Annotated in this window: 96 protein-coding genes, 1 tRNA gene and 2 pseudogenes (1 of these 99 running past the window's edge); 82 read left to right on the forward strand and 17 right to left on the reverse strand. The window is 37.7% G+C overall.

Going from position 1 to position 115,343, the window contains the following annotated elements:
* Positions 1–106 precede the first annotated feature (106 nt).
* The gene (locus ACPWSO_RS09645; RefSeq protein ID WP_426082842.1) at positions 107–727 is read right to left on the reverse strand and encodes an FMN-dependent NADH-azoreductase; all 621 of its coding nucleotides are present in this window, start codon (positions 725–727) and stop codon (positions 107–109) included.
* 340 nt (positions 728–1,067) lie between these two features.
* Between ACPWSO_RS09645 and ACPWSO_RS09650 the strand changes: the two genes are divergently transcribed.
* The 4 genes from ACPWSO_RS09650 to manA all read left to right on the forward strand — a co-directional run bounded on the left by ACPWSO_RS09650 (position 1,068) and on the right by manA (position 4,856).
* Positions 1,068–1,631: a guanylate kinase gene (locus ACPWSO_RS09650; protein ID WP_426082843.1), complete on the forward strand. Its 564-nt coding sequence runs from the start codon at positions 1,068–1,070 to the stop codon at positions 1,629–1,631.
* A 405-nt stretch (positions 1,632–2,036) separates the two neighbouring features.
* Positions 2,037–2,786: a CppA N-terminal domain-containing protein gene (locus tag ACPWSO_RS09655; protein ID WP_426082845.1), complete on the forward strand. Its 750-nt coding sequence runs from the start codon at positions 2,037–2,039 to the stop codon at positions 2,784–2,786.
* 22 nt (positions 2,787–2,808) lie between these two features.
* Positions 2,809–3,828 (forward strand): serine hydrolase domain-containing protein, encoded by a 1,020-nt coding sequence (locus ACPWSO_RS09660; RefSeq protein ID WP_426082847.1) that lies wholly within the window; start codon positions 2,809–2,811, stop codon positions 3,826–3,828.
* A gap of 59 nt (positions 3,829–3,887) precedes the next feature.
* Positions 3,888–4,856 (forward strand): mannose-6-phosphate isomerase, class I, encoded by a 969-nt coding sequence (gene manA / locus ACPWSO_RS09665; RefSeq protein WP_426082849.1) that lies wholly within the window; start codon positions 3,888–3,890, stop codon positions 4,854–4,856.
* A 493-nt stretch (positions 4,857–5,349) separates the two neighbouring features.
* On the opposite strand, the gene ACPWSO_RS09670 is transcribed toward manA, so the two are convergent.
* From ACPWSO_RS09670 to ACPWSO_RS09680, 3 genes are all read right to left on the reverse strand, one after another.
* Positions 5,350–6,030, reverse strand: a complete 681-nt coding sequence (locus ACPWSO_RS09670) for a type 1 glutamine amidotransferase (protein WP_426082851.1) — start codon at positions 6,028–6,030, stop codon at positions 5,350–5,352.
* Positions 6,023–7,375: a MurT ligase domain-containing protein gene (locus tag ACPWSO_RS09675; protein ID WP_426082852.1), complete on the reverse strand. Its 1,353-nt coding sequence runs from the start codon at positions 7,373–7,375 to the stop codon at positions 6,023–6,025. Before ACPWSO_RS09675 ends, ACPWSO_RS09670 begins: the two co-directional genes overlap by 8 nt.
* A gap of 233 nt (positions 7,376–7,608) precedes the next feature.
* Positions 7,609–9,009 carry a TrkH family potassium uptake protein gene (locus tag ACPWSO_RS09680; RefSeq protein WP_426082854.1) on the reverse strand — a complete coding sequence of 467 codons (1,401 nt, stop codon included), beginning with the start codon at positions 9,007–9,009 and terminating at the stop codon, positions 7,609–7,611.
* A 259-nt stretch (positions 9,010–9,268) separates the two neighbouring features.
* Between ACPWSO_RS09680 and ACPWSO_RS09685 the strand changes: the two genes are divergently transcribed.
* The 5 genes from ACPWSO_RS09685 (at position 9,269) to glyA (ending at position 14,322) form a co-directional block, all read left to right on the forward strand.
* Positions 9,269–9,850, forward strand: a complete 582-nt coding sequence (locus ACPWSO_RS09685) for a thymidine kinase (RefSeq protein ID WP_426082856.1) — start codon at positions 9,269–9,271, stop codon at positions 9,848–9,850.
* Positions 9,851–10,055: 205 nt separating this feature from the next.
* Positions 10,056–11,129, forward strand: a complete 1,074-nt coding sequence (gene prfA, locus ACPWSO_RS09690) for a peptide chain release factor 1 (protein WP_426082858.1) — start codon at positions 10,056–10,058, stop codon at positions 11,127–11,129.
* The gene (gene prmC, locus ACPWSO_RS09695; RefSeq protein ID WP_426082860.1) at positions 11,122–11,955 is read left to right on the forward strand and encodes a peptide chain release factor N(5)-glutamine methyltransferase; all 834 of its coding nucleotides are present in this window, start codon (positions 11,122–11,124) and stop codon (positions 11,953–11,955) included. The genes prfA and prmC overlap by 8 nt, the downstream gene beginning before the upstream one ends.
* A 30-nt stretch (positions 11,956–11,985) precedes the next feature.
* Positions 11,986–13,008, forward strand: coding sequence for an L-threonylcarbamoyladenylate synthase (locus ACPWSO_RS09700; RefSeq protein ID WP_426082861.1), 1,023 nt, complete (start codon positions 11,986–11,988; stop codon positions 13,006–13,008).
* Positions 13,009–13,080: 72 nt separating this feature from the next.
* Positions 13,081–14,322 carry a serine hydroxymethyltransferase gene (gene glyA / locus ACPWSO_RS09705; RefSeq protein ID WP_426082862.1) on the forward strand — a complete coding sequence of 414 codons (1,242 nt, stop codon included), beginning with the start codon at positions 13,081–13,083 and terminating at the stop codon, positions 14,320–14,322.
* 845 nt (positions 14,323–15,167) lie between these two features.
* On the opposite strand, the gene ACPWSO_RS09710 is transcribed toward glyA, so the two are convergent.
* Positions 15,168–15,950 (reverse strand): sulfite exporter TauE/SafE family protein, encoded by a 783-nt coding sequence (locus ACPWSO_RS09710; protein WP_426082864.1) that lies wholly within the window; start codon positions 15,948–15,950, stop codon positions 15,168–15,170.
* Positions 15,951–16,979: 1,029 nt separating this feature from the next.
* Between ACPWSO_RS09710 and upp the strand changes: the two genes are divergently transcribed.
* From upp to ACPWSO_RS09840, 26 genes are all read left to right on the forward strand, one after another.
* A complete protein-coding gene (gene upp / locus ACPWSO_RS09715; RefSeq protein ID WP_426082866.1) occupies positions 16,980–17,609 on the forward strand; it encodes a uracil phosphoribosyltransferase in 630 nt (209 codons plus the stop codon).
* Positions 17,610–17,891: 282 nt separating this feature from the next.
* Positions 17,892–17,964 (forward strand) — tRNA-Thr (locus ACPWSO_RS09720).
* Positions 17,965–18,517: 553 nt separating this feature from the next.
* Positions 18,518–18,820, forward strand: a complete 303-nt coding sequence (locus tag ACPWSO_RS09725) for a TIGR04197 family type VII secretion effector (RefSeq protein ID WP_426082868.1) — start codon at positions 18,518–18,520, stop codon at positions 18,818–18,820.
* Positions 18,820–19,194 carry a hypothetical protein gene (locus ACPWSO_RS09730; RefSeq protein WP_426082869.1) on the forward strand — a complete coding sequence of 125 codons (375 nt, stop codon included), beginning with the start codon at positions 18,820–18,822 and terminating at the stop codon, positions 19,192–19,194. Before ACPWSO_RS09725 ends, ACPWSO_RS09730 begins: the two co-directional genes overlap by 1 nt.
* Positions 19,184–20,497, forward strand: a complete 1,314-nt coding sequence (locus tag ACPWSO_RS09735) for a T7SS effector LXG polymorphic toxin (RefSeq protein WP_426082871.1) — start codon at positions 19,184–19,186, stop codon at positions 20,495–20,497. The genes ACPWSO_RS09730 and ACPWSO_RS09735 overlap by 11 nt, the downstream gene beginning before the upstream one ends.
* 14 nt (positions 20,498–20,511) lie before the next feature.
* Positions 20,512–21,228 carry a hypothetical protein gene (locus ACPWSO_RS09740; RefSeq protein WP_426082873.1) on the forward strand — a complete coding sequence of 239 codons (717 nt, stop codon included), beginning with the start codon at positions 20,512–20,514 and terminating at the stop codon, positions 21,226–21,228.
* Positions 21,229–21,249: 21 nt separating this feature from the next.
* A complete protein-coding gene (locus ACPWSO_RS09745; protein WP_426082875.1) occupies positions 21,250–21,600 on the forward strand; it encodes a hypothetical protein in 351 nt (116 codons plus the stop codon).
* Positions 21,601–22,148: 548 nt separating this feature from the next.
* Positions 22,149–22,349 carry a cold-shock protein gene (locus ACPWSO_RS09750; RefSeq protein ID WP_426082876.1) on the forward strand — a complete coding sequence of 67 codons (201 nt, stop codon included), beginning with the start codon at positions 22,149–22,151 and terminating at the stop codon, positions 22,347–22,349.
* 54 nt (positions 22,350–22,403) lie between these two features.
* Positions 22,404–22,640, forward strand: coding sequence for a hypothetical protein (locus ACPWSO_RS09755; RefSeq protein WP_426082877.1), 237 nt, complete (start codon positions 22,404–22,406; stop codon positions 22,638–22,640).
* 279 nt (positions 22,641–22,919) lie between these two features.
* Positions 22,920–23,504 (forward strand): hypothetical protein, encoded by a 585-nt coding sequence (locus ACPWSO_RS09760; RefSeq protein ID WP_426082879.1) that lies wholly within the window; start codon positions 22,920–22,922, stop codon positions 23,502–23,504.
* Positions 23,505–24,017: 513 nt separating this feature from the next.
* Positions 24,018–24,362 carry a hypothetical protein gene (locus ACPWSO_RS09765; RefSeq protein ID WP_426082881.1) on the forward strand — a complete coding sequence of 115 codons (345 nt, stop codon included), beginning with the start codon at positions 24,018–24,020 and terminating at the stop codon, positions 24,360–24,362.
* A gap of 486 nt (positions 24,363–24,848) precedes the next feature.
* Positions 24,849–25,397 (forward strand): phage major tail protein, TP901-1 family, encoded by a 549-nt coding sequence (locus ACPWSO_RS09770; protein WP_426082883.1) that lies wholly within the window; start codon positions 24,849–24,851, stop codon positions 25,395–25,397.
* An 82-nt stretch (positions 25,398–25,479) separates the two neighbouring features.
* A complete protein-coding gene (locus tag ACPWSO_RS09775; RefSeq protein ID WP_426082885.1) occupies positions 25,480–26,835 on the forward strand; it encodes a hypothetical protein in 1,356 nt (451 codons plus the stop codon).
* Between the two features lie 45 nt (positions 26,836–26,880).
* A complete protein-coding gene (locus ACPWSO_RS09780; RefSeq protein WP_426082887.1) occupies positions 26,881–27,288 on the forward strand; it encodes a tail assembly chaperone in 408 nt (135 codons plus the stop codon).
* Between the two features lie 53 nt (positions 27,289–27,341).
* Positions 27,342–27,683: a hypothetical protein gene (locus ACPWSO_RS09785; protein WP_426082889.1), complete on the forward strand. Its 342-nt coding sequence runs from the start codon at positions 27,342–27,344 to the stop codon at positions 27,681–27,683.
* Positions 27,637–31,269, forward strand: a complete 3,633-nt coding sequence (locus tag ACPWSO_RS09790; protein ID WP_426082891.1) for a hypothetical protein — start codon at positions 27,637–27,639, stop codon at positions 31,267–31,269. Before ACPWSO_RS09785 ends, ACPWSO_RS09790 begins: the two co-directional genes overlap by 47 nt.
* Positions 31,269–31,988: a hypothetical protein gene (locus tag ACPWSO_RS09795; RefSeq protein WP_426082892.1), complete on the forward strand. Its 720-nt coding sequence runs from the start codon at positions 31,269–31,271 to the stop codon at positions 31,986–31,988. The genes ACPWSO_RS09790 and ACPWSO_RS09795 overlap by 1 nt, the downstream gene beginning before the upstream one ends.
* Entirely contained in the window at positions 31,988–33,403 is a 1,416-nt protein-coding gene (locus ACPWSO_RS09800) for a phage tail protein (protein ID WP_426082894.1), read from the forward strand. The genes ACPWSO_RS09795 and ACPWSO_RS09800 overlap by 1 nt, the downstream gene beginning before the upstream one ends.
* Positions 33,404–33,409: 6 nt before the next feature.
* A complete protein-coding gene (locus ACPWSO_RS09805) occupies positions 33,410–34,138 on the forward strand; it encodes a hypothetical protein (RefSeq protein WP_426082896.1) in 729 nt (242 codons plus the stop codon).
* A gap of 11 nt (positions 34,139–34,149) precedes the next feature.
* On the forward strand, positions 34,150–34,638 hold the full coding sequence (locus tag ACPWSO_RS09810; protein WP_426082897.1) for a hypothetical protein: 489 nt from the start codon (positions 34,150–34,152) through the stop codon (positions 34,636–34,638).
* 312 nt (positions 34,639–34,950) lie between these two features.
* Positions 34,951–36,129: an FtsW/RodA/SpoVE family cell cycle protein gene (locus ACPWSO_RS09815; protein WP_426082899.1), complete on the forward strand. Its 1,179-nt coding sequence runs from the start codon at positions 34,951–34,953 to the stop codon at positions 36,127–36,129.
* Positions 36,130–36,155: 26 nt separating this feature from the next.
* On the forward strand, positions 36,156–36,515 hold the full coding sequence (locus ACPWSO_RS09820; RefSeq protein WP_426082900.1) for an arsenate reductase family protein: 360 nt from the start codon (positions 36,156–36,158) through the stop codon (positions 36,513–36,515).
* Complete coding sequence (locus ACPWSO_RS09825) at positions 36,512–36,829, forward strand: glycine cleavage system protein H (protein ID WP_426082902.1); 318 nt, start codon at positions 36,512–36,514, stop codon at positions 36,827–36,829. The genes ACPWSO_RS09820 and ACPWSO_RS09825 overlap by 4 nt, the downstream gene beginning before the upstream one ends.
* 421 nt (positions 36,830–37,250) lie before the next feature.
* Complete coding sequence (locus ACPWSO_RS09830; RefSeq protein ID WP_426082904.1) at positions 37,251–38,285, forward strand: methionine ABC transporter ATP-binding protein; 1,035 nt, start codon at positions 37,251–37,253, stop codon at positions 38,283–38,285.
* Positions 38,278–38,964 carry a methionine ABC transporter permease gene (locus tag ACPWSO_RS09835; RefSeq protein WP_426082906.1) on the forward strand — a complete coding sequence of 229 codons (687 nt, stop codon included), beginning with the start codon at positions 38,278–38,280 and terminating at the stop codon, positions 38,962–38,964. The genes ACPWSO_RS09830 and ACPWSO_RS09835 overlap by 8 nt, the downstream gene beginning before the upstream one ends.
* An 18-nt stretch (positions 38,965–38,982) precedes the next feature.
* Positions 38,983–39,831 carry a MetQ/NlpA family ABC transporter substrate-binding protein gene (locus ACPWSO_RS09840; RefSeq protein ID WP_426082908.1) on the forward strand — a complete coding sequence of 283 codons (849 nt, stop codon included), beginning with the start codon at positions 38,983–38,985 and terminating at the stop codon, positions 39,829–39,831.
* A gap of 260 nt (positions 39,832–40,091) precedes the next feature.
* On the opposite strand, the pseudogene ACPWSO_RS09845 reads toward ACPWSO_RS09840, so the two are convergent.
* A pseudogene (locus ACPWSO_RS09845) lies at positions 40,092–40,619 on the reverse strand (IS5/IS1182 family transposase); the annotation flags it as partial.
* 267 nt (positions 40,620–40,886) lie between these two features.
* On the opposite strand from ACPWSO_RS09845, the gene sufC reads away from it, so the two are divergent.
* From sufC to ACPWSO_RS09925, 16 genes and pseudogenes are all read left to right on the forward strand, one after another.
* Positions 40,887–41,660, forward strand: coding sequence for a Fe-S cluster assembly ATPase SufC (sufC, locus tag ACPWSO_RS09850; protein ID WP_426082910.1), 774 nt, complete (start codon positions 40,887–40,889; stop codon positions 41,658–41,660).
* 17 nt (positions 41,661–41,677) lie between these two features.
* Positions 41,678–42,964, forward strand: coding sequence for a Fe-S cluster assembly protein SufD (gene sufD / locus ACPWSO_RS09855; RefSeq protein WP_426082912.1), 1,287 nt, complete (start codon positions 41,678–41,680; stop codon positions 42,962–42,964).
* Complete coding sequence (locus ACPWSO_RS09860; RefSeq protein ID WP_426082914.1) at positions 42,961–44,196, forward strand: cysteine desulfurase; 1,236 nt, start codon at positions 42,961–42,963, stop codon at positions 44,194–44,196. Before sufD ends, ACPWSO_RS09860 begins: the two co-directional genes overlap by 4 nt.
* Positions 44,183–44,644 (forward strand): Fe-S cluster assembly sulfur transfer protein SufU, encoded by a 462-nt coding sequence (gene sufU, locus ACPWSO_RS09865; protein WP_426082916.1) that lies wholly within the window; start codon positions 44,183–44,185, stop codon positions 44,642–44,644. The genes ACPWSO_RS09860 and sufU overlap by 14 nt, the downstream gene beginning before the upstream one ends.
* Before the next feature lie 97 nt (positions 44,645–44,741).
* Positions 44,742–46,136 (forward strand): Fe-S cluster assembly protein SufB, encoded by a 1,395-nt coding sequence (gene sufB, locus ACPWSO_RS09870; RefSeq protein ID WP_426082918.1) that lies wholly within the window; start codon positions 44,742–44,744, stop codon positions 46,134–46,136.
* Positions 46,137–46,378: 242 nt separating this feature from the next.
* Positions 46,379–48,994, forward strand: coding sequence for a type I restriction-modification system subunit M (locus ACPWSO_RS09875; protein ID WP_426082920.1), 2,616 nt, complete (start codon positions 46,379–46,381; stop codon positions 48,992–48,994).
* Entirely contained in the window at positions 48,988–50,136 is a 1,149-nt protein-coding gene (locus ACPWSO_RS09880) for a restriction endonuclease subunit S (RefSeq protein ID WP_426082921.1), read from the forward strand. Before ACPWSO_RS09875 ends, ACPWSO_RS09880 begins: the two co-directional genes overlap by 7 nt.
* A 22-nt stretch (positions 50,137–50,158) precedes the next feature.
* Positions 50,159–53,275 carry a type I restriction endonuclease subunit R gene (locus ACPWSO_RS09885; protein ID WP_426082923.1) on the forward strand — a complete coding sequence of 1,039 codons (3,117 nt, stop codon included), beginning with the start codon at positions 50,159–50,161 and terminating at the stop codon, positions 53,273–53,275.
* Positions 53,275–53,997 carry a M48 family metallopeptidase gene (locus tag ACPWSO_RS09890; RefSeq protein WP_426082925.1) on the forward strand — a complete coding sequence of 241 codons (723 nt, stop codon included), beginning with the start codon at positions 53,275–53,277 and terminating at the stop codon, positions 53,995–53,997. Before ACPWSO_RS09885 ends, ACPWSO_RS09890 begins: the two co-directional genes overlap by 1 nt.
* A gap of 237 nt (positions 53,998–54,234) precedes the next feature.
* Positions 54,235–54,387: pseudogene (locus ACPWSO_RS09895) on the forward strand (DNA/RNA helicase domain-containing protein); the annotation flags it as partial.
* Positions 54,388–54,618: 231 nt separating this feature from the next.
* Entirely contained in the window at positions 54,619–54,903 is a 285-nt protein-coding gene (locus ACPWSO_RS09900; RefSeq protein WP_426082927.1) for a hypothetical protein, read from the forward strand.
* Positions 54,904–54,912: 9 nt separating this feature from the next.
* Positions 54,913–55,275, forward strand: coding sequence for a hypothetical protein (locus ACPWSO_RS09905; RefSeq protein WP_426082929.1), 363 nt, complete (start codon positions 54,913–54,915; stop codon positions 55,273–55,275).
* Positions 55,259–56,122, forward strand: a complete 864-nt coding sequence (locus ACPWSO_RS09910) for a T7SS effector LXG polymorphic toxin (RefSeq protein WP_426082931.1) — start codon at positions 55,259–55,261, stop codon at positions 56,120–56,122. Before ACPWSO_RS09905 ends, ACPWSO_RS09910 begins: the two co-directional genes overlap by 17 nt.
* Before the next feature lie 102 nt (positions 56,123–56,224).
* Positions 56,225–56,533, forward strand: coding sequence for a hypothetical protein (locus ACPWSO_RS09915; RefSeq protein WP_426082932.1), 309 nt, complete (start codon positions 56,225–56,227; stop codon positions 56,531–56,533).
* Positions 56,534–56,555: 22 nt separating this feature from the next.
* On the forward strand, positions 56,556–56,900 hold the full coding sequence (locus ACPWSO_RS09920; RefSeq protein ID WP_426082933.1) for a DUF3969 family protein: 345 nt from the start codon (positions 56,556–56,558) through the stop codon (positions 56,898–56,900).
* Positions 56,901–57,130: 230 nt separating this feature from the next.
* Positions 57,131–57,223 carry an IS3 family transposase gene (locus tag ACPWSO_RS09925; RefSeq protein ID WP_426083017.1) on the forward strand — a complete coding sequence of 31 codons (93 nt, stop codon included), beginning with the start codon at positions 57,131–57,133 and terminating at the stop codon, positions 57,221–57,223.
* Between the two features lie 56 nt (positions 57,224–57,279).
* On the opposite strand, the gene ACPWSO_RS09930 is transcribed toward ACPWSO_RS09925, so the two are convergent.
* Positions 57,280–58,464: an ImmA/IrrE family metallo-endopeptidase gene (locus ACPWSO_RS09930; protein ID WP_426082935.1), complete on the reverse strand. Its 1,185-nt coding sequence runs from the start codon at positions 58,462–58,464 to the stop codon at positions 57,280–57,282.
* 32 nt (positions 58,465–58,496) lie between these two features.
* Positions 58,497–59,261, reverse strand: a complete 765-nt coding sequence (locus ACPWSO_RS09935; RefSeq protein WP_426082936.1) for a hypothetical protein — start codon at positions 59,259–59,261, stop codon at positions 58,497–58,499.
* A gap of 945 nt (positions 59,262–60,206) precedes the next feature.
* Between ACPWSO_RS09935 and ACPWSO_RS09940 the strand changes: the two genes are divergently transcribed.
* From ACPWSO_RS09940 to ACPWSO_RS10035, 20 genes are all read left to right on the forward strand, one after another.
* A complete protein-coding gene (locus ACPWSO_RS09940; protein WP_426082938.1) occupies positions 60,207–61,682 on the forward strand; it encodes a TIGR02677 family protein in 1,476 nt (491 codons plus the stop codon).
* On the forward strand, positions 61,679–62,803 hold the full coding sequence (locus tag ACPWSO_RS09945) for a TIGR02678 family protein (protein ID WP_426082940.1): 1,125 nt from the start codon (positions 61,679–61,681) through the stop codon (positions 62,801–62,803). Before ACPWSO_RS09940 ends, ACPWSO_RS09945 begins: the two co-directional genes overlap by 4 nt.
* On the forward strand, positions 62,793–66,869 hold the full coding sequence (locus ACPWSO_RS09950; protein ID WP_426082942.1) for a TIGR02680 family protein: 4,077 nt from the start codon (positions 62,793–62,795) through the stop codon (positions 66,867–66,869). Before ACPWSO_RS09945 ends, ACPWSO_RS09950 begins: the two co-directional genes overlap by 11 nt.
* Positions 66,862–68,136: a TIGR02679 domain-containing protein gene (locus ACPWSO_RS09955; protein WP_426082944.1), complete on the forward strand. Its 1,275-nt coding sequence runs from the start codon at positions 66,862–66,864 to the stop codon at positions 68,134–68,136. Before ACPWSO_RS09950 ends, ACPWSO_RS09955 begins: the two co-directional genes overlap by 8 nt.
* A 1,495-nt stretch (positions 68,137–69,631) precedes the next feature.
* Positions 69,632–70,855, forward strand: coding sequence for an arginine deiminase (arcA, locus tag ACPWSO_RS09960; RefSeq protein ID WP_426082946.1), 1,224 nt, complete (start codon positions 69,632–69,634; stop codon positions 70,853–70,855).
* Between the two features lie 16 nt (positions 70,856–70,871).
* Positions 70,872–71,891 carry an ornithine carbamoyltransferase gene (argF, locus tag ACPWSO_RS09965; RefSeq protein ID WP_426082948.1) on the forward strand — a complete coding sequence of 340 codons (1,020 nt, stop codon included), beginning with the start codon at positions 70,872–70,874 and terminating at the stop codon, positions 71,889–71,891.
* 19 nt (positions 71,892–71,910) lie between these two features.
* Entirely contained in the window at positions 71,911–72,852 is a 942-nt protein-coding gene (gene arcC, locus ACPWSO_RS09970) for a carbamate kinase (protein ID WP_426082949.1), read from the forward strand.
* A gap of 46 nt (positions 72,853–72,898) precedes the next feature.
* Positions 72,899–73,594, forward strand: a complete 696-nt coding sequence (locus tag ACPWSO_RS09975) for a Crp/Fnr family transcriptional regulator (RefSeq protein ID WP_426082951.1) — start codon at positions 72,899–72,901, stop codon at positions 73,592–73,594.
* 105 nt (positions 73,595–73,699) lie between these two features.
* Entirely contained in the window at positions 73,700–75,148 is a 1,449-nt protein-coding gene (locus tag ACPWSO_RS09980; protein WP_426082953.1) for a YfcC family protein, read from the forward strand.
* 48 nt (positions 75,149–75,196) lie between these two features.
* Positions 75,197–75,685 carry an arginine repressor gene (locus tag ACPWSO_RS09985; RefSeq protein WP_426082954.1) on the forward strand — a complete coding sequence of 163 codons (489 nt, stop codon included), beginning with the start codon at positions 75,197–75,199 and terminating at the stop codon, positions 75,683–75,685.
* Between the two features lie 488 nt (positions 75,686–76,173).
* Positions 76,174–77,463 (forward strand): S8 family serine peptidase, encoded by a 1,290-nt coding sequence (locus ACPWSO_RS09990; RefSeq protein ID WP_426082956.1) that lies wholly within the window; start codon positions 76,174–76,176, stop codon positions 77,461–77,463.
* 476 nt (positions 77,464–77,939) lie between these two features.
* Complete coding sequence (locus ACPWSO_RS09995) at positions 77,940–78,386, forward strand: MarR family winged helix-turn-helix transcriptional regulator (protein ID WP_426082958.1); 447 nt, start codon at positions 77,940–77,942, stop codon at positions 78,384–78,386.
* Positions 78,386–80,767 carry an ABC transporter ATP-binding protein gene (locus ACPWSO_RS10000; protein WP_426082960.1) on the forward strand — a complete coding sequence of 794 codons (2,382 nt, stop codon included), beginning with the start codon at positions 78,386–78,388 and terminating at the stop codon, positions 80,765–80,767. Before ACPWSO_RS09995 ends, ACPWSO_RS10000 begins: the two co-directional genes overlap by 1 nt.
* A 15-nt stretch (positions 80,768–80,782) precedes the next feature.
* Positions 80,783–82,624, forward strand: a complete 1,842-nt coding sequence (locus ACPWSO_RS10005; protein WP_426082961.1) for an ABC transporter ATP-binding protein — start codon at positions 80,783–80,785, stop codon at positions 82,622–82,624.
* Positions 82,625–82,886: 262 nt separating this feature from the next.
* The gene (locus tag ACPWSO_RS10010) at positions 82,887–85,454 is read left to right on the forward strand and encodes a hypothetical protein (RefSeq protein WP_426082962.1); all 2,568 of its coding nucleotides are present in this window, start codon (positions 82,887–82,889) and stop codon (positions 85,452–85,454) included.
* A 198-nt stretch (positions 85,455–85,652) separates the two neighbouring features.
* A complete protein-coding gene (locus ACPWSO_RS10015; RefSeq protein ID WP_426082964.1) occupies positions 85,653–86,528 on the forward strand; it encodes a hypothetical protein in 876 nt (291 codons plus the stop codon).
* A 487-nt stretch (positions 86,529–87,015) separates the two neighbouring features.
* Positions 87,016–87,303, forward strand: a complete 288-nt coding sequence (locus tag ACPWSO_RS10020) for a hypothetical protein (protein ID WP_426082966.1) — start codon at positions 87,016–87,018, stop codon at positions 87,301–87,303.
* A 19-nt stretch (positions 87,304–87,322) separates the two neighbouring features.
* Positions 87,323–88,330 carry a glycosyltransferase family 4 protein gene (locus tag ACPWSO_RS10025; RefSeq protein ID WP_426083019.1) on the forward strand — a complete coding sequence of 336 codons (1,008 nt, stop codon included), beginning with the start codon at positions 87,323–87,325 and terminating at the stop codon, positions 88,328–88,330.
* Between the two features lie 201 nt (positions 88,331–88,531).
* Positions 88,532–88,939: a YbaN family protein gene (locus tag ACPWSO_RS10030; RefSeq protein ID WP_426082967.1), complete on the forward strand. Its 408-nt coding sequence runs from the start codon at positions 88,532–88,534 to the stop codon at positions 88,937–88,939.
* Positions 88,940–89,025: 86 nt separating this feature from the next.
* Positions 89,026–89,166: a hypothetical protein gene (locus tag ACPWSO_RS10035; RefSeq protein ID WP_426082969.1), complete on the forward strand. Its 141-nt coding sequence runs from the start codon at positions 89,026–89,028 to the stop codon at positions 89,164–89,166.
* Between the two features lie 182 nt (positions 89,167–89,348).
* Here ACPWSO_RS10035 and ACPWSO_RS10040 read toward each other — a convergent pair whose 3' ends face one another.
* The 3 genes from ACPWSO_RS10040 to ACPWSO_RS10050 are packed head-to-tail and all read right to left on the reverse strand — an operon-like array spanning position 89,349 to position 92,326.
* On the reverse strand, positions 89,349–89,585 hold the full coding sequence (locus tag ACPWSO_RS10040) for a hypothetical protein (protein WP_426082971.1): 237 nt from the start codon (positions 89,583–89,585) through the stop codon (positions 89,349–89,351).
* Between the two features lie 24 nt (positions 89,586–89,609).
* Complete coding sequence (locus ACPWSO_RS10045; RefSeq protein WP_426082973.1) at positions 89,610–90,926, reverse strand: PTS sugar transporter subunit IIC; 1,317 nt, start codon at positions 90,924–90,926, stop codon at positions 89,610–89,612.
* 17 nt (positions 90,927–90,943) lie between these two features.
* Positions 90,944–92,326: a glycoside hydrolase family 1 protein gene (locus ACPWSO_RS10050; protein ID WP_426082975.1), complete on the reverse strand. Its 1,383-nt coding sequence runs from the start codon at positions 92,324–92,326 to the stop codon at positions 90,944–90,946.
* A gap of 167 nt (positions 92,327–92,493) precedes the next feature.
* Here ACPWSO_RS10050 and ACPWSO_RS10055 point away from each other — a divergent pair, with 167 nt between their 5' ends.
* Positions 92,494–93,261: a MurR/RpiR family transcriptional regulator gene (locus ACPWSO_RS10055; protein ID WP_426082977.1), complete on the forward strand. Its 768-nt coding sequence runs from the start codon at positions 92,494–92,496 to the stop codon at positions 93,259–93,261.
* Positions 93,262–93,463: 202 nt separating this feature from the next.
* Here ACPWSO_RS10055 and ACPWSO_RS10060 read toward each other — a convergent pair whose 3' ends face one another.
* Both ACPWSO_RS10060 and ACPWSO_RS10065 read right to left on the reverse strand, forming a co-directional pair.
* A complete protein-coding gene (locus tag ACPWSO_RS10060) occupies positions 93,464–94,063 on the reverse strand; it encodes a hypothetical protein (protein ID WP_426082978.1) in 600 nt (199 codons plus the stop codon).
* Between the two features lie 163 nt (positions 94,064–94,226).
* Positions 94,227–94,817, reverse strand: coding sequence for a hypothetical protein (locus ACPWSO_RS10065; protein WP_426082980.1), 591 nt, complete (start codon positions 94,815–94,817; stop codon positions 94,227–94,229).
* A gap of 402 nt (positions 94,818–95,219) precedes the next feature.
* On the opposite strand from ACPWSO_RS10065, the gene lepB reads away from it, so the two are divergent.
* The 8 genes from lepB to ACPWSO_RS10105 all read left to right on the forward strand — a co-directional run bounded on the left by lepB (position 95,220) and on the right by ACPWSO_RS10105 (position 110,077).
* On the forward strand, positions 95,220–95,762 hold the full coding sequence (gene lepB / locus ACPWSO_RS10070) for a signal peptidase I (protein ID WP_426083020.1): 543 nt from the start codon (positions 95,220–95,222) through the stop codon (positions 95,760–95,762).
* 571 nt (positions 95,763–96,333) lie between these two features.
* Positions 96,334–99,903 carry a PD-(D/E)XK nuclease family protein gene (locus ACPWSO_RS10075; RefSeq protein WP_426082982.1) on the forward strand — a complete coding sequence of 1,190 codons (3,570 nt, stop codon included), beginning with the start codon at positions 96,334–96,336 and terminating at the stop codon, positions 99,901–99,903.
* The gene (gene addA / locus ACPWSO_RS10080) at positions 99,896–103,693 is read left to right on the forward strand and encodes a helicase-exonuclease AddAB subunit AddA (RefSeq protein ID WP_426082984.1); all 3,798 of its coding nucleotides are present in this window, start codon (positions 99,896–99,898) and stop codon (positions 103,691–103,693) included. Before ACPWSO_RS10075 ends, addA begins: the two co-directional genes overlap by 8 nt.
* A gap of 66 nt (positions 103,694–103,759) precedes the next feature.
* Positions 103,760–104,104 (forward strand): winged helix-turn-helix transcriptional regulator, encoded by a 345-nt coding sequence (locus ACPWSO_RS10085; protein WP_426082986.1) that lies wholly within the window; start codon positions 103,760–103,762, stop codon positions 104,102–104,104.
* Positions 104,105–104,474: 370 nt separating this feature from the next.
* Entirely contained in the window at positions 104,475–105,521 is a 1,047-nt protein-coding gene (gene pheS / locus ACPWSO_RS10090; protein ID WP_426082988.1) for a phenylalanine--tRNA ligase subunit alpha, read from the forward strand.
* A 6-nt stretch (positions 105,522–105,527) separates the two neighbouring features.
* The gene (pheT, locus tag ACPWSO_RS10095; protein WP_426082990.1) at positions 105,528–107,951 is read left to right on the forward strand and encodes a phenylalanine--tRNA ligase subunit beta; all 2,424 of its coding nucleotides are present in this window, start codon (positions 105,528–105,530) and stop codon (positions 107,949–107,951) included.
* Positions 107,952–108,173: 222 nt separating this feature from the next.
* The gene (locus ACPWSO_RS10100; protein ID WP_426082992.1) at positions 108,174–108,827 is read left to right on the forward strand and encodes a TetR/AcrR family transcriptional regulator; all 654 of its coding nucleotides are present in this window, start codon (positions 108,174–108,176) and stop codon (positions 108,825–108,827) included.
* Between the two features lie 29 nt (positions 108,828–108,856).
* The gene (locus tag ACPWSO_RS10105; RefSeq protein ID WP_426082994.1) at positions 108,857–110,077 is read left to right on the forward strand and encodes a carboxylate--amine ligase; all 1,221 of its coding nucleotides are present in this window, start codon (positions 108,857–108,859) and stop codon (positions 110,075–110,077) included.
* Between the two features lie 244 nt (positions 110,078–110,321).
* Here ACPWSO_RS10105 and ACPWSO_RS10110 read toward each other — a convergent pair whose 3' ends face one another.
* The 4 genes from ACPWSO_RS10110 to ACPWSO_RS10125 all read right to left on the reverse strand — a co-directional run bounded on the left by ACPWSO_RS10110 (position 110,322) and on the right by ACPWSO_RS10125 (position 113,402).
* Positions 110,322–110,978, reverse strand: a complete 657-nt coding sequence (locus ACPWSO_RS10110; protein ID WP_426082996.1) for an amino acid ABC transporter permease — start codon at positions 110,976–110,978, stop codon at positions 110,322–110,324.
* A gap of 10 nt (positions 110,979–110,988) precedes the next feature.
* On the reverse strand, positions 110,989–111,717 hold the full coding sequence (locus tag ACPWSO_RS10115) for an amino acid ABC transporter permease (RefSeq protein ID WP_426082998.1): 729 nt from the start codon (positions 111,715–111,717) through the stop codon (positions 110,989–110,991).
* 46 nt (positions 111,718–111,763) lie between these two features.
* Positions 111,764–112,573 (reverse strand): transporter substrate-binding domain-containing protein, encoded by an 810-nt coding sequence (locus tag ACPWSO_RS10120; RefSeq protein WP_426082999.1) that lies wholly within the window; start codon positions 112,571–112,573, stop codon positions 111,764–111,766.
* A gap of 97 nt (positions 112,574–112,670) precedes the next feature.
* Complete coding sequence (locus tag ACPWSO_RS10125; protein ID WP_426083001.1) at positions 112,671–113,402, reverse strand: amino acid ABC transporter ATP-binding protein; 732 nt, start codon at positions 113,400–113,402, stop codon at positions 112,671–112,673.
* 417 nt (positions 113,403–113,819) lie between these two features.
* On the opposite strand from ACPWSO_RS10125, the gene racE reads away from it, so the two are divergent.
* Both racE and rph read left to right on the forward strand, forming a co-directional pair.
* Positions 113,820–114,629 carry a glutamate racemase gene (racE, locus tag ACPWSO_RS10130; protein ID WP_426083003.1) on the forward strand — a complete coding sequence of 270 codons (810 nt, stop codon included), beginning with the start codon at positions 113,820–113,822 and terminating at the stop codon, positions 114,627–114,629.
* Between the two features lie 4 nt (positions 114,630–114,633).
* Positions 114,634–115,343, forward strand: partial view of a ribonuclease PH gene (gene rph, locus ACPWSO_RS10135; RefSeq protein ID WP_426083004.1) — the 5' portion only. 637 nt of this gene lie beyond the right edge of the window; the window shows 710 of its 1,347 coding nt (coding positions 1–710); it begins with the start codon at positions 114,634–114,636; the stop codon falls past the right edge of the window.

Below are 115,343 nucleotides of genomic sequence, written 5' to 3' on the forward strand. Positions count from 1 at the left end.
TCTCTTTTATATTAAGGTAAAGAGAACAAAAAAGTGGGTAGTAAACCGGAAAAAAGTGCTGCAGCGGCTGTCATTTCGACAGCCGCTGCAGCACTTAATTGCTTTTTTAGAAGCTTTTACCTAAGTCTTCTGCTTTTTTCAAGGCTTCATTCATTAGTTCTTCGGAACGTTCTGGTGCATAATCGATTCCTTCGATAAACAGCTGTTGAACATCTTCAATACCGATAAAGTTAAGAATACCTTTTACGTATTGTGAAGAGAAATCGTTTCCGCCGTATACACCGCCGTTAGACTGGATATGAAGTACGCTTTTTCCTTCAGCAAGGCCTTTAGGACCTTCTTCTGTATATTTGAATGTTTTGCCTGCAACGTTAATTGTATCAATCCATGCTTTTAGACGGGTTGGTACATTCAAGTTCCAAAGTGCATTAGCAATAACAACTTTATCTGAATTGATAAACTGTTCTGTTAAATCGTTAAAGCGAGAAATTTTCTCCTGTTGTGAAGCATTCAAGCTAGTAAATTCAGAACCGGCTCTTAAGGCATTCCATCCAGATAATAGCTCTTCATCAATTTCTGGAACAGTGTCTGCATAGACATCCAGAATTTCGATTTGATCATCAGCGTTAACTGATTTATAACTTTCTAAAAATGAGTCCAAAGCCCGCACTGAGCGTGATTCTTCCTTAGTAAGTGGGTGTGCCTTAACAACTAATAATTTTGACATGTGTGTTTTCTCCTTTTCATTGTGATTCCACTACTGATAATTTGGTGCAGCAGAAATAGTTTTATGATTATTTTAGGATGCATCCGAAAACTTAAATAAAATTCAATTTATTCAGACAAAATCCATTATTAAACATTATCATTTTACTAATAAAAAGTAAGGGAAGCAATATATTTGCTTATAAGAAAATTTTTGGTAATGATTTCTAAACAGTTGGAAGAAGTGAAAGGTTTGATATTGCTGAAAAATCAAGCTATGATAGTAAAAAGAAAGAGTATGCTGCATGAATAACGACAATCCTAGAATTAGCTGAACTATATATTAGAAAGGAGAGACCTGTATGGAAGTGGAAAAAATAAATCATCCTCTGTATATCATTATGGGTCCAAGCGGATCAGGAAAAACAAAAATAACTGAGCTGGCCTTTCCCAAAGAAAGTAAAATTGTTTCCTATACCACTAGAAAAAAGCGTAAAGGAGAGCAGGAGGGACTGGATTATTATTTTGTCGATAGGGAGCAGTTTGAAGAACTAATAAATACAGGTAAGCTGATTGAATATGATGAGTATGACGGACATTATTATGGAATTGGGGTAGAAGAGATTGTTAGGAAAACTCGTAGTCGTAGTGCCTACAATGCCTTGACCATCAAAGGCTTTCGGACTCTGGCTGCCCGTTTTGGCAATCAGGTAGTTCCAATTTTTTTAGATGTCAGCAGGGAAAATAGTCAAAAACGCCTAAAACTGCGTAAAGACGACAAGCTTTCTCAAGAGAAACGACTGGCAATATTTGAGCAGGATCAGCAGATTAAAGAGCAGCTGCAGCAGTATAAAAATCTCCACGTAATTGATGGAAATCAGCCGCTGGAAAAAGTGGTTGAAGAGCTGAAGCGGATCATTGAATAATGGGTTTTAAGGAATGACTATGGTGTGGGACAAATTAAGAAATTTCTGCTTATACATTACAAGGGACGAACGGATATTTATCAGTACTTGTTTGGTTCTCAAAGTATACCTCTTCTGTTTCAATTTGATTCCTTCATAAAATCAATAAAACTGAGGAAATAAAGCAAAACAAGTGAGGAAAATCTTACTATACTTGTTTTGTTTTATTTTGTATAATTTACATTAAATATCATTTGTTATTTTAAAATAAAATATTTTTTATGAAAAAATCATGTATTTAATACATAAAACAAATAATTGGTCTAGTTGCTTGGAAAGTCTGAATCGTCGGGCTTAATTAGTTGCTCAATTCAGGACAAGTGATACAATAGTAGTGAATTGTTAGTGTGATAGGGAGGAAAATGTATGGGGACTTTTCAATTAGCAGAGGACGCCTCTTTGAATACAATTGCATTCAAAATCAATAGTAATCATGAAATGGTCAGCTTCTATAAAGATGTATTAGGGTTTACCCTGAAAAATGAAGAAAATGGACTGTCAATATTTGATATCAATAAAGATAAAAAACAGCAACTGATTTTAGAGGAAACAGATGCAATGGATCTTTCAGAAAAAGCTGAAGCTTCACTCGTGCACTATTCTGTTCAGATGGGTTCTGAATCAGAGTTTACCGCAGCCCTCCAACATTTTTCCAGCCAGGATATTTCCACAGAAGAACTCTCAAAAAATAAAAAGTTAAACGGCGTTCGTTTGGTTGATCCAGAAAAAAATGAAATTGAATTTCTTTATCCAAACAAAGCGCACGATGGCCAGAATGGTGAAACTGTTGGTAGTGGACTTGTAAAAATTTCGTTGAATACTGCAAATAAAGAGCAGAGTCAAACCTTTTATGAGAATATCTTCGGTATGAAAAAGCTTGCTGAAGACTTGCTGACGTTTAACAATCAGAAGGTTGTTTTTCAGCTGGTAGAAGAAAAGGATTATGACAATTTAGGCTGGAGTTTTTTTGTCGTTGATTTGAAAACTTCGGAAGAAATTGAGCGGCTTAGTGAACACTTGAAAACAATGAAACAGGACTTTTTTGTGGATAATAAACGGTCGATTCTGACTGTTTTTGACGTAAATGGTATCGAATGGTGGTTTGTCCGCGAATAAGCTGGATATGGAGAATAAGATGATGTATGAACAGACAAAAAACTGTATTAACAGTTTCCTGAAAGAGGGCGTATTTCCAGGTGTTTCCTACAGCTTTATACGCAATGGCAGTATAGAGTCTCAAACACTTGGATTTGCACGGCTCCTTCCTGAAAAAGAAAAGCTAACAACAGATCATCTGTTTGATGTTGCCTCCTTAACAAAGGTGATTTGTACCACAACTGTTATTTTGCAGTTGCTAGAGGAAAAGCTTATTGCACTGGATCAGCCGCTTAAAATGTATTACCCGGTATTTACGGATGACAAGATAACGATTCGACACTTGCTTACACATACTAGTGATATTCATACGTACATAAAAAATCGGGATTCATTATCGCAAAAAGAGCTAATCGAGGCCTACAATAACGTGGAATCTGGGAGTAAGCTTGGGAAAGAAGTAAAGTATACAGATGTAGGAACTATTCTGCTAGGCTTGATGCTGGAACATTTACTAAAAAAAACTGCCGTGGAGTTATTTGAGGAGCGAGTACTTAGACCACTGCAAATGACAAGCAGCTGTTTTCTTCCTGCGGCTTCTGTAAAAACCGTAGCTACAGAAGATCATCCTGTCAGAGGAATAATTCAAGGAGCGACGCATGATCCCAAAGCCTTTGTATTGTCAGAGCATGCGGGAAATGCCGGCTTGTTTACAAATTTATCAGATTTGCTGAGTTTTGCTGAAATGTACTTAAATGATGGTAGCTATAACGGAAAAACGTTTTTGAAAAAAGAAACGATTCAAGGATTGTTAAAAGACTATACACTTGCAGCTACAGGTGAGCGTTCTTTGGGCTGGGATTTGAAAGAAGGATTGAACGGCGAGCGTTTTCTTTTTCATACAGGTTACACTGGAACATTTTTATTATTAGATATTTTGCACAAAGAGGCTTTTCTTTTTTTATCTAACCGGGTTCATCCTGCAGACAACCGTCAGGCTTATATTGAAAAAAGAGATGAGCTGCTGCAGATTTATCTGGAAGAAAAAGCGAGAATGAGTTAAAATTAGCAGATAATGACTATACATTAACTATTAGAAAAGTTGCGGAGGAGTAAGTGATCATGAATCAACCTTTATTTCTAAAACCTGTTTTTCAAGAGAAGATTTGGGGCGGCAATCGTCTTCATACAGTGTTTGGCTTTGATTTACCTAACGACAAAATTGGTGAAGACTGGGCAATCAGTGCACATCCTCATGGCGTTGGCACGGTTATCAATGGCGAGTTCGCCGGTAAAAAACTGGATGAACTATGGCAGGAACATCGTGAACTCTTTGGAAATGCTTCTGGAGATGTTTTTCCTTTACTAATTAAGATTTTGGATGCAGAAGATGATTTATCTGTTCAGGTTCATCCAGATGATGCGTATGGTTTAAAACATGAAGGAGAACTAGGAAAAACTGAATGCTGGTATATCATTGATGCCGAGCCGGGAGCTTCAATTATTTATGGACATCATGCAAAGACCAGAGAAGAATTAGCTGAGATGATTCATGAAGGAAAATGGGATGACCTCTTAAAGAAGGTTCCTGTTAAAAAAGGTGATTTTTTCTATGTACCAAGCGGTACGATTCATGCAATTGGTAAAGGGATTATGATTCTGGAAACACAGCAGAGCAGCGATACAACTTATAGAGTATATGATTATGACAGAAAAGATGATAAGGGACAGCCCAGAGAGCTTCACTTGGAACAGTCAATCGATGTGACCACTGTACCGGCGAAAGAGCCTGCACTGCAGATTCAACAGCAAAACCAAGGGCAGTCAAGTCTAGTGACTTACTTGAAAACCGAGTTCTTTAATGTCTACGAATGGCTGGTTAAAGGATCATTAAAGCTGAAAAAGGGTGCACCTTATACTTTGGCAACTGTCATTAACGGTGAGGGCAGATTAGTTATTGAACAGGCTAATCCTGAGCAGAATACAACGTATGAGTTGAAGATGGGAGACAGCTTCATTCTTCCTGACGGTGTCGAAAGATGGCGTGTTGAAGGCGAGCTGACAATCATTGCTTCTGAGCCAGGCGTATAAAATCTGATTAGAAAAAAATAAAGAGTTCCCGTAGTTAGTAAAAACTGCGGGACTCTTTTTAAATAGACAGAATCGCACATTATACAAAGATAAGTAAGCTGGCAGAAGCGTAGAGAGGAAGGCTGAAATGATAAGTGAGAGAAAGTAGTGCGCCAGCTTCGATTTGTTTTAGATTATGTCACTCGTGTTACAAAGAAAATAAGCTAGTTCATCATGCTTCAGACCAATAAAATAGGCAGTGACTTCCTTTGTTATAGCTCTCTTTCCCGCAAAATAACAGAGCTCGGCCCAGAAGTCTTGATGGAGATTTTTACACCATTGGTTCAACAGGTGAATCGGCAAAGAGCTGTTAATTCTCCATTCGTTTATTAAAGTATTGATAAAAACAGCGAAGGGGATATAGTTATGTCCTCTCGCTGTTTCGTTTATTTTTTATGATTACTAGTAGCCTCATGAGTAAAGTAAATCCCTACGATGCCAAGTCGGTTGTTCGTTAAGCGGTTTGTATTCCCGCATCTTTTCCATACTTTCTTTCAAGGGCAGTATTAATGAGACGTAAACCAAGATTCTCATTTCTGGAAAGGATAGGTCCGTGAAAATATGAACCGTAGACATTTTTGTAGATAACTCCTTCGGAACCATCTTCGGCATTGTTTCCTTTGCCTTCAACAACCTTTCCTAAAGGGCGTTCCCCTTCCCCTAAGAATGTCCGTCCATTATGATTTTCAAATCCATAGTAAGTTTCGTTAAACTCCTCGTTATGAATAGTGATATCACCGATATATCGGTTGTTATCCTGACTAAGCGTGTAGTGATCCAAAGCACTGATGCCTTTGATTTTTTCACCATCTGCGCCAATGTAATAATGTCCCAGCAGCTGATAGCCGCCGCAGATAGCCAACATAACGCCATCATCTTCAATATAGCTGGTTAGCGTGTCTTTTTTTGTTTGAATATCCTGCGAAACAATAACCTGCTCAAAATCCTGCCCGCCGCCAAAAAAGACTAAATCATATTTTTCAGGATCAAACGGTTCATAAATACTGACTATCTCAGAAGTAAAGGCAATGCCGTTTTTCTCAGCAAGATATTTCAGCATCAGCATATTACCATTGTCGCCATACGTATTCAGCAGGTTACCGTAAAGGTGACAGACATGAAGTTCTTTAGACACTGTTCATTCCTCCTTGAATATAGCCTTGGACAGCAAGTGCTTTTCTAAGCTGCAGCACAGCTGTGTAAGTGGCTAAAATATACACATTTTCAGTTGGCAGTTCTTTAATAGCAGTAATGACTTTTTCCAAATCAGGAATCTCAGTAAGCTTTTCCTCAGGAATGCCAGCTACCTTTAAGCGCAGCGCCATATCTGTATGACGGTCACCGCCGGCAATCACTGCTGGAATATCCATCTCTGCAAAGGCTTCGTGATTTCCGTCCCAAATCCAGCTGACATCTATTCCGTCTGCGTAATTTGCATTTAACAAAGAAACCAAGGAGAAGGGATAGGGAGCTAAGCCAATCATATCAACAACCTGATTCAAGCCCACCGGATTTTTAACAAGTACCAGTGTACAGCGTTTATCACCAATTTGAATCACTTCCTGACGTCCAAACACTTTTTCATCGTAGCTTAATCCTGCTTTGATTTTTTCTTTATCCACACCATAATGTTCAGCCACTGCAGCAGCGGCTAAAGCGTTGTACACGTTATACATGCCGCCGACAGCTATGTCATAGGTTCCGCCGTCAATAACAAATTCAGCTGAGACATTGTCCATATGTATCATATCGGTTAGCTGAACGTCCAACTCTGGTCTATGGAAGTCACAGTTTGGACAGTAATAATTGCCTAAATTCGCGTAAGTAATCATTTTATAGTGTAAAATGTGATGACAATTAGGACATAATACGCCATCGGTATTGTAATGTGCCAGCTGTTCTTTATCAGGCAGATGGTTAAAGCCGTAGTATTTTCTTGGATTTACGGTATCCACTGAATTGAAGATTGGTGAATCACCATTGCAGAGAATCGTCGCTTCCGGTGAAGTTGCTGCTCCTTCAACAATCATTCGGTAAGTTGTATAGATTTCTCCATAGCGATCCATCTGATCACGGAAAATGTTGGTAAACAAAAACAATTTTGGTTTAATGTATTTCGTCACTTTACTTAGACTGGCTTCATCAATTTCCAGAACTGCAAATTTTTTCTGTCCTTTTTTAGCATTGGCAGAAAGAAACGTAGAAACAATTCCCTGAGCCATATTTGCTCCGGTAGGGTTTGTCAAAACATGATCAAACTCCTGTTTTAAAATATTAACGGTTAAGGCGGTTGTTAGAGTTTTTCCGTTGGTTCCAGTTACCACGACAATTTCGTAGTCTTTTGCCAATGTATCTAAAATATTAGGATCTATTTTTAATGCCAGTTGTCCCGGATAGCTGCTTCCGCCTTTAAAAAAAGTTTTTAATACCCATTGCGATGTTTTGCCGGCAGCAATCGCCACTTGACTTCTTAATCCCATAAAGTACCCTCCAATAGCTTTTTTCCATTTTTTCACGCTATATAAACCCTGTTCAAAACCCGTTATGTATACTACTGGAATTTATATATTGAAACTCCACCTATAATACCATAATTAAAAAAAAATATTAATTGATTTTTCTCAATCTTCATTGAATCGCAAGAAATCCCAAAAAACAACTATCTGCTGTTTTTTGGGATTTCTTTACTAAGATGGTTAAAATTCAAAATTGATTAACCAATAATGATTTTTTCTGAAGGGTATTCGTAGCCAAGATCTCGTGTTTCTTTGGGAATGAAAATCATTAATGTGTACAGCATGCCAATTCTGCCGATAAACATTAAGAGTGAAATCATGATTTTTCCGGTAATGCTTAAATCATCTGTAATGCCTAAAGATAAACCTGTTGTCCCAAAGGCAGAGGCAACTTCTACAATAATCGCAATCAAGGAATGCTCCTCCGTTGCAGAAAGAATAACCACAGAAAAGAAGCACATCAGAAGAGAAAGCATAAAAACAACAACTGATTTCTTTACATCATCATCATCAATTCGCCGGCCGAAGATGTTAACATTGTCTTCACTTTTAATAAATGAGTATAGATACAGACCAATGATAGCAACGGTTGTAGTCCTTATACCGCCGCCGACAGAACTTGGGCTGCAGCCAATAAACATTAGCATAGAAAAGACAATCAGTGTAGTTATTTGAAAATCCTGAAGCGGATTAATCTGAAGTCCGGCATTTCTGGTTGTCATGGAATAAAACATAGACGTAATCCAGCGGTTAGTCTCACTCATATCTGTAAATAAATGATTTCTTTCAAGCAGATAAATCAAAATAGTCCCGCCAATGAACAGGATAATGAAGGCTAGCATAGCTATCTTACTGAAAAGGGAAAAACGAAAAGGCAAGCAGCGTTTGGTTTTCTTAAAGAGCAGCCACTCGCGAAATTCCATTAAAACAGGAAAGCCAATTCCCCCGATAAAGATTAAGAACATAATGATGATCAGAAATAGATAATCATTGGCAAAAGGAACAATCGAATTACCAGTAATATCAAAGCCAGAGTTAGTAACTGCCGAGATTGACTGATAAAAGCCATAGAAAATTGCATCCTTCCAGTTTGTGTAGTAGCCGGAAATATAGAAATAAATGGAAAAGAACACACCAAACAGCAGCTGGAACCATAATAATATGGAAAAAGTAATCCGAATCAGCCGGACAATACCGCTTAGCTTTGGCTGATTCATGTCAGTCATAATGAGCTGACGCTGCTTTAAAGTAATTCTTCGTTTAGACAAAATAATGAAGGCAGTGGAGATCATCATAATACCAAGACCACCTACCTGAAAAAGAATTTCCAGTAAGATAATACCTTGATCATTAAAAATGGTATGAATATCAAAGGTGGTTAAACCTGTAACACTCACTGTACTGACAGCCATGAAAAGCATATCCAGAAAGGAAGCAGAAGAACCTGGGATTCTAAAAAATGGTAGATAAAATAAAATCAGTGAGATAGCTGTCATCAAAATGTAATAGCTGACAATAATTTGAATAGATGAGAAATGGTCACTGATGAAATGACGAAATTTTCTTTGGGAACGCCAAAGAAAGCGACTGTTGAACATAATACGCCTCCTGCAAGTAATTAAGTAAAGTATAGCAGAAAAAGCAGGTTAGGGAACAGAAAAATTACGGAATCGAACATAACATTATATTGTCATCTGCAGGAAAAAGAAAAGCGCATTGCTAAGTGCTGTCTGAAAACGGAGGCAAAGGAAAACTTATTTTATTTGGAAAAAGACAGGCAATTTTGCGAAAATACTGCTTTTTTGTTCAAAATATAGTAAAATACGAAAGGAATGAAATGAAAGGTGACAGTGAGTAATGGCACAATTATTTTTTAAATACGGCGCAATGAATAGCGGAAAAACAATTGAAATTTTAAAAGTAGCACATAATTATGAAGAACAAGACAAACCGGTTGTTATCATGACCAGTGGTTTGGATACACGAGATGGTGTGGGAAATGTCTCCAGTAGAATTGGGTTGAAGCGCAAAGCCCTGCCTATTTTTGAAGAGACAAATGTCTATGATTTGGTTAAAAGTCTGGATGCTCGACCTTACTGTGTATTGGTAGATGAATCTCAATTTTTAAGCAAACATCACGTGATTGAATTTGCTAAAGTCGTGGATGATTTGGAAATACCAGTGATGGCGTTTGGGTTAAAAAATGATTTTCGTAATGAGCTGTTTGAAGGCTCAAAATATCTGCTTCTTTATGCGGATAAAATCGAGGAGCTAAAAACAATCTGCTGGTTCTGTCATAAAAAAGCAATCATGAACTTACATTATATAGATGGGAAACCAGTGTATGAAGGTGATCAGGTGCAGATTGGCGGAAATGAAGCCTATTATCCAGTTTGTCGGAAACACTATTTCCACCCTGAAAAAAGAAAAGATCTATAGCGAAGCATATAATGGATTTGCAGCTTCATAGGTTAGTAAACAGAGTGATAGGCAAGTTAAGAGCCAAATCTAAACAAATGAAATAGACCGATAGCGTTAAAAATCGGAAAACGTGGAAAAACAATTGAAAAAATGATTATTTCAGTGTAAGTAAACGCGGCAAAAAGCTGAGCTGCACTGATTATCTAGAGAAGGAGAAATGCACATGTACGATCAGTTACAGGCGATCGAGGATCGTTATGAAGAATTAGGGGAGCTCTTGAGCGATCCGGAAGTAGTTACGGATACGAAACGTTTTATGCAGCTTTCAAAGGAAGAAGCAGGAAGCAGGGAAACAGTAGAAAACTATCGCCGCTATAAAAAAGTTGTTGAAGGAATTAAGGAAGCCGAAGAACTGCTTGGCGAAAATCTTGATGCTGAAATGGCTGAAATGGCGAAGGAAGAGCTTTCTGAGCTGAAGAAGGAAAAAGAGGTTCTTGAAGAGCGAATCAAAATTTTATTATTACCTAAAGATCCGAATGATGATAAAAATATTATTATGGAAATTAGAGGAGCTGCCGGTGGTGATGAAGCAGCGCTTTTTGCTGGTGATTTGTTCAATATGTATCAGAAATACGCAGAAAGTCAGGGTTGGAAGGCTGAAGTCTTAGAAGCAAATGTTACTGGTATCGGCGGTTACAAAGAAGTGATTATGATGATTACCGGCGAAAATGTATTTTCAAAACTGAAATATGAGAGTGGTGCTCATCGTGTACAGCGTGTGCCTTCAACAGAATCTCAAGGCCGTATCCATACATCAACAGCTACAGTTGTCGTAATGCCGGAAGCGGAAGAAGTAGAGATCGACATTGCAGATAAAGATATTCGAACAGATATTTATCATGCCAGCGGTGCCGGCGGTCAGCACGTCAATAAGACAGCATCCGCTGTTCGTTTAACACACATTCCAACAGGAGTAGTAGTTGCGATGCAGGATGAACGGTCGCAGCTGAAAAACCGGGATAAGGCAATGAAGGTTCTGCGTGCCAGAGTTTATGACATCATCCAGCAGGAAGCACAAAGCGAATATGATGCAACTAGAAAATCTGCAGTGGGAACAGGGGATCGTTCGGAACGGATTCGTACCTATAATTTCCCGCAGAATCGGGTAACAGATCACCGGATAGGTTTGACAATTCAGAAGCTGGATCAGATTTTGGCTGGGAAGCTGGATGAGATTGTAGATGCGCTGGTCTTGTACGATCAAACTTCTAAATTAGAAGAGATGCAAAATGGCTAAAACTTATTTTGAAGTCCTGAAACGGGCTTCTTCTTTTTTAAAAGAGCTGGGAAAGGACGATTATGCTCCATACTATCTTCTATTTGAACGAAAAGGCTGGAATAAAACGGATTGGCTGCTTCATATGAAGGATGAGATTCCTGATGTGGAAGAAGCACAGATTCATGCAGATTTGAATAGCCTGCAGCAGGATTATCCGCCCCAGTATTTGCTAGGCTATAGTGAATTTTATGGGCATCGTTTTGTGGTCAGTGAAGATACGCTTATCCCGCGTCCTGAAACAGAAGAGCTGGTGGAATATTGTCTCAATGAGAATTTGCAGAATAAGCTAACCGTTGTGGATGTAGGGACGGGGACAGGAGCAATTGCAATCAGCCTGAAGCTGGCACGTCCTGATTGGCAGATTACTGCGGTGGACCTTTCGAAAGAAGCGCTGGCAGTTGCGGCACAAAATAGTGAAGCACTGGCAGCTTCGATAGAGCTGGTTTTAGGGGATGGACTTGCTCCAGTTCTGAATAAGGAGATAGATATTCTTATTTCCAATCCGCCGTATATTAGTTTAACAGAATGGCAGCTGATGGATCAAAGTGTGAAAAAGTATGAGCCGAAGCAGGCCTTGTTTGCAGAAGATGATGGATTGGCAATATACAAGCAGCTTGTGAAGGAGGCAGCGAACTGCCTTAAACCAGCAGGCAAGATTTATTTCGAAATTGGTTTTCAGCAAGGGGCGGCAGTGAAGGCTCTTATTCAGGAAAAATTTCCAAATAAACAGGTTCGTGTCGAGAAGGATCTTTCAGGAAATGACCGGATGGTGATTGCTGAATAGAAACAATTGAAAAAGTAAGGAAGATGGAAAATGGAAACCAGATGTTTTACAAAAAATGATATAGACGAAGCTGCAGTGTATCTGAAGCAGGGCGAACTGGTAGCTTTTCCCACGGAAACGGTTTATGGCTTGGGCGCAAACGCACTCTCTGAAGCTTCAGTAAAGCAGGTGTATCAGGTGAAAGGACGTCCCAGCGACAATCCGCTGATTGTCCATGTAAGCGGATTGGAAATGCTGCTGTGCTATATTGATCAGCTGCCGGAAACAGCTGAAAAGCTGATACACCATTTCTGGCCGGGACCGCTGACATTGATTTTGCCGTTAAAGACCGGCAGCTTTTCTTCCTCTGTCACAGGAGGCTTAGACACCGTCGCATTTCGGATGCCTAATCATTCGCTGACCCTAAAGCTGATTGAAGCTGCAGGCATACCAATTGTTGGTCCAAGTGCAAACACTTCAGGAAAACCAAGTCCGACAACAGCTGCACACGTATATCACGATTTGAACGGAAAAATTTCTGCTATTTTGGATGGCGGACCTACTCAGATTGGTGTAGAATCAACGGTTTTAGACTTAACGGATAGCTCAGGAACCCCACTTATTTTACGGCCAGGTGCTGTGACGAAAGAAGCGCTGGAACAAGTTGTGGGGCAGGTATCAGTGGATAAGCATTTGCTCACCGAGAACGAAGCACCTAAAGCCCCAGGAATGAAGTATAAGCATTACTCTCCTAGTACCCCGGTTTGGATTGTTCAAAATGATGAGCAAAGCTGGCGGGCAGCCGCAGATTGGGCGGAAAAAAATCAGAAAAAGCTAGGTATCTTTGCCAGTAAAAAAATACTTGAATTGCTAAACGATAAAAAGATAGTCGGTTATTCTTTTGGTGAAGAGGGTGTAGAGCCGGCAACGAAATACTTGTTTTCAGGACTACGTTCCTTAGATGAAAAAGAGCTGGATTTGATTTTTGTGCCTGCTTTTCCAGAAATAGGACTGGGGACTGCATATATGAATCGTCTGAAAAAAGCAGCGGATCAAAATTTTTTCAAAATCTGATGGCTTTTTTAGGTAGAGGGGAATTAAGTATGATACAATCGAAACAAGAAATCGAATGAGGTGTTGTCTAAAATGAATTATCAAGAGTATGATCCAGAGGTTTGGGAAGCTATTGGAAAAGAGAAAGAGCGTCAAGAGAATAATTTGGAGCTAATTGCATCGGAAAATGTGGTTTCTGAAGGCGTTATGGCTGCACAGGGAAGTATTTTAACCAACAAATATGCAGAAGGCTATCCGGGAAAACGTTATTATGGCGGCTGTGAATTTGTTGATGTAGTTGAAACGCTGGCGATTGAACGAGCAAAAAAACTGTTCGGCTCTGCCTTTGCCAATGTGCAGGCACATTCTGGGTCACAGGCAAATACAGCGGCTTATCTATCTTTGGTTGAACCAGGAGATACAATCATGGGGATGGATTTATCAGCAGGGGGACATTTAACCCATGGCTCACCGGTTAACTTTAGCGGAAAAACGTATAATTTTGTCAGCTACGGTGTTGATCCGGTGACGGAAGTCATTGATTATAATGTTGTACGTATTCTGGCACGTGAACATCAGCCAAAATTAATTGTTGCTGGAGCTAGTGCGTATTCCAGAACAATCGATTTTGAAAAATTCCGTGAAATCGCTGATGAAATCGGCGCAAAATTAATGGTGGATATGGCACATATTGCCGGACTGGTTGCAGCTGGACTGCATCCTAATCCAGTTCCTTTTGCCGATATTACAACCTCTACAACCCATAAAACACTGCGGGGACCTAGAGGCGGTCTAATTTTGACAAATGACGAGGAATTAGCTAAAAAAATCAACAGCAATATTTTTCCTGGTATTCAGGGTGGTCCGTTAGAACATGTAATCGCTGGTAAAGCAGTGGCATTTAAAGAAGCACTTGATCCTGATTTTAAATATTATAGTGAACAAGTAATTGAAAATGCCAAAGCAATGACTAAAGTTTTCAACCAGTCACCTGAAGCCCGCTTGATTAGCGGTGCGACGGATAATCATCTGCTGCTGATTGATGTCACTGGTTTTGGACTAAATGGTAAAGAAGCAGAGAAAATTTTGGATACAGTGAATATTACAGTGAATAAGAATTCCATTCCTTTTGAACAGCTTAGCCCGTTTAAGACAAGTGGAATCCGAGTAGGGACACCTGCGATTACTACTAGAGGCTTCAAAGAAGAAGATTCTATCGAGGTGGCAAAACTGATTATCAAAGCTTTGAAGAATCATACAGATGAAGCTGCCATGACTGAAGTCAAGGACGCTGTGAAAGAGCTGACAGAAAAATATCCGTTATATAAAAAGTAAACGAACGATTTATTTGATTTGAAATGTTATAGGTTCTGTATCAAAATATGTTGTCAGGACTGAAAATTGAATGAAATCTTAGCACTTGAAACAAAAGCAGAAAATATCTGACTTTGTTTCAAGTTTTTTTGAGAAAGGAACTTCAAAGGCTTTCCTGTGAAGCCATGGGATATTGGTAAAAAGCTTCCTTTTAGCATTGTAAAAAAACAGTTTAAATAAGATTTTATCACTGGTGTTGCAGAAATATAGTCAGAATAATCTGAAAACACCAACCTGCTGAAAATGGAAAAGGAGAATTTTTAGAATGGCTCTAAAATCAAGCTTTTTACTATACTAATCAAAGTTTTTGCTGGTTCGTTTAGTTTTCTCAGATAAAGAATCAAACGTTATTGTAGAAAAGCATTTCTGAAAAGATGTTTTTGCGTTATACTCTTTCATGTGGTAATCCTTTTTATTGGTCTTGGATAAGTCATCCAAGAGTAGTATAAAGGACTTTTTTGTCTATGGATAGTTATGCTTCAGAACCAAGAACGGGCAGTGTCAAAAGCAAATAAGGAATTACAAGCTGCTTTTCAAGTAAGTTACAGCTTGTTTGACTTCATTTAGGAAGGAAATCGGCCAGGGCTTTCCGCCGAGTTGCTTCCGGCTCACTACCTATTCTATTGGTCTGAAGCATGCTTAGCCATTTATTTTTCTTTGCAACACCACTGAGATTTTATATGTAAATAAATATTTAACAAGCACATATTTCTGATTAGCACATTAGAGAAAACAACAGCGCTCAAAAGTTTGAACGCTGTTTTTGGTTTGTTAAAAGAGCTTGTGTATTCATAACTTTAAAGCAGTTATCCTATTGCTGCGTATAAATTATAAATATTAATGAGCAAGACTAGTAGAACGATGAGGCTATAAAGCTTTTTCACTTGAACCTCTGTCATTCGACTGCTTAGCAAACCACCCAGCCAGCCTCCCAACAAGGCTGCTGGAATTACAGCCCATAAAATTGACAGGTCGTAGGAATAGAAGCCTACACTTAGTCCAACACTGGAAAGCTTTGCAATTTGAGAAAAGAAAATTGTAACGATGGAATACACAGTTGCCATTTTGATATCCATGCCAAAAAAGAAAATAAGAGCAGCTACATTGATTGGTCCGCCGCCGATTCCCAAAAAAGTAGAAAGAATCCCCAGAAAAAGTCCGATGATTAAATAAAGCCACTTACTGGAAAGCGCTAGTTTTTTTTGCCCCCATTGATTATAAAAAAGAACAATGAGTAATGTAAGAATCATTAAGACATTCTGAATGATTTGAACCTGATTGTCTGATTTGAAAAACTCGAGCAGCCGATTTAACAGACTGTCACCGAGAACACCTCCCAATAAGGAACCCATAGAGATTGCCAGCGCTCGGCTAAAATCAATTTGAATTCCATCCTTAAGCTGTTTATAGGTTGAAGAAATGGACATGGTAAAAACAGCGGTACTGGAGTAAAAAGCAATCGCGCTTAACGAATGGAGTCCAATAAAATCCAGCACGGGCTTGATGATTACACCGCCGCCCATACCAGAAATAGCACCAACTGTATTAGATAGAACAATCGTAATAAAGTAGATAAGTAAAGTTTTCATATAATTAGCCTTTCATTTTTTTTATAAGAACTTTTTCAAAGAAACACGAGCTAAAATCAAAAAGTTAATAAATCTTATCAAACACTACTTTCTATTCATGGAAAACAGATATTGCTTTAGCTGCTGTTGACTGGATTAATAAATCCATATCTAATCCATTTAGTTTAGTTTTAGGCAACTTAGAATGCTAGAGGTACAGGAAATAAAATTTGTAGTTACTTATCCAGTATATCATGAAAACTTCCCAGTATTTATTAGAAGGTTGATGAGGACAAAGTTGAGGTGGAAATGGGCGTTTGTTGATTGGAAGTAAATTTTATCTAATTCAAATCAATCAGATGTATCACTAAGTGAATGAAAATTTAACATGAATTGTTTAAAAGAAGTAGTGAAGGCTCAAACTAGGACTAGAGCGTGTCCAAAAACACTAGCGGGGAATAGAGCTTCGAGGGTGTGCTGGACTTGTCGGCAGAAAAAACCTTTATGAGCTAAATCAGTGTTTTTTTCTTGATTGTGACAATTATCCTTGAGCATTCGGATATCACATTACTTTTCAGACACGTCCTCATTTTGATAAATAACAACATAACTTGTAAGATAACTCGTTCAGTAAACTAGTCTTGTTGCTTTTTTACTAATCTAGAAAGCGCGGATTAATGGCAGTTTATGACAGAAGATTGAGCCTGAAAAGAATGATGGTTCATTTGATAAAAATAATGAGTCTGCGCTAGTAATTACAGATTTTAAAGCATGTTGTGTTATGCACTTAGCTGGGAAAATCCGAAGAAATATGTAGATGATTTTTAACTTGATTTCAGCAGAAGAATTTGAAACAATTATGCCGCTTATAAAGGCGTTGAGTAAGGGTTTATTTTAGCTGGTGTCTACTAAAATAACAGAATAGAGTCAATTGAGCTTTCTAAATAAGAAGAAGATAAAGCTAAGAAATAATTCTTGAGTGATTGACTAGTCAACCGCTCTTTTTTGTTTTACAATAGTAGAAGAAAATGAATAGTTAGGAGACAGAACATGGGAAAATTTCAAGTAATTGATCATCCATTAATTCAGCACAAATTAACAATCATCAGAGACAAAGACTGCGGAACTAAAGTTTTTCGTGAGGTAGTTAATGAAATTGCAATGCTGATGGCTTATGAGGTTTCCAGAGATATGCCTTTAGAGGATGTTGTGATTGAAACACCAATGGGTGAAACAACACAAAAGACATTATCAGGTAAGAAGGTAGCGATTGTTCCGATTTTAAGAGCAGGTATTGGCATGGTTGATGGGATTCTTGAACTAATTCCAGCAGCTAAGGTTGGACATGTCGGCTTATACCGTGACCACGAAACGTTGGAGCCGGTAGAATACTTTGTGAAAATGCCGGAAGATATTGATGCCCGTCAATTATTCGTAGTAGACCCTATGCTGGCTACTGGTGGATCAGCTATCATGGCAATTGATTCGTTGAAGGAGCGCGGCGGCAGTAATATTAAATTTGTCTGTCTGGTTGCAGCGCCAGAAGGTGTGAAAGCATTGCAGGACGCACATCCAGATATTGATATCTATACTGCTGCATTGGACGAGAAGCTGAATGAAGATGGCTATATCGTTCCAGGACTAGGTGATGCGGGCGACCGTTTGTTTGGTACAAAATAAGTAGAACTGTCTTAAATAAGACGAGAAAAAGCGTGAGGCTTCTATATTTGACTTTAGTACAAAAAAGTTTGGGCTGTAGTTTTTATAGCTCAAGCTTTTTTATTGGGAAAGAATCAGTGAATGATTTTGCAAGACCAGTAAAAAGTGAAGGAACAGTTCGTATAAATCCATTGCTTAAGTGGGGAATAGAAAATGATGTCAGTAGATGACTATTAATGGTTTGCTTGGCAGTATCTCTTTACAATTCAAAAAAAGAGATTTATAATAGTTTCGTCATTGAACGCCAGCTTAGCTCAGTTGGTAGAGCAGCGCACTCGTAACGCGCAGGTCACAGGTTCGATCCCTGCAGCTGGCATAGTTGAAATCCTTGATAAACAAGGGTTTTTTGTTTGCTTAAAAAATGTTAAAAAAGGTAGTTGCCTAAAAATTACTACTTACTAAAAAGAAGTGAAAAATTGTACTTTTAAAAAATGTTATTTAATTTGTTACTCATTGATTTCTGTGCGTTTAAGTACAGGATTTGGTTAGTATTGGTATTCATTTTATAAGATTGAACATGATTATAAAACGAATGCTATTAGGGAAATCAAACTTTATTTGTCCGGTGCGGGTGAAAAATATACTCTCGAAAGAGTGTTGGGGTGGCTAGAATTTGTAAAGATATTACCGCAAGAAAAAGTTGCTGAGTTGAGGAATAAAATTAGTGCTTTAGAAACGATTACACCTCGTAAACGTTACAATCAAAAATCTGTAGATAATAGAAGAAAACAGAAATTAGGAGTATTGTAAAGAGCCTAGAAAACTAAGTATTTTTGTTATAAGCAGATATTCGAATTTATTGTAAAGCAAATAGACGTCTTTTGGAATGTTTGATATACTTTTAGAAAAAAGTATAGGATGATGGTTTTATGAGTGAGGTCAACAGTAGCTTTAGTGTTGCTAGTAGTATTTCTGCAAGATTAAGTCAAGTAGCCAGTGGATTTTCATCAGTGCACAGTGTGACAAGTTTAGCTAGTCGTACGACTGTGACAGGAAATACAAATGCAAAAAAAAGTATTTCGGATTTATACGATAGAGGGATACGCATTTCTAATGCATTAGCAAAAGATGGAAATAATATCAATTCTGTTGCGAAGGAATTTAGTAAAATTGACCAAAATTTACAAAAAGGATTTGAACAAACATCTTTTTTTGATTTGGGTGGTTTTTAATGAAAAGTCAAGAAGATCAGGAATTACAAATTAAGAAAAGCCTTTTAATGATTGATGAAGAAAGAGAACAATTACAGAAACAAAAAAGGAAATTAGAGGAGTATGATGAAGCACTATTTTATATAGATCAAGACGAGCAAAGATTTTACGAACAGTTAATAGAAAGTCATGAGAACTCGCATGATAGGAATGATTTCGAAGTATATAAGGAAGAAAACTATCGATTAGGAATGAAAGACAAGGAAAATTTATTATCAGCATTTGAGGAATTGGAACAAAAATCAAAGGATTTAATAGTAAAAGAAGAGGAACTATTTCATAAGAAAAAAACTCTATTTAGTGAAAAGGAAATGGAGGATAGATATGGATATTAATTTCTTTGTTGGTGAAGTAGAAGCTCAATCGAATGCTGCTAGACAGATGGCGGATGAGTATATTAGATTTTCAGGTCAATTAAAAGATAGTGCAACATCATTTTTTAATGCTCCATTATCTGGTAAAACGTATGATTCAGCAAAACAATATTTTTTAACTGTATATCCACCTCTGGCGAATGGATTTATTTTGGCTTGTGAAGCCTTTATTGAGGCACATCAAAGATTGCCGAAAGAATTTCAAAGTAGCGTAGATACTTGTGATGTAATTGAAGAAGAATTAAAGAATCAAATCAATCAAGGTCAATTATTACTTCGCTCTATGGCTATCATATTGGATAAAGAAGAAACAAATTTTCATTTAGAAAAACGGTATATGAATGTCCAAAATTCTATAAGAAGAATTGAAGAAAAATTAGAACGATTATATAGCTTCAATAGTAGTTCGCCAAACATCTTTTCTGATTATGAATCAAAGCTGGCTAATTTAGATAATTGGTTATCTGAAATTGAAAATGGTAAAGCGTGGAACCCAAGTTCTGGAGTCTTCGAAATATCAAGGTTAAATTTGTCTTTAGTGAAACCGCTTCATGCGTCATGGCAAGAAAGAGAAGATAAGATAAAAAATGGAAACATGACAATTAAAGAAAGTAAAAATATCTTTGGTGGTAAAGTATTTGAAGTGTATAAAAATGGTGTATTAGATGAAGAGGCTACCAAAATTTATAATGATTTACTAAAAAAGGAAATGTTGACTTTACTTCGTCAAGAAGTTGAAAATGATAAGTTCACGCAATGGGTTACATTAATTGGACAAGTAATATCACTAACTAATGGAACTCGTGCCATTGTAAGAGAAATTATCGGCATGGTAGGAGATAAACTATTGGTATCCGTGGATAATGGCAATGTAGGAGTTTTGTCTTTATCAAACAATATGGTAGTCGAAACGGCTGGATCAACTGCAATAGCTGGTAGTTTAGAGGCGTTACTTAAAAGTTATGCTAATAATATTATGTATTCAAAAACTCCACAATGGGAAGAAAAGGACAGGGTTCCTTTAGATAATGAAACTATTTTAGGTGATAAGAGTTTCAAAGTAAACAAAAGTAAAGGAAGAATAAAAGGCGCAGTTGTCTATGAAAAAGATGGTAAGTTTTATCATAGGGATACTTTTCATAGAGGTGAAGGCTCGCATATAGAGGTTTATGATAAAAGAGGTAATCATTTAGGAGAAGCTAACCATCAAACAGGCGAACTAATTCCGGGCACTCAAGATAAAACAAAAAAATTACCTAGATAAAGGAGATGATAGTATTGAAAATTCTAAAGAAAGAAATAGAAAATAATGATGTTTATGCATTAGCTGTTACAAAAAAATATATAGTAATAAATAGCAATTATAAAGGATTGACTGTTTTTGATAAAAATTTTTCATTTGTAACAGAAATAGATGTGGATGAAGAACTTGTAATCTATCAAATGTATGCCTCTACTTTAAATGACTATGTAATTATTCAAGATTTAGAGAATGAAACATTGTATAGTGTAGAAGTTAAGAACAAGAAAATAGTAAAAATGCAATGTACTACTTTTTTTATGCAGAATTATTATGTTGATGGAAGCCGTTTTCGACTGATGGATGGAGAAAAAAATTATTTTTTCACCTATGATAATCTTCTATTTACAGTGGAAGAACATTCAGTTAATGGTTTAACATACCTTACTAATAATCAAGAAGAAATAATTTATCGTGATTATGAAAAAATTATTTATGATGATGGAAAAATGAAAAAAGAACTGTTGTATAATAGTAAAGGTTATTTTTATAGTATTAAAGATAAAAAAATAATTAAGTATGATGAAGAAGAACTATACTTGTGGGAAAATGATGAATGGATTCTGTTGTATGAAGCCGAAAGTTCTTATAGTATTAGACAATGTATATTGGAAAATGAAAGGTGCTATTTTTTAATTAATAATAAAGGAAATAGAGATGAGAGTGAATTAGCTTGTCTATTTTTGGAAATTTAGGCTAAAAATATGAAGAAAATAATGTTAAATGATTTTGTAAAATGCTTAGATGAAAAACTTAATTATGTTGTAGAGGAAGGAATTAGTACCGAAATTAGAATTTGGTTGAGGGATATTGAAAATGTACTAGATTTTTCAATAAAACTGGAAGGTACAACATATGTAGTAACTATAAACACTCAAAAGAAAGATGAAGTCTCTATTGAAAGAGTATTTTATGAATTTGTTCATATAATGGAGTATCGATTTATGACTTTTTATTGCAGAGAAAAAACACCTGAATATATCAATTTTAGAATGATTTCAGCTACTGAAAACGCCAACGCAATGAGTTTACTCTTAAAATTTTCAACAAAAGAATCAAGCAAATAAATATATCTATTAAGTAGGATATGCTATTCGAATATTTTGATGTTATATTATAAGAGTTTGATTTTGAGAATGCTAGTCTAAAATTTGTCTAAAATGAGTGTTTATCATGAGATAATAAATAAAATAGAGAAAAAATGTACCGGTTTAATAACATATATACGTGTGAAAAAGATTTTAAGTCACTCTTAACGCGCAGGTCACAGGTTCGATCCCTGCAGCTGGCATAGTTGACCCCCTTTATTTAGCAGAGGGTTTTGGCTTGTCTAAGTGAAGCCTTACAGATTTTCTACAAAGTACAAAAACTATTTTGGAATATATGAAACGAAATATCCGATTTTAGTATAAAACTGGAAAATAATTAAGATTCTTACTTATTTCAAGGTAAATTGGTATACTTTTAAGAATGGATATGGTAAGATGATTCTTGTAGTATGCTTCTGGTTAAACTAAAAGGCTTTATCCTTATCTATTCTTAGAATAATTCCTCTTATTTTTATCGTGAAAATATTGCAAATATATTGTGCTACAGCACTAGGAGGATTTTATTTATGAATACAGGAACAGTTAAATGGTTTAACGCAGACAAAGGTTTTGGATTTATTACAGCAGAAGACGGAACAGACGTTTTCGCTCACTTCTCAGCTATCCAAGGAGAAGGTTTCAAATCTCTTGACGAGGGTCAAGCAGTTACTTTTGATATTGAAGATGGTCAACGTGGCCCTCAAGCTGTAAATATCGTAAAAAATTAGTCTATCAAAAAGACAGTCTTCAAAAGACTGTCTTTTTTTATAAGGAGGGCAATCATGGCAGAGCCGACTCAAAAAAAAGCCTATGGAAAAAAGCAAAAAGAGGATTCTGAAATCAAGAAGCTTTTTGATATAGGACAGTCTGTATCATTTATTTACAAAAGTGAGATTCGTACAGGTGTTATTGCAAAGAAATTAGAATATGCCGCTGTGGTAGAAATCGATGCTGTATCCGGTTCTTCTGCTACGGAAGATCGAACGGTTGTTAATTACAATGATATGTATCAGCGATGAGGTTGAAACCAGAACGTTAGGATTCTTATAAGCTTGTCTAGGATTCTCCCTGCGTTGTAATCTTAAAAGCATGCAAAGACTGGAATGCCGTTTGTTCAGAATAATTAAAAAGAAAGAGTTTGGACAGTTATTTTTATGTTCAAAACTCTTTTTTTTGCTTATTTCTCAGATTCTATGATAGATTTCTGCACTTTTCCCAATTCCTAATGACTAATCCCATTGATGTTGGTTTTTAGATACTATATAATCAATGATATATGTGATTTAGGGGGAGTATTGATGAAAAAACTTGTAGTGGGCGGATTTATCCTATTAAGCATCTTAATGACAGGCTGTACAAGAAACAATGATGAAAAAAGTTCTACAGGAGTAGGGACGAGCCAACGCGAAAAAAGAGAAAAAAGAAGCAAAGCTGAAGGAACAGAGGAAGAGACTGTTTATCGAACAGAAAATGGAACCTTTACGTTGAAATTGAGCGATGGCTGGGAAGCATTGGAGCCTGATGAACTTTCAGATGATGCCGATTTGAGTTTTGAAAACTACGACGCAGATATTTATTATATGGTTTTAAGTGAGCATAAGGATGATTTTGAAGGCTTTGAAGAATATAAGGATTTAATTGTACCAGATATGCTTGAAGACACTTATGATGTGGAAGAAAGCGACATTGAGTATAATGGTTTTAAAGGGACCAGATATACGTTTGGCTTAACTTCAGATGGAATAAAGACTGCCTGGATCTATGATGTTTTGGAAGGGGAAACCTACTATATCCAAAATATTGGCTGGACGATTAACAGTAAAAAGGAAAAGAATAACAAGAATCTGACTCAGTTGATGGAGTCACTAACCTTTGTTAAGTAGCAGGCATCATTTTTGAAGGATTTTTTTGATAACGACAATAAGTAGTTTTCCGTTAATAGTGCCAGTAGGAAAAAAGAATTGAATGAAATCGTAGAGCTTGGAGCAAAAAGGCAAGAAATTGCTGGTTTTGTTTCAAGCTCTTTTTTTTGCGAATGGAAAAAGTTTGAATGATTAGGATGACTGTATAGGTTTTCTGTCAAATCCTATAAGAAAGAACCTAATAAATATAAAACCGGGAATCCTGGTTGATTTCCGGTTTTTTTGTATTGGAAAAATGCATGATAAAAAGGAACTGGGAAATTAATGGGAGACTTTTAACAGAGAAATGAAAGTTAAGAATGAAAATAATCAGCTACTATGAGGCTAGGCAGATTGGAATAGAGAACCATAGCAGATATGAAAAAACAAGCTGAAAGACACTTTCTAATCAGCTTTACATTGAGAGGCTGTTGATTGTCTATATTTTAAGACAAATGAACAGCGAAAAAAGAATGGAAAGAGAGGTGGAATGCAATGAGCACAATCACTACAATTGAGGATTTTTGGGATAGAGTAAACGAGTTAAGGATAGAACGTGAACTGAACTGGAGGGAATTGGTTGGCGGCAATGCATCTCTGGCGGCCGAAAAAAGATTCAATCCTACGTTAACGCGTATCTTTCAAATGCAGGAAAAGCTGGAAGTCAATTTATTCAATCTGGCTTCGGAAAATCAGCCGGAGATTGAAGAGCAGTTTAAAAAGAATCCCGAGACGCCAAAGAAAATGACAGCCATTTATGATTTAACGCGCACCGAAGACTGGATGAATGATGAGCAGATTGTAAAAAAAGTTCAGGAGCTGGCTAAGGATATCTTGTAGACAAAAGTTTATAGCTTTAGTTTTGTTTAAATAAATTTTTAAAGAGTCAGTTATTTATATAATGAAAGTTTTTTGGGAGTTCTTTGAAAGTTATGAAGAGACATAATCAGCTATTATTGGTTTATCGGAAATGTAAAAGAAACTACTGCAGTAGAAAAAAACTAGTTTTTTCATTACATTTTCAGTCTAAACATTGAAGACTAAAAAAGCTATGCGGACTGTCTGGAAAATGATAAATCAAAAATATGATTGAAGAAAAATCTTTAATAAATTAAATACTTAATAAAGCTATAAGAACAAAAAATAACCGCTGATAAAATTAAATTTTAATAATAAATGAAAAGCAGTAAGGATTTTTTGTGAGTATAGAAAAATTAAGTAGGGAGTTTCAATAAAGAAATTTTCTTCTTTCTATTTTCTGTGACAGTTAAACAATGCGCTGCTGTTGAAGCAGATAATCATTTAATTACTAAGGAGAGAATAATTATGGAAAAAGCAATTCAAGGTAAAAATGTTAAGTTAATGTTTCGTCTATTAAAGGAACGTCCATTTAAAAAAGCTGGTTTGTTGGCTTTGGAAATGAGCCATACGTATAATCGTGAAACAAGTGTCGAAACTCAGGCAACTAAAGACGGTAGCGTAGCAACTGGCGGCAGCGTTGTCTCTAACATTGAAATGGAATTTTTGAAAACCAATACAGAGGTATTCAGCATGCTGGAATATGCATATGAAAATGGAGAAGAAATTGAAGTTTGGAGAGTCTTCTTTGACAATCCTGTAGAAGGTGTGGAACGTAAATATAAAGCACAGTATGGAACTGGAATTTTAGGAAACTTTCCTGACGCAGCAGAAGCTGAATCTAATGCTTCTGTATCAACAACATTAAATCTTAATGGTTTATTAGTTAATGGAGAAGCAACTGTGGATGCTGAAAATGATGAGCTTGCGAAAGCCTTCTTCTTTGATACGATTGCTGATGCTAAAGGGGAAGAACCAACAGCTATCTATACTCCTCAAACAACAGTAACACCCTAAGCCTCCCCAAAATCTGACGGTTTCAGCTATTGGAGATGATTCAGCACTCTTGGAATGGTCGGGTGACAAAGGGGATGTAGTATTGAAAAGAAACGTTACAATACTAAGTGATTTTAAAGGGAAAGTAGCTGGCAGCGTTGTAGAGAATCCAAATATTGCAAAAAATAGTATAAATCCTAGCTTACAGATGCCTTCCAGTGCTATTTTTAATGATTTAAGTAGTGCTGCGTATTCGTGGATAGGCAAATTGGATAATACTCAGTTTTCACCTCAAACAGAAGCAAATAAATACATTTCGCAAGTCTTGCTTTCTTGGAATGTTATAGAAATTGTAGAAAGACAATATCCTACTATTTTTCAGGGAGTTTCTACAGTTGCGGAAAAAGTTGACATTCTTAAAGGTACCAGTCAACAAATATCTTTAAATGCATATGGATACGCCAGCGGTGCAGCAGGTAACAGCTTAAAGCTGAGTGTCTTTGTTGACAACAATGCTTGGGCTTCTGGGGTTGCCGAGAATACAATTAACAGCATTAAACAACTTAGACTGAGTTGGAATACTAAGTCATTAATTTCACGTATTATTTCCGATGATGGCTATATTTATGCTTTAACTTATGCGCCAGCTTCAGATGGAACAACACCGAGTATTGTGACTATTGACTATGCAAGTATTGAGATTGTTTTGCCAGTTTCAACTACTATTGGAGACGTATCATCACCGTGTAAACTAGAAAGCTTATCTAGTGACACTGATTATACAGCTAAGGTTATAAACAAGAGTGGTGAAAGTAACGAAAGTACTTTTACAACAGGGAAGAAAGAACCTGTAGAAGTAATAGTATCAATGGACCTAAAAAATAAAATTGCAGGTAGTGTTATAGAGAATCCGAATAGAATGACAAGAACCGCATATACAAATTTATTAAGTCCTCAAGCTATCACAATTGAAAATGATCAAAATCAGTATAATGGAATAATGAACCTTGATAATAATCTGTATAGCCAGTCCACAAATGTGAACGGCAATATTTTTCAAGTTATGTTCTCATGGAATGTTGTTGAAAACATAGAAAAACAATATCCTACTATTTTTCAGAAGGCTGCTACAGTAGCTGAAAAAGTAGCCAAGCTGAAAAGTTTGACCAAGTCAATAAATATTAAAGTTCACGGATTTGCTTCAGGTGCAGGTGAAAAGCCTAACCGTATGATATTAGCTAGGTGGGGCGGAATCTATTCATGGGTAACTGGGCAAGCTTCAGATGCTACTACAGTTGCATTGTTACAGGGAAATTTAACATCAGATGCACAGATAAATTCATCAATAACAGATGATGGTTATGTTTATGTGATGGCATACGCTCCTGCCAGTGACGGTAAGACAGCCAGCATAATCAACATTGATTATGCAAGTTTAGAATGTACATTATCTATGTAAGAGCAGGGCAGTTATTGCCCCTCTTACATTTTAGGAGGAAAAAACATGGTTAATAAAGTAAAAAAAGCAGTAGTAACAATTGATGGGAAGAAATATCCATTGATTTTTGGATTTAAATTTCTGAATGAAATCAATGCACTGCCAAAAGATAACGAGCAGATGGATAGTCTGACACTACTAATCGGCGGACTAATTGATGGAGATCCTAATGCATTGAAGCAAATGCTTGTAGCGAGTCTAAGTACATATGATGAGCTGGAAGAGCGGGAGATTATCAATTATTTGGAAACTTCAGCTGAGGTGGAGGAATTATTTGAAAATTTTATCGAGTACTTAACGTCGGCTCCATTGTTGAAAAAACGAACAATGAAAATCAAATCCGGAATCGAGCAGATGATGAAGACGGTGGAAAGCAAAGTTCAAATGGACTTGGAGCAAGCTATGATGAAATAGTTCTTACCTGTTTTCGTTATTTTCCGACGATTCAGCTGAAAGAGATTGAGTGTATGACTCCGTGGGAGTATACATTGAGAATGAAGGCGTATCTATTAAATGAAAACGAAAAGGAACGTCGTGTGTTTCAAGGGGCGTTTGCCAATCGCTTATTTAAGGCTGAGAAAAAAGGAAAATACTTATTTAGAGATGTTAAGAGTATTTATGATTATGAAAAGAATGAAGAAAAGATACTTGCAGATATGAATAAGAATGAAAAGACAAATAGTAAAAAAGACGACCTTTATGAGATGCAAAGCCGGCTAGAGCGGGCAAAAGCAATTGTTAAGGGCAGAAAGGAGGGAAAAGATGAAGGAAAGAAATACAGTAACAACAGTTTTGCAGACGAGAGATAAGAACTTTTCAGCAACTTTTCAGCGGGCTGTTACTCTTTTAGGCAGATACAGAGATGGTGCCTCAGCAGCACAAAGAGCCACCGTGATGCTGGATCAGACTATGCGGAGTACAGCAGCAACTATTGATATGGTTGGTTCGGCAAGCAGGTCAGCTGCTGTTCAGTTAGGTGTTTTTGCAGAACAAATGAATCAAATGGATAACGCTGCTCTATTTAATCAGACGTTGAATCAGTCTGTAGTTTTTTTAGAAGCAATGAATCAAAAGCTTGGTGAGTCCAGTAATCAGATGGATATTGTAAGTCAAAGTACAGCTTTGGCGACTGCTGGACTTCAAGAATTTATCGCTCAAAGCTATTTGATGGGCGAGATTGGAACCGTCTTCTCTACGGTTAGTACGCAAATAGCTCACTTAACCACTACTGGTATCAACGGTCTCCTTAACTTCCAATCTGTTTTAGCCTCTGGATTTCCAACAATAGAATTATTTTCTAACATCTGGGTTAATGTTGACGGAGATTTTCAGCGAATTTTGTCAGGACTTCAATTGACTGGTGAAAGATTTATTTTATCTTTGAGTCAAATGTTTCAACAGGCTGCCAGCCAGTTTGATTTGATGATTGGCGGAATGGAGCAGTCGGCAGAATCTTCCAGCAGTTTTTGGGATATTTTAAAAGGAATAGATGATTTTCTTGGCAGTTCATTTAGTGAAGCGATATTAGATGTAGCGGGGAATTTTCTTGAACTTAACGGTGATGTGATGGGAAGTGAAGGTGTAATTTCTCAGTATGCTGAAGTCATTCGAAGTTCATTTTCAAGTATATTAGATTTGAATAGTTCTTTAGGGTCTTCACTTAGTTCAGCAATAACAAGTTTCACTCAACCCATAACCGAAGCTGGTGGAGTTCTATCTTTTTTTAAAGAACAAGTTTCAGCGGGATTTTCTGCGGTTAAAAATAGCATTAGCAACACGGTGGCATCAGCTAGAGGAGCTTTGATGAACCTTGGCCTATCTATTAACCAAGCGGGCGGTATCGTACCATTTTTTAGTCAACAAGTTGTGGCAGGATTTTCTACAGTTAAAAATAATATTGGCAATATGGTGGTATCAGCCAGAGGGGCTCTAATGAATCTTGGGGTGTCGATTGGTCAAGCTGGAGGGATTCTACCTTATTTTTCTCAATTAGTAGTTAGTGCTACATCAACAGCAGGAAGTGCATTTACATCGCTTGGTGCATTGATAATAAGCAATCCTTTAATCGTTGGAATAGCTTTAATCATTGCAGCTGTTGCAGGATTTGCAGCTGCATGGCAGTCGAACTTCATGAATATCAAGGGTTTTGTTTCATCAGCTTTTGGAGCAATCAAAAACTCTCTCACAAGTATGGGTGATATGTTTAAAGGAATAATGCCCTTTTTAAGTAGTGTTGGAGATGCATTTAAAACATTGGGAGTTATTCTAGCTGGCGGAGTATTAATTGCCATTGCAGCTGTTGTAGATATGTTTAGAGGCATTGTTTTTGGAGGAATATCAGTCATCAATACTGCTCAGGCAGTCGGAAGTGCCATCACTGGTATTTGGGCTAAAATTAATGGTGATGATAAGGCGGCGGATGAAGCTTTCAGCGATATGAAAATGAATTTGACTGAGATAAAAGAAGGTTTTGATAATCTCAAAGATAACTCAGCTATTGCAGGAGTTATCGGAAGTACAAGTGAATTAACGAATAATACCAAAGAGTTGAAAGAAGAGACAGTAGCAACAGCAGAACAAATCGCAGCACTTGGTGAAGCTTATCGGGAAACCTTTGATGAGGCGGGAAATCGAATTGATAATCTGGCGTTGAAGTATTCAGAGGTTGGACAAGCCGCGATTACTGCCTTTTCTGGAGAGGGCTTGGAACAGTCCACTAAAAGATTTGAGGCAGCTGAAGAAATCATGGGCCGTCATGGAGAGAAGCTTAAAGAAATTAAAACCCAGGTTGGTGAAAAGCTGACTCAAGCCGAACAGCTAACGGGTGAAGAGCAGGCAGCTGCTCAGAGCGAAGCTTATTCCATGATGATTGAACAAGCGAGCTTTGGATCTAGTGAAATGCTGACTGTCATGCAGGCAAACAAAGAAATGCTGGTTGCAGAAAAAACATTGGAGGGACAAGCTCTTTCTGATGAACAAAGGCGAGCCCTTCAGGATCAGAACAACGCAATTCGTGAAGGCTTGATGGAACAGCAGCAGTTGATTGTTGAAGCTTCAGCAGCAAAATTAGAAAATGGTAAACAGTTAAGTGATGCTGAATTAAAGGCAACTATGAGTGCGAATCAGGCACTTTATCAAAATAGAAAAGAGCAGCTGGAAGCAAATGAAACGGAGATTGCTAGTTTGAAAGCCGAATATGCAGCGACAGAAGATGAAGTTCAGAAGGCGAATTTCCAACAGCAAATCGATGCTTTAGGGATGCATAATGAGCAGCTACGATTACAGCAGGAACAGGCAGGCTTGGATACTCTATCACTGCTTCAGCAAAATGAACAAATGAAGGCTGAAACAATTGCCCAGGGACTGAATGGAGTGGGTGTAACAACTGACGAAGCATTGACTGGGTTGGTTCAGAAATATGCGGATTCAGGTGTAGGTATTGACCAGCAAATGCAGCTTCTGGCAGGAATTCTTCATCAACGGGGACTGGATGCAGGCGATAGCTTGCTTACAGCATTACAAACCAACGATTTTGGAGCTGTTGCAGCCGGACTTAGCGATTCAGCAGTAAATGGATTGGCTGGTCTTCCAGAAGGCATGTTTGTTAATGGAGCCGCAGGTAAAGATGCTTTTATTCAAGCATTAGAGTCTGGTTCGATAGACGCTAGTCAAATAGGTTCACATTTGATAGGAGCGATGAATACATCAGTTGCAAATGAAAAAAGCAATGTTGAAGTAACTGCAAAAAATGTTGCTACTGGTGGTTCTGATGCTATTAAGCAACAGAATAGTCAGTTTAATACGGCTGGTAAACAAAATATAGATGCTTACAATAATGGAATTAGCGCTTATGGAGTGAATGTGAGCAATACTGCTTTGGCTGTTGCTCAAAGAGCTAAAGCAAGCGCAGAAACTGTTGATTTTTCTTCTGTAGGTATACAGATGGCCAACGGTATTGCCTCTGGAATCAATGCCGGAGCAAGTGGAGCGATTGGAGCAATGGTTAATTTGGTGAATCAAATTAATGCAGAGGCGCGCAAAGTTGCTCAAATCAAATCGCCTTCTCGTTTATTCCGGGATACAGTGGGACGCTTTATTGCTCAAGGTGTAGCAGTTGGGATTGAAGAGGATACAGAAGTGGCGGTAGCTAGTGCAAAAAATATGATTGCAGAAGTTCAAAATGCTGTTTCGGGCAGCACTGCATCAGCTCCAAAAGCTGAGCTGAAGGTTGAACATGATGTGCAGAACAGCATGGTTGGTCAGCTTCAGGAAATGGTTAGTACGATAAAAAATATGAATGTTGTCTTGGAAAGCGGCGCTTTGGTAGGCGGTATTGGCGGCTCAATGGATGGCTTTTTAGGCAATAGAACGGGCTATGTAGGGAGGTACCGCTAATGGGAATAGAGATAAAAGAATATATTGAGGTCGGTCGATTCAACAGCAAAACAGCTGGATACTATGTCCTTGAACATGATGCACCCAGTCCGGATGAACAGGAAATTATTGAAAGTATTCCATTTATGCAAGGGGTCTATGATTTCTCAATGCTGCTGGGAGAACGGGTTTTCGAAAATAGAACAGTGACAGTTAAATTATTCCGACCTCTGGCTCAATACGATGAGAGAAAACGGCTGGAGCAAGAAGCGAAAGAACAGCTGCTGCTAAATGGTATAGTACCAATTTATGATACTTGGCTTGATGGCTGTCATTGGCTGGGAAAATGTGAGAGTGTACGGGCGGATGATGATCAGGAAAGCAATTCATTAATTTTAACAGTTGTTTTTGACTGTTATCCGTTTGCATTAAAGGATGCTTCTGGTTATACAGATGAATTTGATGTGGATTACTTTACAGATGGAGTAGATCAATGGACAGGTTTCTTTGTCAATGGTACACGAAAAGTATTGCTCATAAGCGAGGGTGCGAATGCAACAAGTCCGATAATGACGGCCACTGAGACTCTTTTGCTGATAACAGAAGAAGATGAAAGGCTACCCATCAAAAAAGGACAGAATCAGGATCTTTTTTTCAAATTGAAAAGAGGAGCAAACCTTCTTACACTTGTTGGAAATGGTCATGTTAGCTTTTCATTTGAAACCGAGGTGATGGTGTAATGTATCGAGTAACATTATACGAGCATGCTGGTGACCAACGGGGAACAGTGATTCATGAACCGGCAAACTTTGGTAATAAAATAAATAACGGTGATTTGGAATTATCAATAGAAGGCTTGGGAATTAGCACCTTTGAGTTCTCTATAAATCTTAACAACCCAGCTTACCGAAAGGCAGAACCCATCGTAAATTTGGTTACCGTGACAGATCAATCCGGTCAAATTTTTAAAGGACGGATAGCTCAAATTACCAATACTATGGATGGGACTGGCAGCTTTGTTGAAAAAATACTTTGCGAAGACCAAAAAGCCTATCTTTATGACAGCACACAACGATATGTAAAGCCTAAAATTAGATCAGTAAAAGAATTTCTGGAACTATTACTGGCAGAGCACAATCGTCAAGTAGAGGAGTATAAACGAATTTATGTTGGAACAGTCACTGTGGAGGACGAAGAAGGTACCTACCGCGCTATTGGCTATGATGCAACTGCTGAAGTGATTAAAAACAAACTTCTGGATCAATTAGGCGGCTATCTAATTCTTAGAGAATCAAATGGGAAACTCCTGCTTGATTATTTAAAGGAATACGGGGAAGTGTCTCAAACACCGCTGCAAATCGCCAGAAACTTGAAAAGTGCCAGCCGAGATATTGATATTTCTGAGCTGGCAACAAGAGTAGTTCCTTTGGGGCAGGATATCGATAATTCGGAAAATACTGCGAATATTTCAGATGGTATTAGAGAAAAAACAACGATTGAAAGTGTTAATAATGGGAAAAATTATCTTGAAGATCAGACACTTGTTAGCAAATTTGGTGTTATTCAAAAAACAATTGAATTTCCCAATATAACAAATAAGGCTTTATTAAAGCAGCGTGGTCAGGAATATCTGAAAAATCAGCGGCTAATGCTGGTTACCTGGACCGCTGAGGTAATAGAGTTGGGGTTACTGGATCAACGCTACGAAATTATCCAGTTGGGAAACTCTTATTCAGTAGCAAATCAATTCTTGTATGAACAAGAGGTTCTGCAAGTGATTGAAAAAAAGATTGATATTCTGAATCCTCAAAAAATTGTTCTGACAATCGGCAGCGGGAAAAAAACATTTTCTCAATACCAGCTGGAATACAGAGGGCTGAGAGAGACTGTTGAAACAGTGAAGAGTACGGCAAATGCGAATAATGCAGATGTCAGCACCCTGAAAGCGCAGACTTTGCAGTTGAGTGAAGAGACTGCTGTGCTGCCGATGTATGGTGAAAAACTCGCTGAACAAGAACAGGAGCTCATTATTCAAAAATCCAGAAATGAATCTTTTGAAGAACTATTAAGCAGTCAGCAGCAAAAATTGGAAAAACAGGATGAAACAATCAACGAGCTATTGACTATAGTAAAAGAACTACAGGAAAGCAGGTGAAAGTAAATGCCGGAACAAAAATTTTATGATACACAGCCGACAGGAGAAAACCATGAAGTTGATTATCGGGACCCTACAGATGTAGAGGAAGTTGAAGAGGCAATAAAATTTGGTGTAGTAGATGAACTCACTCAAAAATTTGCTTTATGGATTCGTACCAAGATGTGGAGACGTCATGTTCGAGAAGCTTTGGCACGGATGATTGAATATACGAATGTTCTTTACAACAAAATAAAAGATATTTCTGAAAATACGCAAAAGAGGCAGGCAGCTGTAGAAAAACGGCAGACAGATTTAGAAGCACGTATGAAAGAAGTTATAGGAAATGCAACGGTTGACAGTGAAGTCATCCATGCAAGAAGTAGTGAGAAATATGGAGATTTTGCTGTTTTAGATGATCGTTTGGAACATATTGAACAGCTGCTTATTCAGTTTGTCCCAGCAGGGTTTGATGTGACTATAATGCATAATTCTGGTCTTCAGCCGAATATCAATGTTCGTTCCTGGACACATGGAATAGGAGTTATGCCTCTTGGAACCGAATCAGCAGGCTTATTTGGCGGATCTGCCAGTCAGTCAGTTGCCTGTCAAGTCAGTCATGTTGATGGCAATACAAGTATTGTATCTCTTCCTGTTGAGTATACGACAGACAGTGAGATTATAAAAATTGAAGATGATAAGTTTTTATTGATTGATGAAATAACATATCGTTCAATTCTATTTGAACTATATTAGGAGGAGAAAAAATGGAATTAAAGAATATATACAGAGGTATGGAAAATGGGGCAGAAGCGATAGAGAGTAATTTTTCAACTATAGAATCATCTGTTGCAGAAATGGATTCAAAAAGTTTTGGGTATTTTACAGCAAAAAGTACACCTAATGATAAACTGGTAGTAGAATTACCTTGGGAGAAGGTCAAGTCAAGTGAAGATATCTATCTCTCAGATAATAAGGTTATTGTAACTAAAGCAGGATTTTATCATCTTGCTGGTCAGATATCTCTTTATAATCAAACAGATGATGAATGGAAATCACTGCATTTTGAAATTAGTAATAACGGGAGTATTTCTAATACAATCGAGGTACTACGGACATATCCAAAAAATTCTTCTGTTTCTCCAATAGCATTAGTGGAATTGCAATCAGGTGCTCAAATCAGAGCTGTCAAGAATGGTGCTTCCACATCAGGAAGCATTATTAGATCTGCTATGACAATTGTCAAAATTGCATAGAAAAACATTTAATTTTTTCTAGAAATTAGAATATTCAATTGACATATTTTCAGAAAAATAATTTCTTTTAGAAAAATGAAACAGAGCAAGTGGTGTGAACCATAAGCTCTGTTTTTTTAAACCTATGTTAAGAACAACTCCTGGTACAAAAATTACCCATAGTTCATGAGCTGCTTATAGAAATACATTGAAAAATGGATAATGACTACATAGGGAATTAAAGTTTTTTCCAAATCCTTCAGTCCGTACTTTCTTTTATGCGGCAGGGAAGATATAATAAAGAGCGTATGATTCAAGGAAAAGGGATGACAGATGAACAAAAATAAACAGTTAAATATAGATAATCGTATAGACTACGGCGTAATTTTACCAGTTTTTCTCCTATCATTAATAGGAATGCTTTCATTGTATTCAGCGTTATACAATGACCCAAACCGACCGGATATTTTCCCAATGCTGATGCGGCAGGGACTTTGGTATTTAATCGGAATCATTAGCGTGGTGGTTATCATGCATTTTAGTTCGAAGCTGCTGTGGAAGCTGACCCCAGTCTTTTATGGAATCGGGTTGATTATGATGGGGCTGCTGCTTAAGTTTTATGATCCTTATTTGGAGGTTCAAACTGGATCAAAAAACTGGATAAGTATCGGTGGAACCACTTTCCAGCCTTCTGAGTTAATGAAAATTGCCTTTGTTTTGATGCTGGCCTACGTTGTGACAATGCATAATGCTCGTTTTAAGGAACGAACCTTAAAAACAGATGGCTGGTTGATTGCAAAATTATCGATGGTTACACTTCCGGTTGTTGCTTTGATCTTGCTGCAGAAGGACTTCGGAACCATGCTGGTCTTTCTGGCTATTTTTGCCGGTGTCTTTCTAATGTCGGGAATTTCCTGGAAAATTGTGGTGCCCGTCTTTTTAGGAGCCATTCTGATTGGCGCTGGGGTATTGTATCTCATTACGACAGACTCTGGCCGGGACTTTTTAAATAAGTTTGGCGTCAAAGCGTACCAGTTTGAACGGATTGACTTATGGCTGAATCCATTTCATAATGATCCAAGCCGTTCCAACCAGCCAGCGCAGGCAATCACGGCAATTGGCTCTGGTGGTCTGCTGGGAAAAGGATTTAACGTGAGCGATGTCTATGTACCTGTACGGGAATCGGATATGATTTTTGCGATTATCGGTGAGAATTTTGGTTTTATTGGCGGATGCTTTATCATTTTGTTATACTTTATATTGATTTATCGAATGATTCGTGTTTGTTTTGAAACAAATAATGAATTTTATGCGTATATTGCAACAGGAATTATTATGATGCTGCTTTTCCACGTATTTGAGAATATTGGCGCTAATATTGGTCTGCTTCCGTTAACAGGGATTCCGCTGCCGTTTATTAGTCAGGGAGGTTCCTCTATTCTGGGAAATATGATTGGTGTAGGGCTGATTCTTTCAATGAAGTATCAAAAAGAAGTAGTAGTCAGTGAATGATTATTTAGAAAGAAGGGGAATAAAGTATGTACACGTTTTTCTGGTATCCGAAATGTTCAACTTGTAAAAAGGCAAAAGCTTGGCTTGATGCGTCAGGTGTGGATTATGAAATCGTTGATATGATAGAAACACCGCCGACCAAAGAACAGCTGCTTGGCTGGATGGAGGAAAGTCCGCTGCCGGTTCGCAGATTTTTTAATACAAGCGGTGGTCATTATAGAGAACAAGGGCTGAAGGAAATCGTTAATGACTTTTCAAACGAGGAAGCGGCTGAGCGTTTGTCTAAAGACGGCATGCTGAATAAGCGTCCAATCTTTGTTAAAGATGGTCATTTTATTACAAACGGCTTTAAAGAGTCTGAGTATGAAGGAGCAATTAGCAAATGAGTACAGACCGAAAAGTTGTCGATAATTTGTGGATTGAAAAAACCACAGAAGGCTTAAAAGTTGGCTTGACTAATGCTGCGCAGGAGGATTTAGGAAAAATTTCTTTTGTCACGTTGCCAAAGGTTGGGCAAAAGCTATCTGCTGGAGACTCTTTTGTAGAGCTGGAAGCAGAAAAATCGGTTAGTGAATTCTCCAGCCCAATTTCCGGGATGGTTGCAGCTGTGAATGAAGCAGCTGATAAAAATCCTGAGCTGCTGGACAACGAGGATGAAACACAAGCGTGGCTGGCAGTATTTACAGAAGTAGAAGAATAATTCTGATAAAAACGTTGACAGTTGAAGTTGATGTTGCTATAATTTCATCATTAATCAAAAATAATAAAGCATCGAAAAGAAGAGTAAATATTTGAACTGTTTGAAAAGAGAGCCTTGGCAAGCTGAAAAGAGGCAGCAGATTTGGTATGGAAGATGGTCTTAGAGCAGAATAGGCAAGCAGGAGTGAGCTTATTACGGGAGTGCCCGTTACAGCACCACAGTATACGATGATTAAAAATCAAGTACTGAATAAGGCAGTAATCGTGAGATAACTGTAAATTAAGGTGGTAACACGGAAGATATGCTTTCGTCCTTTTTACTGATATGTATTATAATCAGTAGAGGACGGAAGTTTTTTTATTGTTCGGCTGGTCTGAGCAAGGATGCAAATGAATTAAAAACAGAAAGTTGAGTGAGCAGCATGGCTTTGATTGAATTACGTCATGTCAAAAAGGAATTCTCCGGAAAAGCCGGAAAAGTGACAGCAGTAGACGACGTTTCCTTATCAATAGAAAAAGGTGATATTTATGGAATCGTTGGTTATTCCGGTGCAGGAAAAAGTACACTAGTTCGTCTCTTAAATGGGCTTGAGCTGCCAAGTGATGGTCAAGTTGTGATACAGGATCAGGATGTGACCAAACTAAGCGCTGGGGAGCTAAGAGGTTTTAGAAAGAAAATCGGTATGATTTTTCAGCATTTCAATCTGCTGTGGTCCCGTACGATTTTAGAAAATATTATGCTTCCGTTGGAGCTGGTTGGAGTTTCAAAAGAACAGCGCTTAAAACGGGCAGAAGAGCTATTGATTCTAGTTGGACTGGAAGGACGGGGGAATGCCTATCCGAGTCAGCTTTCCGGCGGACAAAAGCAGCGGGTTGGTATTGCCAGGGCACTGGCTAACAATCCGGAGATTCTGTTGTGCGATGAAGCGACAAGTGCATTGGATCCGCAAACAACTGATGAAGTTTTGGATTTACTATTGGAAATTAACAAAGAACTGAACTTAACAATTGTGCTGATTACCCATGAAATGCATGTTATCAGAAAAATCTGTAATAAGGTTGCCGTTATGGAGCTGGGCAAAATTGTTGAGGAAGGCGAAGTGCTTCATGTCTTCCGCCATCCAGAACAGGAAGTAACAAAGAGGTTTGTCCAAAGAGAAATCGATCCGGAAGCGGATTTAGAGGAGCTGTTGGCAGAACTGATTGCCGAAAACCCAGCTGGATTAGTAACCACTTTGCATTTTAAAGGGGATAATGCCAATGAGCCGGTTATTTCTCAGGCGATTCGTCAATTTCCTGTTGACATCAATGTAGTTCACGGCAAAGTGCAGCAGGCTAAAGAAGGAGCTTTCGGTTCGCTGACAGTCATGATTACTGGCGAGAAGGCAGCAGTTGAGGAAGCCTTGGCATTTTTCAAAGAAAAAGAAGTTGGCGTGGAGGTGATTCATCGTGGATAAGAGTTTTGCAGAAACTTATTTTGACTTTAGCAAAGTAAACGGTGAAACCCTGCAGCAGGCATTAATCGACACTGTTTATATGACGGTTATTTCCATGGTCTGTGTATTGGTGATTGGGTTAATTTTAGGATTGCTGCTTTATACGGCGGGACGCAACAATAAAGCCTATGCCAAATTTTTATATACAGCTGTTTCAATTATCAGCAACATTTTCCGTTCCACACCCTTTATGATTTTAATGGTCTTATTAATCCCCTTCACAAAGGTACTTGTAGGAACGATGCTGGGTGCTAAGGCAGCTATTCCGGCGCTAGTATTATCAGCTGCGCCATTTTATGCACGATTAGTAGAAATTGCCTTTCGGGAGGTTGACTCCGGAGTTATTGAAGCTGCTGAGGCAATGGGTGCCAGCTATTGGCAAATTGTCCGCAAGGTGATTATCCCAGAGAGTATTCCAGCACTGATTTCAGGATTAACTGTTACAACTGTTTCAATGATTGGATTTACAGCGATGGCTGGTGCTATCGGTGCCGGCGGTCTAGGCGGACTAGCTTGGCAGGAAGGTTATCAACGGAACAATCTGACCGTTACCTTTGTAGCGACAGTTATTATATTACTTATAGTATTTATTGTTCAGGGATTGGGCGATTTTCTAGCGAAACGAACAGACAAACGATAATAATGGGAGGAATTAAGTATGAAAAAGAAATTAGCAGGTTTAGCAGCAGTCGTTGCCCTAAGCTTTGGCTTAGCGGCATGCGGAGGCAATAATAGCGGGAGTACAGATGGATCTAAGGCAGCAGAGGGTGAAAAAACAGTATTGACAGTTGGTGCATCACCAACTCCTCACGCGGAAATTCTGGAACAGGTAAAACCAATTCTTGAAAAAGAAGGAATTGATTTAGAAATCAAAAAGTTTGATGATTACATTCTGCCGAACAAAGCATTGGCAGATGGCGAAATCGATGCAAACTACTTCCAGCATATTCCTTATTTTAGTCTTCAGGTAAAAGAAAACGGGTATGATTTTGCGAATGCCGGCGGCATTCATATTGAACCAATGGGGCTTTACTCTCAGCGAATTGATGATATTAAAGACCTGAAAGATGGAGCAACAGTGATTACTTCAAATTCAGAATCTGACTGGGGTCGAATCATTACGATTTTACAGGATGCCGATTTAGTAACAGTTAAAGATGGCGTTGATTTAGAAACTGCGACATTTGATGATATTGATAAAAATCCTAAAAATCTGAAATTTGTTCATGATATTAATCCAGAGCTACTGGCTACAACTTACCAAAATGATGAAGCTGACTTAGTAGCAATCAATGCCAACTTTGCCTATAATGCAGGCTTGAATCCAGTGAAGGATTCTGTGTTGTTGGAAGCTGACAACTCACCATATGTTAATATTATTGCAGTCCGTTCAGAAGATAAGGACAACGAAGCAATTAATAAGCTAATTGATGCGCTGCACAGCAAAGAAATTCAAGACTGGATTCTTGATAAATGGGATGGTTCCGTAAAACCAGTTGATAAATAAAGATAAAAGTTAGAAAATGAACCAGAAGTGCATTTTTCAAAGATTTGCATATAGTTAAACTAAGGGAGCGTGGTCCATAACCCGCTTTCAAAAAGAAAACAAGTCTGATTTTGATAAACAATATCAAAATCGGGCTTGTTTTTTTCCTACTACCCTGTTTAAAAGGAACTGTCCGAAGGGCTGGAAAACTATAGGTATCTTCTTCTTCAAAATAGTGTCAGTTTTCAACGAAAAAAATATTTTTTGTATTTCTTTTTACTTTCTTTATGATAGCGGACATACGCTTCATATATTTGTTTTCTCGGTAAATAATTCATTTGAACTTTGCGCAGATATTTTTTGTAGACTCTTCTTTTTCTCTTTAAGTGGCGCTGCTTTTCATTATGTAAGTGTTCTTCTGTCACCTCTAAATCTACTTCAAAGTGATAAGCAATTTCTTTCAACTGATGGTTCGTCAATCCACCAGATTGCGTTTCTTCTTTTAACCAAGGCTAGATTTCTTATTGATAAAGGGTTTTATTGTTTTTATCTAATCGTTCATAACGAGTGGTCGCTTTGTGTCAAACAAAGCTGAATCTATGGGCATTTGCTTCAATTATTGTGTTTTCAATGAAGGGGGTTTTATTTTCTATCACTTGATTGGTAATCAGTTGACAACGAGATGGAACAAAGGCTTCTACTAAAAGGTGCACAGTTGCCTCATGTCTTCTGAACCGACTAATGGTACGATAGTTGACTTGTTCGTGATTGACTAGTTAGCACATGTGATAACTGTCATCTAAATGAAACAAGTTTCCAAGGCTATAGAGGCAGCACTAACCTGCTGGATTCTAAAAACGATCAGTTTTCTTTTAGAGCTTTGGATAAGAAAATGAAAACGATAGCTATTGATAAAACTTCTTATCAAGTTGTAAATATTCTAAACAAGGCAAGTGATATATAAGAAAAGTCCAGAAAAATTAGCCTTCTCCACAGCAAAGAGATTGCGATTCATTCTCAATTAAGATAAAATGATTGAGAACGAAATTTTGAATAAAAGTTGGAGGGAAATATACATGTCAGTTTTGGAAATTAAAAATTTACACGTATCAATTGATGATAAAGAGATTCTAAAGGGCGTAAATCTGACGATGAAAACAGGTGAGATTCATGCCATCATGGGACCCAACGGAACAGGGAAATCGACATTGTCTGCTGCCATCATGGGCAATCCAAATTATGAAGTAACTCAAGGAGAAATCCTTTTTGACGGTGAAAATATTTTAGAGCTGGAAGTCGATGAACGTGCACGTTTAGGTCTATTTCTAGCTATGCAGTATCCAAGCGAAATCCCAGGGATTACCAATGCGGAATTTATGCGTGCGGCAATTAATGCCAAGCGTGAAGAAGACAATAAAATCTCTGTAATGGAATTTTTGAAAAAGTTAGACAGCAAAATGGATTTGCTGAATATGCCTGAGGAGATGGCTGAACGTTACCTGAACGAAGGCTTTTCCGGCGGAGAAAAGAAAAGAAATGAAATCCTGCAGCTATTGATGCTGGAACCAACCTTTGCAATTTTAGATGAAATCGATTCTGGCTTGGATATTGATGCGTTGAAGGTTGTAGCAAAAGGAATCAACGAAATGCGCGGTGAAAACTTTGGTGCATTGATTATTACGCACTATCAGCGTCTGTTGAACTACATCACACCTGATGTGGTGCATATCATGATGAATGGAAAAGTTGTGAAAACCGGTGATGCCGAGCTGGCAAAACGTCTGGAAGCAGAAGGTTATGCAGGAATCAGCAAAGAATTAGGTATTGAATACAAAGAAGAAGAAGCATAAGGAGGAGGACAAGATAAATGAAAGACACAAATGTAAAAGCTTATCTTGACGACATCAGCGCTTTTTCTGCACAAATGGAAGAACCTTCATGGATGACTGACTTTCGTTTGTCTGCATTAGAAAAAATCGATGGGCTGGAGCTGCCGCTGATTGAACGGGTGAAATTTCACCGTTGGCCGCTGTTCAACGTGACCACTGACACGTATGAACCAGCTTCTGGAAATGTTCCAAGCTTTGGTGAAATGAATGATAACCCAATGGTTGTACAACAGAACTCAGCAACGATTTTTGAACAGCTGTCGACTGAGTTGGCGGACAAAGGAGTTATTTTTACCGATATCTTTACAGCCATGCAGGATTATCCTGAGCTGGTTAAAGAATATTATATGACAAAAGCAGTCTTGATGGATGAAGACAAAATGACTGCGTATCATGCTGCCTTTATGAATAGCGGGCTGTTTTTATACGTACCGAAAAATGTAGTTATTGAAGAACCTCTTGAAGCAATCTTCTTTCAGGATTCCGCCAGTGACCAGGCATTTTTCAAGCATGTGCTGATTGTAGCGGAAGAAAATAGTGAATTCAGCTATTTGGAAAGATTCCAGACAATGGCTGATAAAAATATCAAGGTTTCCGCAAATATTGTGGTTGAAGTCATTGCTAAAGCAGGTGCTAAGGTAAAATACTCCGCAGTCGATCAGCTAGGCGTAAATCTTGCTACCTATATGAACCGTAGAGGGCATATCCTGCGGGATGCCTCTGTTGACTGGGCGTTAGGCGTGATGAATGACGGCGATGTGATTGCTGATTTTGATTCAGATTTAGTTGGGGAAGGTGCTCATTCAGAAGTTAAAGTAGTCGCAATTAGTGCAGGTAAGCAGACCCAAGGGATTGATACTCGAGTAACAAATAAAGCCTCTCACTCTGTTGGTCATATCCTTCAGCACGGTGTTATTCGTGAACGGGGAACACTTACTTTTAACGGAATTGGTCATATTCTTAAGGGAGCTAAAGGGGCAGATGCTCAGCAGGAAAGCCGGGTACTAATGCTTTCTGATAAAGCCAGAGGGGATGCCAATCCAATCCTGTTAATAGATGAAAATGAAGTAACAGCGGGACATGCTGCTAGTGTCGGCCGTGTCGATCCGGAAGAAATGTACTACCTAATGAGTCGGGGGCTGCCGCAGGCTGAAGCTGAACGTCTGGTTATCCGTGGATTCTTAGGTTCAGTTATTACAGCAATCCCTGTGAAGGCTGTTCAAAATGAATTTGTCGAGGTTATTGAAAGGAAGTTGAACGCATGATAAACGTGGAAAATATTCGTCAGCAGTTTCCGATCTTGTTTCAAGAAGTGAACGACGAGCCACTTGTTTATCTGGATAATGCAGCAACCACCCAAAAGCCTCAAGCCGTTCTAGATAAGCTGGCTTATTACTATGAGCATGATAATGCCAATGTTCACAGAGGCGTTCATACGTTGGCAGAACGGGCAACAAAGGAATACGAAGCTGCTCGGGAAAAGGTAAGGAGACTGATTGGCGCCAATGAAACAGCCGAGATTCTCTTCACCAGAGGAACAACAACCAGCTTGAACTGGGTAGCGAAAAGCTATGGTGATTTAGCAGTAGGTGCGGGAGATGAAATCGTGATTTCCTATATGGAGCATCACTCCAATATCATTCCCTGGCAGCAGCTGGCTCAGCGTAAAGGAGCCGTGCTGAAATATATCGATATTACAGCAGATGGTTATCTGGATCTTGAAAATGCAAAAAAGCAAATTACAGATAAAACAAAAATTGTTTCAATCGCCCATGTTTCAAATGTCCTTGGCGTTATTAATCCAATTAGCGAGCTGACAGTACTTGCCCATCAGCATGGTGCAATCATGGTGGTGGATGGCGCACAGGCGGTTCCCCATATGCCAGTCAATGTACAGGAGCTGGATGCTGATTTTTATGCCTTTAGCGGACATAAGATGTGCGGACCGACAGGAATTGGTGTATTATATGGAAAACGCGCACTGTTGGAAAAAATGGAGCCGGTAGAGTTCGGCGGCGAAATGATTGACTTTGTCAATCTACAGGACAGCACCTGGAAAGAGCTGCCGTGGAAATTTGAAGCAGGAACACCTAATATTGCCGGAGCCATTGCATTAGGCGCAGCCGTGGATTATTTGACAGACATCGGTCTGGAAAATATCCATCAGCATGAAGCGGATTTGGTTGCTTATGTCCTGCCCAAGCTGCAGGCCATTGAAGGGCTAACGGTCTATGGTCCGCAGAAGATTGAAGACCATACCGGAGTGATTGCCTTCAATCTTGAAGGACTGCATCCTCATGATGTAGCAACTGCCTTGGATATGGAAGGCGTGGCAGTCCGTGCCGGGCACCACTGTGCTCAGCCTTTGCTGAAATACATTGACGTGCCGGCAACCGCCAGAGCGAGTTTTTATCTTTACAATACAAAAGCAGATGCCGATCGGCTGATCGAAGCAATTCTTGCAACAAAGGAGTTTTTCCAACATGGCCCTATCTAAATTAGAAAATTTGTATCGTCAGGTGATTTTGGATCATTCCAGTCATCCCCATCATCATGGTACATTAGGCGACGCCAGTCAGAAAATTGAGCTGAATAATCCAACCTGTGGTGATGTGATTGAGCTTCAGGTGGCTATTCAGGATGATGTAATCAAGGATATCGCCTTTAACGGCAGCGGCTGCTCTATCAGTACCGCTAGCGCCAGTATGATGACCGATGCAGTGATTGGGAAAACCGTAGCGGAAGCAGAACAACTAGCAGAGGCCTTTTCTCAGCTAGTTCAAGGCAATGAAACAGCAGACGAAGAAAAGCTGGGCGATGCCTCCATGCTGAAAAACGTCAGTAAATTTCCAGCTAGAATCAAATGCGCTACCTTAGCATGGAAGGCACTGGAACAGGCAGTTGAAAACGACGGTCAAGGAACCGCTGGACAGCTGCACTGCTAAGAGTTCACCAATTAGATATAAGAATACACAGATAAGAATTAGAGAGAGAAGCAGAATAGAAGCTTCATAATCCAGAGAATAAAGGGAGCGTGAAACAATGAGCGGCGTACCAGAATTAGAAGATTATAAATTTGGGTTTCACGATGATGTGAAGCCAGTCTTTAGTACAGGAGACGGACTAACAGAGGATGTTGTCCGGGAAATGTCACGAGTAAAGGAAGAGCCGGAATGGATGCTGGATTTCCGTCTGAAATCATTGGCGCAGTTTAATAAAATGCCGATGCAGACCTGGGGAGCCGACTTATCGGACATCGACTTTTCCCAAATTAAATATTACCAGAAACCAAGTGATCGTCCTGCCAGAGATTGGGACGATGTGCCTGATAAAATCAAAGAAACCTTTGAAAAAATCGGGATTCCAGAAGCAGAACGTGCATACTTGGCAGGAGCTTCTGCTCAATACGAATCAGAAGTGGTTTACCACAATATGAAGGAAGAATTCGAAAAGCTGGGGATCATCTTTACTGATACTGACTCAGCCTTAAAGGAATATCCAGAGCTGTTCAAGGAATATTTTGCGAAGCTGGTTCCGCCAACTGACAACAAGCTGGCAGCATTAAACTCAGCTGTCTGGTCTGGTGGTACCTTCATCTATGTACCGAAAGGCGTACGCGTAGATGTGCCGCTGCAAACCTACTTCCGGATTAACGCAGAAAACACGGGTCAGTTTGAACGGACACTAATTATTGTGGACGAAGGCGCCAGCGTGCATTATGTAGAAGGCTGTACCGCACCAACCTATTCAAGTAATAGTCTACATGCGGCTATCGTGGAAATCTATACAAGAAAAGATGCATACTGCCGCTATACAACCATTCAAAACTGGTCAGACAACGTATATAACTTAGTAACGAAACGCGCCAAAGCCTACGAAGGAGCGACCGTTGAATGGATTGACGGCAACCTCGGCGCCAAAACAACAATGAAATACCCAAGTGTTCATTTAGACGGCAAAGGCGCTCGTGGAACGATGCTTTCCATCGCCTTCGCCGGTGAAAACCAAATTCAGGACACAGGTGCAAAAATGATCCACAACGCACCAAACACATCAAGCTCCATCGTATCCAAATCTATTGCCAAAGACGGCGGCGAAGTCAACTACCGCGGACAAGTAACCTTCGGCAAAGATAGTGCTGGATCAATCTCCCATATTGAATGTGATACCATCATCATGGATGATAAATCCAAATCAGATACTATCCCATTCAATGAGATTCATAACAGCCAAGTAGCGCTGGAACATGAAGCCAAGGTATCAAAAATTTCGGAAGAACAGCTTTACTACCTAATGAGCCGCGGCTTGAGTGAAGTTGAAGCGACTGAGATGATTGTCATGGGCTTTGTGGAACCATTTACGAAGGAACTGCCGATGGAATATGCGGTGGAATTGAATCGATTGATTAGTTATGAGATGGAAGGTTCGGTTGGATAATATAATTAAAGATAGGAAGAATGCTGTTATTCTAGTGTTCTTTCTATTTTTTTATAGGAATAATATTATAAGATTAATTAAATAACAAATTTTATTTGTTGATCTGACACATCAATTTTGAATTCGATAGACGAACCTATAAAAATACGCAGAAAAATACTATATGAATTTTTCTTATAGACTTTTTTATGTATAATGATTAATAATAGGAAATATATTTTTAGGATGAGGAGAAGTATAAATTGGCAATTAAAAAAAGTGAAATATATAACCAATTATGGGCTGCGGCAGATAAATTAAGAGGTGGGGTTGAACCTGCTCGCTATAAAAACTATATTTTAACGATGTTATTTGTAAAATATGTTTCTGATAAGTATAAAACTTCTGATGATTGGGAGATTGAAATTCCAGCAGATTCGAGTTTTGACGATATTGTAAAGCACAAGTTTCAAAAAGATATTGGCGAAAAAATCAATACTAGTATTGGTGCAATTGCAGATAAAAACAATCTAAAGGGAATTATTGATATTGCTGATTTTGATAGTGATGAACTTGGAGAAGGAAAAACCCATATTGATAAAGTCTCTGATTTAGTGGCTATTTTTCAAAAACCAGAGCTAGATTTTACCAAAAATCGTGCTGGTGGAGATGATATTTTAGGTGATGCTTATGAATACCTGATGCGTAAGTTTGCTCAAGATTCTGGTAAGAGTAAGGGACAATTTTACACACCAGGTGAGGTATCACGCGTAATGGCAAGAGTTATAGGCTTGGACAAAGCGACTAGCTCAAGTATGACAGTTTACGATCCTGCATGTGGATCTGGTTCACTTCTAATAAGAGCTGCTGATGTAGCTCCAGTTGAAATTACTATTTATGGTCAAGAGTATGATCCGTCTACTGCTGGATTGGCACGCATGAACTTAGTTCTTCATAATAAAGGAGCAGGTGAAATTCAGAGAGGCAATACATTAGCTGATCCTAAATGGAAAGAAAATAATCAGTTAAAAAGGTTTGATTATATTGTTGTAAACCCACCATTTTCTGATAAATCGTGGACGGACGGAACTTTGCCAGATCAATATGGTCGTTATAGTGAAGTTGGTTACGGTGTTCCACCAGAAAAAAATGGTGATTACGCTTGGTTTTTACATGTATTAAAATCTTTGAAATCAAAAGGAAAAGCAGCAATCATTTTACCACATGGAGTACTTTTCCGTGGAAATACAGAAGGGGAAATACGTAAAAGAATTATTGACCATGGCTATATAAAAGGTATCATTGGACTTCCTGCAAATATCTTTTTTGGAACAGGAATACCTGCATGTATTATCATTGTAGACAAAGAGGATGCTGTAGAACGTGAAGGTATTTTTATGATTGATGCTAGTCAAGATTTTGTTAAAGAAGGGAATAAAAACAGACTTCGAGAACAAGATATCGAAAAAATAGTTCGAACTTTTAACACGATGGATCAATCAGACAAAAGATATGCTCGCTTTGTTTTAAATGAAGAGATTAAAGAGGATAATGAGTATAATTTGAATATTCCTCGTTATATAGATAATAGTAATAACGAAGACCTCCAGGACATTGAGGCTCATTTAAAAGGTGGTATTCCTGAAAATGATGTAGACTCATTGAATAATTATTGGGAAGAATATCCAAGCTTGCGACAAGATTTATTTAATCCGCTTCGATCAGGTTACTTACAAGCAAAAATCGAGAAAGAACAGGTTGTAGACGTTATAAATTCTAATGCTGAATTTCTCGAGCATTCTAAACGAATTAAAGATTCTTTTTTGACGTGGAAGTATGAGATTCTTCCTATACTGATGAATTTAACAGTTGAAGATAAGCCAAAAAATGTCATTGAATTCATTAGCCATAAAATCTTACGTTTATTTGAAGAAGATTCTTTAATTAAGGAATACGATGTTTATCAGATAGTGATGGAATACTGGGAAGAAATAATGGAAGATGATATTTATGCCGTTATTTCTGATGGATATGAAGCAGGAAATCAGGTAGTGAATATTACAAGAATAAAAAAAGTAAATGGTGAAGAGGAAGAAGAAGTTATTGGATGGGAAGGATTGATACTTCCAAAAGAACAAATAATGAATACCTATTTTGAAGATAAGTTAAGTGAAATCCAAGATTTAAAACAAGTTTTGGAAAAAAATGAAGCTGAGATTGAAGAATTGCTGGAAAATCATAATAACGAAGACTCTAGTTTATTTGAATTTATTCAAGATGGGAAATTTAACAAAAAAATGATTTCTATCCGTATAAATGAAATCAAATCTGACTATACAAATGCTGAAATTGATGTTTTAAATATCTTGTGGAATCATTTAGATCAAAAAATGAAGAAAAAAGAATATTTGGAATTCTTAGAGAACAATCCACTAGCTAAATCTGCTTTAACTGGGAAAGGAACAGTAACAAAGACTAGTGTTACAGCTCGAATAAAAGAGATAAGAGAATCTGCAGATATAGATGGTCTTTTTAAAGAAGAATTTGAGTTATTAACGGATGTTCAGACTTTGCTTGATACAAAAGAGCAAGTAGCAAAAAAGATCAAAGAAAAAGAATTTGTATTGGATGTTGAAACAAAGAAAAAATATTCTGAGTTGAGTATTGAGGAAATAAAAAAATTATTGGAAGAAAAATGGTTTACTGCTATTTATGAAGCTCTAGATAATATACACTCAGCTGTAAGTTATCAATTATCGGTTCGAGTAAAAGAATTAGTAGAGCGATATGAATCCAAGCTGTCAGAATTAGCACATGAAGTAGATATTTATGAAGAAAAAGTAAAACGTCATCTTGAAAGGATGGGGTTTGAATGGTAAAACCAAATGACTGGAAACTAGTAAGTTTAGAAGAAATAGTAGAATTTAAAGATAACTTAAGAAGACCAATAAAAAAGTCAAGTAGAAATAGTGGCATATATCCTTATTATGGAGCTACAGGAATAATTGGGTATATTGATAATTATATTTTTGAAGGAGAATTTATTCTTTTAGGAGAAGATGGGGCTAATATTGTTACACGTAGCTATCCATTAGTGTATAAAACCAAAGGAAGATTTTGGTTAAATAATCATGCTCATATAATGTCTCCAAATAAAGAGGTAGACATTGATTTTTTGGTTCAACTCTTGGAAAATAAAGACTATTCAGAACTAAATAGTGGGTCTGCTCAACCTAAACTAAATTTGAAAAATGTCAAATCTATTGAGATATTGCTCCCATCAATAGAAGAACAGAAAAAAATTGCGATAATTCTTTATGATATAGATCAATTAATTAGCTTTCTATCTGTTTTAATTGAAAAAAAACGACTTATAAAAAAAGGGGTCTCCAACAAATTATTAACTGGAAAAAAACGAGTAAGAGGCTATCGTGAAGATTGGATGGAAAAGACTTTAAAAGATGTTTGTGAGGTTAAGGACGGAACACATCAGACTCCTAAGTATGTTAAACAAGGTATTCCTTTTTATAGTGTAGAGAATATTAGTAATGATGATTTTTTTCATACTAAAAATATTTCACTAGCAGAACACAAAATTCTAACAGAGAAGTATAAAATTGAAAAAGGCGACATACTTATGACTAGAATTGGTTCAATAGGTGTTTGTAAATATGTTGATTGGGAAGTAAATGCAAGTTTTTATGTTAGTTTAGCTCTAATAAAATGTAATGAACTCATAGATGCCCAATTTTTAACGCAACTTTCATTTTCAGAAGACTTTCAAAAAGAGGTTGAACAGCATTCACTTCAACATGCTGTCCCTAAAAAAATAAACTTATCAGGAATTCCACTAATTAAGATAAAAATTCCGCAATCTATTCAAGAACAAAAAGCTATAGCTACAATATTATTTGATATGGACGAAGAGATTTTTAAATTAGAAGAAAAACTTGAAAAATACAAAAAAATTAAACAGGGTATGATGGAACAATTGTTAACTGGAAAAATTCGATTAGCTTAAACTTAATCAGGAGGTGGACTAGTTGGTAGATTTAGCAAAAAAGGAGAGAGAAACACAATCTAGAGTATCTAAGTTATTTCAAAATGTTTTAGGTTATAAAAATCTTGGTAATTTAAAAGATCAAGAAAACTCAAATGTAGATGAGATGCTCTTAAGGAGATATTTGCTAGAGCAAAATTATTCTATTGATGCAATACGTTTGGCAGTGAGTTCTATCAAGGATATAACTAGCAATCAAGCAATGGATCTGTTTCAGTTAAATTCATCTGTCTATTCTTTTCTAAGATATGGTGTTTTAGTGAAAGAACCAGGGAAAGAAAAGCAGACTCGTGTATCGTTGATTAATTGGGATAAACCATTGAAAAATCATTTTTATATTGCAGAGGAAGTTTCTGTTTTAAAAGACTATGCTGATTCAAGCAATAAAGAAATACACAAACGTCCGGATATCGTTTTATACATTAACGGAATTGCTATAGCTGTTTTGGAATTAAAAAGAAGTACACGATCAATTAATGAGGGGATTCGGCAAAATATAACAAATCAACGAAAAGATATGATTCAACGATTCTTTGGAACAAATGGATTACTAATGGCGGGTAATGATACTGAAGGGCTGCGCTATGGTGTAATTCAAACACCTGAGAAATATTATTTAAGTTGGAAAGAGGATGCTGAATTAAAAGATTCTTTATCTTTAGAAGTTAAAAGTTTACGAGAGAGCCAAAGCTATGGGTTAGACAAAAGTTTGATTTCAATATGCCATAAAGAACGATTGGTTGAGTTGTTATACAATTTTATTATTTTTGATAAAGGTGCAAAAAAGATTTGTCGGCCTCACCAGTTTTTCGGTAGTTTGTCAGCACGAAATTTTGTTTCAAATCGCAAAGGCGGCATCATTTGGCATACACAAGGTTCTGGGAAAAGTTTAACAATGGTATGGTTAAGTAAATGGATCAAGGAAAATATTTCTGAGAGTCGTATTTTAATTGTCACTGATCGAGACGAATTAGATAGTCAGATTGAAGGGGTTTTTGCTGGAGTTGATGAAAAAATAGTAAGAGTTCGCTCTGGTAGAGAATTAATTCAAAAAATCAACGAACCCTCTCCTGTAATGATGTGCTCTTTAATCCACAAATTTGGGAAAAAAGGAGGAGAGGATAAAAATTATACAAACTTTATTGATGAAATAAAGTCTTCCTTACCTTATGGCTTTAAGCCAAAAGGAAACTTCTTTATATTTGTAGATGAAGCTCACCGAACACAGTCAGGTAAACTCCACGAAGCCATGAAAACCATTATACCTGACGGAACACTTATCGGATTTACAGGTACTCCTTTAATGAAAAAGGATAAAAAGAAGTCAATAGAAGTTTTTGGACCATACATCCATAAATATAAATTTAATGAAGCAGTAGAAGATAAAGTTGTTTTGGATTTGAGGTATGAAGCTCGAGAAGTTGAGCAAAATGTAACGAACCAAAAGAAAATTGATCAATGGTTTGAAAGTAAAACGAAAGGATTAAATGATCGTTCGAAAGCTAGATTAAAATCTCGTTGGGGGACGTTTCAAAAGGTTTTTAGCTCAAAAGACCGGTTAACTAAGATTGTGGAAGATATTGTATTTGATATGCAAATACAACCAAGACTTGTTGATGGCAGGGGGAATGCTTTGCTTGTTGCAGATAGCATCTATCAAGCAACTAGATATTATGAGTTGTTTCAAAGTACCGACTTAAAAGGGAAATGTGCAATAATTACTTCCTATAATCCACAACCAAGTGATGTACGAACTGAATCGCGTGGCGAAGCAATTGAAACTGAAAAAATTGAAAAATATGAAACATATATTAAAATGTTAGCTGGTAAAAAGGTAGAGAAATTTGAGGAAGAAGTGAAAGAAAAATTTCTTGAGTATCCTGACCAAATGAAATTACTCATTGTTGTAGACAAATTATTGACCGGTTTTGATGCACCTCCAGCAACTTATTTGTATATTGATAAAAAGATGCAAGATCACAAGCTTTTTCAAGCCATTTGCCGAGTGAATCGTTTAGATGGAGAAGACAAAGAGTATGGCTATATTATTGATTACAAAGACTTATTCAAATCACTTGAGAAAGCAATGGATGATTACACTTCAGAAGCTTTTTCAGATTACGATGAAGAAGATGTATCAGGTCTTTTAAACAATCGTTTAGATAAGGCGAAAGATCAATTAGAAGAGTCATTAGAAGCTTTGCGAGCTCTATGTGAGCCTGTGGCAATGCCTCAAACAGATATTGAATTTATTCATTATTTTGTAGCTCAAGATACTGCTCAACCAGATATTGAAGAGTTGGAATCTAATTTACCTAAAAGAGAAAATCTATATGATTTTTCTGCTTCTGCTTTAAGATCATTTGCAGAAGTAAAAGGTGATTTAGAAAGTAAATATGGTTACTCAAACGCCGAAGTCACTAATTTGGAGAAAGAAGTGACTCGCTTCGTAAATGCACGTGATATTATTCGACAGGCAAGTGGTGATTATATTGATTTAAAGGCGTATGATCCAGATATGCGGCAATTGATTGATATGTTTTTAGATGCTAAAGAAAGTCGAACATTGATGGAGTTTGAAGAACCTTTAGTCGAATTATTATTGCGTGAAGATACGTCTAAAATTGATCCAATTATCGATCCAATAGATGAAAGTAAACGAGATACTGCTGCGGAAACTATTGAGAATAATGTAAAGAGGGAACTAATAGCTAAAAGAAGTTCAAATCCTAGATATTATGAGAAAATGTCTCAACTGCTAACTGATTTAATTGAAAAGCGAAAGCAGTCGGTTATTGAATATGAAGAATATTTGGCGCAGTTCAAAAAATATGTTCATAAAGCATTTCACCCTGAAGATAGTAAGGATTATCCTGAATCAATTCGAGTAAGTGCGGCAAAGCGTGCTTTTTATGATTTGCTAGATGATGAAGTACTAGCAAATTCTGTTCATAATGCTATTAATTCAGTTCGTCAAGATGGATGGCGAGGTAACAAGATTAAGGAAAGAAAAATTCGTAGAGCGATTGAAGATCTTATAGAAGATCAAGAATTAGTTGATGAGTTGTTTAAACTTACAAAAGAGCAAGGTGAGTATTAATGTATAGTATAACCATTAGTGGAATCGAGATTAAGATTGTAAAAAAAAGAATAAAAAATATGTATATCCGAGTATTTCCGCCTAATGGGATTGTTCAGGTTAGTGCGCCTGTTGACTATGATGATGAAACCATCCGAATGTTTGCTCTTTCAAGAATTGGTTGGATTAAAAGACAAATTCAATCATTTGAAAACCAACCTCGTCAAACAAAACGCAAATATGTTTCAGGGGAAAATATTTATTTATGGGGAAAAAGATATCGTTTAGACGTTATATTTTCGAGTTCAAAAAATGACATGAAAATTGCTGGAGACCGAATTGTCTTGCAGGTGAGGCCTGAAAGTACGATTCAGCAGCGAGAGAATGTAGTAAATGAGTGGTATAGAAAATTACTAAAAGCAGAAATACCTGATATCATAGAGAAATATCAAAAAATTATAGGAGTAACCCCTTCAGAGTGGCATGTTAAGAATATGAGAACTAAGTGGGGGACTTGTAATACAGATAAGAAAAAAATCTGGATTAATTTACAACTTACAAAAAAAACTCGGGAATGTTTGGAATATGTAATAGTTCATGAGCTTGTACACCTGTTGGAAAAAAATCATACTGAAAAATTTACTCAGTATATGAATCAATTCTATCCTGAATGGCGTGTTGCTAAAGAAAAATTAAACTCTGAGGTTTTAGATTATATGGAACCAGTGGATAATGTGGATTAGATTATATTGATGAATATTCGGTTCAAACTAACACCCAAACTAGCACCAATCACGAAAAATTATCAGAATTTCATAGAATCGCCCTAAACTACAAACATTGATCTAACAGCATTTAGAAGCTGTTGAAACTTGTAGAAAACACTATCCCTTTGCTGGAAGGGTCAGTAGGGTAAACTTATAGCAGAAGCTCCGAATGTTGATTTAACAGCATTCGGAGTTTTTTTACCTAAAAATCGTCGAACTCTGAAAAATGGTAAATCTGAATATGTAGCAGAAGATTTGTTAAGAAACGAGCTAAATGTGCTCTTAACTAGAGGAGTAAATGGTTTATATATTTACGCTGTAGATGATGAGCTGCGGAAAGCACTTCTAGAAGCACAAAAGAAATAAACAGAAAAATTATATGTTGGAAAAGGCTAGGATGCATAAGATTTATTCTTAGTCTTTTTTATTTTTTCTATATCTATTAATCTCTTTTTTTAAAATAACTAAAAATGTTATTTTCATAACTATAAGTTTGAAATAGTTAAATAAAAATCTTTATTTTAAGCAAATAAATGCTATAATAAGCCTTTAAATAATTAACTAATTGTTATGAGTAGGAAGTGAGGATTTAAGTATATGGATGAAACTGTTAGTACAGATGGAGGAGCGGTTCTAAAATTTAATAAGGATGTTTTAAATGCACTAAGCAACATAGAGTTTAAGCCGACAAATGGGATTCATACGTCTACTAGTCCAGCAACTGATGAGCTGAAAGAATTGATGTCTTCCTTTCAAGAAATACTCTATACGTATAGAAATTGCTTAGCCGTTGAAGTTAAAAATGTTCAGGCAGTACATATAACTATTGAAACGACGGATAAGCTGTTAAAAGATGGTATAGCTTCTTCTATACAAACATGAGGTGAGAAAATGGATGATAAAAGCTTAGTACATTTGTGTATGAAAGTAGAAGCTGCCGAGTATAATTTTTATTCTTTAAAAAGGAAAACTGATGATATTCCTTATGCTTATGAAGAAAGCCTCCGGGCAATTCAGCGTGAAAAGGATATTTGGGAAAGGGTGCTGTATTATGCCAAGGAAACTAATTCTGGGCGGCAGGTCTTTCAAAAACTAGAAGCCTTGGAGGAGAAACAAAGAGTATTTTCCAAAGCGTTTTCTGATGCTGAGGAAGAAATTCAGAAAGAGCTGACTCATAGAAAGCTGTTATTTGAAGATACCGAGCAGGAGTATGAAGCGTGCTTAAGGGAGATGACAAATGAAAATAATGTATGAGGAATTAAGCGCTGTAAGAATGAGTATTAGTTCTGAACGTCTAAATACAGTTAGCAGTTTTAGTTCTGTCTCAAGTGCGATAGATGGTTTAGATGGTAATCGAAATTTGTTGGGCTCTGCTTGGATTTCCACTGTGAACCACTTAAAAGCTTATCAGGAAATAGATCAAGCGCTGTTTACTATCTATTATGAAATGGAAGATAGCTTGGATAGTTATCTTATGGACTTTTTAGTGGATGTAGGTAAGACAGATGAGCTGCTGGATACGGATGATTTGGCAGAGCTATACAGAGAACTACAAACTGCCCAAAATGATTATTTCAATTTAATGAATGCGTTAGCAGAATCGATGAAGGGAGTTCCTGGCTTAGGTGATTTTTTCAAGGCGCAGAGTATGGAAACGATTAAAGATGAGATAGAGATTTTACAGAAATATCAAGGCTTTGAATCCAGTCATAGTTCACACTATTCTGAATTATCAAGCTTGATGAATGATGTAAATACTGGCTTGGCACAGCTAGGCAATCCAGTAAACTTTCTTAACCCTAAAGAAGGCTACGTAAGTATAGACTATAGCAGACAACAATGGTATAAGAATTTAAAGGGATTTAATGAAGAGAGAACGATTGACCGAGTAGAAGTGGTTCAAAAATTGGATGAAGCTGGAAAAATTAATTATGTCGTTTATAAAAATGGTATTATCGATAATGAATTAACAACGAAGATTAATGAAGAGAGCTTTGTAGACAAGTCACTAGATGTTATTGAAAAGTTTACAGATCTATTGGATGCAACATTAAAAATACTTGGCGGTGGAACCGCAGTCGTTGCGGGGATCATCGGATGATTTGGCGGAGCAGCAGTTGTTGCACTGTCAACCGGTGGTTTTGGTCTTGTTATTGATGGTATCATTGTAGTACAGGGAGCAACCCTTGCTGCTGTTGGAGCTATGTATTTTAATGAGGGCTTAGATAGTTTAGGCAATGAGTCCCAAGAAGTCAAAAACGTTTATGATGGATTTAAGAATGCACCCCAATACCCAGAAGGTTTTAAAGGGAGACAAAATGGAACTAAGATAGTAAAAATGAATGATAAACAACTGTTAGAGCAATTAAGAAAGGTCGAGTCGGGAGAGTGGAAAAAAGTATTCAAGGATGGATTTGATAAATTTGGAAACAGGATATCTATACATTATTTCCAAAGTAAGTCTGGAAAAGTATTTAATGTTAAAGTAAAGACTGGATGGAGCAATCCATAATTTCAGGAAAGAGGGCATATATATGGTTATTTCTTTATCTGCTAGTGAAAAAAGTGAGATGGAACGATTAATTTTAGTTACAGCATTGGGTTTGTTGGAATCACTGAAGAATAATGTACTGACAATCGATGAATGTCAAAATTATTTGTTTAGCCCATATACACAAAGTATATTAGAAGCAAAAAAGATAGATGAAGCAGTTGTTGCTACTATTGAAAAGTGTCTTTTTCTGGAAGATTACGAGGACTTGCTTCCAAATCAGCTAACGGGGTACATTGAGCAATTAAGAGAAGATATTTTAGAATTAATAGAGAATAGAAACACAGTTGCAAATATTTATGAAGTAAAAAAATGGCTGGATAAATAGCGACTGTGAAAAAAATTGAACTGACAATTCTACACAAAAACGAAATAGAACGCTTATTTTAGTATCATTAAATGGGATAATGGACGCACTATAGAAAAGTGTTTTAAATCTAAATAAGCGCCCCGAAGGGCTTAAACTAGGCTCAGTCTATTCTTGGATTGATGAAGGCGGTTCAAGAGATGACGTTATAGACAAAAGTTGAAAAGCAATTTAGAAGGAGGGGATAATATATTCATTATTACAATTATCATCGAATAAAAGAAGAATTGGCTGGCGTAAGTCCAGTTCAATACCAAGATCATGCCAGCCAAATAACTGAGTAATCTAGGAGCAAGCTTTAGGGCGTAGATTACTCCTGTCTCACCTGTGTAAGATAAAATCAGTTTTTAGTAGTAAACAAAGGAACAACATTTGAGGTGCTGAAATATTCCCTTGCAGATTCTTCAGAATATTTAGTTAAGAAATTTTTCTCTAATCCTAAAAGTGACTCTAAAAAAGAGCGATTAATATAATAATCATTTAGGACATCATTCAAAGAAAATAAATGGTTCTTGAAAATTAAATCTAGAAGAGAACGAATTTTTCCAGGTCTGACAACCGCAATATCTTCATCTAAAGGTTCATTTTTTTTGTAACTTTTTTTATTAAGAGTTGCATAGAAGTACCTATTTTCTTCAAAAGATAATAACCCCATTTTATAAGCTCTGTACTCTAAAGCACCAATTGAAACCATATATTTCATTTTTAAATCGATATATGCATCAGGATTGGATTTCTTTTGGATAGTGGTAAAGTCTTTTAAAAATTGTTCTTTTGGAAGTAGAAAGAAAGAGGCAAAATCATTGGCTTCCTTTTCAATTTTTTTATGTTCATCCTTGTTTAGACTATCCATATCAATTTTGTAATGGAGTAGTAAATGACCTAATTCGTGAGCTAAATCAAAATTTCTGCGCACAGCAGATTTCTTTTTGTTTCCAAGGATAATAAAAGGTTTTTCTTGATTTGTCCAAGTACTATAAGCATCTATACTAGGGCCCATATTTTTTTCTAAAATGTATATTCCTGAAAGTTCAAGTTTGTAAAGAAGCTCTGAGTTTGTCTCTACATCTAATTTTTTTCTAGCATTTTCAGCAATATTTTCTAGCTGTAAAAGTTTGTCTCCTGAGCCTTCTGATTTGTTATAAAGCTGAATAGACTCATCTCTTAATTGAGTAATAAAAGTATTTGGTAAGTTCAATTTACTTTCAAATTTATTTAAAAAATAACTAATAAAATCAATGAAAGAAGTTTCCATCTTTGTTTTTTTTCTTGCATCTCGATCTTCAGCACGATAAGCAATACTTTCAACTTTTGAAATGTTGGTTATAAATGGTTCTGAATAAAAAAATTGAGCTTTTACATTAAAAATCTTTTTTAACTTATTAGCAATTTCGAATTTAGGTACAGTATATTGATTTTCATACTGCCAGATTGCTTGTTCACTCACATTTAATTTATCAGCCAGTTCCTTTCTGGAGAGACCATTTAATTCTCTGACACTTTGTAATTTCTCTCCGAAAAACATTGTAATCACATCCTTGCTTAATTATAAAAAAACTAATTACCAGATTCTTCTTTTTCTTCTTCTGGAACTGAATAACCAAATGCATTATTATCAGTCGAGAAAATAGTCTGGTCTGAGACTTTCTCGTTTATGATTGGCTCAACATCCTCAGTTGTAATCTCATAGTCACTTTCTTGAATAAGATAGCTTAAATCCTCAATTAATTCTAAATTCATCGTTTGGCGATTGGGCATGGTTAGTTTAATTGATTCAACAAATTTTGTTTCATCATCAATTTCATAAGTGACGATGTAAAAACGAGAGTATGCTTGAGAGACATTAAGCTGAGTTCCTTCTAAAACAGCTTTTACTTCTTCAGGATCACTTAATTCGAGTTGGATTTGTTCTGGTTGAACAATATAATTCTTATTGGTATCTTTCAAGGCATCTGTATTTATATCTGCTAGGTTGACCAAGTAATTATCTTCTTTTGTTTTCTTTTTCTGATTATCAAAGGATTTTTTTACTCTTCTAGAATTTTTTACAATGACCATGTAATTTTCAGCGTTTTCACTTACCGTAAATTGTAAATACTCCCAAGTGTAACCAGCTTTTTCGATTTTAAACTGAACATGATGATTTTGTCCAATTTTTGAGACCTGATCATCAATATGATTCCCTTTAGTCCAAGCATAGGCGCCGCTAACATTCATTGAGTCCTTTTTTTCTTTTCTTTCTTCAAGGTATTGTAAATAACCTTTTAAAGTACCATCAACAATTGCCTTACTAATTGATTTATCTAGTTTAAATTCATCCATACATAAGCCTCCAATCTATTTGACTCTGTTAGTATACAACAATTTTAAAGTAAAAACATTAATTTCCCTATTTTTTTAAAGTTAGCTATAATTCAATAGATTTTAAAGAGACTGTATTGAATGGGTATTTTTGTGGCTAAACTAAACTAGACAGAAAAAAAGTGTGTGAAAAAAAGAGGATACTTAGAGAGTCTGCTATGCAAAGATATGAACATCCTGTCTTTGCAAAAGAAAATGTGTTTCATGATAAGCGTTGCTCCAACAGGTCTTTCTTTTAAAAAGAGCTCACCGTCCCATTGATGAAAAAGATTGAGAAGAGCTTTTTTGAAGCTCCTCTTTTTTGCTAAAATTTAGTGTGAAATAATATGTTTTATTATATAATAAGCTTAGGAACCTTCCTATCTGTTACAATTACGTGTCTATTTTGGGCAACCTAATTGTAACGGATAGGGAGGTTCTTTTTTGTTCTTGAAAAATCTATATCAAGGGCTGATAATTATAAAATTAGTCCACTTAGGAATAGAGGAGATTTTAAGCCTTAAAGAAAAGGATTGGAATACCATTTTTTCATATGTTTTTTGGCCTTTTTTAACATTAAAGGGATTATAAAATTTTTAGTTAAACAAACTCAATAATAGCTGGGATAGAGCGAGTACTTCACAATTATTTTACAGAATGTATATATTTTTTTGATATTGCCTGAAAATCAAGAGTAAATGATGATATAATCATTTTGAGAATAGTTGTGTATAGTGGATGAGAGGGTTAAAGAAGCAGCTAATCTAGGAGGAAATAAGTTGGATAGTATCTCTTCTCATTCTTTTGAGCTAGTGGGCTATAAGTAACATTACTTGCTTGGAACAGATAAGGAAAATAGAGCCCAGTCACAAACCTTTTACAAGATTTGCAATAAATAGTTAATCTGCTTTTGGGAGGTTTTTCAGTATGAAGAAAATTATGCCTGTTAATTATTTGACGGTAGAAAATTTTGAACGTTATCGACGAATTATGCGTTGTTTTTATCAGCGTCATCGACAGATGCAGGGTTCCTTGTATCGACCAGAAGTCATTGCTATGATGCAGAGCGAGTATTCTAAAGACTATGGTGATTTAGAAGTGGATCAAGATTTAGAAAATTTGGTACTATGGGGGAATTTAGAAAAGCAGCAGGAAATGATTCAACCCCGATCAATTGAAGAATATAGAAATAAAAATTTTCGGTATCAAATTACGGAGACAGGGGTAGTCGTTGAAGAGATGGTATATCAACTAACTCATGTCAAACAGGTAGCAAAAGGAGCACTGGACGAAAACGCTTTCCGTAGATTATTGAAGCTGTTAACAGACTTGGTTAATGAAGCTGATAATCCAGTCGATTTATGGTTGGCTATTCGTTCTGAGTTTGGACAAATTCGTGAAGAAACAGCGAATTACATTCGTTATATTACAAGTCCTGAAGTTGATAGTCGAATGAAGACTGAAGCTTTTCTGGTTTATAAAGATAATTTCGTAAACTATCTGCGGGATTTTATTGTCAGTGTCCAAAATGTTTACTTCCAATTTCAATTAGTGGTCAAAAAAATTTCAACAATTGACCAACAAACGTTAATTACAGGCTTGTATTTAAAGGAACAAGAGGTGCCTATTTTAGATGGGAGAACTGAATCAGAAGTAGCAGAGCAGGTATCTGGTGAAATGGCTGCACTATATAGTTGGTTTATTGGTAGTGATCAGCATCCCAGTGAATACGATAACTTGATGGATCAAACGAATCAAATGATTGCCAAAATTACTAACTTAATTTACTATTTTGGTCAGGAAATTCGCCAGTATCAAAGCCGAAAAAAGGATTATCTACATTTAGCGAAGTGGTTTGCTCTAACCGATGATTTAGCAGAGTCCCAGAAAATGTATGCGGGAATTTTTGGCTTAGAGCATTCTCGTCATTTTTATGTCACGGAAGGGACAGATGCAACCAATAACCGTGAGAATAGTTGGGATTTAATGCCAGGTACTCTTTTTCTTAATAAACGTGGCCGCGGAGCTAGGCAGGAACGGAGAGCTTCCAGCTTCAAAATGAATGGAACAGCTCAACTTGAAGAGCAGGAAAAGTATCGTCAACAAGTTTTGAGACAACGTGAACGTATCGAGGGTTATTTTGAAGCTGGGCTGCTGGATTTTTCAAAAATTGATAGTTTGGATGCAGCGTCTCGTCAAATGTTTCTAAAATGGATTAGCGGAGCGATTGCAACACTGGTACCTAACCGGCAGACTGTAGGGGGAAAGCTACGGCAGAGTATTATGACCGAATTAGATTTTGAAGTTATGGTTCAGATTGACTTAAGTAAGCATATTATAGTGGAATGTGAGGATGGTCAACTGACAATGCCTTCTGTGATGATGGAAAGGGTGGAACGATGAAACCGGAAGAATTTGGGTTGGCGGTCAAGCTTTTAGTAGAAAACTTTTGGATTATTCGAGAAGATCAGCCGGAAAATTACAATTTTTTACGTCGCCACCAACAATACATACAGAGAGAGTTTCGGAGCCGCTTCGGATTAAGTATAACGATTCGTCCCCAGTATATTCAGCTGTTGAAACGTCCGTTTGAACTAGAAGCCTGGATGGGAAATAACGAGTTTAGTGCACCTATGGATTTTTCGTTATTTTGCTGCGGTATGGCTTTTGTGGAGGAGTTAGAAGTAGAAGCACCGTTTATGATGGAGGAGTTAATACAAACTATTCAATTGATGGTTCCTGTGGAATTGGTCGTGGATTGGAATAATTATAATCATCGTAAGAGCTTAGTGCGGGCGGTAAAAAAAATGGAACGTTTACGTATGATTAAGAAGATAGAAGGGGATGTTTCAGCTTTTGAACAATCGGAGCAAAATCTGGAAATTCTATTCACCACTACACCGATGGCTCGTGCATTTTTGGCAAGAGCCCCACAGTCTTATACTCAGTATGAGACATTTGATGCGTTCAAAGAAGATTTCGAGCAAAGTCGTAGCAGCTTAGAACGGAATCAGGTAATTTACCAACGCCTGTTAATGACGCCACAAATAAGAAGAACTCCTGAGAATGAGGATATTTTTGCATTGATGCGTAATTTTTATCGGTTTACACAAGATTATGTTGAAATTAATACGCCATTCCATTTCGAACTTTACCGAGATTATGCAGCATTTACATTGGAGCAGCGAGATAACTGGCAGGAGTTGTTCCCTAGTCGTCAAGTAATAGATGAAATACTAATTCAATTGGCTACAATTTTAAGGCAAGACGAATTGGAAGTGACGGCCTATGGAGAAATTCATTTGACAGAAAACCAATGGCATAAGCTTGTAAAAGAGTTGCAGGTTAACTACAGTGATTATTGGTCAAAGGAGTTTAAAGAGTTGTCTTTAAACCAGCTCTCTACTGCATTGCTTGTTCGAGGTTCCTATTGGAAGCTTATTGAGAGTGCTGGAAGTAAAATCATTATTCAAGCTGCTTTTGGTCGATTGGTAGCGGAAATGAGGAAAGAAAATGGCGAATAGATGGATAATCAATCGAGTCGGTTTATTGAATTTTTGGTATTACACGAAAGAAACATTTGAGTTAGCAGATGGCCGAATGCTATTGAGAGGAACCAATGGATCTGGAAAGTCGCTGACTATGCAAAGCCTATTTCCTGTATTATTTGATGGAGATACTAGTGCGTATCGTCTGGATTCTTTTGGCTCTCGAGATCGAAAGATGGAGGATTATCTGTTAGGCGAAAAGGGTGTTTCTGAGCGAAATGAAGGAATTGGTTATTTGTTTTTGGAAGTGAAACGAGAAGCGCGTGAAGAATACCTGACAGTAGGAGTTGGCATGCATGCCAATCGTGGAGGGACTTTAAAGAAGTGGTATTTTTCTATTGAAAATAATCAACGAGTGGATAAGGAGTTTGACCTTTATGAAGAACTTCGACAAGGCGAACTGACGCCCCTTACTAAAGCTAAATTAAAGAATCGCTTAGAAGGAAAAGGCCGAATCTTTGAAACTCAAAGAGAGTATAAATTGTTTGTCAATCAACGGATTTTTGGATTTGATAATCTAGATCAGTTTGATGAACTAATCACGTTGCTTTTGCAGCTGCGTTCACCAAAATTGTCTAAGGATTTTCGTCCATCAGTAATTTATGGTATTTTACGTAACTCTTTGCCGAAGATGAAAGAAGATGAATTATTAACATTATCGAAAACGATTGAACAATTGGATCTTCATCGGGAGCGGTTGGAAGACTTAAGTAACGAGATTAAAGAGCTAGATCGTTTCGCTAAAAACTATCATCGCTGGCATGGTGAGCTGGTATCCCAAGTTGGAGGAAAGTGGCAACAGCTCTTTGGCAAGGTCAAGCGAGTAGAGAGGCAAGTCGCTGATTTTAATCATCAATTAGAAAAAAACAATAGTGCTTTAATGGAAAATCGACAAGTCTACGAAGAAAATGAGCAGCGGTTGGAGGCCTTAACAGCTACGATTACACAGCTAAGCCAACATGAAGGAATGGATTTGGTCAATCATGGATTGGAATTAAAGAAGCGATTAAAGCAAACCGAAAACCGTTTAGAGCGAACTAAAGACCAGTTGTTGAGAAAACAACAGTCCCTTCAGGATCAGTTAACTGATTTGAAGAAACGGGAATTATTGGAGGAGAGTCTCTATCGTGATTTGGAAGAAATTATTCAAGATAATCAGCAATATCTTACCTATCTCCGTTTTGAAGAGCTTGACAGTGTCTACTCTGAAAAGTTACGGCAAACAATTACTGTTGCTGAACGCAAGTATTGGTTGGAACAGACGCATAAAAGACAGACTCATTTCCGTAAAATTCAGCAATTGCTTTTGGAAACGAAGCGATTGCAGGAGCAGTTGGCAGAGTTAGAGCGGATTGTGGGTAATTTGCAGCAGGAGTTCGATGAACTACAGCGCGATCTCCGTCAATGGCAGCAGACACGCGCCGATGAATTGGAAAGGTGGAAGCTAGCCATAGATGATTGGCTAAGTGCAGCTCCTTTTCAACTATCAGCTAAGCAATATAGTGAACTGCTTTATCGTATGGATAGCCTTTTGGAAGAGGAAGAACGTGAAGAAATCGTATTGTCATCCATAACCGTATCTTATCAAGAGGCGTTGAAGCAAGAACGAATAGCCTTAGTACCTTTAGAAGCTCGTCTAAAAGAAAATCAACACCAAATTTTAAATATACAGCAGGAAATTGAGGAGTGGCAGACACAGAAAATACCTGAGCCGCGCCGTAATGAAGATAGAAAAGCCAATCGAAATGCTTGGGCAGAAACAGCTGAACATGTCCTATTTTATCAAGGAGTTGATTTTCAAGCTGGGGTCACAGAAGAGGAAAAAAATAACATTGAGGGCGCTTTATTTTCATCCGGTATTTTAGATAGCGTTATTAGTCAAGAGGAACTGCAATTAGCAGATGATCTGATGATTAAACCGAACCCACAATTAATGGCGTCCACTTTATCTGACGTCTTGACCGTGAACTCAGAGTTATCCCAAAGCTTACAGAATCAGGTAGTGAATGTGTTGGACAGTATCTTCTATAATGAAGCAGACAGTACATTAAATTTGCCAGTTATCAATAAAGACGGCAGCTATCAGATAACGAATTTGAATGGTGAAATGCCCATAGAATACAAGGCTTCCTTTATAGGAATTGCCAGCCAGGAGCGATATCGCCAAGAAAAAATAGAGCAGTTAAAGGAAGCGATTCAGCTGCTGAAAAGTATTAATTTGGAGATAACCGCTCAAATTGTCAAGCAAGAACAACAGATTCAATTGATCGAGTCTGCCTATCAAAAGATGCCAAGAGGAACAGAGGTATATCAAACCTACGTGGAGACTAAAAATCTAGAGCTAATTTTGTTAACTAAAGAAAAGGAAATACGCATAAAGACAACTGAAGCTAATGCTTTACAACAACGCTTTTTAAAATTGAAGACATTAATTATGCAGGAAACAGCTGAGGATCAGCTGAGTCAAAGCTTAAAAACTTACGAGGACGCACTACAATATGCGATGAATTATGAACAGAACCTTCATGATGCTTTCAGTAAGTCAATTCAAATCGAGCAACAGCGGGAAATGCGTCAGGCGATTTCTACTCATGTTGCTAATTTTCAAGAGGAGGAGGCTGATTTATCGTACAATGTAAATGCATTAATCGGAGAGACAACAAAATTGGCGCGTTTAATCAAGGAGAATCAAGCTCAGCAGCAAATCATCAATATTGCTGAACTAACTGCTAAATTAACGAAGGCAACAGAAGAGCAGCTGCGGCTGCAGAAAAAAAATAAGCAGTTGAATAATGAGCAAATTGTTTTAGTAGAAGCTGTCACAAAAATCACTGGAGAGCTGAAGCATGAAGAGGAACACTTTGCTTCATTAATCAAGCAGGAAGAGAAATGGAGAGCCTTATTTGAAGTAGAATTACAAAGAGGGGGCACTCCAAGTAATGAACTGCTAACTCGTGCAAAGGAGCTTGGGAAAGAACTAAATATTAAAGAGCTAAAAAGACTGGAAGATCGTTTTTCCAATAATTTTAGCTTTATAGCAGACCAGCTACAAAGCTACCAGCCTAAATTGATTAGTGTCAGTGGTGTAGATTTGTCATCGGAAGAAGAACAAGAATTAGGGGAGTTTGCCTCTTTTAACAATCATAATGAACCGCAATTTTCAGAGGATGGTCAACGAACAACGACAGTTGATTTACTGGTCCATTTAAAAGAGCAGCGGTTGACATTAAGTGAATTATTAAAAAAAGACGATGAACGACTTTTCAAAAAGATTATTTTGGAATCTGTTGGTAAAGTACTTCGAGTAAGAATTCAGCAGGCACAGCAGTGGGTTGCTCAAATGAATGAATTGCTGCAAGAACAAAAAAATTCCTCTGGTTTATCTTTAAGTATCAGCTGGAAAGGTGTTTCTGCTGCTTCTGAACAAGACCTTAGTACGAATCAACTTGTCAGCTTATTGCAAAAGCCGACGGAGCTTCTTTCAGAACATGATCGAACAGCTATTTCTCGACATTTTCAGGAAAAAGTTCGCTTGGCTCAGGAGCAATTACAAAATGAACCAGATGATCGGAGTACATTATTTCAAGCAATTGCTAAGGTATTGGATTATCGAGATTGGTTTGAATTTGAACTGAAATATAAGCGGGCAAATGAGGGGTATCAGGCTCAACCATTAACAGATCGTCGTTTTAATCAATTCTCCGGCGGGGAAAAAGCTATTGCCATGTACCTGCCGCTATTTGCAGCAACCTACTCTCGCTATGAAGATGCTGGAGATCAATGTCCGCGAATCATTACATTGGATGAAGCCTTTGCGGGGATAGACGATCAAAATATCGCTGAGCTTTTTAAAGCGTGTGAACAGCTAGGATTTAATTATGTGATGAACTCACAGGCGCTATTTGGAGATTATCCTACGGTTTCTAAATTGGCGATTTATGAGTTGCTGCGGCCGCAGAATGTTAATTTTGTTACTACAATCCGTTATTACTGGGATGGGCATAAAAAGCACCTATTAATGGGGGGCGAAAATATTGTCTGAAGCTGAAGCATACATTAAGCAACCAGTCTTTCAAATTTTGGCCAAGGAATTATGGCGGCGGTATTGGCTGAAAGGAACATTTGGTAGTAGTATCGGGCTAAGTTTATTCAGTCAAACAGACACCGAGCCCTTGCGAAGCTTTCTGGGTATTACTGTATTTTCCTGGGATCGAAAGAAGAGAATTCGTGTTGTAGAACTAGATCATGCTTTTGTAGAAAGCAGCTTAAATTTGACATTAGCAGATTTTGTCGTGCTTGTTATGAAGAAGCCTTTGGTTCTAAAAATAGACTATGAAAGATTAGAAAAAGATGCTTTCGAACAGTTTAAAAAAGCTGTAGCTAAGGTTGATTCAACATTCACTTCATTATTAAGTGAGCGTCAGCTGAAAGAATGGTGGAAGAAGCAGCTGCCAAATCTGATTATTTTTGAACAAGTGTCAGTTGGATTACAGTGTTTACCTAAGAAAGAATTTGTCAGACTACCCGTGTTTGCTTATAAAGTCACTGGAAATCCACATGCGTTTGATGAAAACACAGAAGGAGGACAGCTCCTTTTACAAATGCTGGCAGCTCTGTCAAATCAGGAACCAAACAGTTTGACAGAGCTGGAAAAAACGGAACAACGTCATGGCTTGTTAAATGAATTTCACTTGTTGAAAGATGATATTATGAATTATGCTGCAATTAGAGGGCTAGCAGCACAGGATTTTGAAAAAAGAGAAAATCAAATGTGGCGACAGGCGTGTATTGAAGGAATTAGCTGGAATGTTCCTTTAAAAGAAATTCTGAGGACGGCTGTTATACGTCCCTATGTGGGTGAAAAGGTTTTGGTAGTGGAAAATTCTGGTATTTATTCTATTTTGGTGGAACTACTCCCAAAGGTGCCGATTCTTTGCTCCAGTGGGCATTTCACCTTTGCTATTTGGCAGCTATTACGCAAATTGGCAGATACCGGAACAATCATTTATTATAGTGGTGACTTAGATCCAGAAGGGCTAGGAATGGCTCAGAAATTGAAAAATACCTTTGGCTCTCAGTTGCAGTTCCTAGGAATGGAACAGCGGAATTTTCAGATAGCTAAAACCAAAGTAGCGCTTAGTTCCAGTCGTTTAAAGAAGCTGCAAGCTCTTGAAAATTATCAATTAGCTGAGTTAGGAAAGCTAATTGATGAAAGCAAGCAGGTTGCTTATCAAGAGGGCTTCTTACAAGAATTAATAAAGGAAATTGAATGCGAGTTTGTGATTGAAACAGTTGAACAAGACACGTAATACAAGTTAAAGAAGTATCAGATTCACTAATCTTCCAATGGGTTAGTGCTCTAATTTTTCTTTGAAAAGAACGAGATAACATTCTTTTGGTTCTATGTCAAATAGTGTTGGTAGGACAAAAACTGAAAAAGATAGAAGGACTTGGAACGAAAAAAATAGAGATTCTCTAACTTTGTTCCAAGTTTTTTTGAAAAAGGGAGAATAAAGCGAGTGATTTGGGCAGCTAAGCCTATAAATTTATTATGCTTTGCCTCGAGTAATCGCAGAGGCAGGCTCCACAAGGTATATTCGTAGCTGGACAGCTAGCTCTAATATAAGGTATGAATGTTACACATTCATCTATCATCGTACGCATACCATCCCACTAAATGTTCCTACACAAGTGGAACTGGTAATTCCCGATTTGCCTATAAAGCTGCGGAGATATTCGCTTGTTTCTCTTTTTCATATGGTGATGATGTTCTTCAATCAGCTCTGTATGAGCATGAAAGGTTTTTCCACATTCGCGACAAAGAAATCGGGAGCGCTTCAGTTTTAAGAAGGTCAAGCGCTCATTAAACACAGAAGTTGAGCGTTGGTTAGATGATGACCATTCTTAATTATTTGCCCTTGATTTTTTACCCCACATTTCTCACAATGTGTGGGTCGATAGGTAAGGGTTGCTTTGATTACCTGGGCCTGAACACTTTTCATTGATCTATATTCAAGCCAAGCTTCTCCAAAGGAGAGGTGTTTATCTGTTCGTCCAAGTAATTTTCTAGTATTCTTATCTATAGGGAACAACCATTCTGATGATTTGTGGTTTTGGACGATTTCATTTTATCAGTTTGTTGTTCCTTTTTTGTGTTTGAACACTCAAAAAAGTGTTGGCAGATTTTCCACCAATGTAGTGACCCCCAAAAGTTAGACTTTTTGTAGAGTGGATTTTTCCACTCTATTTTTTATGCAGCTCTATATTTTAACGATTTCACAGAAAAACAAATGCTGCTATTTTAGCAATCCAAATTTCGTCTCTCTTGCTCTGCTAAATCTTAAGTTTATATTAAGAGGTATTTCTTTCAAATAGAACTATTCTTGCTTCAAAAAAATCCGTTACTCATTATTTTTTAATCTAAATACGGTATGAAAAAACCGTGTTTATTTGTTGTTTATTTAGTTATTTTAATTTGATGAATTGTTTAATACAAGGCGTTTTCGATATTTTTTTCTGTTCTATTTTGTTTTTTGATAGATCCTCATTTCACTCTGTTTTCTGGCTCTCTTTATTAATTTAAACCATTTTCTAACATTAGAAAAAACTTATTTTTCTTTTTTATTGAATTTATATGAAATTCTAAAATGCATTCATGCAATTTTATCTAAAAGAATGCATATATGCAGAAGTTTTGCATAATGAGAAGAAATCTACATTTGTAATGAGTGAAAGCGACTTTGAAAGCGCTTTATTTTTTGTTAGCATGAGGGTGTACAAAAGAATAAAGGGAGGCTTTCATTTATGGAAAAGGCTATTAACGTTTTTTCAGAAATTGGCAAGCTGAAGCAGGTAATGCTTCACAGACCAGGTAAGGAGTTAGAAAATTTGATGCCTGATCATCTGGAACGTTTGCTTTTTGATGACATTCCATTTTTAGAACAGGCAAGAAAGGAGCATGACTTTTTCGCTGATACACTGCGGTCAAAAGGTGTTGATGTATTATATCTAGAGGATTTAGCAGCAGAGTCGCTGACGTCTGAGGAGATTAAAGACCAGTTCCTGACAGAATATTTGAATGAAGCGAATATTAAGGATGCCAATATTAAGCAGGCAATTAAAGAATATTTCCTGTCGCTTGATTCTAATCGTGAACTGATTGATCAATCGATGGCAGGCTTAAAGAAAAATCAGTTATCAAAAATTCAATCTACTTCATTAACAGGCCTTGTTGATGACCACTACCCATTCTTTATTGACCCGATGCCGAATCTCTACTTTACCAGAGATCCATTCGCAACCATCGGTCATAGTGTTTCCCTAAATAAGATGTATTCAGAAACGAGGCGGAGAGAAACCCTATACGGCAAATACATTTTCAAATATCATCCAATGTTTAAGGATAATCCAGTTGACTTGCTTTACAATCGTGAAGATAGTACACGGATTGAAGGCGGCGACGAGCTGGTTCTATCAAGCAAAGTATTAGCAGTGGGTATTTCACAAAGAACAGATGTGGTTTCCATTGAACGGCTGGCACGTAATATTTTTGAAAGTGAAACAAGCTTTGAGCATGTACTGGCTTTCAATATTGGTGAAGAAAGAAAGTTCATGCATTTGGATACGGTGTTTACAATGGTGGATTATGACAAGTTCACAATTCATCCGGAAATTGAAGGAGATTTAATCGTTTACTCGATTTCAAAGGAAAACGGCGAGATAAAAATCGTTGAGGAAAAAGACACATTGGAACATATTCTATGCCGCTATCTGGATTTGCCGGCTGTTGAACTGATTCGCTGCGGCGGCGGAGATATTACTGCAGCTGCCAGAGAACAGTGGAATGATGGTTCTAACACATTGACAATCGCTCCAGGAGAAGTAGTAGTTTATGACCGTAATGTGATCACCAATAAACGATTAGAAGAAGCTGGCGTGAAGTTGAATTATATCCCAGGTAGCGAGCTGGTTCGCGGTCGTGGCGGTCCACGTTGTATGAGTATGCCGTTTGTCAGAGAAGATATTTAAATTAGGAGGAAAAAAAATGACATCAATTTTTCAAGGAAGAAGCCTATTGGCAGAAAAAGATTTTACAAAAGAAGAGCTGGAATATTTAATTGACTTCTCTATTCATTTGAAAGACTTAAAAAAGAGAAATATTCCTCATAGGTATCTTGAAGGAAAAAATATTGCATTGCTTTTTGAAAAAACATCTACTCGTACAAGAGCAGCTTTTACAACAGCTTCAATAGATTTAGGCGCACATCCAGAATTTCTGGGAGCAAATGATATTCAGCTGGGTAAGAAAGAATCAGTTGAAGATACTGCGAAGGTTTTAGGCAGTATGTTTGATGGTATTGAATTCCGCGGATTCAGTCAGCAGGTCGTTGAAGACTTGGCAAAATATTCAGGAGTTCCTGTATGGAATGGTCTGACAGATGAATGGCATCCAACACAGATGATTGCGGATTTCATGACAATTAAAGAAAACTTCAAAACATTGGATGGAATTACCTTGGTATATGTTGGTGATGGCCGCAACAACATGGCAAACAGTTTGTTGGTTACAGGAGCAATCTTAGGCGTGAATGTTCGCATTTGTGCACCGAAAGAGCTTCATCCAGAAAAATCAGTGGTTGATTATGCAGAAAACTTTGCAGCAAAATCCGGCAGCAAGCTAATGATTACAGATGATGTTGCTGAAGGTGTGAAGGGTGCAAATGTTCTTTATACGGATGTATGGGTTTCAATGGGTGAAGAAGACAAGTTTGAAGAGCGTGTCAGCATGCTGAAGGATTACCAAATCAATATGGATATGGTAAAAGCAACTGGCAATACCGAAGGTGACTTGATTGTACTTCACTGCTTACCTGCATTCCATGATACGAATACAAGCTATGGAAAAATGATTAAAGAGAAATTCGGTATTGATGAAATGGAAATTACAGATGAAGTTTTCCGGAGTAAATATGGCAGACAGTTTGAAGAGGCTGAAAACCGGATGCACTCAATCAAAGCAATCATGGCAGCGACTTTAGGAAATCTGTTCATTCCAAAAGCGTAGGCAGAAAGGAGTACAAAGTGTGACTCAACAGAAAAAACGACTACTCGTAGCTTTGGGTGGTAACGCAATCCTTTCTAAGGACGCTAGCGCCAAAGCCCAACAGGAAGCATTGGAAATGACTTCTAAACACTTGGTTAAGCTGATTCAGTCAGATGTTCAGCTGATTATCTCACATGGGAATGGACCTCAGGTCGGCAATCTGCTGCTGCAACAACAGGCGTCTGACTCTGAAAAAAATCCCGCAATGCCATTAGACACTTGTGTCGCAATGACACAGGGAAGTATTGGCTTCTGGTTACAGAATGCATTAGAAAGAGAAATCAGAAACGCAAATCTGGAAAAAGAAGTTGCAACGATTATTACTCAGGTCATTGTCGATAAAGAAGATGACGCTTTCAAAAATCCAAGCAAACCAATTGGTCCATTCCTTACACATGAACAAGCTCAAGCGATGGAAAAAGAAACTGGAGCTGTTTATAAAGAGGATGCTGGTCGCGGCTGGCGCAAGGTTGTACCTAGTCCAAAACCAATATCCATCCAAGAGCAGTATAGCATAAATACACTGATAAATAATGACATAATTACAATTTGTGCAGGCGGCGGCGGTATTCCAATTGAACGGCAAACGTCGAGAGGAGTTGAGGCTGTTATTGATAAGGATTTTGCTTCTGAAAAATTAGCTGAACTAATTGATGCGGATGTGTTTATCATTTTGACAGGCGTCGATCAAATTGCCTTGAACTATGGGAAGGAAAATGAAAAGTGGCTGAATAAAGTTACCGTGGCTGAAGCAGAACAATATATGAAGGAAGGACACTTTGCTCCAGGAAGCATGCTGCCGAAGGTTGAAGCGGCTGTCCAATATGTGAAAGCGCGGCCAGGAGGCAAAGCAGTCATTACTTCTTTAGAAATGCTTGCAACTATTAATGAAGAGGGCGTGGGGACAGAAATCGTCTTTTGAGTCAATCAATAGACCAGCGTGAAAATAGTTTTTTGGAGTGATTCTTATGGAACAAAATGATCGGTCTTCTAAGATGTTAATAATTAATGAGTATCCTTATTTCTCAGCTTTAGACGAAGAAAATCATGAACTTCTGGTTGAGAATATGTATTGCCGCTCGTATAAAAAAGGTCAGGTTCTTTTTGATGCAGGTGATAGACGAGACAGAATCTTTTTCTTAAACAAAGGACTGGTTCGGATTGAACGATTAGACGACAGTGCTTCATACAATTTCCTGGAGATTATCAGTGAAAAGAAACTATTTCCATTGCTGGGTATGTTTGAATCAGAGAAATACTATTTTTCTGCTGTTGCCGCAACAGATATTGAGGTGTGCTACATTCCATCTAGTATTTTTGAAAAAGTCCTTCAAATGGATATCAGACAAATGCAGCTTTTCACTGTCGATTTAACAATCCTCCTTGAAAAACAGCTAAGAAGAATTCAGTACTGTATTACTTCTAAAGCAAAACAACGCGTGAAAAACACCTTATCTATTTTAGTCGAGGATCTGGGGAGATGGGAGGATGACAAACTGGTCATCCCCTATCCCATCCTGATTAATGATATTTCGAAATACAGCGGCACAACGAGAGAAACAGTTGGTCAAACCATTAGAGAATTAGTTAAGAAAAGAAAAATAACATATGAGTACAAACAATTTGTTTTTCTGGATAAAGACTATTTTACATTGGGAAAATGAGTTGACTGACTCAAATAGAAAGGAAAAGTATGAAAAGAGCTCTAATTCAAGTTTGAGGTTCGAAAGAATGTTTTTCTATAGAGCTCTTTTATATAGGAGCGAACTATGACAAAGAAGAAAGAAAAAAAATCCATTTCATCCTTTAGTATTCTGTTCATCATTCTTATTCTTTTAACCATTGCCTCATGGATTTTTTCCGGACAGTCATTTTCACCGACAATCCCCTCAGGAGGGACGGAAGAGGTTAGCAGTGTTGTGGGAGCAAAGCTTTCAGATTTAGTGATGTCTCCGTTTAACGGATTTAGAGATGCGATTGATATCTGTGTCTTCATTTTAATCTTAGGCGGATTTCTAAACATTATTAACAAAACAGGTGCTTTAGAAGCAGGAATTCAGCATATTGTCCGTAAGCTAAAGGGCAATGAGTTAATCTTGATTCCCATTTTAATGATTCTGTTTTCTATCGGCGGTTCAACTTATGGGATGGCGGAAGAAACGATTCCATTCTATACGCTTCTCGCAGTAACAATGGTCGCCTCGGGCTTTGATACGATTGTTTCAATAGGAACGGTTATGCTGGGAGCTGGCGCAGGGGTAATCGGGTCCACAGTGAATCCATTTGCCACAGGTGTTGCGATGGATGCCCTTAAAAGCGTGGGAATTACACCAAATACAGGAATTGTCTTAGGTATCGGATTTGTTTTATGGCTGGTAACGACGGCTTACTGTATCTATTGTGTGATGAGCTATGCTAAAAAGGTAAAAGCAGATAAGGGCTCCACTATACTGAGTCTGCAGGAACAAGAGGATATGGAAGAATCCTTCGCGAAAACTGGCTCACAGGAGTTGGAGTTTACTGGTAAGCATAAAGCCATTCTATCTGTTTTCGCTTTTTCATTCGCAGTGATGGTTATCTCTCTCATTCCATGGGGGTCATTCGGCATTACGATTTTTGACGGCTGGACTTCCTTCCTAACAGGAGAAAACTTTGGTGACTGGTATTTTGGAGATTTAGCTATGTGGTTCTTCATCATCAGTCTGGTTGTCGCGTTGATTCAGCGTTTCTCTGAAAGGGAAATTATTGCTACCTTTATTGATGGCGTGAAGGATATTTTATCTGTTGTTCTGATTATCGTCGTTGCCAGAGGAGCATCTGTTTTGATGCAGGTTACACATTTGGATCTGTTTATTCTGGATAAATCTGCAGGACTGCTGCAGGGATTGTCTCCAGTGCTGTTTGTAATTGGAGCCTACATTCTGTATCTGTTCCTGTCATTCCTGATTCCTTCTACTTCAGGACTGGCATATGTATCTATTCCGGTAATGGGTGCGTTAGCTCATAATATTGGGCTGAATCCAAACGTAATGATTATGATCTTTACAGCCGGCTGTGGATTAGTTAACTTAATTACACCGACTTCCGGAGTTGTAATGGGCGGACTTGAAATATCCAAGGTGAACTATTCTACCTGGACGAAGTTTATGTTTAAACCGCTCATTGTGATTGGGGTCAGCAACTTACTGATTTTAATTGCGGCAATGCTGCTTCTGTAAATAAGAAAAGCTCCGGGAGTTGGCCAATTGTTAATTTCCGGAGTGATTATGAAGATAAAGCAGGTGAACATTAATATGAGGAAAATTGATCGCCACAAAATTATTAAAAAAATAATTGTTGAAAATGAGATTGAAACACAGGACGAGCTGTTGGATTGTCTTAAAAGCAAGGGCTTTACCTTTACTCAGGCGACTATTTCAAGAGATATGAAGGAATTGAATATTGTAAAATCCTATACAAAGGATGGAAAGAAGAAGTTGACCCTTTTAGCTTTTGAAAAAGGCGATTCAGAATTGGATCAAAAGCTTAAAAAGAGCATGAAGGATTATACAAAATCAATTGAAAAAGTAAAATTCATTGTGATTATTCGCACGTATCCAAATGGCGCTGATATTATTGCCAATTATATGGATGAGATAAAATTTTCAGAGGTTGTTGCTACCGTTGCGGGCTACGATACCCTAATTGTCGTTACTCGCTCAGATGAAGATTCTGATACTTTTTGCTCTAAATTGAATAAGTATCTTAATAAGTAATAGTATAATAATAAGTATAAACATAAAAAAGAGCTTGATTTGTAGTGTTTCCGAACGTTAGATGTGTTTCTAATTTTGGGGAATAGTATGTTTCAAGGCTCTTTTTTATTATGAGAAAGTGCGGGGAGGTACTGCTGCAAATATGGGTACTTTTGAGCTTAGCCAATTAAAATTCGCTTCTTTGTTTATACACATGATTCAGAGGTTTTTAACTAGCAATGGTTGTGAGCACTCAGGTCAGGAGTGTATATTTGTCGTTTTTCAATAAAAATTGAAGGGGTACTAGCCAGTGGCAAGAATATTCAGAGTTCTGTAAGTCTCCAGTAAGTGTTTAGCAAGGTTTGCTTGATAGACTTTAAGTAGAGGATAAGAAAGAAATCCCATGTCAAAGTCAGAGCTATGTAGAACTATAATAGAGGGATTATAAAAAAATGTTGCATCTGGCTAAGAACTGAAAAATTGTTTCTATATAAATAGGAGGAATCATTATGGCTAAGAAAATCAAAAAAATCCTGCTGGCTATCCCAATTTTAATTGCCGCAGCAGTAGCACTACTGGCAATTTATGTATTCTGGATTCAACCAGTAACTACAAGAACTGCAGGCACAGATATTGATATTGCCAGAAGAGTTGAAGCAAATCAGCAGAATGTAGAAAAACTGACCAAGCTTCCTAGATACGATGAAACTGCTGCTGAACCTGTTCAGCTTGACTTTCGCTCAAAGGACCTATCAGATCTTAATCTAGAAGGAAAGCTACTTGAACTGGAGCATGGGATGTTTTCTAATGAAACTATCTGGCCGACTGTCTTGCCTCAGGAGTATAATCCAGATATTGTATTTGAAAATGGAAAAAATCCTGGATTGAGTATTCGAGCTCTTCATGAAGCAGGAATTACAGGTGCAGGTGTGTCAATAGGAATCATCGACCAGACATTGTATACAGAGCATAGTGAGTATAAAAGCAAGTTAAAACATTATGAAGAAATTCATGCACTGTCAAAAATACCTGAAATGCATGGCGCTGCAGTTGCTTCATTAGCAGTGGGAGAAACGACAGGAGTATCGCCAAGTTCAGACCTGTACTTTATTGCTTCTGCATTATCAGATAATCTTGGAACTATGTTATGGGCGCGGGGGCAAGATTCGAAGGGAATCGATTACTCTAGAGGAATTACTTATCGCTATTACGCTGAAGCTATCCAGCGATTTCTTGAACTGAATGAAACTCTTTCTGAGAAAGAAAAAATACGTGTAATTTCTATTTCTCGCGGTTTTAATAAACTAGATGATGGGTACAAAGAGTTTCACGCTGCGGTAAAGAAAGCCAAGGATAAAGGAATCTTTGTAGTGACGGCAACACTTCTAAATGATTATGACGTAGGACTGGCTGGGTTAGGAAAAACAGCAATGGGCGATCCTGATGAGCTTGCTAGCTACTCTGTTGGTTCGTGGATGAAAGAAGACGCGGAAGACTATCAAAACTATCTCTTTGTTCCCATGGATGGACGAACTTATGCAGGAACTAATGGGGCGGTTAACTATCAGTACGATCCTGTTGGGGGCTTGAGCTGGACGATTCCTTATCTAGCTGGTGTATATGCGTTAGCCTGTCAGGTTAATCCAGCTATAACGCCGGAATTGTTTTTAGAGACAGCAGTAGAAACCGCTGATTCACTGATAGTTGATAATAATGGAGCATCTTTTCAAATAAAATATCTGCTCAATCCCACCAAACTGATTGAAAAGCTGAAAGTACAGGATACAATCAGCAGATAGCTCAATTCAATGAGGCTTTACTGGCTGATAAGGATAAATAGTGCGTCACAAGCTGTAGCCTAAAAATCAAGCAGGTATTAATCAATAGCCACGCATAGCAGCCTGTACTTTTCAATACATGAAAGCTTGTAAGGACATTGCAATAGGAGTTTCAAGGGATGAGGCAAACTGATGCCTCATCTCTATTGCTTCTGCATACAGTACTTGAAAAAGAGAATAACGTCTTATTTGATTATTTAGTATAGTTGTTAAGCCTAACTTAGTAATTTTTTGCAGATTAAATAACTAAAATTAAAAAGTATTACAAGCAGTTTCTGCTTTTTTTTATTATTTCTTAAGTAAAACGCATTCATTTTTAAATTTGAAGCAATTGTGTTGACTTCGACTGCTATCTGCGTTAATATCAAACAGCATTAGTTACTAACAGTGTTAGCAATTGATAAATGAAGTAATTATTTTGGAAAGGGAGGAGACCTATGACATTCGCAGAAGAAGCCGAACAAGAGCTTGTTCGTTTGATGCTTCAAAATCGTGATGGTGCATTCAGTAAAATAGAAAAGAGTAATAAGGGTGAAAACATTGTGATCAAATTACTTGACCGTATTGGCGAGCCAACCAGTCCGAAGTTTATTGCTGAATCGCTGAATCTGTCTAGTGCTCGTATTGCAGTTGTCTTGGGCAGCTTAGAAAAGAAGAAACTGATTGTTCGGACGATGGATCCAGAAGACCGCCGTCGAATCAATGTGACGTTGACAGACTGTGGTAAAAAGGCAGCACATGCAGAGAAAAAAGAGATGCGCGATAAAATCATTAAAATATTTTTACAAATGGGAGAAGAAGATACGAAAAAGTTCATTGAGCTGACTGCAAAATTTGTCGAATACTCCCGAAAATTATCTCTGGAAGAGGAAGGTGACCAATAGTGAAGATTTTTAAGCATCTTACAAAATACTGGTATGCCGTCATCGCAGTCGTTGCGCTTTTAGTCGTACAGGCTTATAGTGATTTGAGCTTACCAAACCTAACATCAGAAATTGTTGATGTCGGTATTCAGCAAGGAGGGCTTGAATATTCTACCCCTGAAAAAATTAGAAAAACAACGCTTCAGGGAATCGAGATGTTCATGACCGAAGATGAAAAACAAACAATTGAAGACAACTATACGCTGACAAAGCAAAAGATTGACGGCAAAGAAGTTGAAGTCTACAAATTAAAGCTTCAAGATGGTATGACGAAAGAAAAGCTGGGCAATATTTTTAATCTGCCGATGATGATGCTTGCTTCAACACAAGCGAAGGACTCTTCAGAGGCTGCTGGAGCGAAATCAGTCATTGAAGCGTACACCGCAATCTCCGAGGATGCTGCCAAGGCAAAGACACTTGGTGAAGAGGCAGCTAGTTTAGGTGAACAAGCAAAGGCATCAGGAGAAGCAGCTGCGGCTGCAACAGATCCGGCGACTGCGGCTGCAAGTGCGGCTCAAGCACAAAGCTTAGCAGAACAGGCACAAGCAAAAGGAGCAGACGCACAAAGCTTAGCAGATTCAATCAAGACAGCAACAGACGAAATTCCTGCTAAAGTTGAAGCAGCTCGTCAAGAAACAAAGGACAGTCTTGGTGACTTAGGTGCAGATTCAATGAAAACAGTGGGGATTCAATTAACCTTAGCTGAATACAAAGCCTTGGATATGGACACACAACAGATTCAAACTGATTACATGATTAAGACCGGTTCAAAAATGATTGGCTTAACACTTATTTCAGCAGTTGCTGCGATTATTGTTGGTCTGATTGCTTCATTAGTTGCTGCTTCCGTAGGTCGAAATTTGCGTGTCGGTCAGTATGAACGTACACTGCAGTTTTCAAATACTGAAATGGAAAAATTCTCACCAGCCTCATTAATTACACGTAATACCAATGACATTCAGCAAATGCAGATGGGTATTGTAATGATTATGAGAATGGTCTTGTATGCACCAATTCTAGGGATTGGCGGGATTTATGAAGTGTACAAAACTGGAACTGGTATGGGCTGGATCGTCGGCGTCGCCGTCGTGGCTGTTTTAGTTCTGGTGCTGACTTTATTACTGTTTACTATGCCTAAGTTTAAAGCATTGCAGAATTTAGTTGATAGAGTCAACTTGGTCTCCCGTGAAATTATTACTGGACTACCGGTTATTCGTGCCTTTTCTCGTGAAAAATATGAAGAGAAACGGTTTGATGTTGCCAATACTGATTTGATGAAAACACAATTATTTGTTAACCGTTCTATGTCAATCATGATGCCGGTAATGATGCTGATGATGAATGGTATCTCCGTGCTGATTGTTTGGGTCGGCGGACATAATATGGATAATGGGCAGCTTCAGGTTGGTGACATGATGGCCTTTATCACGTATACAATGATGATTGTTATGGCGTTTATGATGCTGTCAATGGTTTCCATTATTCTACCTCGTGCCAATGTTGCCGCTGGCCGTGTGGAAGAAGTGCTTGAAACAGTTCCAACCATTAAAGATCCGGAAAAACCAAAAGATGATCATGACTTTAAAGGAGAAGTGAAATTTGAAGGCGTTCAGTTCCGTTACGGCGACGCTGATGAAGACGTTCTTCACCATATTAACTTTACGGCTAAGCCTGGTCAGACAACGGCCTTAATTGGCTCAACTGGTTCCGGTAAATCGACAATTGTTAATCTGATTCCACGTCTTTTTGATGTGACAGGCGGACGAATTACCATTGATGGTATTGATATTCGTGAGCTGAGCCTGCATAAGCTGCATGAAATTATGGGCTTTGTTCCCCAAAAAGGCATTCTGTTCTCAGGAGATATCGCCTCCAATATTAAATTCGGTGATGCTGACATTTCAGATGATCAGATGAGAAAAGCTGCTAAAATTGCACAGGCAGAAGAGTTTATTGACTCTAATGAAAAAGGCTACACGCGGGAAATTTCTCAGGGTGGAACGAATGTTTCCGGAGGACAAAAGCAACGTCTTTCAATTGCTCGTGCTTTAGCCAAAAATCCTAAGATCCTGATTTTTGATGATTCATTCTCTGCACTTGATAATAAAACAGATGTGGCATTGCGTAAGGCCTTGTCTGAAAACATTAAAGATGCGACACAAATCATTGTTGCCCAAAAGATTTCTACTATTCTTCATGCAGATAATATTATTGTGCTTGATGAAGGACGGGTTATGGATCAGGGAACGCATGATGAATTAATGAAGAAATCGAAAGTCTATCAGGAAATTGCCCAGTCACAATTAAGCAATGCTGAATTAGGCATCGAAGAAGCTGAGTAAGGAGGAGCAAGAATAATGGCAGAAGAAAAACAAAACCGCCCTCGTCGCGGCGGCGGTCCTGGACAGATTGCTCCAGTAGAAAAAGCAAAGGATTTCAAAGGAACAATAAAGAAACTGGTTTCCTATATTGGCGCCTATAAAATTCCTGTATTCTTTGTAATCATTTTTGCAATCGCCTCAACTGTTTTTAATATCTGGGGTCCAAAAATTTTATCAAAGGCCATCACTGAGCTGTTCAATGGTCTCATTAAGAAATATCAAGGTACTGGCGGTATTGACTTTGAAAAAATCGGCGGTATCCTGCTCTTTATGTTAGGTCTTTACCTCGTTGCAGCCCTTTTTGGAATTATTCAAGGATGGATCATGTCAACGATTTCGCAAAAAATTACGTACCGCATGCGTAAAGAAATTTCTGAAAAAATCGATCGTATGCCAATGAACTACTTTGAAAGCCGGACTACCGGTGAAGTATTGTCGCGGATTACGAATGACGTAGATACACTTGGTCAGTCACTGAACCAGTCAATCACGCAGTTGATTACCTCAACCTTTACTATTATCGGGGTTATCGTAATGATGCTGTCGATTTCTGTGCAGATGACAGGAATTTCTATTCTGATTGTACCTATCTCATTTATCCTGATTATGATTGTTGTGAAAAATTCTCAAAAATACTTTAAGACACAACAGGAATATCTTGGTGTTATCAACGGGAAAGTAGAAGAAACAATCGGCGGCTACAACATTGTACGTTTGTTTAACGATGAAGAAAATTCTTTGAATGAGTTCAAGGAACAAAACGATGTACTGTTTAAATCAGCGTGGAAATCTCAGTTTCTTTCTGGGTTAATGCAGCCGATTATGAACTTCGTCGGTAACTTGGGTTATGTAGCAGTTGCTATTTTTGGCGGAATTATGGCTTATAACGGCTCGATTACAGTAGGGGACATTCAGGCCTTTATCCAATACGTACGTAACCTGACACAGCCAATTGCTCAGCTGGCACAGGTCTCTAATATGCTGCAGTCAATGGCAGCAGCGGCAGAGCGTGTTTTCGAATTCCTTGGTGAGGATGAAGAAGCGCAGTTTGCTGAAAACCCTGTTAAGCTTGAGAAAGCCAAGGGTATGGTTGACTTTGAACATGTTCATTTTGGTTATACTGATGATAAAATCATCATTCATGATTTTACTTCTCATGTGGAACCGGGACAAACTGTTGCGATTGTGGGGCCAACAGGAGCAGGTAAGACAACTATGGTTAAGCTGCTGATGCGCTTTTACGATGTAAACTCCGGAGCGATTAAGATTGATGGTTACAATATTAAGGACTTCAATCGGGCTGACTTACGGAAAAATATCGGGATGGTGTTGCAGGATACTTGGTTATTTAAAGGAACCATTATGGAAAATCTTCGCTATGGTCGCTTAGACGCAACGGATGAAGAAGTGTATGCTGCAGCAAGAGCTGCCCATGTTCATCACTTTATTCAAACATTGCCTGGCGGTTATAATATGGAATTGAATGAAGAATCTTCCAATATTTCTCAAGGGCAAAAGCAGCTGCTGACGATTGCCCGGGCAATTTTAGCTGATAAGCCGATTCTGATTCTTGATGAAGCGACCTCCTCTGTTGATACTCGGACAGAAGGGCTGATTCAAGAAGCGATGAATAACTTGATGGCTGGTCGGACCTCCTTTGTTATTGCCCATCGTCTCTCAACAATTAAAGATGCTGATAAAATTCTTTACATGCAGGATGGGGATATTAAAGAACAAGGAACACATGATGAGCTATTAGCCGAAGGCGGCTACTACGCATCACTTTATAACTCACAGTTTGAAGAATTAGCTGAATAAATATAATGGGTTCATTATTTGAAGATAGGGCGTATGCCCTATCTTTTTTTATATATGCTCAAGTTCCTTTTGAGAATAAGCAAATAAACATGACATACAGAAGGGAAATTCTAGCATAATATTTTTATTATACTTAATGATTATAATAAATGCGCAAAGTATACGTTTTTTTAATGTTTTTTGTATGTAATAAATATTCATATGTTATAATAAATTTTAGATATTGATTAATATATTTGAAAAATAAGGAAGGATGAGCTAAGTGACAAGCGCTTTAGTGAATTATCAATTTAATGACGTAGAGATTGAAAAAAATTTTTGGACAGAATTGAACGTGAATTACGAGCAGATTATTTCTGAAAGTGATAAGAAAGAAAAACTAAAAAATAGTTTGTTAGTAATATGTAGTTTATCTGCAATTGATGAAATACTACAATTGAAAAAAATAGAAGCAGCAAAAGAAGAGGATACCAAAGAAAAAAAATTGAATATTATTGTTGAAAGTTTAACCGAAAAGGAAATTAATTATTGGTTATTATTAATTAATTTCTATGCAAGAAAGCAAAAGTCGATAGCACGAGTTTATAAGGCTGAGATTCAAGGAGATTACATTGCTGCTATTACTCAACTATTAGAAATATTTGAAAAAAGTGAGAAAAAAATTGTAAACATTTTCATAGATTATTTATGGACTCAAAAAGGTTCTGGAGATTTCTATCAGATAAACGGAGACAAAAAAATTCTAGAAAAAATATTTCAGACATTTAATGAAATCAAAGGGCTTGAAAAATTTACAGAAAAAATTAGCAATAAAAATAGGAACCTATTTTATAAAGTACATTCTATATCTATAGTAAACAAGATTATTATTTTGCATATTTATAGACAAAAAGGAGACTTAACAATTCCTGATTTTGATGAAGCAGTTAGAAATAAAGAAGTAGAATCCTTGCTGTTGTCGCTGGATATGAAAAAGAAATTGTTAGAAATAAAAAAAGCAACGCTTACTGATAAGGAAAGGTTAATAGAGTACTTTGAAAACGAGTTTGATGCAAAGATATCCAATATAGAAGAAGAGGTCTTCAATAATTATTGCGAGCATAAAGTACGAGAAGCTTTTTTACAAGGTAAACCTGTAAATAAAAATTTTGAACAAGCTTGTGAAGAATTTTATGTTAATGAAATTACATTTCATAATTCCAGTTTAGTAAATATGCCAGAAATTAGTCTTAAAAATGATTCAAGAAGCATTATAGAGGCTACAAAGGAATTAGATGATAAAGGAATTATTTCTTTTAAAAGTCTTAAAAATATAAAATCTCTTTCAGTCAATATAAATGGACATAAAAGGATTATTCGTCCAACGAGTACTAATGATGGTGATGTTATTTTTTTATATAATGATGGGAAATTTGATAGAAGAATCAAAGAGAAATTTGAAAATGTCTTTCAAAGTTATTTTGGAATTCCTTTGTTAAGAAGAATATCAAACACAGTTTTTGAAACTGGTAAAGCTGAAAAAATTGATTATTTAATGGGGATTTCAAGAGAAGAAGATATAGATAAAGCTGATAAACTAATGTTGGAAGAACTAAAAGCTTTAAAATTTTTATTTTCGGTTTTTAAGACTGAATATTTCTGTAATACTTGTAAGGAAGACTTTTCTGAACTTAATCCTTCAAAAGAATGTTTCTGTGGTTCCAGTGATTATATTACTAAAGAAACTAATGAAATCGAAATAGATAAAAAAAATGTTACTAAATCTGCCATTACGCAATTATGTAGTGCACTTAAGTTTCATGATGAAAAAACTGAGAGTAATATAAAAGTAGGAGAACGGCTCTTCAACTTTAAATTATTAAGACGGGTTGATTCTAATGAATTAATCCAATTATTAATAGTATATTCAAGTTTATCTCGTAAAGAAACTGAATATTTAGTGAAATCATTAACTCCAATAATAATAGTAACTGTGGGAGTTCAGCGTCGTGAAGTAGATAATTTAAAAGAGAAAGGATTGTTTGCACTTAGTTTTGGAGAACTGTTAACTATGAAACAGGAGGCTGAAGCTTCTGTAGAGATAAAAGAGTTACTAAATGATTTCTTTTTACAACAGAAAAAGAGATCTACGATAGCTGCAGACTATGCAATCAAATCTTTGAAGAAGGTATTTATTAATGATCAGAGAGAGGGGTATACAGAAGACGACTTTGAAGATGATGTATTCGCTATACTAAAGGATATGATGCCAAATAGCTTGAAGTGGGGGAAAGAAAAAAAAGGTAAAGCATACCCAGAAGGTATTTTTGCAATTTCAGCACGTGATACCGAAGGAATAAATGCAAGTGAAGCATTTTCTTTTGATTGCAAATTTAACAAAAAAGATGATGGATATAATTTGAATAGCAATGAAAAACGAAAAGCTAAAGATTATGTTGAAAAAATTAATAAGAATAAATATATCCATTCATTTTGCGATTCTAGGTATTTAAGTAAACATATTTTTATTTCAAATAATTTTAAAGAAGGTCAAAAGGTGACTCTAAATGAATACTTTAAAGATAACTTAGAAGATAAAATTCCTACAAGAGTTACTTTCTTAACAGTAGAGTGTCTAATCCACATATTTGATATATACAGGAGTAATTATGAAGAAATTGTAAAAGAACAAGAGCTCTTCTATAGTTGCTTATTAGGGATATTTAATTCAGACATATTAAATATAGAAACGATTGATGAGATATTTGATGATTTAGTTTCTAAATTGATACCAGTAAACAAATCGTTAAATGTGGATAAAATTGTTCTGATGAAAAAGGGAAAAAAATAAATAGAAATAGTGGTATGAACAATATTTCATGTTTGAGGATAGGGCGGTATGCCCTATCTTTTTTTATATACATTATTTATTAATTAAAATGATAATGATTATTTTTTCAAAAAAATATCATAAAATTACAATTTTTGGAATTTATTTCATGTAATAAGTGTGGTACGCTTATCTTAGATAAAAGAAAGGATTGATAAAATGAATATGAAAAAAGTGTTTTTCAGTAGTGCGGCAGCAGTTGCATTATTTACGGTTGGGCTTGGAGTAGCTGGTACAGCAAATGAGACGTATGTTTCTATTCCAAATGAGGATGTAAAGAACAGTGTATTGTCTGTTTTAGAAGCAGGAGATCCCGAAGGCAATGAAATAATTACTCAAGAAGAGGTGTACAATTTTTCTAATTATCACTATTTACCTAAACGACTACTAGAAACGTCGGATGTTTTTGATTCTTTTAGCATTGATGTCAATGAAGTCAAACCAAAAAGCTCAAGCTTAGAAGGAATTGAGTATATTTCAGCTGAAAGTCTTCAAATTAATGCTCCTCTAATTGATGTAACTCCCTTAAAAGAAATGCAAGGCGTGAAGTCTTTATCTTTAGAGGATCAATTTGCTGATTTAGGCTATACTCATGGGATTAAAGACTTGAATGTATTAAAGGGTTGGACAGAATTGAAAGACTTATATTACGTCAGCGGAAATATGAATGGCATAGAGGATGTGAAAGAGAAGCTTCCATTGCTTGATATATCAGCATTAGATGAAATTGCTTCATTGGAATCTATCTGCATTGAAACTGCTGGAAGCTTGCCAACCATCTATCTAAGTGAAGAGAATAATGACTATGAAACCACACTGCCTATTATACTTTCCCATCACTTTGATGGAGAAGAATGGAGCGGATATTCAAATAACCCATCTTTTGACCAAAATTCTGAAATGACGAAGAAATCAGATCGGATGAAATGGGAGAATATTGAGCCAGGCACAGAATATTTGGATATTTGGATTCAAATTCAGCCTCGTGGACACTATTATATTGCCGATTTAAGAATTCCAATTATTTGGGAGTAAAGCTGAAGTCGTGAGAAAAGTGTCAAGCTTAAAGATACAAGTTAGTTAATCTAGGTTTAATGCTTTGTGTTCAATAAGTGCTCTGGGACCTCCAAGTAAAAGGAACACAGCGGTAAAGTCTTGACGCAACTGGCTTATGAGAAAACTAGGATCTTTATCAAAGGCAGTTAAGCTTTATTTGTATAAAATAAGATTATTTTAAATAGCAGCAGGGATTTTGATTGTGCTTAATCAAAATCCCTGCTGCTATTTTCTCTAAAAAAGAAAACCAGTATTTGATGACCATTTTGTCAGGAACAGGCAAGATTTCTGCAAGAGTTTGGTAAGAATTAATTGATAAGCTTTAATTAGCCTAAAAGCTGATATAATCTGCAAATAGTATCAGCGGTGGTTGAGGCTTTAGAAAAAATCATTTTTTCACTTCTTTTCAGCTTGCTTTGTTTTTACTAGTAAAAGAGGTGAGTATGGGAACAGGAGCGGTTAGAGAATGTTTAATGTAGATCATGTAAAAATTTCAACAACGGAATTAAATACTTATTTTCAGCGGCAGTACCCGAAAACAAGTGAGAATCAAGGTAAATATTCAGATCTTTTTGAAGAAAATGAAATCATGGAAACAGATCAGGAAAAGCTTGATTTCCTTAAGACAGCTGGCTATCCAATTGAAAATATAACTATGCAAATTGGTTCTGCTTCAAGGGATAAAATCATGACTCGCATCTTCTTAATTTTATCCAAATTAGATTTGATTTATTTATTAAGGGAGGATATTTGAGGTGACAATTAAAATTGCGATGTTTTCAAAAGCGGACACTGTGCAGGGGCAAGGAGTCGGAAGTGCCTATGAAGATTTAATTCAAATGTGGAAAAAGCTATTTTCCGATGACTTTGATATACATATTAATAAATATTCCAAATCAGATATCTCTCATTATCATACAATTAATCCGCTGTTTTTTCTGGCGACCTTTCAAAAAAAGAAACGAGGTGTTCAGGTTGGGCATGTTCATTTTATTCCTGAAACCCTGGAGGGGAGCTTAAAATTGGTTTGGCCGCTAAAAGTATTGTTTGTACGCTACCTTCTGTGGTTCTATCGCAGAATGGATATTTTAGTCGTAGTCAATCCTGAGTTTATTCAAAAGCTGGAGGTACTGGGATTTAACGGGGATTCAATTAAATACATCCCTAATTTTGTTAATTCAAAAGAGTTTTACAAAATAGTAGACATAGAAGAACGTACAAAAATAAAAGCAGAGCTAGGCTTTACCGCAAAGGATTTCATCATACTTGGTGTGGGACAAATTCAATCCAGAAAAGGAATCGCTGACTTTATAAAGCTTGCTGAGGAAAATCCGACCCTTCAATTTGTTTGGACCGGCGGCTTTTCTTTTGGAAGAATGACGGATGGATATGGTGTCTACAAACAAATTGTAGAAAAACCACCTGCTAATTTATACTTCCCAGGCATTGTTCCTCGTACTGAAATGAACAGTTATTATAATAGCGCAGATCTTTTTTTACTGCCGTCTTATGCAGAATTATTTCCAATGAGTATTTTAGAAGCCTTCAACTGTGGGGTTCCTGTGATGTTAAGAGATTTGGAGCTGTATGCAGGGATTCTCGAGGGCTTCTACATGAAGGCTGCAGATTTTGATGATATGAATCGGCAATTAAAGGATCGAGTAGGCTTAGCCGAAAAAATTCAGATTTATCAGGAGAAATCAATAGAGGCTTCAAAAAAATATTCAGAAGTAAATATCGTCAAAGAATGGATGGAATTTTACAAGTATCTGGTTCGTTAAAATAACTCTATTTTTAAATAATGATAATCATTCTTACTGCGATCTTTTTGTGCTATACTTAGCAAAAGGACTGTTAGAAATGCATTATTTCTTAGTTGCTGTTTGTTAGCTGAACAGCAATGTTTCGCATACGAAGCTTTCTGTAGAAAACAGTCAGAGTCTCAACAGTTGCGATAAGCAGAGAGGATACGAAGAAATAAAATGAAAAAATATCTATTTATTGGGCTGGGAGCTATTTCTTTCGCCTTAGGAACACTGGGGATTTTTCTACCTTTTTTACCAACAACTGTTTTTTATCTTTTGACAGGTTTTTTATGGCTGAGGAGCTCGGAAAAGCTTTACAGCAAATTTATTCAGTCAGAGAAATACCGGAGATATGTGAAAGACCCGATTCTTGATAAGAATATCTCTACACCAAATATGATAAAAATGTTTTTAGTTATTTTTATTGTCTTTTTAATTCCTTGTCTTTTAGTTGATAATCTAATCATGCGAATGACAATGGCAGCAATTTATGTTATCCATGTGATTGGATTGAGCTGGTATCTAAAGGGAAAGAAACAGCGGCTGAATAGTTCTATTGAGATTGGTGATATTAATGATCGATAAACGTCTGTTTTGTTATACAGGATGAGCCAATCAGTAATTTGGATTACGTGAACAAACAGGCAATTTTGAGAACACTGCAGGCTGGAATGAAGAATAAAACCGTGTTGCTGGTTTTACATCGTGCAACAACCTTGGCCATTGCCAACCAACAATATGAGCTGAAGCAGGGCCGGTTGAATCTGATTGAGGAAGAGCTTGGAGCAGAAGGTGTCAGCTTCAAGCAATAAAACCAAACTTATGGAAATTGCTTCGTAATGATGTTATGGTGCCGATGTATAGAACAAAAGAAGCAGGTAATAGTAGGTGGAAATAATGTCTAAACGAATGAAAGCTGAAATAAACTATTCTTAGTTATTACTTATTCAGTAATAAAAGTGTGCGCTTGTCCATTCGACAGGCGCACACTTCTTTATTTTTTTAGTACTGTTCGTTTCAAGTAAACCGTTTGTAGTAATACAGCACTGATTAACGTTCCTAAAATAATCGGCACAATGCTATGAATAACTGTACTGATTATGGCCAAAGCTAATAGGATAAAGAAAATAAGCCCTAAAAGCTTCATAAAAGAAACTGTCATTTTCTTTAGATAGTTTTCAGCAATGTAATGTGTTACTAAAATGACTAGCATATATAGAAAATAATTCATAGCTTTTACTCCTTACACAGTAGGCTATTGCTCTTCAACAGCGCGCTCTTCAGCAGCCGTTTCCTGTTCCACCTGCATTTTTTCAAACGCTTTGAAAAACGGATAGTAAATTAAAAGGGAGACGATGAAGCAGACAAACACCATGACACAGGCGACCCAGTTCCAGTTGGAGGTGATTAATGCTCCGAGAGGGGCTGGGATTGAGAAAGGCGGCTTGACCATCATTTTTGGCATCCAGCCTAAAACGGTAACGATATAAACAAGAATCGTATTTGCAATCGGCACTAAGATAAAAGGAATTGCAAGCAGTGGATTCATTACAATTGGCGCACCGAAAATCACAGGCTCATTGATATTAAATATTCCCGGCAGGATAGACAGTCTTCCCAGCTGTTTTAAATATTTAGAGCGTGAGAAGAGGAATAAAACAACCAAGGCTAGCGTAGCGCCGGTACCACCCATTTGTGCATACCACTGATAAAACTGCTCGGTAAAAATGTTTGGCAAATGGAAAGCATCAGTACCATTTTGAAATAGCTCGGCATTTTCAATGATTGCTTGATCCCAGAATGGGCGAATGACTGGACCTAAAACTGCGTGACCGTGAATTCCCAATGCCCAGAAAAGACAAATCATAAATTGAGTAATAATTCCGCCGAATAAATTGTTTCCTGTTAAAAAGCCTTTCAGCGGTGAAATGGCTAAGCTTAGCAGCTCATTTAAATTGAAATTAAAGAAGTGTCTTGGAATCCAAAATAATAAAATAACTACTAGGGTTGGTAAAAGTGCCGCAAAGGATTCTCCAACAACTGGCGGTACGCCTGCCGGCATTTTGATTTCCAGATTTTTTTCTTTTGTAAACCGGTAGATTTCTACTGAAATAAGTGCTGCTACAATTGCACCAAAGAGTCCTTGAGAGCCCAAAGGCGTGATAGGGATATACCTGCCGGCGGTTACAGCATTTCCAACTGTATCGACCCCTTCTTGAAGATTTATCGGGACAACCATCAGTAAAGTTGCCAACATCGATAGAAAGCCGCTGGTGATTTTATCCAGCTTGTAAGTGCTGCCTAGAAATGCACCGATTGTAAACGAGGCATATAGAGACATCAGCCCCACGGTAAAGCGGAAAGGAACGTCCAGAGCCTGCAGATACGGAGCAACCATGTCCGAGTAGCCTTCAATTGGCAGATTCAGTAATATTGTAAAGAATGAGCCGACGATTGTTAATGGAAGAATTGAAATCAGTCCATTTCGAATCGCCTGCAGATGACGCTGATTGCCAATCGCGTTCGCAATTGGCAGCAGCCTTGTTGCAAGATTATCAAACATTTTCATCATTAGAAATCACTCCTTTTCTAATCAAACCCATGTTGTTCAGTCACTTGTTTAAACCAATAGCCGGATTTTTTACAGTTTTTCTCTCCGGTTTCTAAATCCAAACGGTAAAATCCATAGCGGTTTTTATAAGCATTTCCCCAAGACCAGCAGTCAGCAAAGGTCCACATATGATAGCCTAAACAGTTGGCACCTTCTGCCATTGCCTGATGGAGGTAGGTCAGGTGTTCCTTTAAAAAATTGATCCGGTAATCATCCTGAACAACACCATCCTCAATAAAAGCTTCTTCATCCTGAATGCCAATACCATTTTCTGAAACAAACCAGTCGATATTCCCGTATTCATTTTGAATTTTTTTTGCAATATCATAGATTCCCTTTGGATAAATCTCAATCCCGCGGGAGGTATTCATACGGCGTCCCGGCATTTCATAGTTATCAAAAAACCACTCAGGAGAAAAAACACCATCGGGATTCGGTAGACTTTCTCTGGCTTTGACTCTTCTCGGCCGATAATAATTAATTCCCAGCAAGTCAATAGTTGTTGCTGCAATCAGTGAAAGATCTTCCTTGGTAACATTCGGCAGCTGATCATAAGCGGTTAATACTTCTTTTAGCTTTTCCGGATACTTCCCTTTTAAAATAGCATCATTAATACTCTTGGTATAAAAAAGGTCTGCCATTTCCGCTGCCAGTAAATCAGCAGGATTCTGACTGCGTGGGTAAACAGGAATCACATCCATAATAATACCAATCTTTCCTGTCAAATCCATTTTTCGATACACATTGACTGCTTCGCAATGAGCAAGAACAATATGATGAAGAACTGTAGCTGCTCGCTTAAAGTCAACAATATAGGGATAATGCCGATCATGGAGATAACCAGCTTCAGCCGGAATCATTGGCTCGTTAAAGGTAAACCAGTACTTCACACGGTCGCCAAACAGCTGGAAACAGGTTTCAGCGTAAGCTTTGTAGGCTTCAATTACCAGCCGGTTTTCAAAACCGCCGATTTCCTGAAGCTTCATAGGCATATCGAAATGATAGAGATTGATAAATGGTTCAATTCCCTGCGACAGCATTTCATCAATCATGTGATTGTAAAAGGCAACAGCCTTTGGATTGACTTCTCCTGTACCTTCAGGAAAAAGTCTGGACCATGAGATAGAGGTTCTAAATGAGTTAAAGCCAATGTCTTTCATTTTTTGGATATCTTTCTGATAATCTCTGTAAAAATAAGAGGTATGCTCGGTAGTAACGCCGTCATAGAAACGGAAGTTGAATTCCTTTGAGGCGTAGTCCCAAATGTTTTCGCCCTTACCGTCGTTTGCTTCTCGTCCTTCAGCCTGTGTGGCACTACTGGCTGCTCCCCAGAAAAAAGTGGGGGGAAATTCTATATTCATATAGTTCCTCCTGTATATTGCAGATTTGATGCGCGCCATCTATAATGGAGTATACCACCATAAAATCACAATGTTATACGCTTTCATAGGGTTGTCACATCTATCGTTTTCTTGATATATTTGACAAATCTGTCACAGCCTGTGACCGAAAGGACGGAGATAGAGGGATGTTATTTTTAGATTATATTCCGGAGTTAAATCCTTTAGAATATGAAATTTATCACTACGTTGCTAATAATTTGAAAACAGTTTCCTATATGCGGATTAGAGATTTAGCTGAAGAAACCCATACAAGCACTGCCAGTATCCAGCGTTTTTGTCACAAATTTGAATGCAATGGTTTTTCTGAGTTTAAAGTAAAACTGCAGCTTTATACAGAATCTCTTCATAAGGCAAAGGTAGCTGACGTAGATGAACGGCAGTATATTCATTTTTTGGAACGGGTCAATGAACCTTTTTTGCAGGGAAAGATTGAGCGGGCAGTGGAGTTGTTGTCTGATAAGGGATTAGTTTTGTTTTTAGGTTCAGGTTCTTCTGAAATGATTGCAGGGTACGGTTCGTTATATTTTACTAATTTGTCTCAGACTGCCCTGCGGATTGAAGACCCGTCAAATTATCCCATTGAGTGGTTTCCTGATGATATTTTGCAGAATACTTGTGTGATTGCTTTATCTGTCACTGGAGAAACAAAGGAAATCATTCACTATATTAAGCGGCTGAATACAAAAAAATGTCCGATTATCTCCATTACCAATAGTGATAGCTCAACGATTGGCAGGCTGTCGGATTTAAATATTCCTTATGGGATCAATCGGGAAACTATCTATAAAACAAGTGATAATCATGACAAAACAATTGAGTTGACGTCCCAGCTGCCAGCCTTATTTTTGATAGAAAAAATTGCCAAACGTCTGCGCTTGAAGAAAAATATTTAAAAAGAAAGAACAGGTGACTATCTCCCCAGATTATTCTTTAACTAAAAGAACTTGAAATAGCATCATGGAATTCCTGCACTTGTTTCAAGCTTTGCGATTTTATTCAGTTTGTTTGTCTTACCAACAAAATTTGAAATAAAATCTTTTTTATCAGGATTTTAGCTTGTTTTACCCTAGTCTAATAAAGAAAGAGATGACCGATTTACCGGTCATCTCTTTCTTCTGTTTCATCATTATAATCATAGTATTGTGTTTGCTGGTTGTACAAGTTATCAGAAGGATTCTCAGGATGAGAATAGTAATCAGAGGAGTGATCCGGATACTGTTCGGAATTGGCAAACGAGTCATAGTGCTCACTACTATGACTATTTTCTTCAGTATAATCAGCTGGCTGATTTTGATTTTCATAGGAAGAATCAGTGTAATTATCCTCCTGACCGTAATCATCGCTGTAGTAGCTGTTTTGATAGTCATTTTCAGTTGTCTGATTCGGTTCATAATAGTTTTGCTTCTCTGGATAATCCTGATAGCTGTCTTCTGGATAATTTGTATAATAAGCATCCTGATTAGTATACTCAGGTGTCTGAACTGATTCATAGTCAGCTGGTTCATTATAGGGGTAGCCATAATTTTGTTCGGTAGAAGGAGCTGCTGAAGTTTCACCAAATCGATTGGCAATTTTTGCTCTCAGCTTCGCCTGTTTTTCTTTTCTTCCTCCAGTAAGCGTCAGATAAATAATTAAGACAATCATCAGAATGGTTAAAATAATTAATCCGATATACTGGCCAAATGAAATAAACATGATGACCTCTCCAGTCGTTGAATTTTCTTCTAGTGTACCAAATGTTTCTTTTTACGTCACTCTTTTTACAATGAAATTTTCAAAGTCTTAATCATTTATGTAAAAAACAAAGCAGCAAATCAATAGGAAGGTCCGGATTGATTTGCTGCCTGTTCTATCATGCTTAACGAACTCTAGTAAATTCCATCGTCGTATCAATTTCTAAAATATTGCCTTCTCTTAAAACATAATTTTTCAAGCTGTCGCCTTCTGGATCGTCTTCGTCAGCAGGGAAGAGCCATTCAAATTTGTAATCCCCTTCTTCACGAGCCGCTTCATCCTTATAAAGCTTAAAGGAATCGCTGCTGCTGCTGACTGGAATAATGTCATAAGCTCCTGCATCTAAATCTTCTCCGATAATAATTTCACCAGAAAATTGGCCAGTTTCACCAACGTCTAAAACAATAACATCGTCAGCAGATTTCTTGGAGGCTGTGTTGGAGCTTTCCTTAGTCGATGATTCTGTACTTGAACTAGACTCTTTTGAAGAACTCTTTGAACTGCTTTCATCTGTACTGCTTTCTTCTGGCTCACTTTCAGAGCTGCTTTCGTCACTCTCATCTACAAGAAGATTATCATCCCAACGGCTGCTTTTCTGCTCAAGCTTTTCAATCCGCTCTTCCAGTGCATTTATTTTTGCATCATCCGTCCGGCTGCACCCAGTAAGCATTACCCCACATAATGCTGCAAAACTTAAAATTATACCCTTTTTCATTTGAACTCCTCATTTCTATAAAATAATCGTTTTGAAGCTGACTACAGAAATGTGTAGTCAATCCAATCACTTCTAATTACTAAGTAACACTGTGGAATAAACAACAGTTTTATTTCTAGAATAATGATTAGAAATCAGTTGTATGAATGACAGGAGTTGTATCTGCCAGTGTTCAACTTCATATTATTATAACATGCTTCTTTCTTAAATAAACAGTTGTTTTATTATTTTCTCATAGATAAAAATAATAAAATATAACAAGCTATTGGATTTGATAAGTTGACTTTATGTTCGTATGGTGTAGAATTTACAAGAAGCTTTAATTATTTATAAATACAGATAATATGTTTGGTGAGTAAAGAGTGAATATGGTAAACTATAGAAAGTAAGTTTTTTGGAGGAATCATGTTGAAATCAAAAGAGATGTTAAAAACCATTGCGTTTTTTGTAGGCCTTGCAGCAGTTTTATTTCTGCTTAGGCAATTTGTATTTACCCCTGTTGTCGTAAAAGGACATTCAATGGATCCAACACTGGCTGATGGTGAACGGGTCATCGCCTTGAAAAATACAGGAATCGATCGTTTTGATATTGTGACGTTTCCGGCACCTGACAGCTCAAATAAGATTTATATAAAACGAGTTATCGGTTTGCCAGGAGAAACGATTGAGTATAAAAACGATACGTTGTATGTAAATGGTGAAGAAGTAAAGGAACCTTATTTGGATAAGTTTAAATCAGAACTGACTGACGGCGGACCGCTGACGTACGATTTTTCTCTTGAACAAATCGATGCTGAAAAGGTACCGGAAGGGGAATATTTTGTTATGGGAGACAATCGAAGAAACTCTAAGGATGGACGAATGATTGGCTTCGTAAATAAAAAAGATATACTTGGCAATGTAAAATTTGTCCTTTGGCCGTTTGACCGCTTCGGAACTATTTAAGTAGACAGACAGCAAATACTTTGAAATGAGAAGTGATTGATAGTTTGGAGAATAATTCTGCTTATCATGAATAAATAAGTTTTTTTGGCTGGGGCAGGTTAAGGTCCCAGCCAATTTTTATGATTTTTATCAATTTTAACTGAAAAAGCGTATACTTTTAATGAGGCTCTAGATAGATACGCAGAATCCCGTAAGCGCAGATTCATATGTGAAAAGGGTGCTAGGATAGAAGTACAGGCGTTTGTGCATCAAGTAGGTACTGAGTAACATCCAGATGTTTTTGTGGTGTGTTTCGGCAATAAGAAGGACTTTTTATCAGTAGGAAATGAGAGAGTAATTTATTCGGTGCCTACTACATCTTTCTAGTTGTTGGACAAACATTAAGGAACATTCTTCTTATTACCTCAAGCATTGTTTTTTAGTTATTCAAAACAATCGGGTATTGATGTATACCGATTTTTATTCAGATAATTAGTAAAAGAAGTATTTGGGCGTTACTTTATATCACAAGCTAAAATAAAGAGTAGAGCTTATAGAAGCTGATTTCATAATAATGAGGGGGAAATGGACAATGTCGCTGCAGTTTATTCGTGGAACCGGAGAAAAGAATCTTGAAGCCCCCTTAGTCGATAAGGCGCTGGAATGGTTGGCGGTTCATCCGGACAATGAAGTTTTTTATATAGTACCCAACCATATAAAGTTTGAAAAAGAAGTTGCTATCTTAAAAGAAATGAGAACTAAATCGGCTCATCCAATAGGAACGACTGCCTCTATGCGTTTACAGGTTTTTAGTTTTCAGCGCTTAGCCTGGTATTATCTTCAGCATACGCAGTATTATCAGCAGGAGATACTTTCCGACGTGGGTGCAGCAATGATTTTTAGAAAAATTTTATCTGAGAAGGAAGATCAGTTAACCGTTTTTCGCGGAGAAGTGAATAAAGCTGGTTTTATTCAACAGTTGTTTTCTTTGTATCAGGAGATGCAGGATGGAAATGTAGCACTGATGGATTTAGAAACATTTCTGAATGACAAACAAGCCTTTGAGGATTTGGATGTTGAACAAAAACTTGCAGACATCCGCTGCCTGTTTGAAGCGTTCGAAAAACAGCTGGAGCAACATGGTATTGAGGATATTGAATTTCTAAGCGTATTGTCCAGTTATTTAGAAACGAAAGATTTAAGTAACGTTCTTTTCATCCTTAGCGGTTATGATCGTTTCACTGCTAAGGAACACCTGCTTATTCGTACGCTGATGAAGCAGGGAGCAGAGCTCAAAGCATCCTTGATTTTGGATAAGCCTTATCCAGGAGAAAAACCACAGTCGGGAGATTTGTTCTTTGGTACAGGAACGACCTATTTTCAGCTTTATCAAACCGCAAGAGAGCTACAGATACCTGTGCTTTCTGACTATATTGAAAACAGTCGAGAACTCGTTCAGTCGAAGGAAATTCAGCTAAGTGCAGCTTATTGGCAGCAAGCCCAAACAAGTGTCAGTCAGGAAAAGAAACGATTGAAAGCTGAAAAGGATATTGAGATTTGGTGCGCAGAAACACCTAAAGAAGAGTTGGGGGCCGTTGCCAAAGAGATTCGGCGATTAGTTGTGGAGGACGGGTACCGCTTTAAAGATATTCAGCTTGTAACTAGAGACTTTGAAGCCTACGCATCTATTTTGAAGCCAACACTGCAGCTTCATGATATTCCATTTTATATTGACAGAGATATGTCTATGGAGCAGCATCCTTTAGTTGAATTTATCCAATCCTTGTTTGCTGTATATAATTACCATTACCGTTATAGGGATGTTCTGCGGTTTCTGCGGACTGAGCTGTTTTTCCCACAAGCCTCAACAGATGAAGACTGGTTATTGCTCCGCAATGACTGGCGTAGAAAAATTGATATCGCGGAAAATGTTGTATTGGCTTATGGATATGAGGGGAGCCGCTGGACTCGTAAAGAAGATTGGACATTCCTCCAGTACAACTATGAAGAAGAAAAGCCTGATGATACTAATTCGTTGGAAAAAGAATCAAATGAGGTCAGAAATGCTGTCCGTAGTTTGCTTCCTGATTTTTTTAAGGCTTTTGAAAAAACGAAAACAGGGGAAACTGCTGGTTTGCTGTTTTACCGCTTCCTAATCAACTGCGGTGTAGAAGAACAGATGAAGAGGTGGCGTAATCAGGCGATTGCCAATGGGGCTTTAGAAGAAGCCCGCAACCATGAACAAACATGGGATGCACTAATGACGCTGATCGATGAATATGTCATGATTTATAAAGAAGAGCCGTTTGAATTCTCCGCTTTTCAGGAAATCTTCTCCAGCGGTTTGGAGGGACTGACTTACAGCAAAATTCCAACAGCAATCGATCAGGTACAGATTAGAAATATTGATACTCTCCATCCAGGTCAAGGAAAGATTACATTTGCCATTGGTTTGACTGATCAGGTTTTTCCTAAAAAGATTGAAAACAAGACACTTTTGTCCGATGAAGAACGAAGTCGTATGAATGAAACATTAGCTGATGGAAAATACTTTATGCAGGATACCCGGCAAAAGCTGGCCCGAGAACCATATGTGGCGTATATTATGCTGCTGTCTGGAACTGAAAAAATCTATTTATCCTATCCGCGAATGATTGATACAGCTCATGATGTTCGACCGACAACCTACCTATCTATTCTTCAAAAAGGATTAAAGATTGATACTATTTATAAAAATGCATTAGCGATTTCCGATGACGAAGAAATCAGTCTCAGCCATGTGGGTACCTATCGCACGCTAATTAGCGATTTAACCAATCTAAAGCGGCAGAAAGCAGAGAACCGGCTGGGACTTTCAGGTTTTTGGCAGATGCTTGAACGTTCTTTAAGCAATCAGCCGCTGGCTCCCTTAGCTGCTAGAATATTTGAAAGTATCAGCCACGCGAATAGACCGGAAAATCTGGGTGCTGAGCTGGCGGAAGAAGTTTATGGAAAACATATCCATACTTCTGTATCAAGAATTGAAAGTTTTTATCGCTGTCAATATCAGTACTTTTCCAGATATGGTTTAAAGCTGAGAGAAAGAGACCGATTTGGGTTGTCTCCGGCAGCAACAGGAGAATTCTTTCACGAAGCATTAGATCAGCTGTTTAAGGTGCTGATAAAAAACAATCAGCAAATTTCTGATTTAACAGATAGAGAGCTAAATGAGGTAGCAGAAGAAGTTCTGACAAGTGTTTTAGGTGATCGGAAATTTGACATTCTGACGTCCTCAAATCGAATGAATTTTATTCGATATCAGCTGCAGCAGACAATTAAAAAGGTAAGCTGGGCATTGAAAAAGCAAGGAGAACGCAGCGGCCTTTCAACCGTTCAAACGGAGGTTCTATTTGGTCAGCTCGCAGGTAAAAAAGGAATTCGCGGCTTAGAGCTTCCGTTACAGAATAATGGTCGTATTAGTGTGCGGGGGAAAATTGACCGTGTTGATCAGCTGGAGCTTGATGGAGAAACTTATTTGGGCGTCATTGATTATAAATCCAGTCACCGTAAGTTTAATTTAACTGAGGCGTATTATGGTTTAGCGATGCAGATGCTTACTTATCTCGATGTGGCTCTGATGGACGCTGTTGATTTAGTGGGTAAAGAAGCCAAAGCTGCTGGTTCCCTCTATCTTCATGTTCATAATCCAATTCTTAATTTTGATGGGAACAATGAGCTGGATAATCAGATATTGAAAAAATTTCAATTTGATGGTCTATTGCTGAATGACCAAAACCTTTTAGAGCATCTGGACCGTTCACTTGAACCAAAGCAGAGCTCGCTTATCTTTCCAATTGAAGAGTCGGCTAAAGAAGTGATTAAGCCTGGCAGAAGACAAGAGGAAAAATTTGTGACAAACGAGGAGTTCGATTTGCTACGGGCACACAATCGAGAGAAGTTCGTTGAAGCCGGCAATAAAATGACTAGCGGCGAGGTAAATTTGGATCCTGCCTATCAGGGGAAGGAAAGAATAGCTTGTAAGTATTGTCCGTTTCGCAGTGTCTGCAGCTTTGATGTGATGCTGAAGGAGAACAATTACCATCGAATAGAAACGATGAACAGACAGGAAATCATTGATCGCATGAAAAATGAAGTAGGAAAGGAGGGACTGAGGGATGAGTAAAATGATTCCTTTACGTTCAGAAAACGAACAGTTTACGGATAACCAGTGGCAGGCAGTTTTTGACGGGGATGAAAACATCCTAGTCTCTGCTTCTGCTGGTTCTGGAAAAACCACAGTGCTTGTCCGGCGGGTGATTGAAAAGATTAAAGCTGGGACAGATATCGACCGTCTGCTAGTTGTTACTTATACGGAAGCGGCGGCAAAGGAAATGAAGGAGCGGATCCAAACTGAACTGCAAAAAGCAATGAATCAGGAAACAGATTCAGAGCGAAAGCAACATTTTATCAAGCAGATTTCTTTACTGCCGACGGCTGCTATCAGTACCCTTCATTCCTTTTGCTTGTCCGTTATCCGTAGGTTTTATTACTTAATCGATATGGATCCGGTGTTTCGTCTATTAACAGATGAAACAGAGATGCTTTTGCTGAAGGAGGACGTATGGGATGAGCTGAGAGAGTCATTATATACAGCGGATGATGAATCATTTTATCGTTTGACCAGCAATTTTTCCAATGACCGAACAGACGATGGTCTAACTAAACTTATTTTTTCTCTCTATGAATTTGCTAAAGCTAATCCAGATCCGGAGGAATGGTTAAAGAAACTTCCCAGTGTTTACCAAGTAGCAGAGGATATCGGCGAATCTCCTCTGTATCAGGAAACCTTGAAGCCTAAGGCTGTGGAGAGCATGCTGTTGACCAGCGCAAGATATGAGCAAATGTACGAACTATCTGCTGGGCAGGAAAAACTGGAAAAAATTACAGAACTAGCTCAAAAAGAAAAAAATTGGGTAGAGCAGTTTGTTGGGTATCTGGAAGAGAATCAATTAGAAGCTGCTTATCAGCTGACGGAAGCCCTAGCCTTTGACCGGTTTCCGACTGTTAGAGTCGCTGAATTAAAAGAAATTGTAGAAGAAATTAAACAATTAAGAGAAACAAACAAAAAAACAATAAAAGAGCTGGTGGCTTCGCTGTTCACTCTATCACCAGAAAGAATGAAGCAAGTAATGGATCAATCTGCGGAAGTCGTTAAGAAAATGGCGGAGGTCGGCGCAGGTTTTATGTCAGCCTATAGTACGGAAAAACTGCGTAAAGGACTAGTAGATTTTAATGATTTAGAGCATTTTACCTTGAGGATTTTAGCTAACAAGTACGATGGAGAATGGCAGCCAACCGAGGCTTCAGTTTATTATCGAAGTAAATTTGATGAGGTGTTAGTTGATGAGTATCAGGATATCAACCGGCTGCAGGAAAGTATCCTTTATTGGCTGTATCGCGCGGATGCTGAGCAGGGAAATCTTTTCATGGTGGGGGATGTAAAGCAGTCCATTTATTCTTTTCGACTTGCTGATCCAAGTCTTTTTATTGAAAAGTATGTTAATTACGGCAAACAAGACGGTGGTAAACGAATTGTACTTGCTGAAAATTTTCGTTCTCGGGCAAATGTACTGGATTTTACTAATCTAGTCTTTGAACAGCTGATGGATGAACAGGTTGGACAAATTGCTTATGATGAAGATGCACAGCTAGTCAACGGTTTTCAGCAATTTTCTGAAGAAGGAAACTATAATACGGAATTGCTGATTTATGAAAAGAAAAAAGAAGCGACTGAAGAAAAAGCATCTACTTTTCTTTCCGAAGACTTTATGATTGAAGATAAAACAGAAGGCGAGCTTCACATGACTGCCTTGAAGATTCGTGAATTAGTCGATCAAGGGTTCCAGATTTATGATAAAAAGCTTAAGGAAAACCGGGCAGTTACTTATCGGGATATTGTTTTGCTAACGCCAACAAAAAAGAATAACTTAACAATTTTGGAGATTTTCAAATCTGCCGGCATCCCGCTGCAGGTTAATGACGCTCAAAACTATTTTCAGGCTACTGAGATTCGCACAATGGTTGCACTGTTGCAGCTGATTGATAATCCTTATCAGGATATCCCATTGGCTGCTGTCCTGCGTTCGCCAATTGTTGGTTTGAAAGAGCAGGAGCTGATTAAAGTACGGCTGGCTCAGAAGGAAGGGTTGTATTACGAGGCCTTTCTCGCTTTCAACAAGCGTCATGGGGCTACGTCAGAAGAACGAGAGCTTGCAGAGAAAACACGTCTATTTGCTGAAAATCTGGATGTCTGGCGGGAAATGGCCCGAAGAACCCATCTATCTGAGCTTATCTGGAAAATATTTGAAGATACAGCTTATCTAGATTATGCAGGAGGAATGCCGGCTGGAAAACAGCGGCAGGCGAATCTCTATGCCTTAGTTGACCGGGCAGCCAATTACGAAAAAACCAGTTTTCGTGGGCTATTTCAATTTATACGTTTCATCGAAAAAATGCAGGAGAAAGATAAAGATTTAGCGGAGCCTGTTATTTTAGAAGATGAAAATGCTGTGCGGGTAATGACTATCCATGCTAGTAAAGGGTTGGAGTTCCCTGTTGTTTTTGTTTTAGATATGACAAAGGAGTTTAATTTGTCTGATTTGAAAGAACGTTATATATTTGATGATCGATTAGGCGCAGGTATTCGCTTCCTCGAAGCAGATACACGAACCTTATACGATACACTGCCGTTTCTTGCACTGAAGCAGATAAAAATGAATAAGCTGTTGTCAGAAGAAATGCGTAAACTATATGTAGCATTGACGCGAGCTGAACAAAAACTTTTTCTTGTGGGGTCTTATAACGATCAGGAAGCTGCTTGGAAAGAATGGGGAAAGGTCAAAGATGTTGCCACTCTAGTTCTGCCTCAGGAGAATCGGCTTCAAAGTAAGAGCAGTTTGATGAACTGGATTGGTATGACGCTTGTTCGCCATGTTGATGGTCAAAACCCATTTTTCTCAACTGCTTCATTGAAAGAAATTAGGGAACACTCTGGCCGGTTTACCGTTTCTTTTATGGATGAACCAATGATACAGGAAGCATTTTCCAAGCTTCAAAGTTTTGAGAAGATGCCTGTAGAGAAGTCAGTCTCCGGCAAAGATAATCAAGTGTTGCTGACAAGAGGATTAAAACGTCTAAACTACAATTATCCATATGCTATCTCAACCCAGACAACCAATTATCAGTCTGTGTCTGAAATTAAGCGGCTGTTTGAAGATCCTGATGAAAAATCGATTGGTAAGCTGGATATTTCAGAACAGCAGGCAAAAATGAATGAACGAATTGTTAACCGATTGACAACAGAGGAGTTCAGTAGACCTCGGTTCATGGAAGAGATTCAACAGCCGTCAGCGGCGGATGTAGGAACGGCTACTCATTATCTACTGCAGCTGATTGATTTAACTGAAACACCTGAAAGAGCAACCTTAGAGCAGCTGTTGAAAAGACTAATAGAACAGGGCCTAATCACAGAACAAATTGGTCAGCGGATAGATATTTCCCAAATGGTAAGCTTCTTTCACTCAGAGCTTGGAAAGCTCCTGCTGGCTCATCCGGATAAGGTAAAAAGAGAGCAGCCCTTTTCGATGTTGATGAAAGCCGAGGATGTCATTAAGGATTACCCTGAGCAGACAGCGGATGATTTGCTTGTTCACGGAATCATCGATGGCTATCTGGAGCTGGATGACCGCTGTATTCTTTTTGACTACAAAACAGATTACATCAAAAAGGCAGATGATGCTGCAGAGCTTAACCGGATGCTGCAGCGCTATCAAGGACAGCTAAGGATGTACCAGCAAGCGCTTGAATTATCTACGAATAAGCCAGTTAGTCATGTTTATATGGTTCTGTTGAACGGTGGAGTAATTATTGATTTACTAAGTAGACAAGTAACTAAGATAGAAGCTTTTGAATAAAAGAAAAGCAGATGAACTTACAAATAGTAAGTTCTGTGCTATACTCTTTTCATGAGGTGAGGAAAAATGGAGCAAGTAAAAACAACCAGCTTTTCTTTATGTCCTAAATTCGAGAAGGCTTTTGGGATTTTAGGAAAGAAATGGAACGGTTTAATCATTGATGTTTTGCTGGAAAATGGACCTCAACGTTTTGGTGAACTGAAAAATAAGATCCCGATGCTGAGTGACCGCCTGCTTGTTGAACGATTGAGAGAGCTGGAACGTGAACAGATTGTCAGTAAAGCTGCTCGCTGTGATGATTCTGGAAGATTAGAATATTTTCTGACGGACAAGGGTGAAGATTTGGAGAAGTCGATGAAGCAGCTGCAGGTTTGGGCAGAAAAATGGGTCACTGATGAAGAATGCAGTTGACCAATTGAAAATTTTCTTGTAAACTGATAGTCAATTAAATAATAAAGAACGCTGATGGAAGCAAGTAGTTTGGTTGATTCGTAAAAGGGAAGATTTGTCATAGACTGAAAGCAGATCACGAAATCGAAAAATGAACATTTCACTTCCGGAGTTTGTTTTGTCTTGATTGACTTAACCGGCAGAAACCGTTAAAAAATAGAGTGCACAGCATATTTTTGTTGTGAATGAGGATGGTACCACGAGAGCTCGTTCCTTTTTTAAGGAACGAGCTTTTTTTATTTTTACCAATTTTAACAAGGATTTCTAGCTGTTATCCGTCTGGATAAAGAAACAAGCAGCGGCTGAATATAAAAGGGAAAGGAAGAATATTATGTCATTAAAGACACAACTAGAAGTGTTGAAGGATGAAACATTGCTGAAAATTAGTCAAAGCAGTGATTTAAAAGAACTGAATCAAATCCGAGTAGAAACACTTGGAAAGAAAGGACCGATTACTGAAGTCCTGCGAGGAATGAAGGATTTATCTCAGGAAGAGCGTCCAGTTGTTGGAAGCTTTGCCAACGAAATTAGAGATTTACTGAGTGAAGCGGTTGAAGAACGGAAAGCAGTTCTTGAAGAAGCAGCAATGAACGAGGCATTGGCACAAGAAACGATTGACGTGACGCTTCCGGGAACACAAACTAGCCGTGGAGGCAGACATGTTCTTTCTCAAATTATGGAAGAAATTGAAGATATTTTTATTGGAATGGGCTATCAGATTGTTGAAGGGTATGAGGTAGAATCCGATCACTATAATTTTGAACGAATGAACCTGCCGAAGGATCATCCGGCCAGAGATATGCAGGACACCTTTTACATTTCAGATGAAATTTTAATTCGTACCCACACCTCTCCTGTTCAGGCACGGACTATGGAAAAACACGATTTTTCTAAAGGTGCTCTGCGAATGATTTCGCCAGGGAAGGTTTTCCGCCGGGATACAGATGATGCAACACATAGCCATCAATTCCATCAAATTGAAGGGTTAGTAATTGATAAGAATATTACAATGGGCGATTTAAAGGGGACATTGGAAGTTGTCATTCGAAAAATGTTCGGTGAAGATCGGACGATTCGTCTGCGTCCAAGCTACTTTCCGTTTACAGAGCCTTCTGTAGAGGTGGATGTAAGCTGCTTCAAATGCGGCGGCGAGGGCTGTAATGTTTGTAAGCATACTGGCTGGATTGAAATTCTGGGGGCTGGTATGGTTCATCCCAACGTTTTGGAGATGTCAGGAATCGATCCTCAGGAATACTCCGGGTTTGCTTTCGGCTTAGGACCAGATCGGGTAGCGATGCTGCGTTATGGTGTGAATGATATCCGCAGTTTCTATCAGAATGATTTGCGCTTTTTAAATCAATTCAAGGAAAAGGAGTAGAAATCTATGTTAGTTTCATATAAATGGCTGAGTAAATATCTGGATTTATCAAAAGTAACACCAAAAGAGCTTGCAGATAAAATGTCGGTCACCGGCATTGAAGTTGAAGGTATTGAAATTCCCGAAGAGGGATTGAAAAAGATTGTGGTTGGAGAAGTGAAGGAATGCATTCCTCACCCTAATTCTGATCATTTGTCCATTTGTCAGGTAGATATCGGGGAAGAAGAGCTTTCGCAAATTGTTTGCGGCGCTCCTAACGTGAAAACTGGAATTAAAGTTATCGTTGCTTTACCTGGTGCACGAATTACCGGCAATCAAAAAATCAAAAAAGGTAAAATGCGGGGAGAAGTTTCCAATGGAATGATTTGCTCTCTGCAAGAGCTTGGCTACTCAGAAAATGTTATTCCTAAAGCTTATGCGGAAGGAATCTACTACTTGCCTCAAGAGGCTGTTAACGGTACGGCTGTCTTTCTTTATCTCGATATGGATGATGCGATTATTGAGCTGTCTATTACACCGAACCGGGCGGATGCACTGAGCATGCGCGGGGTTGCTTATGAAGCCGGTGCGATTTATCGTCAAACACCTGTTTTTGAAGAATTTGCTTTGAAAGAAGATACAAGTGAAACTGCGGCAGATTATGTTTCAGTTGAAGTAGCCGATAAAGCAGATACGCCAGCTTATCAAATTCGAATTATTAAAGATGTGAAAATTCAGGAAAGCCCATTGTGGCTTCAAACCTGCTTGATGAATGAAGGGATTCGTCCAATCAATAATGTGGTTGATGTAACAAACTACATTTTACTCTTATTTGGTCAGCCGCTTCATGCGTTTGATTATGATAAGCTAAACAGTAAAAAAATTCTGGTTCGACGTGCCAAGGAACAGGAAAAAATGACTACTCTCGATGGAGGCGAGCGTCAGCTTTCATCAGAAAATCTGGTTATTACAAATGGTGAAGTTCCGGTTGCGTTAGCTGGAGTTATGGGCGGTGCTAATTCTGAAATTACAGGAGAAACAACAACTGTAGCCTTGGAATCCGCTTTGTTTGATTCTTTGTCCATTCGAAAAACTTCCAAACAGTTCAATCTGCGTAGTGAATCATCCAGCCGCTTTGAAAAAGGGATTAATAAAGGCACTGTTGGAGCAGCAGGCGATGCCGCTGCAGCGATGATTGCTGAGCTTTCTGGAGGAACTGTAGTTTCTGGGAAAAGTATTGGTAGTGAGGTAACTGTTGAAGAACCCGTAGTCAGTGTTTCTGTTGAACGGGCCAATCAGTACTTAGGTACAGCGTTGACTGAGAAAGAGATTGAAGAAATTTTTGAAGCGTTGGCTTTTGAATATACTTCTGAAAATGAGGTATTTTATGTAACTGTTCCTTCCCGGAGATGGGATATTACGATTGAAGCTGATTTAATCGAAGAAATTGCTCGAATCTATGGGTATGACAAACTGCCGTCTACCTTGCCAAAAGGAGAGACTGTTGCAGCCGGTTTGACTGAAGATCAGCGTTTTGTCCGTAAGCTAAAGGGAATGCTGGAGGGCTATGGTGTAAGTGAAGCCATCAGCTACGCGTTAACTACAGAAGAGAAAGCGAGACAGTTTTCATTAAAAGAAAGCCAGCCAACAAAGCTGAACTGGCCGATGAGCGAAGAACGTTCAGTTTTGCGTATGAATCTGATTTCTGGTTTGTTAGATGATATAAATTATAACGTTGCCCGCAAAAATAGTAACGTCTCACTATATGAGGTAGGCAGAGTGTTCTATCAGGAAAATGATCCGTTAAAAAACCTGCCTGATGAAGAAAATCATTTAGCCATTGCAGTGACTGGAAATCGTTTGGATAAGGATTGGCAGACAACTGCTTCAGCAGTAGATTTTTATACATTGAAGGGGATGCTGGATAACTTGTTTGAAACAACTGGTTATCAATCTGGAATAACGTTTGAAGGAACAGCTGAACTGCCTGAAATGCACCCGGGGAGAACAGCTTATATCAAGCTAAATGAAAAAACTATTGGTTTTATCGGTCAGATTCATCCTTTAACCGCTAAAGCGTATGATATTCCAGAAACATATGTTGCTGAGCTGAATCTGCGCGGACTGCTTGCTGCTGAAAAAGAAGAATTTGTCTTTCAAGCTGTTTCTAAATTCCCGGAAGTAAGTCGGGATGTAGCTCTGCTAGTTGTGGAGACCGTGACAAATCAGGAATTGACAAGCTGTATTTGGGAAAATGCTGGCCGTTTCCTAAAAAATGTTCATCTTTTCGATGTATATCAGGGAGCTAATATTGATTCTGGCATGAAATCAATGGCATACAGTCTGACATTTGCCAACTCTGAGGCAACCTTGGTTGAGGAAGAAGTGAATAGTGCAATGAAGAAAATTGAGAAAGCATTAACTGAGAAGTTCAGTGTAACTATTCGCTAGGTCTATTAGCTAGAAGTTATCTATGAGGGCTTCTGCGGCTTGATTTGCCGCTATTTAATACAGATAAGTACTTTGTCTCACGAGTCATGTAGAAATGATTAAAAGAAGCGTTTGAGCATTTAATTATGTCTCAAGCGCTTTTTTTCTTGAATTTCTTATAAAAATCGTGTAAGCTAAATACGAATGAACCATTCATTCATATTTAGTAAGGAGGACTATATTATGAAGAAGCATGTATTAGAACAAGTAACAGCAGCTGCTGTTTCATTATTTATCAGACAGGGATTTCGTCAGACAAAAATTAGTAATATTGCTGAAAACGCAGGGATAGCAACTGGAACGGTTTATAATTATTTTACTAGCAAAGAAGCGATTTGGAATTACCTATTTTTCGTTCATTTAAAAATAGCAGAGGAACCAACCTTTCCCATCGTAGAAATGGAGCAATCGAGTTTGCATAAAATGATTGAAAAAACCTTTGAAGAACAGGACACAGAGTTAAAAAAGAATATTTTGAGGGAAGAATGCCGATTTGAAGAGCTAATTGATCGTTTGATTGACCGAATGACTGAATATAGGGCTGTTTTTCTAATGATTGAGAAAAATAAAGAAGTAGATCCCCTACTTACAGAAATCTATAGAAAGTATCGTTATCAGCTGTTTTCTTACGTAGAGCTATTTTTTGATAGAGAAATGAAAGCAGGCAGGATTCGACAACTGACACACCAAACTTACCATGTGGAGCTAGTGATTGAAAGTATCGCGCGAATGGTTATCTACAAGAAGTACGAGGCTTTTGTTGAAGAGGATTATGAGATTTCGTCCATCCGTCAGGTTTTAAAAGACATGCTGACACACGCGTATCTTTTATACTAACGAAGGATTGTTTGAAAGGAGGAAGCAGCATGAAAAAAATTTTAATGTCAGAGGGAGCCAGCTTAACATCTAGAGAAACATTGACTGTGTTAAAAAAAGCAGGAGTGATTGTAGATGTAATGGGGGCATCAAAGTGGTCAATTAGCCGTTTTTCCAAGTGGCGTAGACATTATTTTTCAGGATATCGGGTAAACGAGCCGAAAGCATTTTTAAAAGAAATCAGTACACGACATGAACAGAACCACTATACCTGTCTTTTACCTACTCATGAAGAAATCTGGCTTTTTGCCTGGACTAAGAACTATTTAAAAGGTCTTCCAGTTTACACTGCTTCAAAGGATGCTTTTGAAAAGGTTGAAGGAAAGCGTCAGTTTGCTCAATTAAGTGAGCAGATTCATTTTCCTCAACCACAATGGTGTCTGGCTGAAAACCGAGCTAGCTGGTCAGAATTCCCCTGTTGGCTGAAAGCTGATTTCAGCACTGCAGGCAGAGGTGTGGTGAAGATTCATAACCCTCAAGAGCTTGAAGAAGAGATGCAGGTTTTTGCGGAAAAGGGAATCAAAGTGAGCGATTTAATGATTCAAAAAAATGTAAGCGGTACCTACGGACAAGTACAGGCCTTGTTTGAAGAAGGGAAGCTGATTGCTGTTCATAGTTCACAACAAACCGGTATTGGTCCCGGCGGCTCGGCAGCAGCTCGAATCAGCTGTGATAGTACAGAAGCTATTCAGCAGTTAATTGCTTTTGGCCGGCATACAGGCTGGAATGGTGGAATTACATTTGATTTTATTAAGAATAAGCATCAATTATTATTTATTGAATGCAATCCGCGGATGGTTGAGCCAGGCAATGCGGCAGCAGCTGGTGTAAATTTTCCTGAGCTATTGATTGGGTTAAATGAAAAGCAGGAATTTACTGACCAGCCATTAAGAATAGGAAAAGCCGGCGTTAAAACACATAGCACCCTTGCATTACTTATGGGCACTGCTGAAAAGACGGAAAGCAGGTTGGAAATACTTAAAATATTTTTCAGTTGTTTATTCCATAAAGGGATGTTTAAAGAGAGTAGAGAGGTTTTAACTCCATTGAATGATCTGCCGAGCTTGCTGCCTTTAATGGTTGCTTTTATCATTTTTCTGATGAATCCGAAGGTGCATAGAAAGATGACAGCACAGGCGGTTAACAACTATAGTCTGTCGCCAGAGATAATTCAGAAAATCGCTGAAGGAGATTGTGACAAAAGTGTTTAGCTCCGAGAACCAAGTAGGCACTGTTTAACATCAGCTCTTCTCTCACTGTGTTTCATAGCAATAAGAAGGTAATCTGAAAATTGTCAAGAAACACTACGAGGAAACCAAGTAGCTGCTGATTGATACCTACCTGGTGCTTGAAGCAACCCGTCTTTACCTCAACCTCAAATAAAAAAGAAAAGCCAACGGCTGAAAAGCAGAGAAATCTGACTTTCACTCGTTGGCTATTTATCTCAATTTTTTATTAACCTTTAACCCAGTTTCGGGAAAGCCATCTTGAAAATTGTGAGATTGAAAAATTAATGGCAAAGTAGATTAGTGCGACCAGTCCATAAATCGCAAAAACCTGAGACGTTTGCGCATAGCGTCCCATAAGTATATAGGATTTACCGAAAAGTTCTTGTAAGGCAATAACTGAATAGAGGAAGCTAGTATCCTTAATCACTGTAACAAACTGTGAAATAATTGCCGGCAATACATTACGAATCGCCTGCGGCAATACAATGTAAAGAAGGATTTGAAACTTACTGAATCCTTGAGAACGAGCGGCTTCCTTTTGACCATTATCAACGCCATTCAATCCGCCGCGAATGATTTCTGCAAGAGCTGCTGTGGTGAAAACAGTAAAGCTGACGATTCCAGCGGGTGTTGATTTTATTTTGAAAATCAGGAAAATAACATAAATCCAAAGCAGGTTGGGGATATTTCGGACAATTTCAATATAGAGACTTGCCAGAAATTTTAATGGTCCCCGTTTTTGATTTCGACATACAGCAAGGACTGTGCCGAAAATTGTACTCAGGAGAATGGCAACAAAGGAAATATAAAGCGTCAGTTGTAAACCATTCCATAAAAATTTCAAATTATTAGCGGTAAAAATTTGACTAATTTGTTCTGACATATGTCCCCTCCTATCTGCTGTATGCTTTCTTATTATTTTCTTCCAGTCTTCTTGCTAGTGTTGCTAATGGGAAGCAAAGAATAAAATAGAGAAGACCAGCAACTGCAAAGGCAGGAATATAATTCAGATTGACCGAGGACCAGCTATTAGCGGTAAACATGACATCTGCACCGGAAATAATAGCCACTGTCGACGTATTCTTAATCAAGTTAACTACCTGATTTGTTAAAGGAGGCAGCATAATTTTCCAAGCTTGAGGTAAGATAACATACCGCATCGCTTCGCTATATGAAAAGCCCTGCGAATAGGCTGCTTCGAACTGTCCTTTTGGAACGGCTCCGATACCAGAACGAACAACTTCTGAAATGTAGGCGCCGTGATAAAGTCCCACACAGAGAATAGCCGTAGTTGTGGCTGAAAAGGTGAAGACAGGATTACCGTTAATCATAATCATTGGCAAACCATAGTATACCACCACAAATTGAATCAGCAGTGGTGTGTTTTGAAAGAACTCAACATAGACGCGGGTGATTCCTTTCAACACTCGGCTGTTAGTTGCTGATAGGCTTCCGAAGAAAATCCCTAAAAACAAAGCCAAAGCGAGGGCGCCTAATGAAATTAAAATAGTATACAGGAAGGCGTCTGCAAACAAACGCCAATCTGTTAAAACAGCCTGCCAGCGATGAAGAGCAAATGGCCCTTCAGTCATCCATGAGGCGGTAGCTATAAAAGATGGCATATAATTTCCCTCCTACATCCATACAAAACGCTGGTGAAGTAGAAGCTTACTTCAGGTTCCATGCCTTGTAGATTTCTTCTAATGATCCGTCATCCTGCCATTTTGTAATCAAATCATTTAATTTATCATTTAGTTCAGTGTTGGATTTTTTCGTTGCGATACCGTATTCCTGCGGAGAAAAACCATCTGCTAAAATTTCTGTACTGTCATCAACATAACCAGACAGAATAGATTTATCAACAGAGAAAGCATCAATGCGTTTAGAAGTTAATGCTGTTTTCAGTTCGGGATAAGAACCTAGCTCTTGGAAGTTAAAAGAGACACCCAGCTTTTCACCTTCTGCAATAATCGCTTCTTTAGTTGTTGCAGATTGTGCTACACCAATTGTTTTACCGTCAAGGCTCGCTGTATCAGTTAATCCATCCGCTTTTCTGACTAAAAAGCCAACCTCGTCCTGATAGTAAGGTGTAGTGAAATTGTAGGTTTCTTTCCGTTCATCTGTAATCGTAAAAGTTGCAATAACCATATCAATTTCGCCATTATCCAATAACGGACCTCTCGTTTTTGCGGTTACTCCGACAAATTCGACATTATCTTCACTACCAGTTAGTTCTTTCGCAATTTTGCGTGCAATGTCAGGTTCCATTCCTTCATTTTTGTTTGTATCTGGGTTCATATAGCCAAAGTTAGGTACATCTTCTTTAATTCCAACTTTTATTACGCCGGCATCCTTAATTTTATCTAGCGCTGAAGCACCTGAGTTTGACGCAGCATCTTCACCGCCGCCGCAGGCTGTAACTAATCCCAGTAAAAGAAGAAGTGATAAGCCGCCCAGTATTTTTTTAGTTTTTTTCATAATAAACTACCTCCTAATTTTTTAACAATAAACTAATGTAAAGTGATTAAAAACTAATTTCTGTAAATTACTCCAATTACATTGAAAAGAGCAGCCTTTAGGAATTATGAATAATTTTACTCAAAAATTCTTTTGCCCGCTCATTCTGGGTGTTTGTAAAGAAGTGTTCTGGAGTGCCGGTTTCAACAATTTGTCCGTCATCCATAAAAATGACTTTATCTGCCACCTGACGGGCAAAGCCCATTTCGTGTGTAACACAAATCATCGTAATATTCTGTTTTGAAAGATCAACCATTACATCTAGAACTTCCTGAATCATTTCCGGATCAAGGGCAGAAGTTGGTTCATCAAATAAGATAACTTCAGGATGCATGTTTAGTACGCGGGCAATTGCCACACGCTGCTGCTGTCCCCCAGATAGCTGGGCAGGAAAGGCTTTTGCTTTATCCGCCAAACCAACACGCTCTAAATATTCCATCCCTGTTCTAGTGGCTTCTTCTTTACTGATGCCCTTAACTTTGATTGGCGCTAAGGTAAGATTGTCAATAATTGTTTTATGGGCATATAAATTGAAGTTCTGAAAGACCATAGCGACCTTTTGCCGAATTTCTTGAATAGGTGCTTTTGGTTCAGTTATGTCTGTACCGTTGATTAGGATATGTCCATCAGTTACTTTTTCCAGACGATTGATACAGCGGATTAATGTACTTTTTCCAGAGCCGGAAGGACCAATAATAACAATTTTTTCACCCTCTGCAACTGAAAAGGAAATATCCTTTAGCACATGATGGTCCCCAAAGTATTTGTTAACATGTTCTAATGAAATCATAAACGTTCTCCTTTATGTATAATAGTATCTATTCTGAGGTATGAAATGTGATGAAAAATAACGAAAAGAAAGAGAAGGAAGGAAAAATCAGAGGAGCATTTCATTCAGAATAGTTGCTTTGACTAGTCGGATACTGGCTATTTTAATGATAATTTAATAAAAACAGATTGTTTTCACTAATGTAAAAACATTTATACTTAAAAGTTAATGCTTTTATCATAATTCTTTTCTTTTGTTAATGTTAGAAATTATAACATAAGTTTTTAAGGAATACTAGTTTTTTTGTGAAAACTGAACGAAGAAAAATCTGCTTATAGTATGGTAGGATAAAATGAGAATAGAGGATTAATGCTTGAAAAAGTCTTTGAAAAAGTAGAGAATAAGGGTATTGAAAAAAATGATAAAGGTTTGATATAGATGAATAATGGAGCAATTGGATTTATTGATTCCGGTGTGGGCGGATTAACGGTTATGAAAGAGGCAATGAAACAGCTGCCGAATGAACGGTTGATTTATTTAGGTGATACAGCACGTTGTCCCTATGGTCCTCGTCCAGCAGAACAGGTGGTTCAGTTTACTTGGGAAATGACTTCTTTTCTATTGAAGAAAAATATTAAGATGCTGGTTATTGCCTGTAATACAGCAACAGCTGTTGCCTTGGAAGAAATAAAAGAAAAGCTGGATATACCTGTTGTAGGTGTGATACTTCCAGGATCAAGAGCTGCACTAAAAGCCACTAAAATCAATAAGGTTGGTGTAATAGGCACTGTAGGTACTATTAAGAGCGGTTCCTATAAGTTTACCATGCAGGGAAAAGTACCTGCTGTTCAAGTTACAAGTTTGGCTTGTCCAAAGTTTGTGCCGATTGTAGAAAGTAGTGAATATCACTCTTCTGTAGCAAAAAAAGTTGTGTCTGAAACACTAAGGCCACTAAAAAATAAAGGGTTGGATACATTAATATTAGGCTGTACTCATTATCCCTTACTGCGGCCCTTAATCCAAAATTTTATGGGCAGTCAAATGAAGCTGATTGATTCTGGAGCAGAAACAGTAAGTGAAGTCAGCGTGCTGTTGGATTACTTTAACTTATCCGCTGCACCTCAGTCCGTTCAGCCGCTAAATGAATTTTATACAACTGGTTCAGCAGCCATGTTTAAAAAGATTGCCAATGACTGGCTTGAACTGGAAACGATTGATGCATACCATGTAAAACTGGAGGAGAGATAGAAATATGATTAGACATGACGGAAGAAATGAACGCCAGCTGCGGAAAATAACGATTGAAACAAATGTCTTCAAACATCCTGAAGGCTCTGTACTTATTTCATTTGGCGATACAAAAGTGATTTGCTCGGCAACCGTTGAGGAGAAAGTTCCGCCCTTTTTGAGAGGACAAGGAACCGGCTGGGTGACTGCAGAATACAGCATGCTTCCTAGAGCAACAAATACTAGAAACATACGAGAAAGTGCGAAAGGTAAGCTCTCTGGAAGAACAATGGAAATTCAGCGGCTAATTGGCCGTTCGTTACGCTCTGTCATTCATTTGGAAGCGTTAGGCGAACGTAGTATTATTGTTGACTGTGATGTTGTTCAGGCGGACGGCGGTACGCGTACTGCAAGTATTACTGGTGCGTTTGTGGCTATGCGTTTAGCTGTAGATAAGCTGCTCCATACTGGTGTATTGGCGGAAGATCCAATCAAGGAGCACTTAGCTGCTGTCAGCGTAGGAATTCTACCAGATGGTCACTGTGTACTTGATTTAGATTATGAAGAAGATTTTTCAGCAAAAGTTGATATGAATTTAGTAATGACTGAATCAGGAGAATTTGTGGAGATTCAGGGAACAGGGGAAGAAGCAACTTTTTCTGGTGAAGAGCTGAACAGCATGCTCTTTTATGGAAAAACGGGAATCAGTGAACTAATAGGGGAGCAAAAAAATGT

The sequence above is a fragment of the Enterococcus sp. LJL51 genome (assembly GCF_049894025.1).
GTDB lineage: Bacteria > Bacillota > Bacilli > Lactobacillales > Enterococcaceae > Enterococcus_L.

What these genes read in the sequence shown, in the direction of transcription:
- pheS (WP_426082988.1), top strand. Translation starts at nt 104,475, where the DNA reads ATGTCATTAAAGACACAACTAGAAGTGTTGAAGGATGAAACATTGCTG.
- ACPWSO_RS09910 (WP_426082931.1), top strand. Translation starts at nt 55,259, where the DNA reads ATGAAAATAATGTATGAGGAATTAAGCGCTGTAAGAATGAGTATTAGT.
- ACPWSO_RS10110 (WP_426082996.1), bottom strand. Translation starts at nt 110,978, where the DNA reads ATGTCAGAACAAATTAGTCAAATTTTTACCGCTAATAATTTGAAATTT.
- prmC (WP_426082860.1), top strand. Translation starts at nt 11,122, where the DNA reads ATGGCTAAAACTTATTTTGAAGTCCTGAAACGGGCTTCTTCTTTTTTA.
- ACPWSO_RS09735 (WP_426082871.1), top strand. Translation starts at nt 19,184, where the DNA reads ATGGATATTAATTTCTTTGTTGGTGAAGTAGAAGCTCAATCGAATGCT.
- ACPWSO_RS09800 (WP_426082894.1), top strand. Translation starts at nt 31,988, where the DNA reads ATGTATCGAGTAACATTATACGAGCATGCTGGTGACCAACGGGGAACA.
- ACPWSO_RS10075 (WP_426082982.1), top strand. Translation starts at nt 96,334, where the DNA reads ATGTCGCTGCAGTTTATTCGTGGAACCGGAGAAAAGAATCTTGAAGCC.
- ACPWSO_RS09750 (WP_426082876.1), top strand. Translation starts at nt 22,149, where the DNA reads ATGAATACAGGAACAGTTAAATGGTTTAACGCAGACAAAGGTTTTGGA.
- ACPWSO_RS09905 (WP_426082929.1), top strand. Translation starts at nt 54,913, where the DNA reads ATGGATGATAAAAGCTTAGTACATTTGTGTATGAAAGTAGAAGCTGCC.
- ACPWSO_RS09945 (WP_426082940.1), top strand. Translation starts at nt 61,679, where the DNA reads ATGAAACCGGAAGAATTTGGGTTGGCGGTCAAGCTTTTAGTAGAAAAC.
- ACPWSO_RS09810 (WP_426082897.1), top strand. Translation starts at nt 34,150, where the DNA reads ATGGAATTAAAGAATATATACAGAGGTATGGAAAATGGGGCAGAAGCG.
- argF (WP_426082948.1), top strand. Translation starts at nt 70,872, where the DNA reads ATGACATCAATTTTTCAAGGAAGAAGCCTATTGGCAGAAAAAGATTTT.
- ACPWSO_RS09890 (WP_426082925.1), top strand. Translation starts at nt 53,275, where the DNA reads ATGTATAGTATAACCATTAGTGGAATCGAGATTAAGATTGTAAAAAAA.
- ACPWSO_RS09780 (WP_426082887.1), top strand. Translation starts at nt 26,881, where the DNA reads ATGGTTAATAAAGTAAAAAAAGCAGTAGTAACAATTGATGGGAAGAAA.
- ACPWSO_RS09830 (WP_426082904.1), top strand. Translation starts at nt 37,251, where the DNA reads ATGGCTTTGATTGAATTACGTCATGTCAAAAAGGAATTCTCCGGAAAA.
- ACPWSO_RS09825 (WP_426082902.1), top strand. Translation starts at nt 36,512, where the DNA reads ATGAGTACAGACCGAAAAGTTGTCGATAATTTGTGGATTGAAAAAACC.
- ACPWSO_RS10085 (WP_426082986.1), top strand. Translation starts at nt 103,760, where the DNA reads ATGGAGCAAGTAAAAACAACCAGCTTTTCTTTATGTCCTAAATTCGAG.
- ACPWSO_RS09730 (WP_426082869.1), top strand. Translation starts at nt 18,820, where the DNA reads ATGAAAAGTCAAGAAGATCAGGAATTACAAATTAAGAAAAGCCTTTTA.
- ACPWSO_RS10045 (WP_426082973.1), bottom strand. Translation starts at nt 90,926, where the DNA reads ATGATGAAAATGTTTGATAATCTTGCAACAAGGCTGCTGCCAATTGCG.
- ACPWSO_RS09795 (WP_426082892.1), top strand. Translation starts at nt 31,269, where the DNA reads ATGGGAATAGAGATAAAAGAATATATTGAGGTCGGTCGATTCAACAGC.
- ACPWSO_RS09660 (WP_426082847.1), top strand. Translation starts at nt 2,809, where the DNA reads ATGTATGAACAGACAAAAAACTGTATTAACAGTTTCCTGAAAGAGGGC.
- ACPWSO_RS09900 (WP_426082927.1), top strand. Translation starts at nt 54,619, where the DNA reads ATGGATGAAACTGTTAGTACAGATGGAGGAGCGGTTCTAAAATTTAAT.
- ACPWSO_RS10005 (WP_426082961.1), top strand. Translation starts at nt 80,783, where the DNA reads ATGGCAGAAGAAAAACAAAACCGCCCTCGTCGCGGCGGCGGTCCTGGA.
- ACPWSO_RS09980 (WP_426082953.1), top strand. Translation starts at nt 73,700, where the DNA reads ATGACAAAGAAGAAAGAAAAAAAATCCATTTCATCCTTTAGTATTCTG.
- ACPWSO_RS09815 (WP_426082899.1), top strand. Translation starts at nt 34,951, where the DNA reads ATGAACAAAAATAAACAGTTAAATATAGATAATCGTATAGACTACGGC.
- ACPWSO_RS09940 (WP_426082938.1), top strand. Translation starts at nt 60,207, where the DNA reads ATGAAGAAAATTATGCCTGTTAATTATTTGACGGTAGAAAATTTTGAA.
- ACPWSO_RS09650 (WP_426082843.1), top strand. Translation starts at nt 1,068, where the DNA reads ATGGAAGTGGAAAAAATAAATCATCCTCTGTATATCATTATGGGTCCA.
- ACPWSO_RS10055 (WP_426082977.1), top strand. Translation starts at nt 92,494, where the DNA reads ATGTTATTTTTAGATTATATTCCGGAGTTAAATCCTTTAGAATATGAA.
- ACPWSO_RS09820 (WP_426082900.1), top strand. Translation starts at nt 36,156, where the DNA reads ATGTACACGTTTTTCTGGTATCCGAAATGTTCAACTTGTAAAAAGGCA.
- ACPWSO_RS09765 (WP_426082881.1), top strand. Translation starts at nt 24,018, where the DNA reads ATGAGCACAATCACTACAATTGAGGATTTTTGGGATAGAGTAAACGAG.
- ACPWSO_RS09790 (WP_426082891.1), top strand. Translation starts at nt 27,637, where the DNA reads ATGAAGGAAAGAAATACAGTAACAACAGTTTTGCAGACGAGAGATAAG.
- sufB (WP_426082918.1), top strand. Translation starts at nt 44,742, where the DNA reads ATGAGCGGCGTACCAGAATTAGAAGATTATAAATTTGGGTTTCACGAT.
- ACPWSO_RS10115 (WP_426082998.1), bottom strand. Translation starts at nt 111,717, where the DNA reads ATGCCATCTTTTATAGCTACCGCCTCATGGATGACTGAAGGGCCATTT.
- ACPWSO_RS09920 (WP_426082933.1), top strand. Translation starts at nt 56,556, where the DNA reads ATGGTTATTTCTTTATCTGCTAGTGAAAAAAGTGAGATGGAACGATTA.
- ACPWSO_RS09710 (WP_426082864.1), bottom strand. Translation starts at nt 15,950, where the DNA reads ATGAAAACTTTACTTATCTACTTTATTACGATTGTTCTATCTAATACA.
- ACPWSO_RS09930 (WP_426082935.1), bottom strand. Translation starts at nt 58,464, where the DNA reads ATGTTTTTCGGAGAGAAATTACAAAGTGTCAGAGAATTAAATGGTCTC.
- racE (WP_426083003.1), top strand. Translation starts at nt 113,820, where the DNA reads ATGAATAATGGAGCAATTGGATTTATTGATTCCGGTGTGGGCGGATTA.
- ACPWSO_RS09785 (WP_426082889.1), top strand. Translation starts at nt 27,342, where the DNA reads ATGACTCCGTGGGAGTATACATTGAGAATGAAGGCGTATCTATTAAAT.
- ACPWSO_RS09985 (WP_426082954.1), top strand. Translation starts at nt 75,197, where the DNA reads ATGAAGATAAAGCAGGTGAACATTAATATGAGGAAAATTGATCGCCAC.
- ACPWSO_RS09755 (WP_426082877.1), top strand. Translation starts at nt 22,404, where the DNA reads ATGGCAGAGCCGACTCAAAAAAAAGCCTATGGAAAAAAGCAAAAAGAG.
- ACPWSO_RS09725 (WP_426082868.1), top strand. Translation starts at nt 18,518, where the DNA reads ATGAGTGAGGTCAACAGTAGCTTTAGTGTTGCTAGTAGTATTTCTGCA.
- ACPWSO_RS09655 (WP_426082845.1), top strand. Translation starts at nt 2,037, where the DNA reads ATGGGGACTTTTCAATTAGCAGAGGACGCCTCTTTGAATACAATTGCA.
- ACPWSO_RS10120 (WP_426082999.1), bottom strand. Translation starts at nt 112,573, where the DNA reads ATGAAAAAAACTAAAAAAATACTGGGCGGCTTATCACTTCTTCTTTTA.
- addA (WP_426082984.1), top strand. Translation starts at nt 99,896, where the DNA reads ATGAGTAAAATGATTCCTTTACGTTCAGAAAACGAACAGTTTACGGAT.
- ACPWSO_RS10025 (WP_426083019.1), top strand. Translation starts at nt 87,323, where the DNA reads ATGTTTTCAAAAGCGGACACTGTGCAGGGGCAAGGAGTCGGAAGTGCC.
- ACPWSO_RS09975 (WP_426082951.1), top strand. Translation starts at nt 72,899, where the DNA reads ATGGAACAAAATGATCGGTCTTCTAAGATGTTAATAATTAATGAGTAT.
- ACPWSO_RS10105 (WP_426082994.1), top strand. Translation starts at nt 108,857, where the DNA reads ATGAAAAAAATTTTAATGTCAGAGGGAGCCAGCTTAACATCTAGAGAA.
- ACPWSO_RS10100 (WP_426082992.1), top strand. Translation starts at nt 108,174, where the DNA reads ATGAAGAAGCATGTATTAGAACAAGTAACAGCAGCTGCTGTTTCATTA.
- ACPWSO_RS09700 (WP_426082861.1), top strand. Translation starts at nt 11,986, where the DNA reads ATGGAAACCAGATGTTTTACAAAAAATGATATAGACGAAGCTGCAGTG.
- ACPWSO_RS10065 (WP_426082980.1), bottom strand. Translation starts at nt 94,817, where the DNA reads ATGAAAAAGGGTATAATTTTAAGTTTTGCAGCATTATGTGGGGTAATG.
- ACPWSO_RS09675 (WP_426082852.1), bottom strand. Translation starts at nt 7,375, where the DNA reads ATGGGATTAAGAAGTCAAGTGGCGATTGCTGCCGGCAAAACATCGCAA.
- ACPWSO_RS10050 (WP_426082975.1), bottom strand. Translation starts at nt 92,326, where the DNA reads ATGAATATAGAATTTCCCCCCACTTTTTTCTGGGGAGCAGCCAGTAGT.
- ACPWSO_RS09745 (WP_426082875.1), top strand. Translation starts at nt 21,250, where the DNA reads ATGTTAAATGATTTTGTAAAATGCTTAGATGAAAAACTTAATTATGTT.
- upp (WP_426082866.1), top strand. Translation starts at nt 16,980, where the DNA reads ATGGGAAAATTTCAAGTAATTGATCATCCATTAATTCAGCACAAATTA.
- ACPWSO_RS09685 (WP_426082856.1), top strand. Translation starts at nt 9,269, where the DNA reads ATGGCACAATTATTTTTTAAATACGGCGCAATGAATAGCGGAAAAACA.
- manA (WP_426082849.1), top strand. Translation starts at nt 3,888, where the DNA reads ATGAATCAACCTTTATTTCTAAAACCTGTTTTTCAAGAGAAGATTTGG.
- arcA (WP_426082946.1), top strand. Translation starts at nt 69,632, where the DNA reads ATGGAAAAGGCTATTAACGTTTTTTCAGAAATTGGCAAGCTGAAGCAG.
- ACPWSO_RS10015 (WP_426082964.1), top strand. Translation starts at nt 85,653, where the DNA reads ATGAATATGAAAAAAGTGTTTTTCAGTAGTGCGGCAGCAGTTGCATTA.
- ACPWSO_RS10060 (WP_426082978.1), bottom strand. Translation starts at nt 94,063, where the DNA reads ATGTTTATTTCATTTGGCCAGTATATCGGATTAATTATTTTAACCATT.
- ACPWSO_RS09645 (WP_426082842.1), bottom strand. Translation starts at nt 727, where the DNA reads ATGTCAAAATTATTAGTTGTTAAGGCACACCCACTTACTAAGGAAGAA.
- ACPWSO_RS10030 (WP_426082967.1), top strand. Translation starts at nt 88,532, where the DNA reads ATGAAAAAATATCTATTTATTGGGCTGGGAGCTATTTCTTTCGCCTTA.
- ACPWSO_RS10040 (WP_426082971.1), bottom strand. Translation starts at nt 89,585, where the DNA reads ATGAATTATTTTCTATATATGCTAGTCATTTTAGTAACACATTACATT.
- ACPWSO_RS09805 (WP_426082896.1), top strand. Translation starts at nt 33,410, where the DNA reads ATGCCGGAACAAAAATTTTATGATACACAGCCGACAGGAGAAAACCAT.
- ACPWSO_RS09995 (WP_426082958.1), top strand. Translation starts at nt 77,940, where the DNA reads ATGACATTCGCAGAAGAAGCCGAACAAGAGCTTGTTCGTTTGATGCTT.
- sufU (WP_426082916.1), top strand. Translation starts at nt 44,183, where the DNA reads ATGGCCCTATCTAAATTAGAAAATTTGTATCGTCAGGTGATTTTGGAT.
- ACPWSO_RS10125 (WP_426083001.1), bottom strand. Translation starts at nt 113,402, where the DNA reads ATGATTTCATTAGAACATGTTAACAAATACTTTGGGGACCATCATGTG.
- glyA (WP_426082862.1), top strand. Translation starts at nt 13,081, where the DNA reads ATGAATTATCAAGAGTATGATCCAGAGGTTTGGGAAGCTATTGGAAAA.
- ACPWSO_RS09950 (WP_426082942.1), top strand. Translation starts at nt 62,793, where the DNA reads ATGGCGAATAGATGGATAATCAATCGAGTCGGTTTATTGAATTTTTGG.
- ACPWSO_RS09840 (WP_426082908.1), top strand. Translation starts at nt 38,983, where the DNA reads ATGAAAAAGAAATTAGCAGGTTTAGCAGCAGTCGTTGCCCTAAGCTTT.
- sufC (WP_426082910.1), top strand. Translation starts at nt 40,887, where the DNA reads ATGTCAGTTTTGGAAATTAAAAATTTACACGTATCAATTGATGATAAA.
- pheT (WP_426082990.1), top strand. Translation starts at nt 105,528, where the DNA reads ATGTTAGTTTCATATAAATGGCTGAGTAAATATCTGGATTTATCAAAA.
- ACPWSO_RS09935 (WP_426082936.1), bottom strand. Translation starts at nt 59,261, where the DNA reads ATGGATGAATTTAAACTAGATAAATCAATTAGTAAGGCAATTGTTGAT.
- prfA (WP_426082858.1), top strand. Translation starts at nt 10,056, where the DNA reads ATGTACGATCAGTTACAGGCGATCGAGGATCGTTATGAAGAATTAGGG.
- ACPWSO_RS09680 (WP_426082854.1), bottom strand. Translation starts at nt 9,009, where the DNA reads ATGTTCAACAGTCGCTTTCTTTGGCGTTCCCAAAGAAAATTTCGTCAT.
- ACPWSO_RS09760 (WP_426082879.1), top strand. Translation starts at nt 22,920, where the DNA reads ATGAAAAAACTTGTAGTGGGCGGATTTATCCTATTAAGCATCTTAATG.
- sufD (WP_426082912.1), top strand. Translation starts at nt 41,678, where the DNA reads ATGAAAGACACAAATGTAAAAGCTTATCTTGACGACATCAGCGCTTTT.
- ACPWSO_RS09860 (WP_426082914.1), top strand. Translation starts at nt 42,961, where the DNA reads ATGATAAACGTGGAAAATATTCGTCAGCAGTTTCCGATCTTGTTTCAA.
- ACPWSO_RS09770 (WP_426082883.1), top strand. Translation starts at nt 24,849, where the DNA reads ATGGAAAAAGCAATTCAAGGTAAAAATGTTAAGTTAATGTTTCGTCTA.
- ACPWSO_RS10020 (WP_426082966.1), top strand. Translation starts at nt 87,016, where the DNA reads ATGTTTAATGTAGATCATGTAAAAATTTCAACAACGGAATTAAATACT.
- ACPWSO_RS09990 (WP_426082956.1), top strand. Translation starts at nt 76,174, where the DNA reads ATGGCTAAGAAAATCAAAAAAATCCTGCTGGCTATCCCAATTTTAATT.
- ACPWSO_RS10035 (WP_426082969.1), top strand. Translation starts at nt 89,026, where the DNA reads ATGAAGAATAAAACCGTGTTGCTGGTTTTACATCGTGCAACAACCTTG.
- ACPWSO_RS09880 (WP_426082921.1), top strand. Translation starts at nt 48,988, where the DNA reads ATGGTAAAACCAAATGACTGGAAACTAGTAAGTTTAGAAGAAATAGTA.
- ACPWSO_RS09915 (WP_426082932.1), top strand. Translation starts at nt 56,225, where the DNA reads ATGTATTTTAATGAGGGCTTAGATAGTTTAGGCAATGAGTCCCAAGAA.